Annotated in this window: 100 protein-coding genes and 1 tRNA gene (2 of these 101 only partly in view); 60 read left to right on the top strand and 41 right to left on the bottom strand. The window is 73.5% G+C overall.

The genetic code is table 11. The features are described from left to right. On the bottom strand, positions 1-871 hold the 5' portion of the coding sequence (locus ACIQKA_RS21330) for an HAD family hydrolase (protein ID WP_383157492.1). It extends 71 nt beyond the left edge of the window; only the first 871 of its 942 coding nucleotides appear in the window; it begins with the start codon at positions 869-871; its stop codon lies beyond the left edge, outside the window. Positions 872-1,053: 182 nt separating this feature from the next. On the opposite strand from ACIQKA_RS21330, the gene ACIQKA_RS21325 reads away from it, so the two are divergent. The 7 genes from ACIQKA_RS21325 (at position 1,054) to ACIQKA_RS21295 (ending at position 8,038) form a co-directional block, all read left to right on the top strand. Further along, positions 1,054-1,332, top strand: a complete 279-nt coding sequence (locus ACIQKA_RS21325; RefSeq protein WP_383157490.1) for a glutaredoxin family protein — start codon at positions 1,054-1,056, stop codon at positions 1,330-1,332. A gap of 272 nt (positions 1,333-1,604) precedes the next feature. After that, positions 1,605-2,402, top strand: a complete 798-nt coding sequence (locus tag ACIQKA_RS21320) for a redox-sensing transcriptional repressor Rex (protein WP_383157488.1) — start codon at positions 1,605-1,607, stop codon at positions 2,400-2,402. Then, positions 2,399-3,754 carry a glutamyl-tRNA reductase gene (locus tag ACIQKA_RS21315; protein ID WP_383157486.1) on the top strand — a complete coding sequence of 452 codons (1,356 nt, stop codon included), beginning with the start codon at positions 2,399-2,401 and terminating at the stop codon, positions 3,752-3,754. Before ACIQKA_RS21320 ends, ACIQKA_RS21315 begins: the two co-directional genes overlap by 4 nt. After that, the gene (gene hemC, locus ACIQKA_RS21310; RefSeq protein ID WP_383157483.1) at positions 3,751-4,737 is read left to right on the top strand and encodes a hydroxymethylbilane synthase; all 987 of its coding nucleotides are present in this window, start codon (positions 3,751-3,753) and stop codon (positions 4,735-4,737) included. Before ACIQKA_RS21315 ends, hemC begins: the two co-directional genes overlap by 4 nt. Continuing rightward, positions 4,734-6,404 (top strand): uroporphyrinogen-III synthase, encoded by a 1,671-nt coding sequence (locus ACIQKA_RS21305; protein WP_383157481.1) that lies wholly within the window; start codon positions 4,734-4,736, stop codon positions 6,402-6,404. Before hemC ends, ACIQKA_RS21305 begins: the two co-directional genes overlap by 4 nt. Positions 6,405-6,526: 122 nt before the next feature. Beyond that, positions 6,527-7,528: a porphobilinogen synthase gene (hemB, locus tag ACIQKA_RS21300; protein ID WP_402541955.1), complete on the top strand. Its 1,002-nt coding sequence runs from the start codon at positions 6,527-6,529 to the stop codon at positions 7,526-7,528. Positions 7,529-7,765: 237 nt separating this feature from the next. Further along, positions 7,766-8,038 carry a DUF1876 domain-containing protein gene (locus ACIQKA_RS21295; protein ID WP_383157477.1) on the top strand — a complete coding sequence of 91 codons (273 nt, stop codon included), beginning with the start codon at positions 7,766-7,768 and terminating at the stop codon, positions 8,036-8,038. Between the two features lie 72 nt (positions 8,039-8,110). On the opposite strand, the gene ACIQKA_RS21290 is transcribed toward ACIQKA_RS21295, so the two are convergent. Continuing rightward, positions 8,111-8,866 carry a DUF4232 domain-containing protein gene (locus ACIQKA_RS21290; protein WP_402541953.1) on the bottom strand — a complete coding sequence of 252 codons (756 nt, stop codon included), beginning with the start codon at positions 8,864-8,866 and terminating at the stop codon, positions 8,111-8,113. A gap of 236 nt (positions 8,867-9,102) precedes the next feature. Between ACIQKA_RS21290 and ACIQKA_RS21285 the strand changes: the two genes are divergently transcribed. Next, positions 9,103-10,593, top strand: coding sequence for a helix-turn-helix domain-containing protein (locus ACIQKA_RS21285; RefSeq protein WP_402541952.1), 1,491 nt, complete (start codon positions 9,103-9,105; stop codon positions 10,591-10,593). Positions 10,594-10,665: 72 nt separating this feature from the next. On the opposite strand, the gene argS is transcribed toward ACIQKA_RS21285, so the two are convergent. After that, positions 10,666-12,456: an arginine--tRNA ligase gene (gene argS, locus ACIQKA_RS21280; RefSeq protein ID WP_383157470.1), complete on the bottom strand. Its 1,791-nt coding sequence runs from the start codon at positions 12,454-12,456 to the stop codon at positions 10,666-10,668. Between the two features lie 251 nt (positions 12,457-12,707). On the opposite strand from argS, the gene lysS reads away from it, so the two are divergent. Beyond that, a complete protein-coding gene (gene lysS, locus ACIQKA_RS21275; RefSeq protein WP_383157467.1) occupies positions 12,708-14,432 on the top strand; it encodes a lysine--tRNA ligase in 1,725 nt (574 codons plus the stop codon). A gap of 135 nt (positions 14,433-14,567) precedes the next feature. On the opposite strand, the gene ACIQKA_RS21270 is transcribed toward lysS, so the two are convergent. From ACIQKA_RS21270 to ACIQKA_RS21260, 3 genes are all read right to left on the bottom strand, one after another. Next, the gene (locus ACIQKA_RS21270) at positions 14,568-15,806 is read right to left on the bottom strand and encodes a DUF2637 domain-containing protein (protein ID WP_383157465.1); all 1,239 of its coding nucleotides are present in this window, start codon (positions 15,804-15,806) and stop codon (positions 14,568-14,570) included. Positions 15,807-15,976: 170 nt separating this feature from the next. Beyond that, the gene (locus ACIQKA_RS21265) at positions 15,977-16,708 is read right to left on the bottom strand and encodes a DUF3558 domain-containing protein (RefSeq protein ID WP_383157463.1); all 732 of its coding nucleotides are present in this window, start codon (positions 16,706-16,708) and stop codon (positions 15,977-15,979) included. Positions 16,709-16,895: 187 nt separating this feature from the next. Continuing rightward, positions 16,896-17,831 (bottom strand): DUF3558 domain-containing protein, encoded by a 936-nt coding sequence (locus ACIQKA_RS21260; RefSeq protein WP_391097075.1) that lies wholly within the window; start codon positions 17,829-17,831, stop codon positions 16,896-16,898. 175 nt (positions 17,832-18,006) lie between these two features. On the opposite strand from ACIQKA_RS21260, the gene ACIQKA_RS21255 reads away from it, so the two are divergent. Next, positions 18,007-19,200, top strand: a complete 1,194-nt coding sequence (locus ACIQKA_RS21255; protein WP_383157459.1) for an RtcB family protein — start codon at positions 18,007-18,009, stop codon at positions 19,198-19,200. A 79-nt stretch (positions 19,201-19,279) separates the two neighbouring features. On the opposite strand, the gene ACIQKA_RS21250 is transcribed toward ACIQKA_RS21255, so the two are convergent. Next, complete coding sequence (locus ACIQKA_RS21250) at positions 19,280-20,044, bottom strand: SDR family NAD(P)-dependent oxidoreductase (RefSeq protein ID WP_383160560.1); 765 nt, start codon at positions 20,042-20,044, stop codon at positions 19,280-19,282. Between the two features lie 143 nt (positions 20,045-20,187). On the opposite strand from ACIQKA_RS21250, the gene ACIQKA_RS21245 reads away from it, so the two are divergent. Both ACIQKA_RS21245 and ACIQKA_RS21240 read left to right on the top strand, forming a co-directional pair. Continuing rightward, positions 20,188-20,670, top strand: a complete 483-nt coding sequence (locus ACIQKA_RS21245; RefSeq protein ID WP_383160563.1) for a hypothetical protein — start codon at positions 20,188-20,190, stop codon at positions 20,668-20,670. A 26-nt stretch (positions 20,671-20,696) separates the two neighbouring features. After that, the gene (locus ACIQKA_RS21240; RefSeq protein ID WP_383160565.1) at positions 20,697-21,197 is read left to right on the top strand and encodes a MarR family winged helix-turn-helix transcriptional regulator; all 501 of its coding nucleotides are present in this window, start codon (positions 20,697-20,699) and stop codon (positions 21,195-21,197) included. Here the strand turns inward: ACIQKA_RS21240 and ACIQKA_RS21235 are convergent. Together ACIQKA_RS21235 and ACIQKA_RS21230 are read right to left on the bottom strand one after the other, a co-directional pair. After that, a complete protein-coding gene (locus tag ACIQKA_RS21235) occupies positions 21,194-21,934 on the bottom strand; it encodes a Mut7-C RNAse domain-containing protein (RefSeq protein WP_383156647.1) in 741 nt (246 codons plus the stop codon). The genes ACIQKA_RS21240 and ACIQKA_RS21235 overlap by 4 nt on opposite strands. Before the next feature lie 148 nt (positions 21,935-22,082). Beyond that, positions 22,083-22,934 carry an NAD(P)H-binding protein gene (locus ACIQKA_RS21230; RefSeq protein WP_402541951.1) on the bottom strand — a complete coding sequence of 284 codons (852 nt, stop codon included), beginning with the start codon at positions 22,932-22,934 and terminating at the stop codon, positions 22,083-22,085. Positions 22,935-23,103: 169 nt separating this feature from the next. Between ACIQKA_RS21230 and ACIQKA_RS21225 the strand changes: the two genes are divergently transcribed. After that, positions 23,104-23,553 carry a GNAT family N-acetyltransferase gene (locus ACIQKA_RS21225; RefSeq protein ID WP_383156650.1) on the top strand — a complete coding sequence of 150 codons (450 nt, stop codon included), beginning with the start codon at positions 23,104-23,106 and terminating at the stop codon, positions 23,551-23,553. Here ACIQKA_RS21225 and ACIQKA_RS21220 read toward each other — a convergent pair. Further along, complete coding sequence (locus ACIQKA_RS21220) at positions 23,541-24,077, bottom strand: GNAT family N-acetyltransferase (RefSeq protein ID WP_383156652.1); 537 nt, start codon at positions 24,075-24,077, stop codon at positions 23,541-23,543. The two genes, ACIQKA_RS21225 and ACIQKA_RS21220, sit on opposite strands and share 13 nt — an antisense overlap. A 14-nt stretch (positions 24,078-24,091) precedes the next feature. After that, a complete protein-coding gene (locus ACIQKA_RS21215) occupies positions 24,092-24,952 on the bottom strand; it encodes a DUF6597 domain-containing transcriptional factor (protein ID WP_383156654.1) in 861 nt (286 codons plus the stop codon). 154 nt (positions 24,953-25,106) lie between these two features. Here ACIQKA_RS21215 and ACIQKA_RS21210 point away from each other — a divergent pair, with 154 nt between their 5' ends. Further along, positions 25,107-25,727 carry a TIGR03086 family metal-binding protein gene (locus ACIQKA_RS21210; RefSeq protein ID WP_383445101.1) on the top strand — a complete coding sequence of 207 codons (621 nt, stop codon included), beginning with the start codon at positions 25,107-25,109 and terminating at the stop codon, positions 25,725-25,727. Positions 25,728-25,784: 57 nt separating this feature from the next. On the opposite strand, the gene ACIQKA_RS21205 is transcribed toward ACIQKA_RS21210, so the two are convergent. Then, the gene (locus ACIQKA_RS21205) at positions 25,785-26,030 is read right to left on the bottom strand and encodes a hypothetical protein (protein ID WP_391095717.1); all 246 of its coding nucleotides are present in this window, start codon (positions 26,028-26,030) and stop codon (positions 25,785-25,787) included. A gap of 255 nt (positions 26,031-26,285) precedes the next feature. Between ACIQKA_RS21205 and ACIQKA_RS21200 the strand changes: the two genes are divergently transcribed. Continuing rightward, positions 26,286-27,392 (top strand): ABC transporter substrate-binding protein, encoded by a 1,107-nt coding sequence (locus ACIQKA_RS21200; RefSeq protein WP_402541950.1) that lies wholly within the window; start codon positions 26,286-26,288, stop codon positions 27,390-27,392. A 28-nt stretch (positions 27,393-27,420) separates the two neighbouring features. Here the strand turns inward: ACIQKA_RS21200 and ACIQKA_RS21195 are convergent, their stop codons facing one another. Further along, positions 27,421-27,837: a MerR family transcriptional regulator gene (locus ACIQKA_RS21195; RefSeq protein ID WP_383430859.1), complete on the bottom strand. Its 417-nt coding sequence runs from the start codon at positions 27,835-27,837 to the stop codon at positions 27,421-27,423. A gap of 289 nt (positions 27,838-28,126) precedes the next feature. Beyond that, the gene (locus ACIQKA_RS21190; RefSeq protein WP_383156663.1) at positions 28,127-28,735 is read right to left on the bottom strand and encodes a hypothetical protein; all 609 of its coding nucleotides are present in this window, start codon (positions 28,733-28,735) and stop codon (positions 28,127-28,129) included. A gap of 269 nt (positions 28,736-29,004) precedes the next feature. Between ACIQKA_RS21190 and hemL the strand changes: the two genes are divergently transcribed. The 8 genes from hemL (at position 29,005) to ACIQKA_RS21150 (ending at position 37,550) form a co-directional block, all read left to right on the top strand. After that, positions 29,005-30,312, top strand: coding sequence for a glutamate-1-semialdehyde 2,1-aminomutase (gene hemL, locus ACIQKA_RS21185; RefSeq protein WP_383156664.1), 1,308 nt, complete (start codon positions 29,005-29,007; stop codon positions 30,310-30,312). Between the two features lie 110 nt (positions 30,313-30,422). Continuing rightward, on the top strand, positions 30,423-31,070 hold the full coding sequence (locus ACIQKA_RS21180; protein ID WP_383156712.1) for a histidine phosphatase family protein: 648 nt from the start codon (positions 30,423-30,425) through the stop codon (positions 31,068-31,070). Between the two features lie 202 nt (positions 31,071-31,272). Continuing rightward, positions 31,273-32,556: a hypothetical protein gene (locus tag ACIQKA_RS21175; protein WP_383156666.1), complete on the top strand. Its 1,284-nt coding sequence runs from the start codon at positions 31,273-31,275 to the stop codon at positions 32,554-32,556. Between the two features lie 194 nt (positions 32,557-32,750). Further along, the gene (locus ACIQKA_RS21170; RefSeq protein ID WP_383156668.1) at positions 32,751-33,350 is read left to right on the top strand and encodes a TlpA family protein disulfide reductase; all 600 of its coding nucleotides are present in this window, start codon (positions 32,751-32,753) and stop codon (positions 33,348-33,350) included. A gap of 4 nt (positions 33,351-33,354) precedes the next feature. Further along, entirely contained in the window at positions 33,355-34,092 is a 738-nt protein-coding gene (locus ACIQKA_RS21165; protein ID WP_383156671.1) for a cytochrome c biogenesis CcdA family protein, read from the top strand. A gap of 6 nt (positions 34,093-34,098) precedes the next feature. Next, complete coding sequence (locus ACIQKA_RS21160; RefSeq protein WP_402541948.1) at positions 34,099-35,874, top strand: cytochrome c biogenesis protein ResB; 1,776 nt, start codon at positions 34,099-34,101, stop codon at positions 35,872-35,874. Next, positions 35,871-36,959, top strand: a complete 1,089-nt coding sequence (gene ccsB, locus ACIQKA_RS21155) for a c-type cytochrome biogenesis protein CcsB (RefSeq protein ID WP_383156675.1) — start codon at positions 35,871-35,873, stop codon at positions 36,957-36,959. Before ACIQKA_RS21160 ends, ccsB begins: the two co-directional genes overlap by 4 nt. Before the next feature lie 51 nt (positions 36,960-37,010). Further along, positions 37,011-37,550, top strand: a complete 540-nt coding sequence (locus tag ACIQKA_RS21150) for an SRPBCC domain-containing protein (RefSeq protein WP_383156677.1) — start codon at positions 37,011-37,013, stop codon at positions 37,548-37,550. 168 nt (positions 37,551-37,718) lie between these two features. On the opposite strand, the gene ACIQKA_RS21145 is transcribed toward ACIQKA_RS21150, so the two are convergent. From ACIQKA_RS21145 to ACIQKA_RS21135, 3 genes are all read right to left on the bottom strand, one after another. Continuing rightward, complete coding sequence (locus ACIQKA_RS21145) at positions 37,719-39,272, bottom strand: hypothetical protein (RefSeq protein ID WP_383430866.1); 1,554 nt, start codon at positions 39,270-39,272, stop codon at positions 37,719-37,721. A gap of 4 nt (positions 39,273-39,276) precedes the next feature. Continuing rightward, complete coding sequence (locus ACIQKA_RS21140; RefSeq protein WP_402541946.1) at positions 39,277-41,367, bottom strand: hypothetical protein; 2,091 nt, start codon at positions 41,365-41,367, stop codon at positions 39,277-39,279. A gap of 113 nt (positions 41,368-41,480) precedes the next feature. Continuing rightward, entirely contained in the window at positions 41,481-41,930 is a 450-nt protein-coding gene (locus ACIQKA_RS21135; protein WP_402541960.1) for a nucleoside deaminase, read from the bottom strand. A gap of 471 nt (positions 41,931-42,401) precedes the next feature. Between ACIQKA_RS21135 and ACIQKA_RS21130 the strand changes: the two genes are divergently transcribed. Next, a complete protein-coding gene (locus ACIQKA_RS21130; RefSeq protein WP_366377187.1) occupies positions 42,402-42,593 on the top strand; it encodes a hypothetical protein in 192 nt (63 codons plus the stop codon). A gap of 90 nt (positions 42,594-42,683) precedes the next feature. Here the strand turns inward: ACIQKA_RS21130 and ACIQKA_RS21125 are convergent, their stop codons facing one another. Then, positions 42,684-43,082, bottom strand: a complete 399-nt coding sequence (locus tag ACIQKA_RS21125; protein ID WP_383156683.1) for a PLD nuclease N-terminal domain-containing protein — start codon at positions 43,080-43,082, stop codon at positions 42,684-42,686. A gap of 90 nt (positions 43,083-43,172) precedes the next feature. On the opposite strand from ACIQKA_RS21125, the gene ACIQKA_RS21120 reads away from it, so the two are divergent. The 3 genes from ACIQKA_RS21120 (at position 43,173) to ACIQKA_RS21110 (ending at position 46,266) form a co-directional block, all read left to right on the top strand. Further along, positions 43,173-44,630, top strand: coding sequence for a menaquinone biosynthesis decarboxylase (locus ACIQKA_RS21120; protein WP_383156685.1), 1,458 nt, complete (start codon positions 43,173-43,175; stop codon positions 44,628-44,630). Then, a complete protein-coding gene (gene mqnP / locus ACIQKA_RS21115; protein WP_383156687.1) occupies positions 44,627-45,529 on the top strand; it encodes a menaquinone biosynthesis prenyltransferase MqnP in 903 nt (300 codons plus the stop codon). Before ACIQKA_RS21120 ends, mqnP begins: the two co-directional genes overlap by 4 nt. A 68-nt stretch (positions 45,530-45,597) precedes the next feature. Further along, positions 45,598-46,266 carry a UbiX family flavin prenyltransferase gene (locus ACIQKA_RS21110; RefSeq protein WP_383156689.1) on the top strand — a complete coding sequence of 223 codons (669 nt, stop codon included), beginning with the start codon at positions 45,598-45,600 and terminating at the stop codon, positions 46,264-46,266. On the opposite strand, the gene ACIQKA_RS21105 is transcribed toward ACIQKA_RS21110, so the two are convergent. Beyond that, positions 46,263-46,400, bottom strand: coding sequence for a hypothetical protein (locus tag ACIQKA_RS21105; RefSeq protein ID WP_159042984.1), 138 nt, complete (start codon positions 46,398-46,400; stop codon positions 46,263-46,265). The genes ACIQKA_RS21110 and ACIQKA_RS21105 overlap by 4 nt on opposite strands. Before the next feature lie 137 nt (positions 46,401-46,537). Here ACIQKA_RS21105 and ACIQKA_RS21100 point away from each other — a divergent pair, with 137 nt between their 5' ends. Both ACIQKA_RS21100 and mqnE read left to right on the top strand, forming a co-directional pair. After that, the gene (locus ACIQKA_RS21100; protein WP_125666109.1) at positions 46,538-46,993 is read left to right on the top strand and encodes an Lrp/AsnC family transcriptional regulator; all 456 of its coding nucleotides are present in this window, start codon (positions 46,538-46,540) and stop codon (positions 46,991-46,993) included. 63 nt (positions 46,994-47,056) lie between these two features. Then, positions 47,057-48,220, top strand: coding sequence for an aminofutalosine synthase MqnE (gene mqnE, locus ACIQKA_RS21095; protein WP_383156692.1), 1,164 nt, complete (start codon positions 47,057-47,059; stop codon positions 48,218-48,220). 46 nt (positions 48,221-48,266) lie between these two features. Here mqnE and ACIQKA_RS21090 read toward each other — a convergent pair whose 3' ends face one another. Together ACIQKA_RS21090 and ACIQKA_RS21085 are read right to left on the bottom strand one after the other, a co-directional pair. Beyond that, positions 48,267-49,133, bottom strand: coding sequence for a GyrI-like domain-containing protein (locus tag ACIQKA_RS21090; protein ID WP_383430871.1), 867 nt, complete (start codon positions 49,131-49,133; stop codon positions 48,267-48,269). A 118-nt stretch (positions 49,134-49,251) separates the two neighbouring features. Next, positions 49,252-49,785 (bottom strand): GNAT family N-acetyltransferase, encoded by a 534-nt coding sequence (locus ACIQKA_RS21085; protein WP_402541944.1) that lies wholly within the window; start codon positions 49,783-49,785, stop codon positions 49,252-49,254. 129 nt (positions 49,786-49,914) lie between these two features. Between ACIQKA_RS21085 and ACIQKA_RS21080 the strand changes: the two genes are divergently transcribed. The 4 genes from ACIQKA_RS21080 (at position 49,915) to ACIQKA_RS21065 (ending at position 54,738) form a co-directional block, all read left to right on the top strand. Continuing rightward, complete coding sequence (locus tag ACIQKA_RS21080) at positions 49,915-50,181, top strand: DUF4229 domain-containing protein (RefSeq protein WP_383156698.1); 267 nt, start codon at positions 49,915-49,917, stop codon at positions 50,179-50,181. A 383-nt stretch (positions 50,182-50,564) separates the two neighbouring features. Further along, complete coding sequence (locus ACIQKA_RS21075; RefSeq protein WP_383156700.1) at positions 50,565-51,908, top strand: dicarboxylate/amino acid:cation symporter; 1,344 nt, start codon at positions 50,565-50,567, stop codon at positions 51,906-51,908. Between the two features lie 109 nt (positions 51,909-52,017). After that, complete coding sequence (locus tag ACIQKA_RS21070) at positions 52,018-52,662, top strand: TetR/AcrR family transcriptional regulator (RefSeq protein WP_402541943.1); 645 nt, start codon at positions 52,018-52,020, stop codon at positions 52,660-52,662. A gap of 195 nt (positions 52,663-52,857) precedes the next feature. Then, complete coding sequence (locus ACIQKA_RS21065) at positions 52,858-54,738, top strand: AMP-dependent synthetase/ligase (protein ID WP_402541941.1); 1,881 nt, start codon at positions 52,858-52,860, stop codon at positions 54,736-54,738. 81 nt (positions 54,739-54,819) lie between these two features. On the opposite strand, the gene ACIQKA_RS21060 is transcribed toward ACIQKA_RS21065, so the two are convergent. Further along, on the bottom strand, positions 54,820-55,485 hold the full coding sequence (locus tag ACIQKA_RS21060; protein WP_383156708.1) for a pyridoxal 5'-phosphate synthase: 666 nt from the start codon (positions 55,483-55,485) through the stop codon (positions 54,820-54,822). Between the two features lie 200 nt (positions 55,486-55,685). Then, positions 55,686-56,333: a TetR family transcriptional regulator gene (locus ACIQKA_RS21055; RefSeq protein WP_125666131.1), complete on the bottom strand. Its 648-nt coding sequence runs from the start codon at positions 56,331-56,333 to the stop codon at positions 55,686-55,688. A 351-nt stretch (positions 56,334-56,684) separates the two neighbouring features. Between ACIQKA_RS21055 and ACIQKA_RS21050 the strand changes: the two genes are divergently transcribed. Together ACIQKA_RS21050 and ACIQKA_RS21045 are read left to right on the top strand one after the other, a co-directional pair. Continuing rightward, positions 56,685-57,521 (top strand): VOC family protein, encoded by an 837-nt coding sequence (locus tag ACIQKA_RS21050; protein ID WP_402541940.1) that lies wholly within the window; start codon positions 56,685-56,687, stop codon positions 57,519-57,521. A 158-nt stretch (positions 57,522-57,679) separates the two neighbouring features. Further along, on the top strand, positions 57,680-60,121 hold the full coding sequence (locus ACIQKA_RS21045; RefSeq protein WP_383155188.1) for a PQQ-binding-like beta-propeller repeat protein: 2,442 nt from the start codon (positions 57,680-57,682) through the stop codon (positions 60,119-60,121). Positions 60,122-60,134: 13 nt separating this feature from the next. On the opposite strand, the gene ACIQKA_RS21040 is transcribed toward ACIQKA_RS21045, so the two are convergent. The 3 genes from ACIQKA_RS21040 to ACIQKA_RS21030 form a co-directional block, all read right to left on the bottom strand. Beyond that, the gene (locus ACIQKA_RS21040) at positions 60,135-60,794 is read right to left on the bottom strand and encodes a hypothetical protein (RefSeq protein ID WP_402541939.1); all 660 of its coding nucleotides are present in this window, start codon (positions 60,792-60,794) and stop codon (positions 60,135-60,137) included. Positions 60,795-61,118: 324 nt separating this feature from the next. Further along, a complete protein-coding gene (locus ACIQKA_RS21035) occupies positions 61,119-61,337 on the bottom strand; it encodes a hypothetical protein (protein WP_366377169.1) in 219 nt (72 codons plus the stop codon). A 203-nt stretch (positions 61,338-61,540) separates the two neighbouring features. After that, the gene (locus tag ACIQKA_RS21030) at positions 61,541-64,696 is read right to left on the bottom strand and encodes an AfsR/SARP family transcriptional regulator (RefSeq protein WP_402541938.1); all 3,156 of its coding nucleotides are present in this window, start codon (positions 64,694-64,696) and stop codon (positions 61,541-61,543) included. 507 nt (positions 64,697-65,203) lie between these two features. Here ACIQKA_RS21030 and ACIQKA_RS21025 point away from each other — a divergent pair. Beyond that, a complete protein-coding gene (locus tag ACIQKA_RS21025) occupies positions 65,204-66,769 on the top strand; it encodes an APC family permease (RefSeq protein WP_383155180.1) in 1,566 nt (521 codons plus the stop codon). A gap of 213 nt (positions 66,770-66,982) precedes the next feature. Here ACIQKA_RS21025 and ACIQKA_RS21020 read toward each other — a convergent pair whose 3' ends face one another. Together ACIQKA_RS21020 and ACIQKA_RS21015 are read right to left on the bottom strand one after the other, a co-directional pair. Beyond that, positions 66,983-67,450, bottom strand: a complete 468-nt coding sequence (locus ACIQKA_RS21020; RefSeq protein ID WP_383155178.1) for a carboxymuconolactone decarboxylase family protein — start codon at positions 67,448-67,450, stop codon at positions 66,983-66,985. A gap of 231 nt (positions 67,451-67,681) precedes the next feature. Further along, positions 67,682-68,449: a GNAT family N-acetyltransferase gene (locus tag ACIQKA_RS21015; protein WP_402541937.1), complete on the bottom strand. Its 768-nt coding sequence runs from the start codon at positions 68,447-68,449 to the stop codon at positions 67,682-67,684. Between the two features lie 147 nt (positions 68,450-68,596). On the opposite strand from ACIQKA_RS21015, the gene ACIQKA_RS21010 reads away from it, so the two are divergent. The 5 genes from ACIQKA_RS21010 to ACIQKA_RS20990 all read left to right on the top strand — a co-directional run bounded on the left by ACIQKA_RS21010 (position 68,597) and on the right by ACIQKA_RS20990 (position 76,537). Beyond that, a complete protein-coding gene (locus ACIQKA_RS21010; protein WP_391095747.1) occupies positions 68,597-69,427 on the top strand; it encodes a TIGR03619 family F420-dependent LLM class oxidoreductase in 831 nt (276 codons plus the stop codon). A gap of 344 nt (positions 69,428-69,771) precedes the next feature. Beyond that, on the top strand, positions 69,772-72,357 hold the full coding sequence (locus ACIQKA_RS21005) for a bifunctional FO biosynthesis protein CofGH (protein ID WP_402541935.1): 2,586 nt from the start codon (positions 69,772-69,774) through the stop codon (positions 72,355-72,357). Positions 72,358-72,519: 162 nt separating this feature from the next. After that, on the top strand, positions 72,520-73,638 hold the full coding sequence (locus ACIQKA_RS21000; protein ID WP_402541933.1) for an ADP-ribosylglycohydrolase family protein: 1,119 nt from the start codon (positions 72,520-72,522) through the stop codon (positions 73,636-73,638). A 125-nt stretch (positions 73,639-73,763) separates the two neighbouring features. Beyond that, a complete protein-coding gene (locus tag ACIQKA_RS20995) occupies positions 73,764-74,180 on the top strand; it encodes a hypothetical protein (protein ID WP_383155164.1) in 417 nt (138 codons plus the stop codon). Beyond that, positions 74,177-76,537, top strand: a complete 2,361-nt coding sequence (locus tag ACIQKA_RS20990) for a tetratricopeptide repeat protein (protein WP_383445061.1) — start codon at positions 74,177-74,179, stop codon at positions 76,535-76,537. Before ACIQKA_RS20995 ends, ACIQKA_RS20990 begins: the two co-directional genes overlap by 4 nt. Positions 76,538-76,652: 115 nt before the next feature. Here ACIQKA_RS20990 and ACIQKA_RS20985 read toward each other — a convergent pair whose 3' ends face one another. The 3 genes from ACIQKA_RS20985 to ACIQKA_RS20975 form a co-directional block, all read right to left on the bottom strand. Next, on the bottom strand, positions 76,653-76,862 hold the full coding sequence (locus ACIQKA_RS20985; protein ID WP_383155159.1) for a DUF397 domain-containing protein: 210 nt from the start codon (positions 76,860-76,862) through the stop codon (positions 76,653-76,655). Between the two features lie 189 nt (positions 76,863-77,051). Then, a complete protein-coding gene (locus ACIQKA_RS20980) occupies positions 77,052-77,912 on the bottom strand; it encodes a helix-turn-helix domain-containing protein (protein WP_402541930.1) in 861 nt (286 codons plus the stop codon). Between the two features lie 221 nt (positions 77,913-78,133). Then, positions 78,134-78,832, bottom strand: coding sequence for a GPP34 family phosphoprotein (locus tag ACIQKA_RS20975; RefSeq protein ID WP_383155154.1), 699 nt, complete (start codon positions 78,830-78,832; stop codon positions 78,134-78,136). 162 nt (positions 78,833-78,994) lie between these two features. On the opposite strand from ACIQKA_RS20975, the gene ACIQKA_RS20970 reads away from it, so the two are divergent. The 6 genes from ACIQKA_RS20970 (at position 78,995) to ACIQKA_RS20945 (ending at position 87,129) form a co-directional block, all read left to right on the top strand. Further along, positions 78,995-81,553, top strand: a complete 2,559-nt coding sequence (locus ACIQKA_RS20970; protein WP_402541928.1) for a D-alanyl-D-alanine carboxypeptidase — start codon at positions 78,995-78,997, stop codon at positions 81,551-81,553. Between the two features lie 254 nt (positions 81,554-81,807). Continuing rightward, positions 81,808-83,823: an MFS transporter gene (locus ACIQKA_RS20965; protein ID WP_402541926.1), complete on the top strand. Its 2,016-nt coding sequence runs from the start codon at positions 81,808-81,810 to the stop codon at positions 83,821-83,823. Between the two features lie 288 nt (positions 83,824-84,111). After that, positions 84,112-84,651 carry a DUF1269 domain-containing protein gene (locus ACIQKA_RS20960; RefSeq protein WP_383155146.1) on the top strand — a complete coding sequence of 180 codons (540 nt, stop codon included), beginning with the start codon at positions 84,112-84,114 and terminating at the stop codon, positions 84,649-84,651. A gap of 180 nt (positions 84,652-84,831) precedes the next feature. Further along, a complete protein-coding gene (locus ACIQKA_RS20955; RefSeq protein ID WP_383430898.1) occupies positions 84,832-85,926 on the top strand; it encodes a chemotaxis protein in 1,095 nt (364 codons plus the stop codon). 14 nt (positions 85,927-85,940) lie between these two features. Further along, positions 85,941-86,591 carry a hypothetical protein gene (locus ACIQKA_RS20950; RefSeq protein WP_390110196.1) on the top strand — a complete coding sequence of 217 codons (651 nt, stop codon included), beginning with the start codon at positions 85,941-85,943 and terminating at the stop codon, positions 86,589-86,591. A gap of 34 nt (positions 86,592-86,625) precedes the next feature. After that, positions 86,626-87,129, top strand: coding sequence for a DUF1269 domain-containing protein (locus ACIQKA_RS20945; RefSeq protein ID WP_402541924.1), 504 nt, complete (start codon positions 86,626-86,628; stop codon positions 87,127-87,129). A gap of 228 nt (positions 87,130-87,357) precedes the next feature. On the opposite strand, the gene ACIQKA_RS20940 is transcribed toward ACIQKA_RS20945, so the two are convergent. Then, a tRNA-Arg gene (locus tag ACIQKA_RS20940) sits at positions 87,358-87,430 on the bottom strand. Positions 87,431-87,656: 226 nt separating this feature from the next. Between ACIQKA_RS20940 and ACIQKA_RS20935 the strand changes: the two genes are divergently transcribed. Together ACIQKA_RS20935 and ACIQKA_RS20930 are read left to right on the top strand one after the other, a co-directional pair. Further along, complete coding sequence (locus ACIQKA_RS20935; protein ID WP_402541922.1) at positions 87,657-89,918, top strand: hypothetical protein; 2,262 nt, start codon at positions 87,657-87,659, stop codon at positions 89,916-89,918. Between the two features lie 314 nt (positions 89,919-90,232). Beyond that, a complete protein-coding gene (locus ACIQKA_RS20930) occupies positions 90,233-91,867 on the top strand; it encodes a class I adenylate-forming enzyme family protein (protein ID WP_383155133.1) in 1,635 nt (544 codons plus the stop codon). On the opposite strand, the gene ACIQKA_RS20925 is transcribed toward ACIQKA_RS20930, so the two are convergent. Beyond that, entirely contained in the window at positions 91,854-93,125 is a 1,272-nt protein-coding gene (locus ACIQKA_RS20925; RefSeq protein WP_391095762.1) for a M6 family metalloprotease domain-containing protein, read from the bottom strand. The genes ACIQKA_RS20930 and ACIQKA_RS20925 overlap by 14 nt on opposite strands. A gap of 448 nt (positions 93,126-93,573) precedes the next feature. On the opposite strand from ACIQKA_RS20925, the gene ACIQKA_RS20920 reads away from it, so the two are divergent. Together ACIQKA_RS20920 and ACIQKA_RS20915 are read left to right on the top strand one after the other, a co-directional pair. Then, positions 93,574-94,239, top strand: coding sequence for a TetR/AcrR family transcriptional regulator (locus tag ACIQKA_RS20920; protein ID WP_402541920.1), 666 nt, complete (start codon positions 93,574-93,576; stop codon positions 94,237-94,239). Positions 94,240-94,338: 99 nt separating this feature from the next. Continuing rightward, a complete protein-coding gene (locus ACIQKA_RS20915; protein WP_383443307.1) occupies positions 94,339-95,877 on the top strand; it encodes an MFS transporter in 1,539 nt (512 codons plus the stop codon). A 46-nt stretch (positions 95,878-95,923) separates the two neighbouring features. On the opposite strand, the gene ACIQKA_RS20910 is transcribed toward ACIQKA_RS20915, so the two are convergent. Then, on the bottom strand, positions 95,924-96,430 hold the full coding sequence (locus tag ACIQKA_RS20910; RefSeq protein ID WP_402541917.1) for a MarR family winged helix-turn-helix transcriptional regulator: 507 nt from the start codon (positions 96,428-96,430) through the stop codon (positions 95,924-95,926). 138 nt (positions 96,431-96,568) lie between these two features. On the opposite strand from ACIQKA_RS20910, the gene ACIQKA_RS20905 reads away from it, so the two are divergent. Continuing rightward, positions 96,569-97,357, top strand: coding sequence for a dioxygenase (locus tag ACIQKA_RS20905; RefSeq protein WP_383155193.1), 789 nt, complete (start codon positions 96,569-96,571; stop codon positions 97,355-97,357). Positions 97,358-97,419: 62 nt separating this feature from the next. On the opposite strand, the gene ACIQKA_RS20900 is transcribed toward ACIQKA_RS20905, so the two are convergent. Continuing rightward, the gene (locus tag ACIQKA_RS20900; RefSeq protein WP_402541915.1) at positions 97,420-98,439 is read right to left on the bottom strand and encodes a questin oxidase family protein; all 1,020 of its coding nucleotides are present in this window, start codon (positions 98,437-98,439) and stop codon (positions 97,420-97,422) included. Positions 98,440-98,850: 411 nt separating this feature from the next. Here ACIQKA_RS20900 and ACIQKA_RS20895 point away from each other — a divergent pair, with 411 nt between their 5' ends. Further along, positions 98,851-99,852 (top strand): RNA polymerase sigma factor RpoD/SigA, encoded by a 1,002-nt coding sequence (locus tag ACIQKA_RS20895; RefSeq protein WP_383155118.1) that lies wholly within the window; start codon positions 98,851-98,853, stop codon positions 99,850-99,852. A gap of 73 nt (positions 99,853-99,925) precedes the next feature. Here the strand turns inward: ACIQKA_RS20895 and ACIQKA_RS20890 are convergent, their stop codons facing one another. After that, positions 99,926-100,891: a helix-turn-helix transcriptional regulator gene (locus ACIQKA_RS20890; RefSeq protein ID WP_383155116.1), complete on the bottom strand. Its 966-nt coding sequence runs from the start codon at positions 100,889-100,891 to the stop codon at positions 99,926-99,928. Positions 100,892-100,954: 63 nt separating this feature from the next. On the opposite strand from ACIQKA_RS20890, the gene ACIQKA_RS20885 reads away from it, so the two are divergent. Continuing rightward, positions 100,955-102,508, top strand: coding sequence for a DHA2 family efflux MFS transporter permease subunit (locus ACIQKA_RS20885; RefSeq protein ID WP_391095771.1), 1,554 nt, complete (start codon positions 100,955-100,957; stop codon positions 102,506-102,508). 84 nt (positions 102,509-102,592) lie between these two features. Here ACIQKA_RS20885 and ACIQKA_RS20880 read toward each other — a convergent pair whose 3' ends face one another. From ACIQKA_RS20880 to ACIQKA_RS20870, 3 genes are all read right to left on the bottom strand, one after another. Then, positions 102,593-103,357 carry a DUF6227 family protein gene (locus ACIQKA_RS20880; RefSeq protein WP_383436618.1) on the bottom strand — a complete coding sequence of 255 codons (765 nt, stop codon included), beginning with the start codon at positions 103,355-103,357 and terminating at the stop codon, positions 102,593-102,595. Positions 103,358-103,496: 139 nt separating this feature from the next. Further along, positions 103,497-104,597 carry a P1 family peptidase gene (locus tag ACIQKA_RS20875; RefSeq protein ID WP_383443318.1) on the bottom strand — a complete coding sequence of 367 codons (1,101 nt, stop codon included), beginning with the start codon at positions 104,595-104,597 and terminating at the stop codon, positions 103,497-103,499. Positions 104,598-104,630: 33 nt separating this feature from the next. After that, on the bottom strand, positions 104,631-105,806 hold the full coding sequence (locus tag ACIQKA_RS20870; RefSeq protein ID WP_383156222.1) for a low temperature requirement protein A: 1,176 nt from the start codon (positions 105,804-105,806) through the stop codon (positions 104,631-104,633). A gap of 446 nt (positions 105,807-106,252) precedes the next feature. On the opposite strand from ACIQKA_RS20870, the gene ACIQKA_RS20865 reads away from it, so the two are divergent. The 6 genes from ACIQKA_RS20865 (at position 106,253) to ACIQKA_RS20840 (ending at position 111,730) form a co-directional block, all read left to right on the top strand. After that, positions 106,253-107,395: an MFS transporter gene (locus ACIQKA_RS20865; RefSeq protein ID WP_383156220.1), complete on the top strand. Its 1,143-nt coding sequence runs from the start codon at positions 106,253-106,255 to the stop codon at positions 107,393-107,395. Next, positions 107,392-109,728 (top strand): molybdopterin oxidoreductase family protein, encoded by a 2,337-nt coding sequence (locus ACIQKA_RS20860; RefSeq protein WP_402541911.1) that lies wholly within the window; start codon positions 107,392-107,394, stop codon positions 109,726-109,728. The genes ACIQKA_RS20865 and ACIQKA_RS20860 overlap by 4 nt, the downstream gene beginning before the upstream one ends. A gap of 7 nt (positions 109,729-109,735) precedes the next feature. After that, on the top strand, positions 109,736-110,335 hold the full coding sequence (locus tag ACIQKA_RS20855) for a 4Fe-4S dicluster domain-containing protein (protein ID WP_121832765.1): 600 nt from the start codon (positions 109,736-109,738) through the stop codon (positions 110,333-110,335). After that, positions 110,332-111,042 (top strand): Rieske (2Fe-2S) protein, encoded by a 711-nt coding sequence (locus ACIQKA_RS20850; RefSeq protein WP_402541909.1) that lies wholly within the window; start codon positions 110,332-110,334, stop codon positions 111,040-111,042. Before ACIQKA_RS20855 ends, ACIQKA_RS20850 begins: the two co-directional genes overlap by 4 nt. Continuing rightward, positions 111,039-111,443, top strand: a complete 405-nt coding sequence (locus ACIQKA_RS20845; RefSeq protein WP_386374169.1) for a hypothetical protein — start codon at positions 111,039-111,041, stop codon at positions 111,441-111,443. The genes ACIQKA_RS20850 and ACIQKA_RS20845 overlap by 4 nt, the downstream gene beginning before the upstream one ends. Before the next feature lie 65 nt (positions 111,444-111,508). After that, positions 111,509-111,730: a hypothetical protein gene (locus ACIQKA_RS20840; protein WP_366377133.1), complete on the top strand. Its 222-nt coding sequence runs from the start codon at positions 111,509-111,511 to the stop codon at positions 111,728-111,730. 16 nt (positions 111,731-111,746) lie between these two features. On the opposite strand, the gene mscL is transcribed toward ACIQKA_RS20840, so the two are convergent. Together mscL and ACIQKA_RS20830 are read right to left on the bottom strand one after the other, a co-directional pair. Beyond that, the gene (gene mscL / locus ACIQKA_RS20835) at positions 111,747-112,319 is read right to left on the bottom strand and encodes a large conductance mechanosensitive channel protein MscL (protein ID WP_383156210.1); all 573 of its coding nucleotides are present in this window, start codon (positions 112,317-112,319) and stop codon (positions 111,747-111,749) included. Positions 112,320-112,391: 72 nt separating this feature from the next. Further along, on the bottom strand, positions 112,392-112,823 hold the 3' portion of the coding sequence (locus ACIQKA_RS20830; RefSeq protein ID WP_402541905.1) for a hypothetical protein. 105 nt of this gene lie beyond the right edge of the window; 432 of the gene's 537 nt are visible here — the last part of the coding sequence; its start codon lies beyond the right edge, outside the window — the gene reads right to left on this strand; the stop codon is at positions 112,392-112,394.

Raw genomic sequence — 112,823 nt, 5'->3', positions numbered from 1 at the left:
CGGGGATGCCGACCTTGGCGGCCTTGCGCCCGGTCCGGTAGTCGCGCAGCCGCCACTCCCGTTCCTTCGCGTGCCTCCGGAGCTTGGCGTCCGGGTTGATCGCGTACGGGTGCCCGACGAGCGAGAGCATCGGGATGTCGTTGTGCGAGTCGCTGTACGCGGCGCAGCGGCCCAGGTCCAGGCCCTCGGCGGCGGCGAGCGCCCGTACCGCCTCGGCCTTGGCCGGTCCGTGCAGGGGCTCGCCGACCAGCCGGCCGGTGTAGACGCCGCCGACGGACTCCGCGACCGTGCCGAGCGCGCCGGTCAGGCCGAGCCGGCGGGCGATGATCGTGGCCGTCTCGACCGGGGCGGCCGTGACGAGCCACACCTTCTGGCCCGCGTCCAGGTGCGCCTGGGCGAGGCCGCGGGTCCCGGGCCAGATGCGGTCGGCCATGTACTCGTCGTAGATCTCCTCGCCGATGCTCATCAGCTCGGAGACCCGGTGGCCCTTGACGATGGACAGGGCGCTCTCGCGGGCGTCCTGCATGTGCTCGGGGTCCTCGACGCCGGCGAGCCGGAACCAGGCCTGCTGCCAGGCGAAGCGGGCGAGTTCGTTGCGCCGGAAGAACTTCCGCTTGTACAGGCCGCGGCCGAAGTGGAAGATCGCGGCGCCCTGCATCACGGTGTTGTCGAGGTCGAAGAAGGCCGCCGCCCGCACGTCGCCGACGACCGGGAACTCGGGCTCCGCGGGCGGTTCGGCCGAGGCCTCCTCCCGCTCCCGTTCCAGCTGGAGCGAGGTCTTGCGCGCTGCCTCGGCAGCGGCCTCGCCTGCGAGGACGCTGCGCGCGGTGGCGGAGCGCCTACGAGGGGTGAGCCATCCCAGAGCGGCCATGCCGTGAGCATAGCCAGTCTGTTCGGTACTTCCCGACTTGTGACGATGCCGCGGAGTGAACAGTGCGGAACCCCCTTGTTAATCGGATCACGTCCGGACGGACCGGGAAGCGGCTCCGGCGGGCGGGGACGACGGCCGGAAGCGGCCCCGGCGGGCGGGCCCGGTCCCGGCGGCGGGACAGAATGGGCGCCATGTTCGGACGGAAGAAGAAGGCGGACGCCGGGGCGCGGACCGTGACCCTCGTCGGCAGGCCGGGATGTCATCTCTGCGACGACGCGCGGGCGGTGGTCGAGGCCGTGTGCGCGGAGACCGGGGCGTCCTGGGAGGAGAAGGACATCACCCGCGACGAGGAGCTGTACCGGGCGTACTGGGAGCAGATCCCCGTCGTCCTGGTCGACGGGGAGCAGCACACCTTCTGGCGGGTGGACGCCGACCGGCTCCGGCGCGAACTGGGTGCGTGACCGGAACCCGGTTACCATCATGGACGTTTTGTTGGGCTTCGGGGGCGGCGTCGTGAGGAGAGTGTGCGGTTTTGCCCCCTTCGGGTTCTCAACGCGCCGAGCTCCTCCGCGGTTCCGCGACGGCGGGAACCGGCCGCGTGACCCCGGTCACTTTGGCCGGACAAAACGGACACCATCTTTGTGCACGCGTTCACAAAGACATAGCCTGCATTCGACGGGGCGGTCTTGGGACATATGGCCGCCTGCAGCCCCGCTCATCCCGCAGGAGCACCGTGGCAACTGGCCGAACTCACCGACCGGCGACCCGTAGCCGAGGAATTCCCGAGGCCACCGTCGCCCGGCTTCCGCTGTATCTGCGCGCGCTGACCGCGCTCTCGGAGCGCTCCGTACCCACGGTCTCCTCCGAGGAGCTCGCGGCCGCGGCGGGCGTCAACTCCGCGAAGCTGCGCAAGGACTTCAGCTACCTCGGCTCCTACGGCACCCGCGGGGTCGGCTACGACGTCGAGTACCTCGTCTACCAGATCTCCCGCGAGCTCGGCCTCACCCAGGACTGGCCCGTCGTCATCGTCGGCATCGGCAACCTCGGCGCCGCCCTCGCCGGTTACGGCGGCTTCGCCTCCCGCGGCTTCCGCGTCGCCGCGCTGATCGACGCCGACCCCGCCATGACCGGCAGGCCCGTCGCCGGCATCCCCGTCCAGCACAGTGACGACCTCGAACGGATCATCGAGGAGGACGGCGTCTCCATCGGCGTCATCGCCACCCCCGCGGGCGTCGCCCAGCAGGTCTGCGACCGCCTCGTGGCCGCCGGCGTCACCTCCATCCTGAACTTCGCCCCGACCGTCCTCTCCGTGCCCGACGGCGTCGACGTGCGCAAGGTCGACCTCTCCATCGAGCTCCAGATCCTCGCCTTCCACGAGCAGCGCAAGGCCGGCGAGGAGGCCGGGGCCGACGGCGGCCCCGCCGCGGACGCCGACGCCGCGCCCGCCGCCGTACCGCCCGCCCCCCGCGGCGCCACGGGCGGCAGCCGCAAGGGACCCGACGGGGACGTCCCCGCCGTGATGCCGGCATGAGCCTCCTCGTCGTCGGACTCAGCCACCGCAGCGCCCCCGTCTCCATCCTGGAGCGGGCCGCCCTGCCGGCCGACACCCGCACCAAGCTCCTCCAGGACACCCTCGCCGCCGAACCGGCCACCGAGGGCACCGTCCTGGCCACCTGCAACCGCATCGAGCTCTACGCCGACGTCGACAAGTTCCACGCCGGCGTCGCCGAGCTGTCCACCCTCCTCGCCCAGCACAGCGGCGTCGGCCTGGACGAGCTCACCCCCTACCTCTACGTGCACTACGAGGACCGGGCCGTCCACCACCTCTTCTCGGTGGCCTGCGGCCTGGACTCCATGGTCGTCGGCGAGGGCCAGATCCTCGGCCAGATCAAGGACGCCCTCGCCCTCGGCCAGGAGCTGCACACCGCCGGACGCCTCCTCAACGACCTCTTCCAGCAGGCCCTGCGGGTCGGCAAGCGCGCCCACAGCGAGACCGGCATCGACCGCGCCGGACAGTCGCTCGTCACCTTCGGCCTGGAGCAGCTGGCCGACGGCACCGACGTCGAGACCTGGGCCAAGGGCAAGAAGGCCCTCGTCATCGGCGCCGGCTCGATGTCCTCGCTGGCCGCCGCCACCCTCGCCCGCTCCGGCGTCGCCGAGATCGTCGTCGCCAACCGCACCCTCGCCCGCGCCGAGCGCCTCGCCCGGATCCTGAGCGAGCCCGGCGGCACGGGAGCCGCCGCACGCGCGGCCGAGATGGTTGCCGTCGGCGACGAACTGCACCGCGCCGACGTCGTCGTCTCCTGCACCGGAGCCACCGGACTCGTCCTCACCGGCGACGACGTCGCCGACGCCGTGCGGGACCGCGAGGCACCCCTCGCCCTGCTCGACCTCGCCATGCCCCGCGACATCGACGCCGCCGCCCACCGCGTCCCCGGCGTCCGGCTCGTCGACATCGAATCGCTCGCCGAGGCCTCCGCCGACGCGCCCATGGCCGCCGACGTCGACCAGGTCCGGGCCATAGTCTCCGACGAGGTCGCCGCCTTCGGCGCCGCCCAGCGCGCCGCCCACATCACCCCCACCGTCGTCGCCCTGCGCGCCATGGCCGCCGACGTGGTCACCAGCGAGGTCGCGCGCCTCGAAGGCCGGCTCCCCGGCCTCGACGAGAAGCAGCGCGCCGAGATCACCCAGACCGTGCGCCGCGTGGTCGACAAGCTCCTGCACGCGCCGACCGTGCGGGTCAAGCAGCTCGCCAGCGAGCCCGGCGGCGCCGGGTACGCGGACGCGCTGCGGACACTCTTCGACCTCGACCCGGAGACGGTCGCCGCCGTCAGCCGGGCCGACCTGAATGACGCCGACGTCAAGAACCGAGGGCGAGTATGACCGAGAGGGCACTGAGGCTCGGGACCAGGCGCAGCAAGCTCGCCATGGCCCAGTCCGGGCACGTGGCCGACGCCGTACGGCAGCTGACCGGCCGGCCCGTCGAGCTCGTGGAGATCACGACGTACGGGGACACCTCCCGCGAGCACCTCGCGCAGATCGGCGGCACCGGCGTCTTCGTCGCCGCCCTGCGCGACGCGCTGCTCGCCGGCGAGGTGGACTTCGCCGTCCACTCGCTGAAGGACCTGCCGACCACCCCGCACCCCGACCTCGTCGTGGCCGCGATCCCCCGCCGCGAGGACCCCCGCGACGTGCTGATCGCCCCCGACGGCATCACGCTGGACCGGCTGCCCCGGGGTGCCCGGGTCGGCACCGGATCGCCGCGCCGCATGGCCCAGCTGCACGCCTACGCGCGCAGCCACGGCCTGGAGCTCACCTGCGTCCCGATCCGGGGCAACATCGACACCCGCGTCGGCTACGTCCGCAGCGGAGAACTCGACGCGGTGGTCCTCGCCGCGGCCGGACTCAACCGCATCGGCGGCACCGAGGAGCTCACCGGCTCCCTCACGGTCGACCGCCTCCCGGTCGACTCCGTGCTGCCCGCCCCCGGCCAGGGGGCCCTCGCCGTCGAGTGTCCGGCGTCCGACGCCGGACTCGTCGCCGCGCTCGCCGCTCTCGACGACCCGCACACGCGGGTCGCCGTGACCGCCGAGCGCTCCCTGCTCGCCGCCCTGGAGGCCGGCTGTTCCGCACCCGTGGGTGCGCTCGCCGACCTGCTGGCCGACGACCCCGGTCACGGGCAGGCTGTCACCGAAATGCGCCTGCGCGGCGTCGTCGGCACCACCGACGGCTCGACGCTGGTGCAGCTGTCCACCACCGGACCCGTACCCACCTCGCACGACGAGGCCATGGCGCTCGGACGCGTACTCGCGGACGAGATGCTCGCCAAGGGTGCGGCCGGTCTTATGGGGGAGCGAGCACTTTGAACCCCACCAGTCCGACCACCAGCCCCCTGTCCCCGGCCTTCGCGGGCCACGGACACGTCACGTTCCTCGGCGCGGGACCGGGCGACCCCGGACTCCTGACCCTCCGGGCCGTCGAGGCCCTCGCGGGGGCGGACGTCCTGATCGCCGAGCCCGAGGTCCTCGACGTCGTCCGCGGCCACGCGCGCGCGGGGGTGAGCACGCCGGAGCTGGCGGTCGTCGACGAGGCGTCAACAGCCGCCGGTGTCCCCGTGTTGAGGGATGCGGCCAATCTTGTCATGGAGGCCGCGAGGGGCGGCAGGCGGGTCGTCCGTGCGGTGACCGGCGACCCCGGCCTCGACGGCAACGCCGGCGCCGAGATGCTCGCCTGCGCCGCTGAGGGCATCCCCTTCGAGGTCGTCCCCGGCGTCGCCACCGCCGTCGGCGTCCCCGCCTACGCCGGCGTGCCGCTGCGCGACGCCCAGGGCACCGACGTGCGCTTCGTCGACGCCCGCACCGCCGACGAGCGGTGCTGGAGCGAGGTGGGCGCCTCCGACGGCACCGTCGTCGTCTCCACCACCCTCGACGCGATGGCCGCCGCCGCCGGCGAACTGGTCGCGGCCGGCCGCAAGCCGGACACCCCGCTCACCGTCACCGTCGCCGGCACCACCACCCGCCAGCGGACCTGGAACGCCACCCTCGGCACCATCGCCCAGGTCTTCAAGCAGGGCAAGGTCCTCCCCTCGCCCGAGGGCCACCGGCCGGTCATAGCCGTGGTCGGCGAGCGCAGCGCCCCGGCGCAGCGGGACCAGCTGTCGTGGTTCGAGTCCAAGCCGCTCTTCGGCTGGCGGGTCCTCGTGCCGCGCACCAAGGAGCAGGCCGCCTCGCTCTCCGACCAGCTGCGCTCGTACGGCGCCGTGCCGCACGAGGTCCCGACCATCGCCGTCGAGCCGCCGCGCACCCCTCAGCAGATGGAGCGCGCGGTCAAGGGCCTGGTCACCGGCCGCTACGAGTGGATCGCCTTCACCTCGGTCAACGCCGTCAAGGCCGTCCGCGAGAAGTTCGAGGAGTACGGGCTCGACGCCCGCGCCTTCGCCGGGATCAAGGTCGCCGCGGTGGGCGAGCAGACGGCCGCCGCGCTCGTCGACTTCGGCGTCAAGCCCGACCTGGTGCCCAGCGGCGAGCAGTCCGCCGCCGGACTCCTGGAGGACTGGCCGCCGTACGACCCGGTCTTCGACCCGATCGACCGCGTCTTCCTGCCGCGCGCCGACATCGCGACCGAGACCCTGGTCGCGGGCCTGATCGAGCTCGGGTGGGAGGTCGACGACGTCACCGCCTACCGGACCGTACGGGCCTCGCCGCCGCCGGCCGACACCCGCGAGGCGATCAAGGGCGGCGGCTTCGACGCGGTCCTCTTCACTTCGTCGTCGACCGTGCGAAACCTCGTCGGCATCGCCGGCAAGCCGCACAACGTCACGGTCATCGCCTGCATCGGCCCCGCCACCGCCAAGACGGCGGAGGAGCACGGCCTGCGGGTCGACGTCCTGTCGCCCGAGCCATCCGTCCACAAGCTGGCCGAGGCCCTCGCGGACTTCGGCACGCGCCGCCGCGAGTCCGCCCTGGAGGCGGGCGACCCGGTGACGCGGCCGAGCGAGCGCCGGCCGGGCGCGAGACGGCGCCGGACGACGTAGCGGTTCTCGTTCGCCGGGGTGCGGGTCCCTCACGGGGCCCGCACCCTTCGCGTTCCCGGGTGCTCCGCGCGGCAACACCCTGTCGGCAAGTGCACCGTCCGCGCGGGCGTAGCCTCGGGCGTATGAACTCGTACGGATCCTTTCCCGGGGCGCGGCCGCGGCGGCTGCGGACGACGCCCGCCATGCGGCGGATGGTGGCCGAGACGCGGCTGCATCCCGCCGACCTGATCCTGCCCGCGTTCGTGCGCGAGGGGATCACCGAGCCCGTGCCGATCGGGGCCATGCCCGGCGTCGTGCAGCACACGCGCGACACCCTGCGGAAGGCCGCCGTGGAGGCGCTGGAGGCCGGGGTCTCCGGGATCATGCTCTTCGGCGTGCCCGAGGACGCCAAGAAGGACGGCGCCGGCACCGCCGGCACCGACCCCGACGGGATCCTCCAGGTCGCGATCCGGGACGTGCGGTCCGAGGTCGGCGACGACCTCGTGATCATGTCCGACCTGTGCCTCGACGAGTTCACCGACCACGGCCACTGCGGCGTTCTGGACGCCGAGGGACGGGTCGACAACGACGCCACGCTGGAACGCTACGCCGAGATGGCCCAGGTCCAGGCCGACGCCGGCGTCCACGTCGTCGGCCCCTCCGGAATGATGGACGGCCAGGTCGGCGTGGTCCGCGACGCCCTCGACGCCATCGGCAGGGAGGACGTCGCGATCCTCGCGTACACCGCGAAGTACTCCTCCGCCTTCTACGGCCCCTTCCGCGAGGCCGTCGGCTCCTCCCTCAAGGGCGACCGCAAGACCTACCAGCAGGACCCGGCCAACCTCCGCGAGTCGATGCGCGAGCTCGCGCTCGACCTGGAGGAGGGCGCGGACATGGTCATGGTCAAGCCCGCCGGACCGTACCTCGACGTCCTCGCCAAGGTCGCCGCCACCGTGGACGTGCCCGTGGCCGCCTACCAGATCAGCGGCGAGTACGCGATGGTCGAGGCCGCCGCCGAGAAGGGCTGGATCGACCGCGACAAGGCGATCCTGGAGTCCCTCACCGGCATCCGCCGGGCCGGCGCGCAGATGATCCTGACGTACTGGGCCACCGAGGTCGCGCAGAAGCTGGGCCGCGGGGACTGAGGGCGGGGGACCGGGACCGGGAGCAGGGGCGTGCCGCTCCCGGGAGGCGGTGCCCCGGGGGCGGGTGCCGCGGGGCCGGTGCCGCCGGGGGCCGGTGTCGCCGGGGGACGGCCGTCCTCGTCCCTGGCTGGTGAGGGGACGACGGCCGTCCCCGTCCCTGGCTGGTGGGGGGACGCCGACCGGCGCACCCTGGAGGGGTGGCCGACAGGCATCCCTACCTCGCCGGAGGCGGTCCTCATGACGCACACCCTGGTCGGATGGCACGTGGAGATGGAGTTCCAGGAGGAGGGCGACCGGACCCGGGCCGCCGCCATGGTCCGGCTCGGCGACGGCACCGAGTTCCGGGCCCACGGCACCGCGAACCGGCACCCCTCCGACCCGGACCAACTGCGGGTCGGCGAGGAGATCGCCGGAGCGCGCGCCCTGATGGACCTCGCCTCGCAGCTCCTCCAGAAGGCCCACACGGAGATCGACGCGGTCTCCGGACGCACCTCGCACTCGATCCGGTGACCCACGGCGGTGCGCCGCGCCCCGGAGAACGGGACGCGGCGCACCGGAGACGGCGGGGAACGGGCGCCGGGGTCAGAAGCCCAGGGCGTCCTCCATCGAGCTCTGCCAGTACGTGACCCGGGTGGTGCTGTCCGTGTACGTGCCGGCCGGCAGCTTCAGGACCGCCGGGCCCCCGGCCGAACCGGTGTTGTCGCGCGGGGCGAACCACACGGTCAGCTTCTTCGACGTCCGGCCGTGCTGCCCGCTGCCGTCGGCCGCCGACAGGATCACGGCCGCGTACGCGCTCTCGCCCGGGAACAGCGTGACGACCGCCTGCGGCTTGCTCGCCTGCTCCACCGCGACCGCCGCCTGCCCGTCGTCGAGGCGCAGCACCGGGGCGTAGTAGGCGTTGCACGCCGTCCGGCCGGTGTTGGTGACGGTGAGCAGCGCGTGGTTGAGCGGGCGGCTCACCGGGCTGTAGACGACCCGCACGGCCGACGCGTCGCACGGCCGGTCGGCGGCGTCCTTCCCGCCGTCGCCCTCGCCCTTTCCGCCGTTCTTGCCGGGGGCGGGGGCGGGAGTGGCGCCGGGGGAGCCCTGCGGGGAGGTGCTCCTGTTGCCGGAGGAGTCCGTGCCCGTCGGCGCGTCCGGTGCGTCCGGCTCGGAAGCGGGCGCCGAGGTCGGGGCCTGCGTGGGCGTCGGCGCGGCGGCCGCCGGTGCGGTGGTGGTCGTGGACGAGGCCCGGCCCTCGTCCCTCGTTCCGTCCGCCGAGCCCTGGCAGGCGGTGAGGGAGAGGGCGGCGGCGGTGACGGCCGCCGCGGCGGCGACGCGGACGCGTTGTGTGCGCATGGTGGTGGAACCCCCGTGGTGTCGTTGCTTTTCGGTCGGTCTCCTGCTGCCGCACTGCCCGTTCGACCGGTGCCGTGCGGCGTGGTCCCAGATTGCGGGGCGGCGCATTCCGGCCGCAACGCCGGACGGGCCATGAGGGACGCCGGAACGCTCACGGGTACGGTGACCAGCGGGAACGGACCGTGCCTGGAACGCCGTTCCGGGACGCGAAGGCACCGAACACGGGGAGGGGCACGGTGGCGACCACACCGGAGGCCCAGGAGTTGGGCACGCTGCTGCGGCAGCTCAAGGAACGCTCGGGGCGCAGTTACGGGGTGCTCGCCGGACGGCTGCACGTCAGCACCTCGACCCTGCACCGCTACTGCAACGGCGACGCCGTACCGGCCGAGTTCGCGGTGGCCGAGCGGTTCGCCCGCCTCTGCGGGGCCGAACGCGAGGAACTGATCGAGCTGCACCGACGCTGGATCGTCGCGGACGACGCGCGGACGCGGAGCCGCTCGGCGGCCGCGGCGGTGAGGACGGTTGAGCCGGAGCCGGAGCCGGAGCCGGAGCCGGAGCGGGGGCGAGGGCGGGAGCCGGAGCCGGAGCGGCGGTCGGTGCCGGAGGCGGATCCGGCGCCGGGGTCCGTGATCGTTACGGACGCGAGTGCGGGGCCCGGGGCGGGAGACCTGTCGGGTGCACCCGGCGCACCCGGCACGTCTGACGCACCCGACGTGGCCGAAGTGCCCGGGCCCCCCGGCGTCCCCGGCCGGCCCGACGACCGGAGCGGCGGTGCGCGCCGCCGCCGCGTGCTCGTCGCGCTCGCCGCCGCCGTGGTCGTCGCGGTGGCCGTGCCGGTCGCCGTGTTCGCGTCCGGCGGCGACGGCGGGGGACGGCCGGAGCGGGCGGCGCCGGTGCCCGTCCCGTCCGGTCCGGCGACCGGCGGCGCCCTCCCCGTACGCCCCGGCCCCGCCTCGTCCTCGGCCGCGACTCCGACCCCGAACCCGACCGGCACTCCGACCGGTTCCCCGTCCGGGCCGTCCGACGGCAAGGGAGCCCCGTCCTCCCCGGCCCCTTCGCGGAACCCGTCGCCGACCGCCTCGCGGTCCGGCGCGCCCGCGACCGGCGTCCCGCTGCGCGTCGGCGTCAGCTCGTACAACTGGGAGCATCCCTGCGGCCAGTACTACCTGCTCGACCGCGACCCCGGCACCGTTCCCCCGCCGCCCCCGCCCCAGGACCACCGGGGCTGGGCGCGGTCGCTCGGCGCGGTGGACGGCGGCGGGATGCGCCTCGAACTCACCGCCACCGGCCGCACGGCCGACTCCGTGGTGATCAACAGGATCAACGTCCGGGTGGTGGGGCGCTCCGCCGCGCTGCCCTGGTCGGCGTTCTCGATGGGCGAGGGCTGCGGCAGCGGCGTCGTCCCGCAGACGTTCGCCGTGGACCTCGACCGCGCCCAGCCCGGCGTCCGCCCGGTCGCCGGCCGGAACGGCGACGTCGTCGTCCCCGCCAAGGACTTCCCCTACAAGGTCGCCTCCGACGACCCCCAGGTCCTCCGCTTCGACGTGACCACCACGGCGCACGACGTCAGCTGGTACCTGGAGGTCGAGTGGAGCAGCGGCGACCGCAGGGGCACGGTCCGGGTCGACGACGGCGGCCGTCCCTTCCGCACCAGCGCGACCGCCGGACGCCCCTCGTACATCTGGTGGGTCGACCCGGGCGAATGGCGCGCGGACGAAGGGGGCTGAACGCGGAACGGGCACCTCTCGCGGAGCGAGAAGTGCCCGTCGGGGCGCGGAGGGCCGGAGCCCCCCGGTGGATCAGAGCCGCTCGGGCGTCCGGATGCCCAGGAGCGCCATGCCCCGGTGGAGCGTGCGGGCCGTCAGGTCGCAGAGGAACAGCCGGTTCTCCGCGACCTCCCGCGCCGGCTCCGGCTTGATCACCGGGCACTGGTCGTAGAACGTCGTGTACAGCGAGGCGAGCTGGTACAGGTACGCGGTCAGCTTGTGCGGCGCGTACTCCGCGGCCGCCTCCGCCACCGTCTCCGCGAACCCGTCCAGGTGCAGGCCGAGCGCGCGCTCCGCCGGGGCGAGCTCCAGCTCCGGGTGGGCGACCGGGGTGCGGTCGCCCGCCTTGCCGAAGATCGACCTGACCCGCGCGTACGCGTACTGGAGGTACACCGACGTGTCGCCGTTCAGCGACACCATCTGGTCCAGGTCGAACTTGTAGTCCCGCGCGGCCGACGTCGACAGGTCGGCGTACTTCACCGCGCCGATGCCCACGTACTGCCCGTTCTCGACGATCTCCGCCTCGGTCAGGAGCGACTGCCCGGTCTTCTCCCGGTAGGCCTCCTCCTTCTCGCGGACGACCTCCGTCGCCCGGTCCACGGCCTCGTCGAGCAGGTCCACCAGCCGGACCGTCTCGCCCTCACGGGTCTTGAACGGCTTGCCGTCCTTGCCCAGGACCGTGCCGAAGGCCAGCTGGTGCGCCTTCACCTCGTCGTTCAGCCAGCCCGCCCGGCGGGCCGTCTCGAACACCATCTTGAAGTGCAGGGACTGCCGCGCGTCCACCACGTAGAGCAGGGACGTCGCCTTCAGGTTCCGCACCCGGTCCCGGATCGCCGACAGGTCCGTCGCCGCGTACCCGAAGCCGCCGTCCGACTTCTGCACGATCAGCGGCACCGGGTTGCCGTCCGGGCCCTTCACGTCGTCGAAGAACACGCACAGCGCGCCCTCGGAGCGGACCGCGACGCCCGACTCCTCCAGGATCCGGCAGGTCTCCACGAGCATGTCGTTGTAACCGGACTCGCCGACCACGTCGGTGTCCCGGATGTCCATGTCCAGCTTGTCGAAGACCGAGTAGAAGTAGATCTTCGACTCGTCCACGAACCGCTGCCAGAGCGCGAGCGTCTCCTCGTCACCGGCCTGGAGGTCCACCACGCGCGCGCGGGCCCGCGTCTTGAAGCCCTCGTCCGAGTCGAACAGGACGCGCGACGCCTTGTACAGCCTGTTCAGGTTGGACATCGCCTCCTCGCCCGACACCTCGGACTCCGAGGAGTGGTCCAGCTCGTGCGGGTGCTCGATCAGGTACTGGATGAGCATGCCGAACTGAGTGCCCCAGTCGCCGATGTGGTGGCGCCGGACCACCGTCTCGCCGGTGAACTCCAGGATCTCGACCATCGCCGCGCCGATCACCGCGGACCGCAGGTGGCCGACGTGCATCTCCTTCGCCACGTTCGGCTGCGCGTAGTCGATCACCGTCGTGCCCGCCGACTCGTTGAACGGCACGCCGAGCCGCGCGTCGGCGGCACGGGCCGCCAGGGTCTCCACGATCGCCGCGTCGGTGACCGTGATGTTCAGGAAGCCGGGGCCCGAGACCTCGACCTCCTTCAGGACGTCGTTCGCCGGAATCGCCTCGACGACCTGCGTCGCCAGCTCGCGCGGATTGCCCTTCAGCCGCTTGGCGAGGGCCAGGATGCCGTTCGCCTGGAAGTCGGCCCGGTCGCTACGTCGCAGCAGCGGGTCGGCGGACGCGGCCTCCGGCAGGGCAGCCGAGAGTCCGTCCGCGAGGCGCTGCTGCACGGTCGAAGCGAGGGAAGGGACCGAGGCCATGAGCTTCCGTTTCCGTCGAGAGGTGTCCGGTGGTCTATTTCGCTTGTCAAGTGTCCCACGGGAGAGCAACGTGTTTTCTCCGCCTGTGGACGAGCCGGACCCGCGGAGAACCCGGGCCGTGGACGACCCGCGCCTGTGGACGACCCGCACCTGTGGACAACCCCGGGGCCCGTCGTTCCGTCTGGGACAATGACAGACGTAGGGCCTGACGCAAGGCGCCGAGGAATTCCGGAAAGAAGGACGTACCGACCGTGGCTCAGAGCAGCACCGAGACCGACTGGGTCTCCCGTTTCGCGGACGAGGTCATCGCCGAGTCGGAGCGACGTGCGCCTGGCAAACCGGTCGTCGTCGCCTCCGGACTCTCCCCCTCCGGCCCGATCCACCTCGGCAACCTCCGCGAGGTCATGACCCCGCACCTGGTCGCCGACGAGATCCGCCGCCGCGGACACACCGTCCGCCACCTCGTCTCCTGGGACGACTACGACCGCTACCGCAAGGTCCCGAACGGCGTCGAGGGCGTCGACGAGACCTGGGCCGAGCACATCGGCAAGCCGCTGACCTCCGTCCCGGCCCCCGCCGGCTCGCCCCACGCCAACTGGGCCGAGCACTTCAAGGCCGCCATGGTCGAGTCCCTGGCCGAGCTCGGCGTCGAGTACGACCCGATCAGCCAGACCGAGCAGTACACCGCCGGCACCTACCGCGAGCAGATCCTGCACGCCATGAGGAACCGTGCCGCCATCGACGCCATCCTCGACCAGTACCGCACCAAGAAGACGCCCAAGAAGCAGTCCCAGAAGCCCCTCGACGAGGCCGAGCTCGAAGCCGAGGAGGGCTCCGGCGCGGCCGCGGAGGACGACGGCTCCGGCGGCGACGCCGGCTACTTCCCGTACAAGCCCTACTGCGGGCGCTGCGAGAAGGACCTCACCACCGTCACCTCCTACGACGACGACACCACCGAACTCGCCTACACCTGCACGGCCTGCGGCTTCGCCGAGACCGTCAAGCTCAGCGAGTTCAACCGCGGCAAGCTGGTCTGGAAGGTCGACTGGCCCATGCGCTGGGCCTACGAGGGCGTGATCTTCGAGCCCTCCGGCGTCGACCACTCCTCGCCCGGCTCCTCCTTCGTCGTCGGCGGCCAGATCGTCCGCGAGATCTTCGACGGCGTCCAGCCCATCGGCCCCATGTACGCCTTCGTCGGCATCAGCGGCATGGCCAAGATGTCCTCCTCCCGCGGCGGCGTCCCCACCCCCGCCGACGCCCTGAAGATCATGGAAGCGCCCCTGCTGCGCTGGCTCTACGCCCGCCGCCGGCCCAACCAGTCCTTCAAGATCGCCTTCGACCAGGAGATCCAGCGCCTCTACGACGAGTGGGACAAGCTGGAGGCCAAGGTCGCCGACGGCACCGTCCTGCCCGCCGACGCCGCCGCCCACTCCCGCGCCGCCCGCACCGCCGCCGGCGAACTCCCCCGCACCCCGCGCCCGCTCCCGTACCGGACCCTGGCCTCGGTCATGGACATCACCGCCGGACACGACGAGCAGACCCTGCGGATCCTCACCGAACTCGACCCCGAGAACCCCGTCGCCTCCCTCGACGAGGTCCGGCCCCGCCTCGACCGCGCCGAGAACTGGATCACCAACCAGGTCCCGGCCGACCAGCGCACCGTCGTCCGCGCCGAGCCCGACGCCGAACTCCTCGGCTCGCTCGACGACGAGGGCCGCGAGTCGCTCCGCCTCCTCCTGGACGGCCTCGACACCCACTGGTCGCTCGACGGGCTGACCACCCTCGTCTACGGCGTCCCGAAGGTCATGGCCGGACTCGACCCCGAGGCCAAGCCCACGCCCGAGCTCAAGCTCGCCCAGCGCGCCTTCTTCGCCCTGCTCTACAGGCTCCTCGTGAGCCGCGAGACCGGCCCCCGCCTCCCCACCCTCCTCCTCGCCGTCGGCGCGGACCGGGTGAGGAAGCTCCTCGGCGCCTGACGCACACCGAAAAGGGGCCGCCGCCCGGATGCTCTCCGGGCGGCGGCCCCTTTCACGTGCTCAGATGTTTCACGTGCTCACGTGCTCACGTGCTCACGTGCTCACGTGCTCACGTGCTCACGTGCCGCGTACGGGTCAGGGCGTGTGCCGCGCGACCATCGCCTGGCGGATCTCCTCCTGCACCCCGGGAACCAGCCGCTGGAGCAGCTCGGGGTCGTGGAACTGCTGGACGCCGTAGTACTCGGCCACCTGACGCGCCAGCTCCGCGTCCTCCGGGAAGCTCTCGTGCTCCACGGCGTACGCCCACGTGAGCTTGTGGACGACCTCGCGGAGCTGACCGACCTGCTGGTCCGCCTCCTCCACGTACTCCGGATACTCCACGAACCCCTCGGGACCCGGCGCCGGAATGTCCTCCGGCCCCTGCGGCACCGGCACCGGCGTCGGCTCCAGGCCCTCCACGATCTGGGGGTTGTACGTCCCCTCGTACGCCTCCGTGGACACCTTCTGCGTGTCGAACCACGGACTCTCGTGGTTCACGGGCACGATCGCGACGTCCCCCTGCGGCAGGCCCCCCGCCTGCTGCGGAAGCTGCTGCGGCACCGTCTGCGGCGCCACGGGCGGCTGGGACGACTGGGGCAACTGAGGCTGCTGGGACTGCTCGTACACCTGGCCCTGCTGCGCGGGCAGCACCGCCGGCTCGATCCCCGCCGCCGCCAGACCCGCCGCGGCCGTCTCCGCCAACGGCACCCCGTACCGCGCCAGGCGCAGCGGCATCAGCGCCTCCACCGGAGCCTTCCGCCGCCAGTTCCGCCCGAACCGGGCCTGCAACCGGGCCTGGTAGATCATCCGCTCCTGCTCCAGCTTGATGACCTGCTCGTACGAACGCAGCTCCCACAGCTTCATCCGACGCCACAGCCGGAAGGTCGGTATCGGCGACAGCAGCCACCGCGTCAGCCGCACCCCCTCCATGTGCTTGTCCGCCGTGATGTCCGCGATCCGGCCCACCGCGTGCCGCGCCGCCTCCACGGCCACCACGAACAGCACCGGGATCACCGCGTGCATGCCCACGCCCAGCGGGTCCGGCCAGGCCGCCGCGCCGTTGAACGCGATGGTCGCCGCCGTGAGCACCCACGCCGTCTGCCGCAGCAGCGGGAACGGGATCCGCAGCCACGTCAGCAGCAGGTCGAGCGCGAGCAGCACACAGATGCCCGCGTCGATGCCGATCGGGAAGAAGTACGAGAAGGTGCCGAAACCCTTGTGCACCGCGAGCTCGCGCACCGCGGCGTACGAACCCGCGAAACCGATCCCCGCGATGATCAGCGCGCCGGCGATGACGAGGCCGATGAGTACCCGGTGTGTGCGTGTCAGCTGCATCGCGGCCACCCGCGACCCCTCCCGTCGATCGACATCTCGCGCGCACAGAGTGGCACATGTGAACGAAGCCCGGCCCCCGGGGGAGGGACGGGCTCCCTACAGATGTGCCGTTCCGTGATGCTTTGTTCCCGCTTGTCGGCCGCCACTCGTCGGCCGCTGCTCGTCGGCCGTTACTTGTTGGCCGCCGCCACCGACGCCACGGCCTCCTTGGCCGCCGCGACCGCACCGTCCGTGATCGCCTTCTCCGTCGGCGTCGGCGCGCCCGAGTAACCGGCGCCGTTGTACGACAGCAGCACCAGGACGTTCCCCGTGCGCGCCACGATCGACGTGTACACGAAGTTCACGCCCGTCTTGGTCTCCTGGTACGTGACCGTCTTCGCCTCGTCGCCGATCCCCGTGGCCGCGGTCGTCCGGAGGTTCTTCGCCCCGGCCGTCCCCTCGACCTTCGCGACCTCCTTCGAGAGGTTCTGCTGCGCCCGCTCCTGCCCGCTGCCGAGCGAGGCGTCCGATTCGTACCGGTAGAAGGACACGTCCAGCCAGCGGTACTGCGAACCCTTCACGCCCTTGTCGTCCAGGCCGTTCCACGAGCAGCCGCCACGGCTCCCCAGGTCGCTGGAGACGCCCGGCGTGCCGTTCTTGGTCTTCGCCTTCGGCACCAGGGCCTCGGTCGTCTTCGCCGAGACCGACTGGCAGACCTGGGGCAGCTTCGCGAACTTCGCCGGCTCGACCGTCTTCGTCGTCTGCGCGGGCGAGGGCGTCGCGGACGCCGACGCGCCCGGCGTCTCCTTCGCCTTCGACTTCCCGGAGTCGCCGGAGTCGGAGGAGCAGCCGGCGACGACGAGCATCACCGGGACGGCTGCGCAGGCGAGTATGCGGGTGAGTCGCGGAGCTGATCGCTGCATGGTTCCTTCAGTCGCTTGTCGTACGGTCCGGCGGTCGTGCGGTACGGCTGTCGTGCGGGCCTGCTGTCGTGCGGGCGCTCGTTCCGTGGTCCTGCTCGCTCCGCGGTCCTGCTGTTCCGCGGTACGGCCGTGGGCCACGGCGACACGTTACGTGCTCGCCTCCCGCTCGCGGAGCGCCACCGACCGGCTACTCCTCCAGGCGGTCGGCCAGCAACCGGGCCAGCTTCAGGGCCCTTTCCTGCAGTTCCCGGGCGTCCGGCGCCCCGGCGGAACCGGTGGCCTCCTCCCGGTACGACACCGTCACGATCACGTTGGATGTGCGGAACACCACGCCGACGGACCGCTGGCGGCTGCTCGCGCCCGGCCCGCCGAGGACGTCGTCGAGGTACGCGACCTCACCGAGCCCCTCCAGGACGCGCGACTCGAGACCCGTGGTGGAGGGACCCCCGGACGGGGTCGGCCCCGAACCGGTCGGCCCGGTGGGCGTGGGGGCGCCGGGCGTGGGAGCGGTGGAGGCGGCGGCGTCCACCGGATCCGCGCCGCCGGTCGCCGACGGCTTGTGCGCCGGAGGGGCGGTCGGGCCGCCGGAGGTGCCGGTGGGCGTTCCGGTGGGCGTCCCGGCGGTCCCGGACGGCGTGACGGGCGGCAGCGGGATGTCCGCCGCGAGCTGCTTGCGGACGTACACCTCCTGCGCCCGGTCGTCGTCGCTGACCGAGGCGTCGTACGAGACCACCCGCTCGATGTCGAGCGAGAGCCGGTGCGAGGTCTCGGGGGCGTCGGCCCGCCACGAGCAGCCGACCCGCCGGTCGGTGTCGTACGTGACGGCGGCGGTGCCCCGGTACGCCTTGTCGCGCTCGGGGTCGGGCAGGGCGGCGGCGCCCGGGAGCATCTCCTTGAGGACGCCCTGAGGGACGGCGCCGCACGGCTCGAAGAGGGTGCGGTAGCGGCCGGGGGAGGCGGCGGGGGAGGCGACGCCGGCCTTGGCGTCGACGGTGACGTCGTCGGCGGGGGTGCCGGAGGAGCAGCCGGAGAGGCCCGCGCCCAGGCCCAGGCCGAGTGCGAGGACGAGGGCGGTGCGAGCCGTGGACCCGGTGCCGCCGGGGGCGTACCTCTTTCGCTGCACGGTCCCAGGCTCCCTTCACCCGTAAGACTTTCCCGAAAACTGTTTGCCGCGCGAACCCGGCCGATGGACACAATGTCTATCGCACACGCTGCCGTTGATGCCGGTCCCCTGTCACCTGTACGGGCTTTGGCTCCGGTTTTTGCGTTATCTGACGTTCCGGGGGAATCGAGGGAGTATGTCGTACGTAGAGGTGCCGGGGGCGAAGGTGCCGATCCGGATGTGGGCCGACCCCTCCACGGTGGAGGGCGGCGCCATGCAGCAGCTCCGGAACGTGGCGACGCTCCCCTGGATCAAGGGCCTGGCCGTGATGCCGGACGTGCACTACGGCAAGGGCGCGACGGTCGGCTCGGTGATCGCGATGCAGGGCGCGGTGTGCCCGGCGGCGGTCGGCGTGGACATCGGCTGCGGCATGTCGGCGGTCAAGACCTCCCTGACCGCCGACGACCTGCCGGGCGACCTCTCCCGCCTCCGTTCCGCGATCGAACAGGCCATCCCGGTCGGCCGCGGCCTCCACCGCGAGGCGGTGGACCCGAAGCGGCTGTACCAGTTCCCGACGGCCGGGTGGGAGGACTTCTGGTCGCGGTTCGACGGGATCGCGGACGCGGTGAAGTTCCGGCGGGAACGGGCGGGGCAGCAGATGGGGACGCTGGGCGGAGGGAATCATTTTGCGGAAGTTTGTATAGATACGCAGGGCTCGGTGTGGCTCATGCTGCACTCCGGATCCCGCAACATCGGTAAGGAGCTTGCCGAGTACCACATCGGTGAAGCGCAGAAGCTACCGCACAACCAGGGGCTCATAGACCGCGATCTCGCGGTGTTCGTCTCGGACACCCCGCAGATGGCCGCCTACCGGAACGACCTCTTCTGGGCGCAGGAGTATGCGAAGTACAACCGCGCGATCATGATGGCGCTCTTCCAGGAGGTCGTCCGCCGGCAGTTCCGCAAGGCCCGGGTGGCCTTCGAGCCGGTGATCTCCTGCCACCACAACTACGTGGCGGAGGAGCGGTACGAGGGCATGGACATGCTGGTCACGCGGAAGGGCGCGATCCGGGCCGGCTCCGGGGAGTTCGGGATCATCCCGGGCTCGATGGGCACCGGCTCCTACATCGTGAAGGGCCTCGGGAACGCGGCGTCCTTCAACTCGGCCTCGCACGGCGCGGGCCGGAAGATGAGCCGGAGCGCGGCGAAGCGGCGCTTCACGACGCGGGACCTGGAGGAGCAGACGCGGGGCGTGGAGTGCCGCAAGGACTCCGGCGTCGTGGACGAGATCCCGGGCGCGTACAAGCCGATCGAGAAGGTCATCGACCAGCAGCGGGACCTGGTGGAGGTCGTCGCGAAGCTGAAGCAGGTCGTCTGCGTGAAGGGCTGAGTCCCTCCTCCGGGGCCTCGCGGCTTCGGGAGGGTGCGGGAGGGGCCGGTGCGTACGCGCCGGCCCCTCCCGCGGTTCTCTACAGCTCCCGGTGGACCTTGGTGTTGGAGGCCTGGGCGCGGGGGCGGACGACGAGGAGGTCGACGTTGACGTGCGGGGGGCGGGTGCAGGCCCAGGTGATGGTTTCGGCGACGTCGTCGGCGGTGAGGGGGGCGGCCACGCCGGCGTAGACCTTGGCGGCCTTGTCGGTGTCGCCGTGGAAGCGGGTGGTGGCGAACTCGTCGGTCTTGACCATGCCGGGGGCGATCTCGATGACGCGGACGGGGGTGCCGACGATCTCCAGGCGGAGGGTTTCGGCGAGGACGCGGGCGCCGTTCTTGGCGGCGACGTAGCCCGCGCCGCCCTCGTAGGTGCCGTGTCCCGCGGTGGAGGAGAGGACGACGACCGTGCCGTCGCCGCTCGCGGTGAGGGCGGGGAGCAGGGCCTGGGTCATGTGGAGGGTGCCGAGGACGTTGACCTCGTACATGCGGCGCCAGTCGTCGGGGTCGCCGGTGGCGACGGGGTCGGCGCCGAGGGCGCCGCCCGCGTTGTTGACGAGGACGGCGAGGGTGCGGAAGGCGGTGGCGAACTCGTCGACGGCGGCGCGGTCGGTGACGTCGAGGGCGTAGGCGGTGGCCTGGTGGCCGGCGTCGTTGATCTCGTCGGCGAGGGCCTCGATGCGGTCCTTGCGGCGGGCGGTGAGGACCACGCGGTAGCCGGCGGCGGCCAGCTGCCTGGCCGTGGCGGCGCCGATTCCGCTGCTCGCGCCGGTGACGACGGCGATGGGGGTACCGGAGGCGGTCATGGCGGGCTCCTCGCGCAGGTGATCGAAGGTGGTCGTCCGGTCAGGATAGGTGGGGCCGGGGGAGGGGATCGGGGGCGGCCGGGTCGTGGACACGCGGGCCTGGGCTGCGCTGAGGCGTGCGGTTCCGTGGTTATTTTGTGTTTATGCGTGGATTGCGTCAGGGGGTGTTCGGGGCCGCTCTCGCGGTCGCCGCGGTGGTGGGTGCGGGGGCGGGTGCCGGCGCGGCGGGGCCCGTGGACGGCCCCGAGGCGGACCTCTCCCACCACGGTCACGTCGCGCTCTGGGACGGGCGGCTCGGCGTCCGGCTGGTCAGCGAGAACCACGGGCCCGCCGCTCTCTCCCGGGCGACGGTCCGGCTCGCCTTCTCGGTGCCGATGGCGGGCGGGCACGAGCTGCCGTCGGCCTGTCTGTGGAGCAGCGACCGGGTGGTGTCCTGCCGGACGGGGGAGCTTCCGGCGGGCGGCGGGGGCCGGGCGCTGGCGCTCGACCTGCGGACGGCGGGGCTTCCGCAGGAGCTGACGGTGGAGGTCGCCACGGCCTGGCGGGACGGGTCGGTCGACCGGAACCCGGCGAACGACCGGCATCACGTCCTGGTGCTCGCCACCGGCGACCCGTACGTCTTCTGAGCGAGCGGCGTCCGTACGCTCTCCGCATGACGCAGAAGAGTTCCGCCCGGCGCGAGGCGCTGATGACCGAGCTGTACGGGGAGGCCCGCCGCTACATGGCCGCCTACGCCCTGTTCAACCAGGCCGTCGCGGACCATCTGGGGCTCCATCCGACCGACGTGCAGTGCCTGAACCTGCTCAGTCTGGAGGGCGGGCCGGTGACCACCGGGCGGGTCGCCGAGCTGACCGGGCTCACCACCGGCTCGGCGACCCGGCTCGTCGACCGTCTCGAACGGGCCGGGTACGTGACGCGGGCGCGCGACACCGAGGACCGGCGCCGGGTCCTGGTCTCGCTCGTCCCCGAGCGGACGGCGGAGCTCGGCGCCCTGTGGCGGAGGCTGAACGGCACCTGGGGCACGATGTTCGACGTCTACACCGACGCCGAGGTCGCCCTGCTCATCGCCCACATGCGGCGCACCGTCGAGGTGAGCGCCCGGCAGGTCGAGCGGCTGCGCGACGGCGACCTCGACCGGCCGGACACCCCCTAGGGGGTCGTCGTCGCCCCGCCGAATTCCCGTACCGCGTCGGAGACGATCTCCTCCAGGCGCGCGTGGTGGGCGCCTCGCCAGTAGACCCGGTCGCACTCCACGCACTGGGCGAACACGTCGTACGTCTTCTCGGTGCCCTGCTCCAGCCGCTCGCGCACCGCGTCCTTGTCGGCCTCGCTCAGCGCGCCGTTGCAGGCCGTGCAGCGGGTCCAGGGCGCGAGCGGCGGCGCGAACCGTTCGAGGACGTCGCGGAGTTGCTCGTCCGGACGGTCGCTGTAGACGTAGGCGCCCGCCCACAGTTCGCGGCGGCGCAGCAGGCCGCGGTCCCGGGAGAGCATGACGCGGCGCTCCCGCGCGGAGAGCGCGGCCAGGGCGGGGTCGCCGATGTCCTCGCTCTCGTAGGCGGCGTCCACGCCGAGCAGGCGCAGGCGCCGGGCCAGGGTGCCGAGGTGGACGTCGAGCAGGAACCGGAGGGGTGCGCCGGGGACCGGTTGCGGGCGGCCGACCTCCTCGACCTCGACCGTCTCGCCCGTGCTCGGGACGTGCGAGGCCTCGACGGGCCGTCCGTCGACCAGGAGCCGTCCCGCCTCGGTGAGGGGCACGCCCAGTGACTCCACGACGTGGCCGAGCGAGGAGGCGCCGTCGGTGGTCACCGGGGTGGGGCCGGTGCGCCGCTCCGACGGGACGAAGAGCCGCAGGCCGGGGGCGAAACTGATCTGGATCTCCGGTCCGTTCACGGGGACAGGATGTCACCGGGGGCGGACGGGCTGCCAGGGAATTCGGCCCGGAGCGGCCCGGAGCGGTCCGGTCGGTCCGGGCGGCCGGGCGGTTCTGTGGTCCGGGACGGTCCTGGGCGGGGAGCGCGGCGGGGCGCGGGCCGGTCGGTCAGGGGCGGAAGGCCTCCGCGTGGTCCGCGGCCCAGGTGGCGAAGGTGCGGGGCGGGTGGCCGGTCAGTGTCTCCACGGTGTCGGTCAGGGGCGCGGGCCGGCCGTCGTGGGCGGCCCAGTGGGCGAGGAGGCCGTCCGCGAGCGGCTCCGGCATGAAGGCGGCGACCGACCTCTTCCACTCCTCGGGGGTGACGGCGGTGTGCGGTGCGGGGCGTCCGGTCGCCTCGGCGAGGATCGCGAGCTGTTCGGTGAAGTCCAGGGACGCGGGGCCCGTCAGCCAGTGGGAGGAGCCGCGCAGTCCGGGCTCGGTGAGGACCGCGAGGGCGGCCTCGGCGAGGTCGCGCTCGTGGATCGGGTCGCTGTGCGCGTGCGGGTGGGGCAGGTCCGGGCCGCGCCCCGCCTTGAGCGGCCGCGCCCAGGCGAGGGCGTTGGTGGCGAAGGCGCCGGGCTGGAGGTGGGTGGCCTCGAAGGCGCCGGACGCGGCGGCGGCCGCCAGGGCGCGTTCGGCCGCCAGGTGGCGGGCGGCGACGGCGTTCTCCCCGGCGCCGGGGGCGAGGACGGCGCTGGAGGAGAGCAGGACGACGTGCTCGACGCCGGCGGCGCGGGCCCGTTCGGCGAAGGTGTCGGCGTGGGCGGCCTCGGCGTAGAGGAAGACGGAGTCGACGCCCTTCAGGGCGGTGTCGAAGGTGGCCGGGTCGGTGAGGTCGCAGTGCACGGTGCCGGTTCCGGCGGGTGGGGAGAGGTCGGCGGGGTTCCTGGATCCGGCCCTGGCCTCGATGCCGGCGGCGACGAGGAGTTCGAGCAGGGTGGAGGCGACGCGGCCGCGGGCGCCGGTGACGAGAACGGTCATGGGACGTCCTTCCGGGACGGCGGTCGACGGGTGGTCGGCGGAGGGTGGCGGGAGGTCCGGCCGGTCCGGCCCCTTCGACTGCGCTACGAATAATCTGCGTGACGCAGATAAATATCCGGGACGGCGCCTCGGCGGTCAACCCCGAAAAATCCTGGGGTACCGTCCCGGCATGAAGATCACCGATCTCGCACCGGGCGACCCCCGCCTGGAGAGCGACCTCCTCCCGGTCCTCTCCGAACTCCGCCCCCACCTCACCCCGGAGCTCTTCCGCGAGGTGTACGGGGCCGGGCACGCCCAGGGGCTGCGGTTCAGCGCCGCCTACGCGGACGACGGGCGCTGCGTCGGCGCGGCCGGGTGGCGGATCGTCGTCAACACCAGCTCCCTGCGCAAGCTGTACGTCGACGACTTGGTGACGGCGGCGGCCGAGCGCTCCACCGGGGTCGGGCACGCCCTCGTCGCCCACCTGGAGGGCCGGGCCCGCGAGGCCGGCTGCCACGAGCTGAACCTGGACTCCGGCACCCACCGCACCGGAGCCCACCGCTTCTACCTGCGGGAGCGCTTCGACATCGTGGCGTTCCACTTCACCCGGCCGCTCACCGCGCCCGGTCAGGACTCCTGAGCCGGGACCCCCAGGTCGAGCCGCCAGTCGGTGCAGCGCATCGGGCGGCCCGGCGGATACTCGAAGTCCCGTTCGCCGCGCGGCTCGAAGCCGGCCTTGCGGCACACCGCGTTCGAGGCGGCGTTGTCCGAGGACGGGAAGGCGTGCAGATGCCGGCGCAGGCCCGCCGCCCCGGCCTCCGCGGCCACCGCCCGCGCGGCGGCCGTCGCCACGCCCCGGCCCTGGAAGCCCGGCAGCACGGCCCATCCGGTCTCGTACACCGGCTCGTCGTCCCAGGTCCGCGCCCAGAAGCCGATGCTGCCCGCCACGGTCTCCCCGGGGAGCAGCACGATCCGGAACATCCTGCCCGCGCCCGGGTCCGCGGCGCCCATGTCCACGTACCGCCGGTGGCGCCGTACGAGCTGTTCCTCGGTCTCCGGGCCGCCGAGGTGGGCGGTCAGCTCCGGTGCGTTCAGGGCGCGCAGCAGTCCGGCGTCCTCCTCGGACCAGGGTTCCAGGCGTACGCGCGAGGTGTCGTCGTCCATCCCCGCACCGTAGGTCACGGCACTGACGGTCCACGGGCGTACGCCGCCGGCGGCACTCCGATCGTCGCCGTGAAGTCCCGTACGAGGTGGGCCTGGTCGCTGTAGCCCAGTTCGGCGGCGAGGGCGGCCCAGTCCGGGGCGCCCGCCGCCTCGGCGCGTTCCAGGGCCTCGTGGATCCGGTAGCGCAGGATCACCCATTTCGGGCCGACCCCGACGTGGCTCGCGAAGAGGCGCTGGAGGGAGCGGGCCGACAGGCCGGACGCGGCGGCGAGTCGGGACGTCCCGCGGACCGTGCGGTCCGAACGGACCAGTTCCACCAGCTCCACGGCGTGGTCGGCGGCCGGGTCGGGGACCGGTCCGCGGGCCAGGAGGAAGGCGTCGAGCGCCGCCACGCGCGCGTGGTCCCCGTCGGGGGTGAGGACGGCGGCCGTGGCGGCCCCGGCGCCGGGCGAGTCCGGGACGTCGGGGAAGGCGTCGGTCAGGGGGACGCGGCGGCCCGTCCACGCCGACACCGGCCACGCGGGCGCGAAGGGCCGGAAACCGCCGGGGCGGAACTGGATCCCGCAGACCCGGCCCGCCTCCGCCAGCTTGTGGGTGAACAGGCCGAGCCCGACCCCCGAGACCTCGGCCGACGCGTGCGCTCCGGCCGCCGGGGCGCCCAGGGGGCCGTGCCGCCGGAAGACGACGTTCACCGACGGGTGCGGGACGACGTGGCTCGCGTACGGCTCCGGGAGCTCCCAGTCGATCAGCCAGTAGTGCTCCAGGTAGGGCCGCAGCTCCGGCGCCGGGAGGTGACGGCGGAAGCGGACGCGGGAGAGCAGTCCGGCGGGGTCGACGATGCCCCGGGTGTCCCGGCGGGGCGCGGAGTCCGGCATGCCCCGCATGCTAGGGGGTGTCCCGTCGATCGGGGTCGGACGGGACGCGGCGCACCCGGCCGTGATCCGCCGGACACGCCCCGGGCGCCTCTCGTCCGCCGGCTGTCGTGTTTCTTCAAGACCGGGCCGGGCGTGCTTCCGTAGCGTCGGGATCATGACGAACGAGGCCCAGCTCTCCATCGGTGACCTGCTCCGGACCGCCGCCGACGACGCCGTTCCCGTGGTCGGCGGCATCGCCGACGCGTCGCTGGGCGCGCCCACGCCCTGCGCCGAGTACGACGTGCGGGCCCTGATCGACCACCTCTTCTCCGTCGTCGTGAACTTCCAGGTCCTCGCCGCCAAGGGGACGCCCGACTTCTCCGGGACCCCGGACCCGGTCGCCGATCCCGGCTGGCGCGAGCTGTTCGCGGCGGAGACCGGGAAACTGGTCGAGGCGTGGTCGGCACCCGGTGCCGAGGAGGGCACGACCGGGGCGATGGGGCTGCCCGCGCGGACGGTCGGCTGCATGGTGCTGCTCGACCTGACCGTGCACGCCTGGGACCTGGCCCGTGCCACCGGCCGGGCCTTCGAGCCGGACCCGTCCGTGGTGGCGGGCCTCGCCGGGGAGGTGGAGGGGATGGCTCCGACGGCCCGGCGGATGGGCGTCTTCGGGGACGCCGTCGAGCTGCCCGGGGACGCCACCGCCTTCGAGCGGCTGCTCGCCACGACGGGCCGCGACCCGCGCGCCCGCTGGACCGCGCCCGGCGGACCCTCCCCGGTGGACCCCACCCCATAGACCGCGCCCGGCGGCCCCTCCCGGATGGACCCCACCCCGTAGGCCGCGCCCGGCGGATCAGCGCGGGCGGTGCACCGGGCCGGGGGAGAGGCGGTGGGCGACCTGGCCGAAGGCGTGCTCCTCGGCGGGCGTCAGCGGGACGGACTCCTGCGGGTGCCAGACGCGCTCCAGCGGGACGCCCGCCCGGTCGCGGCGGGCGGCCCGGACGCGCAGGCCCAGGGTCAGGCCCGCCGCCGTCGTGGCGGCGAGCAGGCCGAAGAACGTGATCGTACGGGGGTCGGAGAACCGGCCGGGCAAGGGCATGGCGCACTCCAGGGCGTGGGGCCGCCCGTGCGCGTGCGCCCCGGCAGGCGGCGCGCCCGCACGACGGCGGGGCGATTCCTACGGCTTCCTCTGCTTCCTTCCGACGTGTTCAGTCAACACCTCCCCGGGGCCTTTCGGCAGGGGGAGCCGGGCCCCGCCCGGGCCGGCGCGGGGGCGCACGCCCTCTTGTGCCGATCGGACAACCGTTCCAAGGTGGCGGAACAGGGAGATTCCGGCCGGGGAGGGAGCAGCCGCATGTCCGGGACAGAGGCGTGGGGATTCACGGACGACAGGGGCGAGCGGCTGGGGGCGGCCCGCGTGCCGAGGCGGGTGGTCGCGTACGTGCGGGCCGGAGCCGCCCTGTACGACCTGGGGGTGATACCGGTCGCGGTGTACGGCTCCGCCCACGACGGCGACGCGTACGACCCGGCGAAGGCGGGCGTCCTGGAGGCGGTCGGGGTGCCGTACCTCGGGCCGGGCCGGGCCCTGGGGGAGGCGGTGCTGCGGGAGCTGCGGCCGGACGTCGTCGTCGACGTGACGTACGACGGGAAGAGCCCGTACGCGCTGGACAAGGCGCTCGTCGAGCGGCTCGGGGTGCCGCTGGTGGCCCTCTCCGTCGGCAGCGAGCTCGACCTGCCGGCCATCCTCGACCGGTTCGCGGCGCTGGCCGCCGGGCTGAGGGTCGGCGGCCCGGAAGCCGGGGCGCCACCGGCCACGGGCCCGGAGGCCGGGGCCCCCGGGACGGCGGTCCCCGGGACCGGGACCTCTGCCGCCGGGGCCTTCGAGACCGGCGGCCCGGTGGCCGGAGTCGCCGGGGTCGGAGACCCGGAGGCCGGCGCCCCCGTGACCGGCGCCCCGGCGTTCGGCGTCCCCGTGGCCGGCGCTCCCGTGATCGTCGGTTCGGACGCCGTCGGGCCCGAGATCGTGACGCCGGTGACCGTGAGTCCGGCCGTCGGGCCCGGTCAGGGGGCCGCCCTGGCGGAGTTCGAGGCCGCCCGGGCGGCGCTCCGGGAGGCGGCGGCGCGGAGCGGGCTCGGGGTGCTCGCGCTCTCCGGGGCCGGGCCCGAGCAGGTGCACCTGGCGCGTCCGCACGCCTGGCCCGAGCTTGCGTGGCTCGCCGAACTCGGCGTCCGGCTGCTCGACCCGGGCCCCGGGCCCGGCGCCAACTGGCTCACCTCCGGCTGGGAACGGGTCGCCGAACTCCGCCCCGACCTGGTCCTCTTCGACAGCCGGGAGCACGCCACGCCCCCGTACGCGCTCCCGGGCGGGGTGCGGCTCGCGCCCTGGAACCCGGAGACCCCGCCCAGCCCCGCCGCGTACGCCCGCTTCCTCCGCGATCTCGCGGAGGCGCTGGCCCCCTGAGGCGGGTCCCCGAGGCGGGTCCTTCGGCTCAGGCCGGGGACGCCGCCAGGCGGGAGCCGAGGGACCGGGCGAACTCCTCCGCGCGGGCGAGCTGCGCCCGCAGGTCGGCGACGCGCTCGGCGGCGGCCTGCTCGTAGCGGCGGACGCGGGACACGAGCGCGGCCCGCTCGTCCGGGTCGAGCTCCGTGTCCGTGCCGGGTCGGTCGGCGGCCAGCCGGTCCACGGCGGTGAGGAGTTCGCGGGTCTCGTCCAGGGTGAAGCCGAGCGGCTTCATCCGGCGGACCACCATGAGCCGGGAGACGTCCTCGTCCGTGTAGAGGGGGAAGCCGCCGGGGGAGGCCGCCGAGGGGACGACCAGGCCGCTGTCCTCGTACTGCCGGATGGTGCGCAGGGACAGTTCGGTCCGTGCGGCGACCTCGCCGATCTGCATGGGTTCGCCGGCCATTCGTACTCCGCTCACGCGTCAGGTCCCTCCTCGTACAGGCACTTCCCCGGTACAGGCGCTTCCCCGGGGCGCGGGGCACTCCCACAGAGCGCGGCTTCCGCGCATTCCATACCATTCGTCCTAATTTCAGCACTTATGGAAGCCGGAAGTGCGGCGAAACGCCTGCCCGTGGGCCGTCCGCCACACAGACGGGGGCGGCGAGAAGGGGACGGCGAGAAGAGGGGACGGCGCGCGTGAGCCGGGGCCCGGCCGAAGGCCCCGTACGGGTCACCGGTGGGTCAGCGCGTCCTCACGGCCACACCAGGCAGTACGGCTGGTGGCCGGCCTCGTGGAGGCGCACCGAGAAGTCCTGCCACTCGTGGAGCAGCTGGTAGACGTCGAAGGCGTCGCGCGGGCCGCCGCGGTCCGGGACCGTGGACCAGATGAAGGCGGCGGCGCCGACCGACTCCTCGCCGATCGCGCGCAGCGGGTCGACGACGGTCATCGGCAGCTTCACCACCGCGTAGTCGGGGTGCAGGACCACCAGCTCCAGCGGGGGCACCTTGTGCAGGGGCATGCCCTGGATGCCGGTGAGCACCATGGCCGCTATGGTCTCCGGCTTGATCTTGGTGAACATGCCGCCCATGCCGAGCTCGTCGCCGCCGAGCTCCTCGGGACGCATCGAGATCGGCACGCGGGCCGCCGTGGCGCCGTCGGGCGCGCCGAAGTACTTGTACGTCACCCCCAACCGGCCCCTCCCGCCACCGGCGGCCGGTTCGTCCCGGGCGTCCGGCGGACCCTGCTTTCCCGGTGCGTCCGGGATCGGGTCCTCGGTCCGCCGGCGCCGGTGCCTTCCCCGCCGGGCAGACTCCGGACCCAGGTCGTCCGTCCCCTCGCCCGGTCCGCCACCGCGATGCATATCTCCACCCGACTGCTTTTTCTCGGCAACACGACCCCGCCGCGCGACCCGATCATCGTGACAGTGACCTCCCCCGCGCTCGTACGGCGAAACACCCGTCCGCGAGAACGCCGTGGCCTCTGACACCATGGATTCCGTGAGCCATCCCTATGACGCCCCAGTTTCGCAGACGCGGAGGCCGTACGCCCCGGCGTAATGCACAGGATGTCCACGCCGTCCCTCCGTTCCCGATGTCGTGCCCTAAGTCGTTCTCGCAGGTCAGGATCACAGTGCCGTATTCATACGAAGCCCCAGTCTCACAGACGCTTTTCGACCGCGCTTCCCTCGTGACGCCCGGCGGCGTGAACTCACCGGTGCGCGCCTTCCGGGCCGTGGGCGGAACGCCCCGGTTCATGGTGTCCGGTTCCGGTCCGTACCTCACCGACGCGGACGGACGGGAGTACGTCGACCTGGTCTGCTCGTGGGGACCGATGATTCTCGGCCACGCGCACCCGGAGGTCACCGCCGCCGTGCAGGCCGCGGTGGCCCGCGGCACCTCGTTCGGCACCCCCGGCGAGGGCGAGGTGGCGCTCGCCGAGGAGATCGTCGCGCGCGTGGAGCCGGTCGAGCAGGTGCGCCTGGTCTCCTCGGGCACCGAGGCGACGATGTCCGCGATCCGGCTGGCCCGCGGGTTCACCGGACGTGCGAAGGTCGTCAAGTTCGCGGGCTGCTACCACGGCCACGTGGACGCGCTGCTCGCCGCGGCCGGCTCCGGCCTCGCCACCTTCGCGCTGCCGGACACGCCCGGGGTGACCGGCGCGCAGGCCGGCGACACGATCGTGCTGCCGTACAACGACCTGGAGGCGGTGCGGACCGCGTTCGCCGCGAACCCGGGCGAGATCGCCTGCGTCATCACCGAGGCCTCGCCGGGCAACATGGGCGTCGTCCCGCCGGCCGAGGGCTTCAACCAGGGCCTGGCGGACCTGTGCCGGGAGAACGGCGCGCTGTACGTCTCCGACGAGGTGATGACCGGTTTCCGCACCTCGAAGGCCGGCTGGTACGGCGTCGACGGCGTGAAGCCCGACCTGCTGACCTTCGGCAAGGTCATGGGCGGCGGCTTCCCGGCCGCCGCGTTCGGCGGACGGGCCGACGTCATGGGCCACCTGGCCCCGGCGGGCCCGGTCTACCAGGCGGGCACGCTCTCCGGGAACCCGGTCGCGACCGCCGCCGGACTCGCGCAGCTGCGGCTGCTCGACGACGCCGCGTACGCGAAGGTGGACGCGGTCTCGGCGGAGATCCGCGGCCTGGTCGCGGACGCCCTGACCAAGGAGGGCGTGGCGCACCGGCTCCAGACCGCCTCCAACATGTTCTCGGTGTTCTTCACCTCCGACGAGGTGCGCGACTACGACGACGCGAAGAAGCAGGACGCCTTCCGCTTCAACGCCTTCTTCCACTCGATGCTGGCCGACGGGGTGTACCTGCCGCCGTCCGCGTTCGAGTCCTGGTTCGTGTCGACCGCCCACGACGAGCGGGCCGTCGAGCGGATCGCCGCCGCCCTGCCGGCCGCCGCGCGCGCCGCCGCGGAGGCGACGGCATGAGCGACGTGAGCAGCGCGGGGGACGTGAACGCCGTGGAGGACACGGGCACCGTGGACGACGTGAACGCCGAGCGGCCCGTGGGCGACGACGACATCACCGTCGTCCACCTGATGCGCCACGGCGAGGTGCACAACCCCGACGGCGTCCTCTACGGGCGTCGCGCCGGCTACCACCTCTCCGACCTGGGGCGGCAGATGGCGGACCGGGTCGCGGAGCACCTGGCCGGCCGGGACGTCACGCACGTCGTGGCCTCCCCGCTGGAGCGGGCGCAGGAGACGGCGACGCCGATCGCCAAGGCGCACGGCCTGGACCTGGCGAGTGACCCGCGCCTCATCGAGGCGGCGAACGTCTTCGAGGGCAAGACCTTCGGCGTCGGCGACGGGGCACTGCGCAAGCCGGCGAACTGGAAGCACCTGACCAACCCGTTCCAGCCGTCCTGGGGCGAGCCGTACGTCGAGCAGGTCGTCCGGATGATGGGCGCGCTCGACGCGGCGAAGGACGCGGCCCGGGGCCACGAGGCGGTCTGCGTCAGCCACCAGCTCCCGATCTGGATCGTCCGCAGCTTCGTGGAGAAGCGGCGGCTGTGGCACGACCCGCGGCGGCGGCAGTGCACGCTGGCGTCGCTGACCTCGTTCACGTACCGGGGCGACACGATCGTCTCGGTGGGGTACAGCGAGCCGGCCCGGGACCTGGTCCCGGCGCACCTCCTCGCGGGCGCGAAGCCGGTCAAGGGGAAGTCGAAGGCCTTCGGGGCGTAGGCCCTCCGGGAGACCGGGCCCGGTCTCCCGGGCGGGGTCGGCTTGACGGATCGCAGTGCAGGGCGTTCGGATGATGTTCATGTCATCCGAACGCCCTTAAATTTTTGTGCTATTTAACGGGAACCCCCGTGTTCCTCCCCGCATCTCACTGTTTGTCGGTTTGGATGACATTCAGTTCATACGTAGCGCGAATGGGGACGACATGCGCGAGATCAGCGGGATCACACGAAGGGGGCTCCTCGGGGCGGGTGTTGGGGCCGCCGCGGCGATGGGCCTCGCCGCCTGTAGCACCTCGAACCAGGGCAATTCGGGCCGTCCCGGGCCCGAGAAGCCCGGCGACGCCACGGGCGACCGGGGCACCCCCGCCCCGAGCAAGGACCCGGTCCGGCTCATCGGCGACGGCTCCACCGCCGACACCGGCGAGCAGCCCCACCAGCCCGACGCGCCCGTCCCGCTCGAACCCGGCCAGACCCCGCCGCAGTTCGTCGTCTTCTCCTGGGACGGCGCCGGCGAGGTCGGCAACGGGCTCTTCCCCCGCTTCCTCGAACTGGCCAAGAACCACGACGCGGCGATGACCTTCTTCCTCTCCGGGATCTACCTCCTGCCCGAGGCGAAGAAGAACCTCTACCGCCCGCCGAACAACCGCGTCGGCGCCTCCGACATCGGCTACCTCAGCGACGACCACGTCAAGGACACCCTGAAGTACGTCCGGCAGGCCTGGCTCGACGGCCACGAGATCGGCACCCACTTCAACGGGCACTTCTGCGGCGGCTCCGGCTCCGTCGGCCACTGGACCCCGGCCCAGTGGCAGAGCGAGATCGACCAGGCCGTGAAGTTCGTCACCGAGTGGAAGACCAACAGCGGCTGGACCGAGATCGACCCGCTCCCCTTCGACTACTCCAAGGAGCTCGTCGGCGGCCGCACCCCCTGCCTCCTCGGCCAGGACAACCTGCTGCCCACCGCCAAGCGGCTCGGCTGGCGCTACGACGCCAGCTCGCCCGGCGGCCGTCAGACCTGGCCCGACAAGCGCCTGGGGATCTGGGACCTCCCGCTCCAGGCCGTGCCCTTCCCCGGGCACTCCTTCGAGGTCCTCTCCATGGACTACAACATGCTCGCCAACCAGTCGAAGAACAGCACGAAGGGCATGCCCTCGCGGTACCCGGGCTGGCGCAAGCAGGCCACCGAGGCGTATCTCTCCGGCTTCACGCGCGCGTACGAGACGAATCGCGCGCCTTTCTTCGTCGGCAACCACTTCGAGCAGTGGAACGGCGGGATCTACATGGACGCCGTCGAGGAGGCGCTCAAGGGAATGGCCGGAAAGAAGGACGTCCGGCTCGTCTCCTTCAAGCAGTTCGTGGACTGGCTCGACGTCCAGGACCCGAAGATTCTCGCGAAGCTGCGCGGTCTGGGAGTCGGACAGAAGCCCGCCGGTGGTTGGAACGCATTTCTCGGGGCCGTTTCCCCGACCGGTTCCCCGACCGCCTGACCGACCTGCCCGGCAGAAACGATCGACCACCTCGACCGATCACCTCGACCGAGCATCCCGATTGATCGCCGCGATTGATCGTCCTGACGGACCCTTCTGTTCCGGCATGCCGTTTAAGCGGCCTTGACAAGGTGCTTTACGGGCACGTAGGGGGGTGCCCAAGATCCCCCAAACGCCCATGCGAAACTTTTCACATGAGCCTTAGCCGTGCCCCTCGACGCACCCTGTTCGCCGTCGGAGTGCTGACCGCCGCCCTCGTGCTCTCGGCCTGCGGCGGCGACGGCGGCACGACCGGTGGCGGCGGCACCAACTTCGTGACCAACAAGGGCGGCATCTCCACCGCCCCCAAGGGCCAGCGCGCGGCCCCGGGCAAGCTCGCCGGCGAGACCGTCGACGGCAAGCCGCTCGACGTCGCCGACCTCAAGGGCAAGGTCGTCGTCCTCAACGCCTGGGGCTCCTGGTGCGGCCCCTGCCGCGCCGAGGCCCCCCACTTCGCGAAGGTCGCCGCCGACCTCAAGGGCAAGGGGGTCGAGTTCGTCGGCCTCAACACCCGCGACTTCAACAAGCAGCAGGCGCTCACCTTCGAAGAGGACTACGAGGTCCCCTACCCGAGCCTCTACGACCCCGACGGCAAGCTGATCCTCTTCGGCTTCCCCAAGGGCACCCTCAGCCTCCAGGGCATCCCCTCCACCGTCGTCCTCGACAAGGAGGGCAGGATCGCCGCCCGCGCGCTCCTGGCCCTCGACGAGAAGAAGCTCCGCTCGATGATCGACCCGCTCCTCCAGGAGAAGTGAGCCGGTGAACGAGACGGTCACCAGCGGAGCCCTGCTGCTCGCCCTGCCCATCGCGGTCCTCGGCGGCCTGGTCTCCTTCTTCTCGCCGTGCGTCCTCCCGCTCGTCCCCGGCTACCTCAGCTACGTGACCGGCGTCACCGGCACCGACCTCGCCGAGAAGCGCCGCGGCCGGATGACCGCCGGCGCCGTCCTCTTCGTCCTCGGCTTCACCGCCGTGTTCGTCTCCGGCGGCGCCCTCTTCGGCTACTTCGGCGAGAACCTCCAGATGTACCGGGGGACGCTCGGCAAGGTCCTGGGCGTGCTCATGATCCTCATGGGCGCGTTCTTCCTCGGACTGATGCCCTGGCTCACCCAGCGCGAGTTCCGCTTCCACCGGAAGCCCGTCGCGGGCCTGGTCGGCGCCCCGCTGCTCGGCGCGCTCTTCGGCATCGGCTGGACCCCGTGCATCGGTCCGACCCTCGCCTCCGTCAACGCGCTCGCCCTGGAACAGGCCAGCGCCGGGCGCGGCGCCCTGCTCGCCTTCGCGTACTGCCTGGGTCTCGGCGTACCGTTCGTGCTCGCCGCCATCGCCTTCCGCAAGGCGCTGGGCGCGTTCGACTGGGTCAAGCGGCACTACGTCTGGGTCATGCGGATCGGCGGCGGAATGATGATCGTCACCGGCGTCCTGCTCCTCACGGGAGCGTGGGACAGCATGGTCGCCACGATGCAGGGCTGGTCCAACGGTTTCACGGTGGGGATCTGAGGAGCGATGAGCAAGACCTACGCGACGGGTAACACCCCGGCCCCGGACGAGACGGACGAGACGAGCGAGACGGACGGCACGGGCGGCACGGCCGGGACGGACAAGGCGGACGAGACCGCCGGCGCGGCCGGGGCCCGGCTCTCGACCGCCCCCGCGGAGGACCGCGAGGAGACCTCCACCGGCGGTCCCGGCATCGGGTTCACCGGCTGGCTCCGCTGGTTCTGGCGGCAGCTCACCTCCATGCGGATCGCGCTGCTCCTGCTGCTGCTGCTCTCCCTCGGCGCCGTCCCCGGCTCCCTCGTCCCGCAGACCAGCGCGGACGAGATGAAGGTGCAGGACTTCAAGGCCGCGCACCCCACCCTCACGCCGATCTACGAGAAGCTCCAGTTCTTCGACGTCTACGGCTCGGTGTGGTTCTCCGCGATCTACCTCCTGCTGTTCGTCTCCCTCATCGGCTGCATCGTCCCGCGCACCTGGCAGTTCGTCGGCCAGCTCCGGGGCCGTCCGCCGGGCGCCCCGCGCCGCCTCGACCGGCTCCCCGCGTACGCCACCTGGCGCACCGGCGCCGGCCCCGAGGAGGCCCGGGAGGCCGCGCTCGCCCTCCTCGGGAAGCGCCGCTTCCGCGTCCACCGGGTCGGCGACGCGGTCGCCGCCGAGAAGGGCTACCTGCGCGAGGCCGGGAACCTGGCCTTCCACGTCGCCCTGATCGTGATGCTCGTCGCCTTCGGCTGGGGCGTCCTCTTCAAGTCCGAGGGCGGCAAGCTGATCATCGAGGGCGACGGCTTCTCCAACACGCTGACCCAGTACGACGACTTCAAGTCCGGCTCCTGGTTCGGGACCGACGAGCTGGTGCCGTTCAGCTTCAAGCTGGACTCCTTCACCGGCACGTACGAGGAGGGCGGCCCGCAGCGCGGCACCCCGCGGACCTTCGAGGCGGCCGTCACCTACTCCGAGGGCGGCGCGGACAGGAAGCGGATCATCCGGGTCAACGAGCCGCTGAAGGTGGGCGACTCCAAGGTCTACCTGATCGCCCACGGCTACGCGCCCGTCGTCACCGTCAAGGACGGACGCGGCAGGACCGTCTTCCACGGCGCCGTGCCGCTGCTCCCGATCGACAACAACATCACGTCGACCGGCGCGATCAAGGTCATGGACGGCTACCGCGACAAGAACGGCAAGAAGCAGCAGCTCGGCTTCCAGGCCTTCTTCGTGCCGACCTTCGCGGGCGCGGGCCAGGGCACGATGTTCTCGCAGTTCCCGGCGCTCGACTTCCCCGTCATGGCGCTCACCGGCTACCACGGCGACCTGCGCGTGGACTCCGGGCTCCCGCAGAACGTGTACCAGCTCGACAAGTCCAAGATGACCCAGTTCACGGACGCGTCCGGCAACAAGCTCGCCCAGCGCCTGCTGCCCGGCGAGACCATGACGCTCCCCGACGGCGCCGGCTCGATCACCTTCGAGAAGGACATCAAGGAGTGGGCGAGCTTCCAGATCTCGCAGCAGTCCGGCAACGGCCTCGCCCTCGCGGGAGCCCTCGCCGCCATCGTGGGCCTGACCGGCTCGCTCTTCATCCAGCGGCGCCGGGTCTGGGTCCGGGCCGTACGGGGCGAGGACGGGGTGACCGTCGTCGAGATGGCCGGCCTCGGCCGCAGCGAGTCCGCGAAGCTCCCCGAGGAGCTGGCCGACCTGGCGGTCGCGCTCACGGACCAGGCCCCGCCCACCACGGAACCAGCGGACGCACCCGCGGAAGACCCCGCCCCTTCTGGAGAGGCTGACAAGTGATCCTCGCCGCCACGACCGACGAGAGCCTGGCGCGGATGAGCGACCTGCTCATCTACTCCTCGATGGCCGTCTACACCCTGGCCTTCTTCGCCCACATCGCCGAGTGGGTCCTCGGCAGCCGCAGCAAGGTCGGCCGCACCGCCGCCGCCCTCACCCGGCCGGCCGGTGCCGCCGCCACCGCCGCCGCCGTGACCGTCCAGGTCAAGCAGGCCGGCTCCACCGCCGTGCTCGACCGGCCGAAGGTCGTCACCCGGAGCGCGGCCGGCACCCGCGACGTGCCGGACGGCCCCGGCGCGGCCGGCGGCACGGCCAAGGGCGACCTGTACGGACGGATCGCCGTCTCGCTCACCGTCCTGGCCTTCCTGGTCGAGGCGTCGGGCGTGGTCACCCGGGCGCTCTCCGTGCAGCGGGCCCCCTGGGGCAACATGTACGAGTTCTCCACCACCTTCTCCACGGTGGCGGTCGGCGCGTACCTCGGCTTCCTCCTCGCCAAGAAGAACGTGCGCTGGATCGGCCTGCCGCTCGTCACCACGGTCCTGCTGGACCTGGGCCTGGCCACCACCTGGCTGAAGACCCCCAGCGACCAGCTGGTGCCCGCGCTCGACTCGTACTGGCTGTGGATCCACGTCTCCACCGCGATCTTCTGCGGCGCGGTCTTCTACCTCGGCGCGGTCGCCACCCTGCTGTACCTCTTCCGCGACTCGTACGAGAACAAGCTCGCGACCGGCGGGAACCCCGGCGCCTTCGCCCGCTCGGTCCTGGAGCGGCTGCCCGCCGCGGCCTCGCTCGACAAGTTCTCCTACCGGGTGAACGCGGCGGTCTTCCCGCTGTGGACCTTCACGATCATCGCGGGCGCGATCTGGGCCGGCGACGCGTGGGGCCGCTACTGGGGCTGGGACGCCAAGGAGGTCTGGTCCTTCATCACGTGGGTCGGTTACGCCGCGTACCTGCACGCGCGCGCGACGGCCGGCTGGAAGGGCCGGAAGGCGGCGTACATCGCGCTCATCGCCTTCGCCTGTTTCCTCTTCAACTACTACGGCGTCAACATCTTCGTGACCAGCAAGCACTCCTACGCCGGAGTCTGAGCCCCGGCCTCCGGGCTGGCACCGGGCCCGCCCCGGGGTGACGCTGGAACCATGAGCGAGATACCCCGGGGCAGGAGCGAGACCCACGACGGCGACACGCACGTGCTGCGCTTCACCGTCGAGCTGCCGCACCCGCCGTCCGAGGTCTGGACGGCCGTCACCACCCCCGAGGGCCTGGCGCGCTGGCTGTGCGCGGCGGACCCGCTGGAGCCCCGGCTCGGCGGCCGGGTCGTCCTCCACCGGCTGACCAGCGGCGACACCGAGGACCCGGGGCGGGTGACCGCCTGGGACCCCGGGAGCGTGGCCGAGTACACGGTCGATCCGACGCACGGCCGGATCCGGTTCCACCTGGAGCCGGGCCCGGGGCCCGGCGGCGACGGATCGACCGTGCTGCGTTTCACCAACGAGCTGCGCGGCCCGCCGGAGCACCGCCTCGACCGGCTCGCCGCCTGGCACGACCACTTCGAGTGGCTCGCCCGCGCCCTGGACGGCCGTCCCGCCGACTGGCGGGAGCGGACCTCGGAGCGCTGGCTGCACCTGCGGGAGCTGTACGAGCGGGACGCGGCGCGCTGGCCGAAGTGGGAGCCGTAGGGGGTGTCTGGCCGATCATGCCGGGCTCGCGGTGTCCGGCACCGCACCTCGCCGCGTTGTCGTCACTCGCCGACGCTCCGCGTCGACTCCCTCCTCCGCCTTGCGACGCACGGCACCGGACACCGCTCCCCGATCCGGCCTGATCGACAAGACACCCCCTGGGGGGTGTCACCCCCGCTTCGGCGGCAGGCACGGCGACTCCGGCGGGCGCCCCTCCGGCCAGGCGATCTGCACGAAGCGCTGCGAGCCGTTCGGGGCCAGCTCCACGATCGGCACGGCCTTGTTGTACGGGTTGCCGTAGTTGTCCAGGCAGATCCAGCCGCTCGCCCCCTCCACCCGCAGCGAGCCCTTCACCTGCGGCCACTGGGCGGCCACGTCCGCCGCCGCCGGGTGGCGGGCCCCCTGCGGGGTGGCCTGGCGGATCGCGTGGACGGCCGTCGCCATCGCGTCGTACGCGACGATCGCCTGCCCGTCCGTGAGCGGCGGCGGCGCCTTCGCCCCGCGGGTGACGTCGCCCAGGAAGGTCTCGTACGCCCGGGTGGAGCCGCCCGTGGCCGGGACCCTCCGCCCCTCCGCCGGCAGCCAGGCGTCCGGGTGGGCGAGCGCCGCGTACCGCACGGTCAGCCTCGACCTCAGCGCCTTCCGGTCGAGCTTCGCGTCCGCGCCCAGGTACGAGCCCTCGTCCCCGGTCAGGACGGTGAAGGCCCGTTCGGTGCAGCCGCGCGACCCGAGGGCGTTGATGAACTGGCGCAGCTGGGTGTGGCGGCCCGCGAAGAAGACGGTCTCGGCGCGGCTGTCGCAGATCAGATGGGTGATCTGGCGGAAGGTGTTGGCGGTGGTGCCCTCCTCGTTGGGGTCGGCGGGCGAGGTGAACAGCTCGGGGGCGTGCGGGCTGTTCTTGAGGGTGGCGGCGAAGGCGGCCTTCAGGGTGTCCGTGTAGTGGTCGCCGCCGCGGGTGTCCTGGACGAGGAGCGCCTTGGCGGAGTCCACGCGCCCGAAGTGGGCGAGCGCCTTCGCCTCGTCGCCGTTGGTGGGCGAGACGCGGGCGAGGCCGGGATAGCGCTCGTTGCCGGGCGCGTTGGCGATGTCGTCGGCGGTGATGGTGGTGCCGACGACGGCGATCCCGGCCCCGGTGAGGGCGGTCACCGCCTCCCGGACCTCGGTGGAGGAGGTGGCGACGCCGGAGACGGCCCGGAGCCGGTCGGCGGAGTCCTTCATGGCGATCAGCCGGTCGACGGTGGGACGCCAGTGGGCGTTGCCCTTGCCGGTGTTGGCGAGGACGAGCCGGATCTTGGGCAGCTCGTCGTTGGACTCGTGGTTGGCGCGGTACTGGTGGGCGTGGGCGCCCCGCAGCTCGTTCAGCACCTTGATCCGCATGCCGGCGTCGGTGGAGGTCAGCGGCAGCAGGAGGGCGACGGTGACGTGGTCGTCGGGCTTGAGCGTGGCGTTCTCGGCGCCGATGGCGCCGGCGATCCCGCCCAGTTCGCCGATGCCGAAGTCGTGGCCGTCGCCGTTGACGCCGACGCACTCCTCGCTGCCGGCGGGCCGCTCGACGCCCGGCGCGCAGGAACGGTCCTCCGGGGTGGTGAGGCGGACGACGCCGTAGCCGCCGAGGCCGAGGACGACGGCGGCGGTGACGAGGGAGGCGACGAGCTTCTGGCGGGGGGTGCGGACGCGGCGGCGGAGCCGGTCGAAGGGGCGGGCGGTCGCGCGGTCGGGCATGGCGTCAGACTCCGTCCTCGCGGCCCGGCGGCAGCGAGGGCTCCCGCCGGGCGCGGATGTCGCGCGGCCAGTGGGTGGCCGCGTCCCAGAGCGAACCGCTGCCCGACAGATGGCGGCCGGAGAGCCGGCGCAGCTCGTACGAGAGCCGGTCGGCGACCTCGTCGTCGGGCAGTGCGAGCGGATCGGTGAGCAGCCATACGGCGTGCAGCAGGCGCCGCAGGGCGAGGTGCAGCTCGACGGCGTCGGCACCGAGCCCGGCGGGGGGCCCGGCGGCCGGATCGGGGCCTCCCGTCGGAGCCCGGCCGAGCGCGACGGCCCGGCGCGGGTCGGGCCCGGTGGCGTCGCGCTCGCGCGGGTACGGGGCGGAGGCGACGAACCGCAGCCGCCCGAGCCAGCCGAGGACGTCCGGCTCGGGGAAGGTGGCCCGCAGATGGGTGACGGCGTCCTCGGTGCGGCCGAGCGCGAGGTCGTGGTGGAGCCGGTACGGGCCGGGCTCGGGCCCGTAGTGCCGGCGCAGGGTCTCGTGGACGGCGTGCCAGGCGGCGTAGCGCGGGTGGTCGCCGTCCTCGAAGCGCAGCCGGTGCAGGAGCAGGGCGCGCAGCAGCGGGTCGCCGACGAAGTGCCGGGAGCCGGGCGCGGACGCGGCCCAGTCCTCGGCGCGCAGCCGGTCGCGGACGCGCAGCGCCACGTCCCCGTCGCGGGACTCGGAGGGGAGCCGGGCGTGGGCCAGGACCCGGGCGGACTCCTCGTCGTGGGCGGCGGCGAGCACGGCGTACGGGCCGAGCCGGGGCACCGGCAACAGCTCGGCGAGCAGGGCGGGGGCGACGGGCACCGGCGGGGAGTCCTCGCGCAGCTCCACCGTCAGGTCGAGCAGCCGGCCCGGGGTGAGATCGGGCTTCAGGTGGGCGGGGGCCTCCCCGGCGGCCCGGCCCAGGAGCACCACGCCCAGGGGGCGGCCGCCGGTCAGCCGGTGGACGGCGCGGGAGAGTTCGGCGGGGGTGCGGCCCGCCGGGTCGTGGCGGTCGAAGGCGCCGCGGGTCTGGGCGGGGGAGAGCGGGGTCAGCTCGACGACGAGGATGCCGGAGCCGACGCTCGCCCCGCGCGGGCAGGGCGCCCGGTGCGCGGTCTCGGGGAGCCGGAGCCGGGTGGCCTGGCGCAGCGCCTCGTGGTCACGGATCCGGGAGGCGGCCAGGACGACGAGCCGGTCGCGGCGCCCCTCGGCGGAGCGGGCGCGCAGGATCGGTTCGACGAGCTGCCGGCCGAGCGGTTCGTGGGCGTCGTCGAGGAGGAGCAGGGGCCGGCCGACGCGGCTGCCGCGCCGGAAGCCGGTGTAGGCGTGGAGCAGGTCCTCGGTGAGGGCTCCGACGAGGAAGGCCTCGGCCTCGCCGCGGCGCCGGCCGCCCTGCTCGAAGTCGTTGGCGAGCTGCTGGAGCCCCGCCTTCCCCCGCCCCCCGGCGTTCCGGTATCCGCCGTACCACCCCTCGGCGGACCGCTGGAGCCGTCCGAAGACCTCCTCGATGACGGTCTCCACGGTCGCCTCGGCGAGCACCCCGGCGAGCGGGGCGGCGGTCTCCGCGAAGGTGGCGGCGAGCTTGGCGAGGACCTTGCCGACCCAGTGGGCGGCGGCGCCGCGGGTCGGGTCGACGGTCGCGAGGAGCGGCCCGAGCCGCTGGAGGTCGCGCCGGGCCCGCTCGTCGTCCTCCCGGGACCAGCCGATCGCGGCGACGGCCACGAGCCCGAGCGAGAGCCGGGGGAACCGCACGGGCGAGGCCCCGGGAACCTTGGGCGAGAACTGCACGGCCAGCTCGGACAGCGCGCCGGTGAGCGGGGTCCAGCCGGGCCCGTGGTCGGCGGGCGGCTCGACGCGGGCGCAGTCGAGCAGCGCGAGCGGGGTGTACCCCCGGTACCGGTTCCGGACCTCCTTGAGCAGCGCGGTCTTGCCGGTCCCGCGCCCGCCGGTGAAGACGGTGACCGGCGGATCGTCCCCGTGCTCGTACGCCACCCGCGCGTCCCCGTGCCGGGTGAGCCCGCAGAGCCGCGCGACAAGCCCGCCGTCGTCCAGGACCGCCTCGCGGCCGTACAGCTCCCTGTCCAAGCCCCGCCACCCCCGTAACAGTCAACTCAAGGATATCGACGGTGTGTTGGGAAAGCGGTCGACTTTTCGACTCTGTTGTGAGGGCGTTGCGGGTCTGTGGCGGAAGCGGAGGTTCACGGGCCGGGCCCCCACTCCTGCCCGATGTCCTCGTTCCACAGCTCGGGGCGCGCGGCGACGAACTCCCGCACGAGCGCCACGCACGCGGGATCGTCGAGCACGAGGACCCCGACGCCGTGCCCGCCGCGGAAGGTCTCGGCCTCGCCGGCGACCACCCGCGAGATCCCGAACCGCCGGACGGGGCCGGAGCGGTACCAGCGGGGCGAGAGGGTGGTGACCGTGATCGTCCCCCGGTACGAGCGCTGCCGCCCGGCGTCCCGGAACGCGGCGGTCTCCGCGTGCGCGGACGGGTCCCCGTCCTGCACCCGCCGGTTGTGCCCGCGCCCGAGGAGACGGCCGTCGGCCCCGTAGAGGACGGCCCCGATCGGAACCCCGCCCTCCCGGAGCCCGGCGCGGGCCTCGTCGAGGGCGGTGGCCAGCCAGGAGCGGGCCCGGTCCTCGTCCATGGGGTCCGTGCGGTCCATGCGGTCCACAGCGGGTCCATGGGGGACTCGTTCCCGGCGGGGTGGGGGGATCACGCGTCGGACGGTGCTCAGGGCGGCGTCCCGCCGTCCGGAGCCGCCCACCGCGCGCGGGCCGCCTCCCGTGCCTCCGGTGGTTCCATCGGGTCGTCGCGCAGGGCCGCGATCCGTTCCGGGGCCTCCGGGGCGGCGGGAGCCGAGGCGATGCGCAGGAGCCGGGTGTTCTCCTCGCGGTCCGGGAGGGGCTCGGCGCACAGGTGCTCCGGGCCGTCCCCGCCGATGGCCTTCGGACAGGCGGCGCGCTCGTGCGAGTGCGGGGTCCCCGTCCCTGCCGCCGATCGGCTGAGGACCGCGCCCCCACCGGCCCGGCGCCCCGGTCGCGGAGGGTGACGGCCCTAGCGTGCGCAGTGCCCGCCCTTCCGCGGCGCGCCGCGCCGTCCTACCGAGAGGTCTTCCATGCGTTCCCTGCTGACCGCCTTCGCCGTCGGAGCCATCGTCCTCGGCACCGCCGGTGCCGCCAGCGCCGACGTCTACGTCGACTACGAGCCGGAGCCCTCGTACACGATCGTCTTCGGCGACTGGCTCCAGTTCGCGGGCGGCGACGTCTTCAACGCCGGCCACGACAACACCGTCGGCTCCGACGACTGAGACGCCGGACGGGGGCCCGCCGGGGTCCGTGCCGGACGCCGCCGGTCGGGCGGAACCCGCCGGCACGCGCCCCGGAGGCCCCCGGGCCCGTCAGCCCTCGCTCTCCTCGCCCCGCTCGCGCCGCTTCAGCTCCTCCTCGCGGCGCCGCAGGTCCTCCTCCCAGTCCTTCAGGAGGGCGTCGTCGTCGGCCTTCGCGCCGGATCCGTCGTCCTTGAGGGACTTCAGGAACTCCGGGTTGTCGTCGGGCGCCACCCAGCCGCCCGCGCCCCGGCCGCCCCGTCCGCCGCCCGCCCCGGTCCGTCCCTTCGGCCCGCGCTCCTTGCCCGCGACGATCCAGCCGATCGCGCCGACGATGGAGAACAGCAGGATCACGATGGCCCACACCGGCTTGGGAAGGTGCTTGACCTCTTCCTCCGGAGTGTTCAGGCAATCGATGAAGGCGTAGATCATCAGCGCCAGCGGCAGGATGAACAGCAGCGCCCTGAGCATGTGGGACAGCCCCCTGGAAGCGGTGGCGGGGGCGCGCTTGGGCGGCCCCGGTGACAGGTCCAGGGTAGCCGGTGACCGATACTTGCCCGTATGGCTTACGACGATCTCCGCTCGCTGCTCAGGGCCCTCGAGCGCGAAGGCGACCTCAAGCGCATCAAGGCCGAAGTCGACCCGTACCTGGAGGTCGGGGAGATCGTCGACCGCGTGAACAAGGCGGGAGGGCCCGCGCTCCTCTTCGAGAACGTCAAGGGCTCCTCGATGCCGCTGGCGATGAACGTCTTCGGGACGGACCGCCGGCTGCTCAAGGCCCTCGGCCTGAAGTCGTACGGCGAGATCAGCGAGAAGATCGGCGGGCTCCTCAAGCCGGAGCTGCCGCAGGGCTTCGTCGGGGTCCGCGAGGCCTTCGGCAAGCTCGGCTCGATGGTCCACGTGCCGCCGAAGAAGGTGAAGTCCGGCGACGCCCCCGTGCAGGAGGTCGTCCTCACCGGTGACGACGTCGACCTGGAGAAGCTGCCCGCGCTCTTCACCTGGCCGAAGGACGGCGGCTCCTTCTTCAACCTGGGGCTCACCCACACCAAGCACCCCGAGACCGGCGTCCGGAACCTCGGCCTCTACCGGCTCCAGCGGCACGACAAGCGCACCATCGGCATGCACTGGCAGATCCACAAGGACAGCCGGAACCACTACGCGGTGGCGGCCGAGCGCGGCGAGCGGCTGCCGGTCGCGATCGCCTTCGGCTGTCCGCCGGCCGTGACGTACGCCTCGACGGCCCCGCTGCCGGGCGACATCGACGAGTACCTGTTCGCCGGCTTCGTGCAGGGCAAGCGGATCGAGATGGTCGACTGCAAGACCGTGCCGCTCCAGGTCCCGGCGCAGGCCGAGGTCGTGATCGAGGGCTGGCTGGAGCCGGGCGAGACGCTCCCGGAGGGCCCCTTCGGCGACCACACCGGCTTCTACACCCCGCAGGAGCCGTTCCCCGCCCTGAAGATCGACTGCGTGACGATGCGGAAGCGCCCGCTGCTCCAGTCGATCGTGGTCGGCAGGCCGCCGACCGAGGACGGACCGCTGGGCCGGGCCACGGAGCGCTTCTTCCTGCCCCTGCTCAAGATCATCGTGCCGGACATCGTGGACTACCACCTGCCGGAGTCCGGCGGCTTCCACAACTGCGCGATCGTCTCGATCGACAAGAAGTACCCGAAGCACGCGCAGAAGGTCATGCACGCCGTCTGGGGCGCGCACATGATGTCGCTGACCAAGCTGATCGTCGTGGTCGACAAGGACTGCGACGTCCACGACCTGCACGAGGTCGCCTGGCGGGCCCTCGGGAACACCGACTACGCCCGTGACCTCACCGTGGTGGAGGGCCCGGTCGACCACCTTGACCACGCCTCCTACCAGCAGTTCTGGGGCGGCAAGGCGGGCATCGACGCCACGAGGAAGCTGCCCGAGGAGGGCTACACCCGGGACGGCGGCTGGCCGGACATGGTGGAGTCGGACCCGGCGACGGCGGCCCTGGTCGACCGGCGGTGGAAGGAGTACGGGCTGTGACCACCGCCGCCGTGCCGGGCGCCCAGCCCGGACGCACCAAGGCCTTCCTGCGGCTCGTGATGATCGAGCACTCGGTCTTCGCGCTGCCCTTCGCCTACATCGCCTCGCTCACCGCGATGTTCCGGACGGACCAGCGGATCCACTGGTGGACGCTGCTGCTCGTCACCGTCTGCATGGTGGGCCTGCGGACCTTCGCCATGGCCTGCAACCGGATCATCGACCGCGAGATCGACGCGCGCAATCCGCGCACGGCCGGCCGGGAGCTGGTGACCGGCGCGGTGTCCGTGCGCTCGGCGTGGACCGGGGCCGGGATCGCCGTCGTGGTGTTCCTGGGGGCCGCCGCCCTGCTCAACCCGCTCTGCCTGGCGCTCGCGCCGCTCGCCGTCGTGCCGATGGTGGTCTACCCGTACGGGAAGAGGTTCACGAACTTCCCGCACGCGATCCTGGGGCTGGCCCAGGCGATCGGGCCCGTCGGGGCCTGGCTGGCGGTGACCGGGGAGTGGTCCTGGGACGCGGTGATCCTGGGGCTCGCGGTGGGCGTGTGGATCGGCGGCTTCGACCTGATCTTCGCCTGCCAGGACGTGCGGGCGGACCGGGCGCACGGCGTCAGGTCGGTCCCGGCCCGCTTCGGGATCCCGGCCGCCCTGTGGGGCGCGCGGGGCTCGGCGGTCGTGACGACCGGACTGCTCGTCTGGTACGCGCTGGCCACCGGCGCCGGGGCCTTCTTCTGGGTCGGCCTGGCGGTCGTCGTGGTGGCGTTCTGCTACGAGCACACGATCGTGAAGCCGCACGACCTGTCCCGGCTGAACCGCGCGTTCTTCACGACGAACGGCTTCATCGGGATCAGCCTGTTCGTCTGCGCGCTCCTCGACCTGCTGGTCCGCGGGCTCACCCCGTAGCCCGGCGCCCGGACCCGTCCCGCACCGCCCCGGATCGTCCCGGAACCCTCACGGATAGGCTCGACGGCATGAACGACGGCAAGCGCACCCCCTGGATCGTGGGGGTTTCCGGGGCGTCGGGCACGCCGTACGCCGCCGCCGTCCTGAGGGGGCTGCTCGCCGCCGGGGAGAGCGTCGACCTGATCGTGTCGCGGGCCTCGCGGCTCACGCTGCTCGACGAGACCGGGATCTCCTTCCGGGACGCGCACTGGCGCGAGGACCTGGCGGCCTGGCTGGCGCGCGGCGCCGACGGGAAGCCCGACACGTTCGGGGCGGACCTGGCGGATGTGCGCTACTGGCCGGCCGGGGACCTGGGCGCGGGCCCGTCCTCGGGGTCGTACCCGGCGAAGGGGATGCTGGTGGTGCCGGCCTCGACCGCCGCGGTGGCGGGAGTGGCGCTGGGGCTCTCGAAGGACCTGCTGCAACGGGTCGCGAGCGTGACGCTGAAGGAGCGGCGGCCGCTGGTGGTCGCCGTGCGGGAGACCCCGCTCAACGGGCAGACGCTCCGGCACATGGTGGCGCTGGACGAGGCGGGCGCCGTGGTGCTGCCCGCCTCTCCGGCGTTCTACGCGGGGGCGACGCACATCCAGGATCTGGTGGACTTCGTCGCCGGGCGGGTACTGGACGCGGCGAAGGTGCCGCACCGGTTGTACCGCCGCTGGGAAGGAGAGCTGGGTGCGGCTCTCCGGTCCGATTAGCGCTTCTTCGCGCGCTCCCGGGGAGCGCGCTTCGAGGCGGGGACGGGCTGGTGGGCACGCGAGCGGTTGGCCAGGTCCTGCAGCTCGCGCATGCGGGCGTAGGCCATCTCGATCGTGTACACGGTGAACACCACTCCTGAAGGTTCCGAACCCGAAGGTTCTTAAAGATCGACTCTGATCTGTTGAAAGATTCACAGGATGTCGTCCCTGTGTACCTTAGATTCTATACCTAAACTCGCGGTATCGCTGGACAATGGAAGGCCTCATACCTATGGACGCCGTGGACAGGCAGCTCATCCAGGCCCTGCGCGAGAACGGGCGTGCCTCATACGCCGAACTCGGCCGGCTCGTCGGGCTCTCCGGCCCCTCCGTCACCGACCGCATCAACCGCCTCGAGGCGGCCGGGGTCATCACCGGCTACCGCGCCACCGTCGACGCCGCCTCGCTCGGCCTCGGCGTCACCGCCCTCATCGGCATCTCCCTCTCCGACGCAGCCGACCACGAGGACGTGGCCCGCCGGCTCAAGGACCTGGCCGAGATCGAGGACTGCTGGTTCATCGCCGGCGACGACTCCTTCATGCTCAAGGTGCGCGCGAACGACGTCGACGGCCTGGAGAAGACGATCCGCCGCCTCAGCGGCACCCGGGGCGTCTCCCGCACCCGCACCACGATCGTGCTCTCCACCAAGTGGGAGAACCGCGTCGGGGAGCTGCCCGAGGAGGGCTGACGGCGGGCCTGAGAGTACGGTGAACGGCGAAGCACGGATATCGGAGAAGAGGGAGGCGGCCGCATGGACGCGGGGCTCAAGCGTGAGCTGGAGCAGAAGGTCCGGGACGGTGAGCGGCTGAGCCGTGAGGACGGCATCGCCCTGTACGAGTCCGACGACCTCGCCTGGCTCGGCGGTCTGGCCCACGAGGTCAGGACCCGCAAGAACGGCGACGTGGTCCACTTCAATGTCAACCGGCATCTGAACATGACCAACGTCTGCACCGCCTCCTGCGCCTACTGCTCCTTCCAGCGCAAGCCGGGCGAGAAGGACGCGTACACCATGCGCATCGAGGAGGCCGTGCGCCTCGCGAAGGCGATGGAGAACGAGAACCTCACCGAGCTCCACATCGTCAACGGGCTGCACCCCAACCTGCCCTGGCGCTACTACCCGCGCTCGCTCTCCGAGCTGAAGAAGGCCCTCCCGAACGTCTCCCTCAAGGCGTTCACGGCCACCGAGATCCACCACTTCGAGACGATCTCCGGGCTCTCCGCCTCCGACATCCTCGACGAGCTGATCGAGGCCGGCCTGGAGTCGCTGACCGGCGGCGGCGCCGAGATCTTCGACTGGGAGGTCCGGCAGCACATCGTGGACCACCGCACCCACTGGGAGGACTGGTCCCGGATCCACCGGCTCGCCCACGAGAAGGGGCTCAAGACCCCGGCGACCATGCTGTACGGGCACATCGAGGAGCCCCGGCACCGCGTCGACCACGTGCTGCGGCTGCGCGAGCTCCAGGACGAGACGAACGGCTTCCAGGTCTTCATCCCGCTGCGCTACCAGCACGACTTCGTGGACATGAAGGACGGCAAGGTCCGCAACAGGCTCCAGGCGCGCACCACGATGGCGACCGGCGCCGAGGCCCTGAAGACCTTCGCGGTCTCCCGGCTGCTCTTCGACAACGTGCCGCACGTCAAGGTCTTCTGGGTCATGCACGGCGTCCAGACCGCGCAGCTCGCGCTCCAGCACGGCGCCGACGACATGGACGGCTCGGTCGTCGAGTACAAGATCACGCACGACGCCGACAACTACGGCACGCCGAACAAGCTGGGCCGCGAGGACCTGCTCGAACTGATCCGGGACGCCGGCTTCCGGCCGGTCGAGCGGAACACGCGGTACGAGATCATCCGCGAGTACCCGGGCCCGGACGCGGAGCGACGCGAGTCGCCGCAGCCGATGCGGGTCTGATCCCCGGGGCGAAAGGGCCGGCGAGGGGTTCCTCGCCGGCCCTTTCTCACGCCTCCGTGCGCTCCACCGGGATCCACAGCTCCGCCCGCGCCGTCGTCCAGTCCGCCGAGGGGCGTACGGAGAGCAGCTCGGGGCCCGGCCGGCTCGCGTACGGGTTGGACGGGAACCACTGGGTGAAGACGTCCCGCCACAGGTACTGGAGGGCCTTCGGGTACGGGCCCTCGTTCTCGAAGACGGCCCAGGTCCCGGCGGCCACGTCGAGCGCGTCGAACTCCTCCGGGACGCCGGCGCCGCTCACCGCCCCGTGCCAGTAGTCCAGCTCGGCGCCCTCCTCGCGGCTGTCCGAGAGGTGGGTGACCGCCGACAGGACGCCCCCGGGCTCCCCGTCCGAGAGGCGGGCGAGCCGGGCCAGGCCCTCCTGGCCGATGGACCTGATGTGGGCGGCGATCGCCGGGTTCTCGCCCTCGTGGACCAGGGGGACCCGGGCCCCGCGCCCGACGATCCGGAAGGCGTCCTTCTCCACGATCCTGTACCGCATGCTGCTGTTCCCTTCGACGACGAGGCGGAAGGACATGCGCGGCTGGGAGCGCAGCGCGGCCCCGGTGCGGCGGGCCTCGCCGGGGCCGACGCCGTGCACCGCGCGGAACGCGCGGGCGAACGCCTCCCCGGAGCCGTAGCCGTAGCGCACCGCGACCTCCAGGAGCGTCCGCTCGCCGGCGAGCACCTCGGCGCCCGCGACGGTGAGCCGCCTGCGCCGCACGTACTCCGACAGCGGCATCCCCGCGAGCGCCGAGAACAGGCGCCGGAAGTGGTACTCCGAGGTCGTCGCGATCCGGGCCAGCTCGCCCGGGTCGAGGTCGTCGCGCAGGTGCTCCTCGATGTGGTCGAGGGCCCGGTTCAACCGCTCCAGCACGTGGTCCGTCCTTCCTTTTCCGTGTCCCCACCGTAGGAAGGGGCCGGGGGGCCGGACCCGACATCCCGTGCCCGGTCCGGTCGGGTCGGCCGATCGGTTCGTCGGCCGGCCGGGCGGGTCAGGTGAGCGGCAGCAGCATGATGATGTCGTCCCGGTCGTCGCCGGGGGCGACCCGGATCGCGCCGGGGACGCGGCCGACCTCCTTGTAGCCGCACTTGGCGTAGAAGCCGTCGACGCCGGTGCCGCCCCGGCAGGTGAGCCGGATGGCCTCGATCGCCTCGAAGCCCTCGGCGGTGCGGGCGGTGCGCTCGACCGCGGCCATGAGGTCGCGGCCGTATCCCCTGCCCTGGTGCCGGGGGTGGACCATCACGGTGTAGAGCCACACCCAGTGGGTCATCAGGGGGTGGGTGTTGAAGGTGAAGAAGGCGGTGGCGGCGACCTCGCCGTCCTCGTCGCGGCCGACCAGCAGACGGGTGTCGCCGCGGGCCATGTCGACGAGGTGCCGGAGCAGGGCGGGGCGGATCTCGTCGGGGGTGACGGGCGGGACGAAGCCGACGGCGCCGCCCGCGTCGGAGACGTCGGCCCAGAGGGCGAGGACGCCGTCGCGCAGGGCCGTGTCGACCGCCGGGTCCACCTCGAACGTAAGGGTCATTAGTGGAGATTATCCATTACTCGCCGGGCGCTCAAGGGGGTTGGTGCCGGGGAGGGTGCGGCCCCGTGCTTCACTGGGGAGGACGTTCGTCCCGTAGGGGATCTTTTCGGAACGGAAGAGTGGACTGACATGCTCCGTTACACGGTGCTGCGGCTCGGCATCTTCGCCGGGTCCTTCCTCGCCCTGTGGGGGCTCGTCTACGTCGGCGTGCTGCCGCGCGGCCTCGGCGACTCCAACCTGCTCTGGGTCCTCGTCCTCTCCGTCGTCGTCTCCGCCCCGCTCAGCTTCGTCCTCCTGCGCGGACAGCGCGACGACATGAGCGCCGAGATCGTGGAGAAGGTCGACCGCGCGAAGGGCCGCCTCGCCGAGAACCGGTCCCGCGAGGACGCGTCGTAGGGCCTCGCCCTCCGGCCGTGGAGACCGGGTAAGGATTCCGTAAGTTTCATCACACATCTACCCCCGGGCAGGAGCTTCCAAGGCTCCGGCCTGGGGGTTTCTGCGTTTCGGAGGCGGAGGGGTGCCTCCTTACCCCAAAGAAGAGCTTTGAGGTTCTCAAAGTTCAAGTGTTAACGTGTTCGACATGAAGACCGCAGCGCGCACCTCCGACGCCATGAGCCCTCCGCTCGTGGCGCGCCTGCACGTCGACCTGTGCCGCTGTATGTCCGCGGTCTGTTGCCGCGAGCTCTGACCTTCCCGGCATTCATGCGGCGGCCCGCGCCCGAGCGCGTTTTCGTGGCCGCACCCCCGTCCCCGTATTCCCCCGATACGCCCTGTGGAGTGTGTCTGTGTCCGCGTCCGTCTCCGAGGCCCCCGAGGCCAAGCCCTCGTCCCGGATACCCAAGGTCCCCTTCTGGGCCCAGATCATCGTCGGTCTGGTCCTCGGCGCCCTGCTCGGCTGGATCGCCCGCAGCCAGGACGTCTCCTGGCTGAAGGAGACCCTCGGCCAGGTCGGCGACATCTTCGTCCAGCTCCTCAAGCTGGCCGTCGCCCCGCTCGTCTTCTTCGCCATCCTGGTCTCGATCACCAACCTGCGGAAGGTGAACAACGCCGCCCGGCTGGCCTCCCGCACCCTGCTCTGGTTCATGATCACCTCCCTGATCGCGGTCGCCATCGGCCTCGCGATCGGCCTGATCACCAACCCGGGCTCCGGCACCGGCCTGACCCCGCAGGACGGCAAGCTGCCGAAGCGCGAGGGCTCCTGGATCGACTTCCTCACCGGCATCGTCCCGACGGACGTCATCACGCCCTTCACCGAGCTGAACGTCCTCCAGATCGTCTTCATGGCCGCCGTCGCCGGCATCGCCGCCCTGAAGCTCGGCGACCGCGCCAAGCCGATCCTCGCCCTCTCCGAGTCGGTCCTCGAACTGCTCCAGAAGGCCCTGTGGTGGGTCATCCGCCTCGCCCCGATCGGCACCGTCGGCCTCATCGGCTTCGCCATCGCGGACTACGGCTGGGACCTGATCGGCAAGTACGCCACCTTCACCGCCGACGTCTACGTCGGCTGCGCGATCGTCCTCTTCGGCGTCTACCCGCTGCTGCTCGCCACGGTCGCCAAGGTCAGCCCGGTCCAGTTCTTCAAGGGCGCCTGGCCGGCCATCCAGCTGGCCTTCGTCTCCCGCTCCTCGGTCGGCACCATGCCGCTCACCCAGAAGGTCACCGAGCGCCTCGGCGTCCCGAAGGAGTACGCCTCCTTCGCCGTCCCGTTCGGCGCCACCACCAAGATGGACGGCTGCGCCGCGATCTACCCGGCGCTCGCCGCGATCTTCATCGCGCAGATCTTCGACGTGCAGCTCGGCATCCAGGACTACCTCCTGATCGCCTTCGTCTCGGTGGTCGGCTCGGCGGCCACGGCCGGCCTGACCGGCGCGACCGTCATGCTGACCCTGACCCTCTCCACCCTGGGCCTGCCCCTGGAGGGCGTCGGTCTGCTCATGGCGATCGACCCGATCATCGACATGATGCGCACCGCCACGAACGTCGCGGGCCAGGCGCTGGTCCCGGTGATCGTCGCCGCCCGCGAGAAGATCCTCGACCACACCGCGTACGAGAACGCCTCGTCGTCCCCGATCGACGACCCGACCGAGACGCGGACCGAGGACGAGAAGGTCCTGGTCGCGGCCTGACCGACACGTGACGGCTCCCGGTGCCCCCGCCCCCCGATGGGCGGGGGCACTAGGCTGCTCGGGGGCAGTCGGACGATCTTGTGGGCAGCGGGAAGCAGGGGTGGGCACCATGGCCGACGGTGCGAAGGCGCGGCGGCTGCCGCGCGCCGTGCGGGAGCGGCAGATGCTCGACGCGGCCGTGCGGAGCTTCGCGCGGCACGGCTACCAGACCGCCTCCATGGACGAGATCGCCGAGCTCGCGGGGGTCTCCAAGCCGCTGGTGTACCTGTACCTGAACTCCAAGGAGGAGCTCTTCACCGCCTGCATCCGGCGGGAGGCCGGGGCGCTGCTCGCCGCCGTGGCCGCCGGGGTCGAGGACCGGGAGCTGCCGCCCGACGAGCGGCTGTGGGCGGGACTGCTCGCCTTCTTCACGTACGCCGCCGAGCACCCCGACTCCTGGGTGGTGCTGAGCCGGCAGGCCCGGACGCAGGGGGAGCCGTTCGCGACCGAGGCGTCCCGGATGCGGGAGGAGGTCGCGGTCTACGTGGCGGGGCTCATCGGCGAGGCGGCGCGCGAGGCGCACGGGCCCGCCACCATCACGGAACGGGACGTGACCGCCCTCGCGCAGGCCCTGGTCGGCTCGGCCGAGTCCCTGGCGACCTGGGCGAACGAGACGCCGGAGGTGACGGCGAAGGAGGCGGCGGCGACGCTGATGAACTTCGCCTGGGCGGGACTCGGGAACCTCATGAAAAGCGAGCGCTGGTCTCCCCGTTGAGCCCTACCGCACAGTAAGGTTACCGACTGGTTAAGTCGGTGCGGGCTCCAACGCGCCGGTGCGCCAACCCGGTTCGGCCCCGCACGTGGCCGTACGCCCCGCACATCCCGCACGCCCCCGCACACGCACTGCACATCCGCACGCCCCGCACGTCCCCGCACGTCTCAGTTCGTCGCGAAGACCGAGGAGCCGCACGTGTCCGTCGCCACCGCCGCAGCCGGGACCGAGCCGGTCGAACCGCACAAGTTCCTGGTCGACGGGCGGGTGCGGGAGGTGTCCGTCCCCGCCCTCGTCCCCCGGATCGCCCGCGGCTCCCTCGCCGACCTGCCGTACGACAACGCCCGCCTGGACCCCGGCGCCCCCCTCTTCTCCCGCAAGGGACCGCGGGGCGAGTGGTACGACGTCCCGGCCTCCGCCTTCGCCGCCGAGGTGCACGCCGTCGCCAAGGGCCTGATCGCCCACGGCCTGCGACCGGGCGACCGGCTCGCCCTCATGGCCCGCACCACCTACGAGTGGACCCTGATCGACTTCGCCGCCTGGGCCGCCGGACTCGTCACCGTCCCCGTCTACCCCACCTCCTCGGCCTTCCAGACCCGCTGGATCCTCCAGGACTCCGGCGCCACCGCCTGCGTCGTCGAGGACCGCGACCAGGCCCGGATCGTCTCCGCCGAACGGCGCCGGCTCCCCGGCCTGGCCCACCTCTGGACGCTCGACACCGGCGCCGTCGAACTGCTCCGCCGGGCGGGGGAGCGGATCTCCGACGAGGCCGTCACCGCCCGCCGGGGACTGCTCACCCCCGAGACCCTGGCCACCCTCGTCTACACCTCCGGCACCACCGGCCGCCCCAAGGGCTGCGCCCTCACCCACGCCAACTTCTTCGCCGAGGTCGACAACGCCGTCCGGCTGCTCCACCCCGTCTTCGTCTCGGAGACGAAGGAGCCCGCCGCCACCCTGCTCTTCCTGCCGCTCTCCCACGTCTTCGGACGCATGGTCTCCGTCGGCTGCGTGCGCGCCCGGGTGCGGGTCGGGCACGCGCCCTCCGTCGAGGGCGACGGACTCCTCGCCGACCTGGCCGCCTTCCGGCCCACCTTCCTCCTCGCCATCCCGTACGTCCTGGAGAAGGTCTTCCACACCGCCCGCGCCACCGCCGAACGCGGCGGCAGGGCGGCCTCCTTCGACCGGGCCGCCCGGGTCGCCCGCCGCTACGGCCAGGAGGCCTCGCCCTCGCTGCCGCTGCGCGCCGCCCGCGCGCTCTACGACCCGCTGGTCTACCGGCGGATACGGAACGCGCTCGGCGGACGCGTGAAGTACGTGATCTGCGGCGGCTCCCCGCTCGGCGCCCGGCTCGCGGAGTTCTTCGCGGGCGCGGGGGTCGAGGTCTTCGAGGGGTACGGCCTGACGGAGACCACGGCCGCCTCCACGGTCACCCCGCCCCGCCGGCCGCGCACCGGGACCGTCGGCTGGCCGCTGCCGGGCACCGCCGTCCGGATCGCCGACGACGGCGAGGTGTGGCTCAAGGGCGGCCACGTCTTCGCCGGGTACTGGGACGCGCAGCGCGGGACGGCCGTGCCGTACACCGACGAGGGCTGGTTCCCCACCGGCGACCTCGGCTCGCTCGACGAGGACGGCTACCTGCGGATCACCGGCCGCAAGAAGGACATCATCGTCACCTCGGCCGGCAAGAACGTGGCGCCCGCCCCGCTGGAGGACTGGCTGCGCGCCCACCCGCTCGTCGCCCAGTGCATGGTGCTCGGCGACGACCGCCCGTACGTCACCGCCCTGATCACCCTGGACCACGAGGGCCTGTCGCACTGGCGGCGGATGCGGGGCAAGGACCACCTGGCGCTCTGGGAGCTGACCCGCGACGAGGAGCTGCTCGCCGCCCTCCAGCGGGGCGTGGACGACGCCAACCGGCTCGTCTCCCGCGCCGAGTCGATCCGCGCCTTCCGCGTCCTGAACACCGACTTCTCGGAGACCTCGGGCCACCTCACCCCGTCCCTGAAGCTCCGGCGGGGCGCGGTGCTGCGGGACTTCTCCCGGGAGGTCGAGGAGATGTATCCGGCGGGCAGCGAGTAGGGGCCGGTGAACGCCCCCTAGGGCGTGTGTCGAAAGTCCCGCCTGCCCTTCGGGCAGACGGCGCTACTTCCGACACACGCCCTAGGGCCAGAGGAGTTCGCGGGTCCAGCCGTCGGGCGACGACGGGTCGCGGCGGTAGCGGAGGCGGACGTGGCGGCGCCGCTCGTCGCCCTGGAAGAACTCGACCTCGGCCGGTTCGACCGCGTACGGGGTCCAGGTGGGGGCCGGGGCGTCCGGCTCCGCCTCCGCCCGGCGCCAGGCCGCCGCGCTCGCCCCGGCGAGGGTCTCCGGGGAGTCCAGGACCTCGCTCTGCCGGCCGACCAGGGCCGCCGCGAGGGCGCCGGTGGTGCGGGCGCGCAGGTCCGCGTGCGCCTCCTCGGGGGTGCCGGTGACGACGTGGCCCCTGACCCGGACCTGGCGGCCCTGGACCGGCCAGTAGAAGTTGAGCGCGGCCTCCGGGCGGGCGGCGAGCTGGCGGCCCTTGGCGCTGGTGGAGTGCGTGGCGAAGTGCCAGCCGCGCGCGTCGGCGCCGTGCAGCATCACCACCCGCACGTCGGGGCGGCCGTCCTCGTCCACGGTGGCCAGGCAGGGGGTGTGCGGCTCGCTCTGGCCGGCCGCGACGGCCGCGGTGAACCAGTCGTGGAAGAGGGCGAGCGGCCCGGGCGGGGCGTCCGCCGGGTCGAAGGCGGGCAGCGCGGTGTCCCAGACCCGCAGGGAGCGCAGGGCGCGGTCGAAGTCGGTCGTCATGGGGTCACGGTAGTCACGGGGTCACGGTAGTCATGGGGTCACGGTAGTCACGGGGGCGCGGGGGCACAGGGCCGCGGTGGCGGTCCCTCCTCGCGTCCGTTCCGTCGTGCGGCCCGGAAGACGGCGACGCCGGCGGCGGTCCGCGGGTGCGGTCCGCCGCCGGCGTCGGCGACAGGACGGGGGGAAGGAGGGGGGCGGGGCTATCTGGTCGGCTTCTTGCCGGTGATGCCGAGGTGCACCAACAGGGCCAGGTTCGGCTTCAGTTCGGCCTGCTTCACGCCCCAGGTCTGGAAGCCCTTCTGGTGCCCCGCGACCGCGGCCAGCATCGTCACCAGGGAGCCGGCCATCGCGGCGGGGCTGACGTCCTTGTCGACCTTGCCCTTGGCCTGGAGCTCCTTCACCGCGTCCGTCAGGGAGTTGGTGACCGAGTTCAGGATCTTCATGCGGATCTTGTAGAACCGCTTGTCGCCCTCGGCGGCGCCGAGGTCCACGACCCGGAGGATCGCGTCGTGCTTCCGCCAGAAGTCCAGGAAGCCCTCGACGAGTTCCTCGGAGGACTGCCAGCCGGCCTTGCCGACCCAGGAGCGGCCGGAGGCGAGGTCGGCCAACCCGGCGCCCTCCTTCGCCATTTCCTCCGCGATCTCCAGAACCGCTCCCTCGACGTCCGGGAAGTACTGATAGAACGTCGCGGGTGAAGTACCCGCCTTCCGGGCCACGTCGATGACCTTGACGTCCCGGTAGGGCGAGGAGCTGAGCATCTCACCGAGGCAGTCGAGCAGCTTCTGCCGCGTCGCCTGGCCGCGTCGACCGGCCACGCGGCCGTCGACGGTGCGTACTTGTCCTGTCATGCCGTCAGCTTACCGACGAGGCCTCAGGGCGCGATTCGGCCGACTGCAAATGGGGTGCACCCTCGCGCGTGCGCGTTCTGCGAGGTGGACGCGGGTGTGCGGCGGAAGGGGGAGAGAGGGGAAAGGTCGGTATTGAGACAAAGTGAGGGGCGGCGGCGATGCCCGCGCAGGCGCCGGGGGCGCCCGGGACGGGGCCGATCGGGGGACCCCGCACCCGAATAGAGTTATGAACAGTCTGTGGACAACTTCGGTGGACAACCCGGGCGCCGCAAGGGTCGCACCCCGTCGAATCGTCCCTTTGTTCGCATCCCGGGCCGCGCGCGGCCCCCGGCGCCGTCCTAGCGTGGAGCCATGGCCGTACGTACTGAGGGCACCCCCTGCTGGGTGGACGCGCAGCTCCCCGACCTGGAGGCGGGCAAGCGCTTCTACGGCGAGCTCTTCGGCTGGACCTTCGACCCCGACCGCGACGAGGCCCTGCTGCGCGGGCGCCGGGTCGCCGGGCTCGTCCCCAAGCGGGACGGCCGCATGCCCACCACCTGGACCGTCTACCTCGCCACCGAGAACGCCGGCACCCTCGCCGCCCGGATCCGGGCCGCCGGCGGCCGGATGGTCATGGACCCGTACCCCGTCGGCCCCTTCGGCGTCCTGGCGCTCGCCGCCGACCCCGGCGGCGCCGTCTTCGGCCTCCGCCAGGCGGGCGACGACGACGGCTTCGCGGCGGTGAACGAACCGGGCGCCTTCCGCTGGATGGAGGTGTACACGCGCCGACCGGACGCCGTCGACACCTTCTACGCCACCGTCTTCGGCTACCTCGGCCGCCGGGCCGAACCCGAGGAGGAGGGCGCGGGTCCCGGCCCCGACCACCGCGTCTGGTCGCCCCCCGGCTCCCGGCCCGGCGACGACAGCGCCTTCGGCGGCCGGGCCGTCATCACCGACGACTTCCCCGCCGAGATGCCCGGCCACGTCCTCGTCCACTTCGCCGTGGACGACTGCGACGCGGCCTGCGACACCACCGTCCGGCTCGGCGGCCGGATCGTCACCCCGGCCCGCGCCACCCCGCACGGCCGCGTCGCCGTCCTCCGCGACAACCAGGGCGCCCTCTTCGCGGTCCTCGCCGAACCGGGGGGCGGGCCCGGGGCCGGCCCCGGACCGAGCCCCGCACCGCAATCGGCCGGTACGGGCGGATAGGCCCGCAACCGTCCCGCCCGGCACACCCCGCACCCGCCCGTCCCCCGCAGCGGGCGACACCCCGATCCGCCCCCGGGTTCGCCACCGGGCCGCCGGACAGGAAGAATCAGGGCCACGGGGCCGTACCCTCATGGCCCGTACGGGGAGGTGGCAGGCAAGTGGAGCAGCTGACGCAGCACGACCCGAGACGCATCGGGCCCTTCGAGGTGCTGGGCCGGCTCGGCGCGGGCGGAATGGGCCTGGTCTATCTCGCGCGCTCGGCCTCGGGCCGGCGCGTGGCGATCAAGACCGTGCGCACGGAGCTCGCGGAGGACCAGCTGTTCCGGGTCCGCTTCACCCGGGAGGTGGAGGCCGCACGGGCCGTCTCGGGCTTCTACACGGCCGCCGTCGTCGACGCCGACCCGCGCGCCGCCGTGCCCTGGCTGGCCACCGCCTACGTGCCGGCGCCCTCCCTCGAAGAAATAGTGAACGAGTGCGGGCCGCTCCCGGCCCAGGCCGTGCGCTGGCTGGCGGCCGGCGTCGCCGAGGCCCTCCAGTCCATCCACGGGGCGGGCCTGGTCCACCGCGACCTCAAGCCCTCCAACGTCCTCGTCGTGGAGGACGGCCCCCGGGTGATCGACTTCGGCATCGCGTCCGGCGTCTCCAACACGCGCCTGACCATGACCAACGTCGCCGTCGGCACCCCCGCCTACATGTCGCCCGAGCAGGCCCGCGACTCGCGCAGCGTCACCGGCGCCAGCGACATCTTCTCGCTGGGCTCGATGCTGGTCTTCGCCGCCACCGGCCACGCGCCCTACCACGGCGCCAACCCGGTCGAGACCGTCTTCATGCTGCTCCGCGAGGGCCCGGACCTGGAGGGCCTGCCCGACGAGCTGCGGCCCCTCATCGACTCCTGCATGCAGATGGACGTCACCCGGCGGCCCAGCCCGGCCGACCTCCAGGCGCAGCTCGCCCCGCACCTCTTCGGCCCCGGCAGCGACGACAGCGGCACGGCCTCGGCCTGGCTGCCGCTGAGCGCCACCGCCATGATCGAGCGCCGGCGCGGCGGCAACCGGCCGGTGGCCGCGCCGCCCGTCCCGCCCGTGCCCCCGCCCCCGCCGCCGTCGGACCCGCCGGGCCCGTTCCCCGACCCGTACGGTCCGGAGCGCGGCCCCCGGGGCGGCGGCGGGGCCGAGCCCGCCCCCGTCGGCGGCCGGCACGCGGGCCCCGCCGAGAGCGCGGGCGGCCCCGTGCGCCTCGCCGGCGGGACCGTGCCCATCGGCCCCGGCCCCCGGGTCGCCGACACCCGGGCGGCGCTCGCCGTCGGCCGGGGCGCCGACGCGGGCCCCGCGACCGGCTGGATCCGGCCGCCCGGCGGCGGCCCGCACGGCGCCGAGCCCGGCCCGCCGCCCGGCTCCCGCCCGCTGAACGTGCCCGCGCAGGGCGGCACGGGACCGAACCCGCCCCCGCCGGACCCCGGCCACTGGCGGCCCTGGCGCTTCCGCATGTCCAACGACGTCTGGGGCACCCCGGTCGTCGAGGGCGACCTGCTGTACGTCACCTCCTTCGAGGTGCACGCCCTGGACACCGGCAGCGGCCGGCGCCAGTTCAAGACCCGGGACGTGGCCTGGTCCATGGCCGTCGCCGGGGGCCGCATCCACGCCTCCGACGGGCCCACCCTGTACGCCCTCGACGCCGGCGACGGCGGCGAGCGCTGGCGGCTGCACACCGACGCCTGGGTGTACTCGCTCAAGGTCGACCGGGGCACGGTCGTCACCGGCACGCGCGGCGGCGGGGTCCAGGGCCGGGAGGCCTCCAACGGCGCCAAGCTGTGGGAGGTCACCGGCGCGCAGACCGACTTCGAGACCCCGGAGGCGGGGCCCGCCGTGCACGGCGACACCGTGTACGTGTGGCGGGACGCCCGGCTCCAGGCCCTCGACGCGCGGACCGGGACGGAGCGCTGGTCGTACCCGATCGGGGACGCCGCGTCCTGCGGGGGAGTACCCGTACGGGTGGCCCCGGCCGAGGACGGCCACGTGTACGTGTCGGCCGGGACCCGGGTCCTGTCGATCGACGTCGCGGCCGGGCACGTCCGCTGGCACTTCGAGGCGCCCGCCGTCTTCCTCTCCCCGCCGGCCTTCGCGCCGGGCCCGGCGGTCACCGGCGGCGGGGTGTACCTCGCCGACCACCTCGGCACGGTGTACGCGCTCGACGCCACCACCGGCCAGGACCGCTGGCGGATCGCGACCGAGCAGCGCCAGTCCACCGAGCCGGTGCTCGTCGCGGACGGCAACGTGCACGTCGGCAGCGGCAGCGCGCTCTACACGCTCGACGCGGTCACCGGCACGCCCCGGTGGCGGTTCGCGGCCGGCGGCGAGCTGGTCGGCTCCCCGGTGGTCGCGGACGGCCGGATCCACTTCGGCTCGGCCGACCACGTCCTCTACACCCTGGACGCGACCGGCGGGCAGCTGCGCTGGAAGCTCGCGACCGGCGGCGAGATCACCGGCTCGCCGGTGGCGAAGGGCGGGGTCGTGTACGCGTGCAGCAAGGACCGCTGCGTGTACGCGCTCGACGCGGTGAAGGGCACGGCGACGGGCCGGGGCTCGGCGGCGGCCCGCTGACGGACCCGGCGCCTCAGCGGGGCCCGGGGCCGTCCCGGTCCGGGTCCCGCCCCGGCTCCTCCTCCCGGCCGGGCACGTCGAAGGTCCGGGTCGGCTCGGACCCGTAGGGGTCGTACGCGTCGTACGGGCCGCGGGAGGAGGCCTCCCGGGGATCGCCCGCGGGCGCCCCGTAGGGATCGGACATCGGCGTCGCTCCGGGACCGGGCCCGGACGGGGGCGGGTACGCCCTCGGCTCCTCCGGCTCCCTCCGGTCCCTCCTCCGCTTCCGCCCCGACATCACGAGCGCGCCGAGCAGCAGCAGGACCCCGCCGCCGAGGGCGTTCGCGACCCCGTCGCCGAGGCCCGTCCCGGCCCCGTCCACCGTGAGGGCGCCCTCGTACTGCCCGACGCGCACCATCCAGAAGACGGTGAAGCCGAGGACGACGAGCCCGGCGAGGACGACCAGGAGACGGGAGCGCAGCACCAGGCCGACGAGGGTGACGAGGGCGGCGAAGGCGAAGGGCAGCAGGAGCGACCACCAGAGGTCGGCCTTCGCGCCGGTGATGCCGATGAACAGCTCGTCGATCGCGTAGTCGCGTCCGTGACGGCCGTCGTACCAGGCACGGAAGGGGCTCAGAACGGCGGCCGTCGCTCCGGCGAGAGCCAGGACGGCGCCGGCGACGTTGCGGATCATCGAAGCGGCCTCCTGAGTGGTCCGGCTCCCGCTCCCGACGCTACGCCGGGACGCGGGGGCCCGCCACGCGGCGCGGGGGCGGCGCGGGACGCCGGACGGTTCGACGCGCGCCGGTGGCCGGGAACGCCGGAGGGGCCGGGCAGCTGCCCGGCCCCTCCCTGTGCGGTGGTCCGACCGCGTCGCGCACGGGCCCCGCCCGGACGGATCCCCCCGGTTCCGCCGGACGCCCCCCGGGCCCGTGCGCCTCCCCCGTCGACCGGACCTCCCGGGCCCCGGCGGCTCCCCCGAAGTCGCCGCCGCGGCCCTCTCCCCGTCGGGAGTGGACTACTTGGCCGGCTCCGACGTGGCGTGCATGTTGCCGTTCGTGGTCGCGCCGGCGGTGCCGTCGATCGGCTCCGTGGTGGCGTGCATGTTGCCGTTGATGCCGATCTTGGCGGCCACCGAGTCGGCGAGCGGAGCGTCGGTCGCGTGCATGTTCTTGCTGACGATCTCTTCACCGGCGGCGTTCGGCGCGGTGGGGTCCAGGTCGGCCATGCTGATCATCTCCCGTTGTTACTTCGGATGGGGCGGGAGGGACCGTCCGGCAGTTCCCCCGTGGACTGCTGGACGGTCCCACCCGGAGCCGTTCACCCTAGTGCGACGGTGTGACGGCCTTACCGGTGACCCGCCTGCCCCCCGACGCGACGGATCGTGGGAGGAACATTGCCGCACCCTCATAAACGAACGATGAACGGGCAGTTCAGCGGCTACGCGGCGGCGGTCTCCAGCAGCAGGGCCCGCACGTCCGACTCCTCCGGCGACCCGAGTTCCACGAAGATGTCCAGCGCCTCCTGCCAGCAGACCCGCGCCCGGCCGTGCTGCCCTATCCCGGACAGGGCGCGGCCGAGGACGACGAGCACCTGCCCGCGGCGCCATTCGCCGCCGACCCCGCGGAGGACGACCAGCGCGAGCTCGGAGCGGGAGGCGGCCTGGGCGTACCGGCGGGCCGCGATGTCCACCTCGGCGATCCGGAAGAGCGACATGCCCTCCCAGAGGCGCTGCCGGCTGTCCCGGAAGACGTCGAGCGCCTCGGTGAGCCGGGCGGCCGCCTCGTCGAGCCGGCCGCTCGCGGTCAGCGCGAGCCCCAGCGCGTAGCGGCCGTTGGCGCCCTTGAGGGCGTGCCCCATCGTGTCGTACATGCCGGTGCCCCGCCGGGCGAGTTCGACCGCGACGTCCGTCTGCCCCATGGCCAGGTGGATGCGGGAGAGGTTGCACAGGGCGCTGGCCTCGCCGGCCTCGTCGTCGCAGGCGCGGAACGACGTGGTGGCCCGGGTCAGGAACCGCTCCCCGTCCTCGGTGCGGCCCTGGTAGAGCGCCATGATCCCGAGGGCGTTCGCGGCCCAGCACAGCGGGAGGGCGTCCCCGGTCGAGGAGGCCAGCTCCATCGCCTCGCGGGCCTCGCCGTCCGCCTCGTCGAACCGGCCGGTCACGTGCTGGACGTACGCCAGGGTCAGCGCGGCGCGGCCCTTCGCCCGGACGTCCCCCGACCGTCCCGCCGCCTCCCGCAGCACCGTCGCCACCGCCTCGTACTCCCGGGAGTTCGCGCCCGACTCCGCGAGGTCGAGGGAGGCCCACAGCAGGTCCACGCCCCGCCGCAGCGTCCCTGGCGAGGCGGCGGACTGGCGGACCGTCGCCAGCAGGCAGTTGGCCTCCGCGTAGAGCCAGTCCTGGGCCTCGTGGCGGTCGGTGAAGGCCAGGCCGTCGTACCCGGTGGGCTCCAGGTGGTCGACGAGCCGGTCGCCGGGGCGTTCGATGGCGTACACGCGGGCGGCGGTCGACAGGTAGAAGTCGAGGAGGCGGGAGAGCGCCGCCTCCCGTTCCGACGGGGGCTGCTCGTCCCGCTCCGCGCACGCACGCGCGTAGAGCCGGACCAGGTCGTGGTACCGGTAGCGGCCCGGGGCCGCCGATTCGAGCAGGGACGTGTCGACCAGGGCTTCCAGGAGGTCCTCGGTGTCCCAGAGGGGCAGGTCGAGGACGGCAGCCGCCGCCGCGAGCGAGATGTCCGGGCCGTCGGCCAGGCCGAGCAGGCGGAAGGCGCGGGCCTGGGCCGGCTCCAGCTGTCCGTAGCCCAGCTCGAAGGTCGCCTTGACCGCCAGGTCGCCCGCCTGGAGCTCGTCCAGCCGCCGCCGCTCGTCCGCCAGCTTGGCCGCCAGGACGGAGACCGTCCAGGTGCGGCGGGCCGCCAGCCGGGACGCGGCGATGCGGATGGCCAGGGGCAGGAAGCCGCAGGCCGCGACGACGTCGAGCGCGGCCTCCCGCTCGGCCCGGACCCGCTCCTCGCCGACGATCCGGGTGAAGAGCTGGAGCGCCTCCTCCGGGGACATCACGTCCAGGTCGACCAGGTGCGCCCCCGCCAGGTCGACCATCCGGATCCGGCTGGTGACCAGGGCCGCGCAGCCCGCCGTGCCGGGCAGCAGCGGGCGGATCTGGGCGGCGTCGCGGGCGTTGTCCAGGAGGACCAGGACCCGGCGCCCGTCCAGCGTCGAGCGGTAGAGCGCGGCCCGCTCGTCCAGGGAGTCGGGGACGGCCGAGTCCGGGGTGCCGAGCGCGCGCAGGAAGGAGCCGAGGACGGTCTCGGGCGCGGCGGCCCGGGAGCCCGCGCCCTGGAGGTCGACGTACAGCTGCCCGTCCGGGAAGTGCGGTCGCGCCTCGTGCGCCACGTGCACGGCGAGCGTCGTCTTGCCGACGCCGCCGATGCCCGCGAGCGCCGAGACCGCCATGACGTGCCCCTCGGCGGTGGCGAGCCGGGCGCCCAGCTCCCGTACGAAGGAGGCGCGGCCCGTGAAGTCCGGCACGGTCGCCGGGAGCTGGGCCGGGCGCGCGACGGGCGCGGCGGCCGGGGCGGGCTCCTCGACGGGCCGGGCGAGCTCGGCGTCGGCCCGGAGGATGCGCTGCTGGAGCCGGGAGAGCTCGGGGTTCGGGTCGACGCCCAGCTCGTCGGCGAGGAGGCGGCGCGTGTCGGCGTACACGGCGAGCGCCTCGGCCTGCCGTCCGCCGCGGTAGAGCGCCAGCATGAGCAGTTCGCGCAGCCGCTCGCGCAGCGGGTGCGCGGCGGTGAGCGCGGTCAGCTCGGAGACGGCCTCGGCGTGCGCGCCGACCTCCAGGTCGATGTCGAGCCGGGTCTCCAGGAGGGTGAGCCGCCACTCCTCCAGGCGGGTGCGCTGGGCCTCGGCGTACGGGCCGGGCACGGAGGCCAGGACCTCGCCGTCCCACAGGTCGAGGGCCCCGGCGAGCCGCGCCCGGGCGGCCGCGCGGTCGCCGCCCGCCCGCAGCTTCTCGGCCTCGGCGGCCAGCTCCTGCGCGCCGGTGAGGTCGAGCGCGGCGGCTGAGGCGCGCAGGGCGTAGCCGCCGGACTCGCTGACCAGGACCTCGGGTCCGAGGGCCTTGCGGAGCCGGGAGGCGTAGGTGCGGACGGCGGCGAGGGCCTGGGAGGGCGGTTCCTCGCCCCAGAGGGCGTCGATCAGCTCGGCGGCGGTGGCGGTGCGGCCGCCGCGCAGGAGGAGGGCGGCGAGGAGGGCGCGCTGCTGCGGCGATCCGGTGGGCACGGGCTCGTCGCCCCGCCAGGCCCGCACGGGCCCGAGCACCCCGAAGCGCAGCGCACCCGCGCCCGCTCCGGCGTCCGTCCTGGCCGCGCCCGCTCCGGTACCGGTGTCCGTCCTGGCCGCGCCCGCTCCGGTGTCCGTCCTGGTCGCGCCCGCCGGAGCCGCCGAGGTGTCCGGAGCCACCGGCTCCACCGGAGCCTCCGGGCCCGCCGAAGTCACCGAAACCGCCGAAGTCGCCGGGGCGTCCGGGGCCGCCGGGGCGTTCCCGCCCGTTTCCGCAGCCCGCTGCGCCGGGACTCGCGGCCCGTCCTCACGGTCCATAGCTCCCCCTGCCGTACCGCTGGTTTGGCCCAGGACAGTCTGCCTTGTCCGGAGGGAGTCCGTCAGCATCGGGTCGGCCGGAGCGGAGCCGTTGCCGGACCGTTGCACGGGGCGCCCCCACGGGGTGCCGGGTGGTGTTCCGCCGGGTTCCCGCGGGGCCGCCGGGGCCCGTCGGAGGGCCGACGTGCTCCGGATCCCGTTCCGCACCCTGCTCCACGGCTCGGCGTCCGGCCCCGTAGCGCCCCGTTCCCGCCCGCCGAAGCCCCCGGTGACCGTTCGAAAAATTCCTCGGGAAAATTCTGAAACGGACATTCCGGGCTCGGCTGCGGTTCCCGCATATCGGACGCCGCTCGACGGACCTACCGGTTGGTCGGGTGGTCCGGTTGGTCGATCTTTCAATCATTGGCGAGTGTCCGCCTCGACCCCCGCAATGCAAGGCGGCGATCGATCACCCGCACGGATTCCGAACCTCCGGATGTGGAAACCGCAGCATTTAACGTCCTGTTCATGACTCAGGTGGAAGCGCGGCCGCTGGCCGGAGACACGGTAAGGGGCGTCGACGCCCCGGGCGACACCCACGGCGTGCGCACCAAAGGGCTCGGCGGGAACTCCGTCGGCCTCCTCGGCAGCGCCGTCATCGGCGTCTCCACCGTCGCCCCCGTCTACTGTCTGACCTCCACGCTCGGCTCCACCGCCGGCGAGGTCGGGCTCCAGATGCCCGCCGTCTTCCTCGCGGGCTTCCTCCCGATGCTCCTCGTCGCCTTCGCGTACCGGGAGCTCAACAAGGCCATGCCGGACTGCGGCACCTCCTTCACCTGGACCGTGAAGGCCTTCGGGCCCAAGATCGGCTGGATGTGCGGCTGGGGCCTCGTCATCGCGACGATCATCGTGCTCTCCAACCTGGCCGGCGTCGCGACCTCCTACTTCTGGCTCCTCGCGGGCGAGATCACCGGCAGCGGTTCCGTCGCCGCCCTGGACGGCAACAAGGCCGTCCACATCGTCACCTGCCTCGCGCTCATCGCCGCCGCCACCGCGATCAGCTACCGCGGCATGACCGCCACCAAGGGCGTCCAGTACACCCTGGTCGGCCTCCAGCTCGTCGTCCTCGCCGTCTTCGTCGGCATGGCCCTGAGCAAGGCCGGCTCCTTCGAGACCTCGGTCGACTTCTCCTGGTCCTGGATGAACCCCTTCGCGGTGCAGTCCTTCGCCGCCTTCACGGCCGGACTCTCGCTCTCGATCTTCATGTACTGGGGCTGGGACGCCTGCATGGCGACCAACGAGGAGACCACCGGCAGCGAGAAGACCCCCGGCCGCGCCGCCCTCATCGCGATGGTCGTCCTGGTCGGCTCCTACCTGGCCACCGGCATCGCCGCCCAGATGACCGTCGGCTCCGGCGACCAGGGCCTCGGCCTCGCCAACCCGGAGACCTCCGACAACGTCTTCGCCGCCCTCGCCGGCCCCGTCATGGGCCCCGTCCTCGGCGTCCTGCTCTTCGTCGCGGTCCTGGCCTCCGCCGCCGCGAGCCTCCAGACCACCTTCATCCCGGTCGCCCGCACGGTCCTCGCGATGGCCACCTACGAGGCGCTGCCGAAGTCCTTCACCGAGGTCCACCCGGTCTTCAAGACCCCCGGCCGGGCCACGGTCGTCGCGGGCGTCGCCACCGGTGCCTTCTACACGGTGATGACCCTGGTCAGCGAGCACGTCCTGGTCGACACCATCTACGCCCTCGGCCTGATGATCTGCTTCTACTACGCGCTCACGGCCTTCGCCTGCGTGCGCTACTTCCGCAAGGAGCTGTTCCGCTCCTTCCGCGACTTCGCCTTCAAGGGCCTGATGCCGCTGCTCGGCGGCCTCATGCTCACCGCCGTCTTCGGCAAGACCCTGTACGACATGTGGGACCCGGCGTACGGCTCCGGCTCCGCCGTCCTCGGCATGGGCTCGGTCTTCGTGATCGGCGTCGGCCTGCTGCTCCTCGGCGTGGTGATCATGCTGGTGATGCGGCGCCGCAGCCCCGCCTTCTTCCGCGGCGAGGTCCTGACCAAGGAGACCCCGTCCCTGGTGGTGGCCGACTGAGCGGGGACTCCCGAGTCGCGGAGACGCGAAGGCGGCGGGCCCGTGGGGGGTCCCGCCGCCTTCGTCCGTTCCGTACCGCTCAACCGCTCAACCGCTCAATCGCTCGGCGGCCGCCCGGCACCGAGGGGGCCAGGTCCTGTCACGACCTCCCGTCACCGAGGGGGCCGGGTCCGGCTACGGCCTGCCCCGCCCTGGTGCGCGGGGCCCGTACGGTCAGACCGCCACGCCGGCCGGCTGCCGGACGGTGACGTTGAGCCGGTTGAAGAGGTTCGTCAGGCCGATCATCATCACGATCGAGGCGAGCTGCTTCTCGTCGAAGTGGTCGGCCGCCGCGTCCCAGACCGGGTCCGGCACGGCGTCCGTGCTGTCGGCGATGCGGGTCGCGTGCTCGGCGAGCGCGAGGGCCGCCCGCTCCTCGTCGGAGAAGTGCGGGCTCTCGCGCCACGCGGAGACCGCGAACAGCTTCTCGTCGCTCACGCCCGCCTTCCGGGCGTTCTTCACGCCGTAGTCCACGCAGAAGCCGCAGCCGTTGATCTGGCTGGCCCGCAGGTGCACGAGCTCCAGGATCTCCTCGGCGACCCCGCCCTGGCGGGTGGCCTTCACGAGGCCCTGGATCGCGGGGCCGGCGTCGGGCAGGACGTAGGCGGGGTTGGTCATGCGGGCCTCGGGGGTGTGCGCCATGGTGATCGCTCCTCGGCGTCTCGTTCGGCGTGTGCTCTCACCGCAACGACGGAACGGGGGCCGGGGATGTGACACGGCGGGGGGACTTTCCCCGAAAGTTCTCCCCGATCCCCGAAACGGCTCCGCCCCCGCACCCCTATGCCTCCGCCCCCGCACCCCTATGCCTCCGCCCCCGTACTCCTTGCCTATGCCTATGCCTATGCCTATGCCTATGCCTATGCCTCCGTACCCCTATGCCTCCGCCTCCGCGATGAGCGCCGTCGCCACCGTGCGGAAGCCGAGCCGGCCGTAGAGCCGGGCCACGTCCGCGTCCGAGGCCGACAGGAACACCAGCTCCGCGCCCCGGGCCCGGGCGTCCGCGACCAGGGCGGCCGTGACCGCGAGGCCGAGCCCGCGGCGCCGGGCCGCCGGGACCGTGCCGACGCCGACGACCTCGGAGACGTCCCCCACCGGCTGGTGCTGCCCGGCGGAGAGGGCGACGGCCCCCGCCGCACCGCCGTCCGCACCGTCGTCGAAGGCCGCCGCGAGCCGGGTCAGGCCGGCCGCGATCCGGTCGGCGGTCCGCCCGGCGGTCCCGGGCTCGGGCGGGAAGCCGAAGGCGGCGTACGGGGCGGCGACGGCGCTCTCCAGACCGGGGTCGTCCGCGTCCAGCACCCGTACGGTGACGCCCCCGGGCTCCGGTACGGCGAGGGGACCGCCCTCCAGGACCATCAGCGGGTGCTCGCGCACGGTGAGCCCGCTCGCCTCCACGGCCGCCCGCAGCCCCGGCGCCGTCTCCGCGACCCACTCGAAGGCCTCGGGCACCCCCAGCTCCCGCTGCCGGGCCCGCACCCGCTCCACGGCCGCGACCGGCACCTCCCCCTCGTGCCCGAGCGCGGGCCGCGCGTAGAAGGGCCAGCCCTCCCCCTCCCGTACGAAGAGGGTCAGCGGGCCGAACTCCTCGGCGCGGGCGGAGGACCGGGGGACGGCGTCGTAGTACGCCTCGATTCGCTTCAGCACCGGGCCACGGTAGGGGCGGGGGCGGGAGGGGCGCAGTCGTGTTTTCGGACGGCTCCCGGGCGGGGCCCCGCGGGAAGGGCCCCACGCGAGGGGCGCGGGGCCGTCCGGGGTCTCGGAAAACCCCGCCCCACCCCCTACCGTGCCGGTATGCGGATCTCGACCACGATCTTCCTGACCGACGAGACCATCACCCCGGTGCGCCTGGCGCGCGAGCTGGAGGAGCGCGGGTTCGCCGGGCTCTACCTGCCCGAGCACACCCACATCCCCGTCGAGCGGACCACGCCCTACCCGGCCGGCGGCGAGCTGCCCCGGGAGTACGGCAGGACCCTGGACCCCTTCGTCGCCCTCGGACAGGCCGCCGCCGTCACCGAACGCCTCGGGCTCGGCACCGGCATCACCCTGATCGCCCAGCACGACCCCATCTCGCTCGCCAAGCAGATCGCCACCCTCGACCACCTCTCCGGCGGCCGCTTCACCCTCGGCGTCGGCTTCGGCTGGAACCGGGAGGAGGCCGCCGACCACGGCGTCGACTGGGCGTCCCGGCGGAGGCTCGGCCGCGACCGGATCGACCTGATGAAGGCCCTGTGGTCCTCCGAACCCACCGCGTACGCCGGTGGGTCGGGGGAGTCCGTGCGCGCCTCCGAGGCCTGGCCCAAGCCGGCCGGCGGCGCGCCCCGGATCCTCCTCGGCGGGGCGGCGGGCCCGAGGCTCTTCGCGCAGATCGCCGCGCAGGCCGACGGCTGGCTGCCGATCGGCGGCCGGGGCCTCGCGGACGCCCTCCCGGTCCTGCGGACGGCGTGGGAGGAGGCGGGCCGCGACCCGAAGGCCCTCCGGGTCGTCCCGTACGCGGTCCTGCCGAACCCGGACAAGCTCGCGTACTACGCGGACCTCGGCTGCGAGGAGGTCGTCCTCCAGCTCCCGCCGGGGGAGGAGGGCGAGGTGCTGGGGGTGCTCGACGGGTACGCGCGGTACCTGTGAGCGCCTGAGCGGCCGAGAAGGCGGCACGACGGGTACGGGGGCGGGCTCGGGGCGCACCGGCGCGGAGAGGCGGGCGCGGAGTGCCGGACACCGGGAACCGGCCACGGCGGGCCGGGCGCGGGCACCCGAGTACGGAGAACCGGCCACGGTGAACCCGACGCGGGCACCCGGGTACGGAGAACCGGCCACGGCGGCCGGGTGTGAGGACCCGGGTACGGAGAACCGGCCACGGTGAACCCGACGCGGGAACCCGAGTACCGGGAACCGGCCACGGCGACCGGGTACGGGGAGCCGGGCGCGGGGACCCGAACCCGGCTCCCCGTACCCGCTCGTATGCTCGGTCCATGACCGATCACCAGGCAGCACGCCCCACCGAGAACGCCATGCGACGGGCCCTCAGGCGGGCCAGGGACGGAGTCGCGCTCGACGTCTCCGAGGCCGCCGTGCTGCTGCGGGCGCGCGGGGACGACCTGGCGGACCTGGTGGCGTCCGCCGGACGCGTGCGGGACGCCGGTCTGGAGGCGGCCGGGCGGCCGGGCGTCATCACGTACTCCAAGAGCGTGTTCGTCCCGCTCACCCGGCTGTGCCGCGACAAGTGCCACTACTGCACCTTCGTCACCGTCCCCGGCAAGCTGCGCCGGGCCGGGCACGGGATGTTCATGTCGCCCGACGAGGTCCTCGACGTCGCCCGGCGCGGCGCCGAACTCGGCTGCAAGGAAGCCCTGATCACGCTCGGGGACAAGCCCGAGGTCCGCTGGCCGGAGGCGCGCGAGTGGCTCGACGCGCACGGCTACGACGACACGATCGCGTACGTCCGGGCCATGGCGATCCGGATCCTGGAGGAGACAGGGCTGCTCCCGCACCTCAACCCCGGGGTGCTGTCCTGGACCGACTTCCAGCGCCTCAAGCCCGTCGCGCCCTCCATGGGGATGATGCTGGAGACGACCGCGACCCGGCTCTGGTCCGAACCCGGCGGCCCCCACTACGGGTCCCCCGACAAGGAACCGGCCGTGCGGCTCAGGGTCCTGGAGGACGCCGGCCGCTCCTCCGTGCCCTTCACCTCGGGGCTGCTCCTCGGCATCGGGGAGACCCTGGAGGAGCGGGCCGAGTCGCTGTTCGCGCTGCGCCGCGTCGCCCGCGCGTACCACTCGGTCCAGGAGCTGATCATCCAGAACTTCCGCGCCAAGCCGGACACGGCGATGCGCGGGACGCCGGACGCCGAGCTCGACGACCTGGTCGCCACCGTCGCCGTCGCCCGCCTGATCATGGGCCCCTCCGCCTGCCTCCAGGCCCCGCCGAACCTGGTCGACTCCGCGTACGAGCGGCTCATCGCGGCCGGCATCGACGACTGGGGCGGGGTCTCGCCGCTCACCATCGACCACGTCAACCCCGAGCGGCCCTGGCCGAGGATCGAGGAGCTGGCCGAGCGGTCCGCCGCCGCCGGCTTCGAGCTGCGCGAACGCCTCTGCGTCTACCCCGAGTTCGTCACCCGGGGAGAACCCTGGCTCGACCCCCGGCTCCTCCCGCACGTCCGCGCCCTCGCCGACCCCGAGACCGGGCTCGCGAACCCCGACGCGCCCGTGCGCGGCCTGCCCTGGCAGGAGCCCGACGAGGCCTTCGCCGCCACCGGCCGCACCGATCTGCACCGCACCATCGACACCGAGGGGCGCACGGGCGACCGGCGCGACGACTTCGACGAGGTGTACGGGGACTGGGAGGCGCTGCGCGAGGCCGCCGTCCCCGGGATGGTGCCGCAGCGCATCGACACCGACGTGCGGGAGGCGCTGGCCGTCGCCGCCGACGACCCGACGCGGCTCACCGACCCGCAGGCCCTGGCCCTCCTGCACGCGGACGGCCCCGCCCTGGACGCCCTGACCCGGATCGCCGACGACCTGCGTCGTGACGTGTCCGGCGACGACGTCACGTACGTCGTCACCCGGAACATCAACTTCACCAACGTCTGCTACACCGGTTGCCGCTTCTGCGCCTTCGCCCAGCGCCGCACCGACGCCGACGCGTACACCCTCTCCCTCGACCAGGTCGCCGACCGCGCCGAACAGGCCTGGCAGGTCGGCGCGGTGGAGGTCTGCATGCAGGGCGGCATCCACCCCGACCTGCCCGGCACCGCCTACTTCGACATCGCGCGCGCGGTGAAGGAGCGCGTGCCCGGCATGCACGTGCACGCCTTCTCCCCGATGGAGGTCGTCAACGGCGCCTCCCGCACCGGCCTCTCGATCCGCGAGTGGCTGACGGCCGCGAAGGAGGCCGGGCTCGACTCGATCCCCGGCACGGCCGCCGAGATCCTCGACGACGAGGTCCGCTGGATCCTCACCAAGGGCAAGCTGCCCGCCGCCACCTGGATCGAGGTGATCACCACCGCCCACGAGCTGGGTCTGCGCTCCTCCTCCACGATGATGTACGGGCACGTGGACCAGCCCCGGCACTGGCTCGGCCACTTCCGGACCCTGGCCCGCATCCAGCAGGAGACCGGCGGCTTCACGGAGTTCGTGACGCTCCCCTTCATCCACACCAACGCGCCCGTCTACCTCGCCGGCATCGCCCGCCCCGGCCCGACCGTCCGCGACAACCGCGCGGTCACCGCCATGGCCCGGCTCCTCCTCCACCCGCACATCCCCAACATCCAGACGAGCTGGGTGAAGCTGGGCGCGGAGGGCGCCGCCGAGATGCTCCGCTCGGGCGCCAACGACCTGGGCGGCACCCTGATGGAGGAGACCATCTCCCGGATGGCCGGGTCGAGCTACGGCTCGTACCGCTCGATCGGGGACCTGGAGGCCATCGCGGAGGCGGCGGGCCGCCCGGCCAGGCCCCGCACGACCCTCTACGGGGAGGTCCCGGAGGAGCGGCGGCGCACGGCCGAGGCCTCCGACGGGCACCTGCCGGAACTCCTCCCGGTGCTCCCGGCGGAGTGAGGCCACCACCGGACCGGGACCGGAGCCGGACCGAGTGTGGTCAAAACAGGCCCGAAGGACGTCGGAACACATAACGTTCCGGTCCCCCGGTGGTGCGTATCCGGTCCATTACAGTGCGGCGAGGGAACCGACAGCGAACCGCCGACCGGGGGAGGGCACGTCGTGGCCACGACAGCCGCAGCCGTGTGGGGCCGTGCCGAGCAGCAGGACTTCCGGGCGCGGGTGCGGGGCTGTCTGCTCGGCGGGGCGCTCGGCGACGCGCTGGGGGCGGGCGCCGGCGGGTCCTCCCTCGCGGAGCTGCGCGAGGCCCACGGACCTGACGGACTCACCGACCCCGTCCCCGCGTTCGGCCGCCGGGGCGCCGTCACCGCCGCGACCCAGATGACCCTGTTCACCGTCGACGGCCTGATCCGCGCCCAGGTGCGCCGCGACACCGGCGCCTGGCACCCGCCCACCGACGTCCACCGGGCCCATCTGCGCTGGGCCGCCACCCAGCGCGACTGGGGCCCCGACGAGCGCCGCAAGGACAACGGCTGGCTCGCCCGCGAGGAGTGGCTCTACGCCCGCCGCGACCCGGCCCGCGCCTGCCTCACCGGCCTCGGCGACGAGCACCTCGGCACCCTCGACAAGCCCAAGAACCCGGAGGCCGGCGACTCCGGCGCCCTCGTCCGCTCGGCCCCCTTCGGACTGCTCGTCGGCTGGGAGCCGCAGCTCGTCTGCCAGCTCGCCGTCGAGTGCGCGGCCCAGACGCACGGCGCCCCGGCCGCCCTCCTCGCGGCGGGCGCCTTCGCGGTCACCGTCCACGGCCTGGCCCGCGGCGGCTCCGTGGAGACGGCGGTGGCCGGGGCCCTGGAGCAGCTCGCGGTGCGCCCCGGCCACGAGCCGGTCACCGAGGCCCTCGACCGCGCCCTCGGAGCCGTACGGGAAGGCGCCCCGGACGCGGAGCGGGTGGCCGCCCTCGGGGCGGAGGAGGACCGGGCCGAGGGGCAGTTGGCGGCGGCCGTCTACTGCGCCCTGGTCGGCGAGGACGTACGGCACGGCCTGCGCCTCGCCGTGAACCACGACGGCCCCTCCCCGGCGACCGGCGCGCTCACCGGCGCCCTGCTCGGCGCCCTGCACGGCGAAACGGCCCTCCCCCCGGCCTGGCTGGCCGACCTGGAGGGCCGGGGCACGCTCCTGGAACTGGCGGACGACTTCTCGATGGAGATGACCCAGGGCACCGCCCTGCACACTCCGGCGGAGTCCGCGCCGGGGTGGCTGGCGCGGTATCCGAGGGGGTGAGGGGCCTTCCGGCCGGGGGCGGGGCGGCGGTCAGGGGTTCACCTGACAGCGCTCGGTGACGCACCTATGGTGGATGTCCGGTCGAAGCGACCGGGGCCCCACGGGGCCGGGCAGGGGGGACGTCGATGGAAGCACAGCTGGTGGAACTCGCGCGGGCCGCGGGCGCCGCGGTGGTCACGGTCATGGCCACGGACGCCTGGGAGCGGACGCGTGACGGAGTCGTGGCGCTGTGGCGCCGGGCCAGCCCGTCGCGGGCCGACGGCGTGGAGGGGGAGCTCGAGGCGACCAGGGACGATCTTCTGGTGGCCAGGGAGAGCGGGGACGACCTGACGGAACAGGAACTGCGCGAGGAGTGGGCGGGCCGGCTCCGGCGCCTCCTGCGGGAACAGCCCGAGGTCGCCGTGGACCTGCGCCGGATCCTCGACGAGCTGGAGCCCGAGGACCGGGCCGTCCCCGCCGGGACGGTGCGGATGCGGGCCGAGGCGTCCGGCCACGGCCGCGTCTACCAGGCCGGCCGGGACCAGCACATCACCGAGCGGTGAACGGGTTCGAGCGGAGTGCCGAGCCGGGCGTGCTGGGCAGGGCGTCCGGCCACGGCCGCGTCTACCAGGCGCGGGGCGACCAGCACGTCACGGAGCACCACCACCACTACCCCTCGGCCGAGGCCGCGTCCCTCTTCGGCCCGTCCTCGGGGCACACCGTCGTCCGGGCGTCCGGAAGCGCCTTCGGACCGGCGGCGCCCGTACCGGATTCGGTGCGCACCCCGCTCGTGGGGCGGGCCCCGGTGGTCCTGAGGGACCGCCGGGAGCTGATGCGGAGCCTCTTGACGGCGGCCGGGGAGGAGACCGGGGGCGTACACGTCGTCCACGGGCTCGGAGGCTGCGGCAAGACGTCGTTGGCCCAGGCCGTCTTCAACGAGGTGACGCGCGGGGGCCGCCGCATAGGCCTGTGGGTCAACGCCACCGAGCGCTCCACCCTCCGGGCGAGCATGCTCGCCGTCGCCGCGGACCGCGGAGCGGAGGACGGCGAGCTGGCCTCGGCCTACAAGGGGCAGCGTGCTTCGGCCGACCTCGCCTGGCACTACCTCGACTCCTCCGCGGAACCGTGGCTCCTCGTGCTCGACAACGCGGATGACCCGGCGGTGCTCGGGGAAGGCGGTTGGCTGCGGCAGAGTCCGCGGGGCACGGTCATCGTCACCACACGGCAGGCCGCCGCCCGGGTCTGGCAGGGGGCGCGTCTCCACCCCCTGGGGGTGCTGCCGGTCGAGGACGCCGCGCTGGTGCTGCGCGACCTCGCTCCCGAAGCCGGTTCGGTGGAGGACGCGGAGACGGTGGCGCGCAGACTCGACTGCCTCCCCCTCGCCCTCACGCTGGCCGGATCCTTCCTTTCCCGACAACTCCTGGAGAGCTGGTCCATGAGCGACTACCGACGCCACCTGGACGACAACCCGACCGAGTTGATCGACCAGGGGGCCAGTCCGGGCGACTCCGAGCGGAACGCCCGGCAGCTGGTCGGCCGGACGTGGGAGATATCGCTGACCGCCCTCGCGAACGACGGGGCACCCGAATGCCTTTCCCTCCTGAGGCTGTTGTCGTGCTGGAGCGCCGACCCGGTGCCCCTGTCCCTGATCCGTCCCGCCGCCGTGGACGCCGCGGGGCTCGACGCCCTCGACCCGCCGCTGACCGGGGCGCGCGTCGAGACCGCCCTCCGGGGCCTGCTGGACCACTCGCTCGTCTCGCTGGTGAGCCTCGACATCGGCGGTACGCCGGTCCGGTGCGTCAAGACGCACGGCGTGGTCCTGGACAGCGTCGCCGCCGCCGTGCCCGAGGAGCAGCGGGCGCCGATCGTCACGGCTGCCGCCGAGCTCCTGGGGCACGCCGTCCCGGAGAGCGGCGACCGGGGCCGGGACGTGCCGCCCGTGGGCCACCTGGTGTCCCACGCGACGCACCTGCTCGGACGGCTGAACGACGCCGGCAGCGCTTCCCGCGCGGTGGAACTCGGTACGTGCCTCGCCACGTGTCTCTTCGTCGGCGGCGACTTCCCGGCAGCCCTGTCCCTGGCGCGGACCACCGCGGAGGCGGCCGGGCGGTGGCTGGGGCCCGACGACCCCGCGACGCTCCGGGCGGAGCACCGCGCGGCCCTGTCGCTCTTCCGGCTGGGCCGCTTCGAGGAGTCGGAGGCGCTGCACCGCCGGGTGCTCGACGCCCGGACACGGGTGCTCGGGCGGGAGCACGCGGAGACCCTGGAGAGCCTGCAGGACATCCACGAGCCGCTCTGCCAGTTGCAGCGGGTCGACGGGAGCCTGGCCACCCTGCGCGAGACGATCGAGATCCGCTCGCGCGTCGTCGGCGAGCACCACCGGGACACGCTCCACACGCGGGCGCTCCTCATCGAGTACCTCGCGACCGCCGGGGAGGTCGAGGAGTTCGACCGGGTGGGCCCGGAGGTCGTCGCCGCCTGTGAGGAGCACCTCGGCCCCGACTCCCTCAGCACCGTGACCGCCCGCCACAACTACGCGTACGGCCTTCGTGTCTTCGGCCGGCCGGACCGGGCGGAAGCAGAGGCGCGGAGCGCCCTCCGGGGCCGCGAACTCGTGCACGGGCCCGAGCACGCGCTCACGCTCTCCGCGACCGTGCTGCTGAGCTGGATCCTCGGTGACCTCGGCCGGATCGAGGAGTCCATCGCGCTCGGCCGCCGGGTCGTCGAGGGCCAGGAGCGGGCGCTCGGCCGGGAGCACCCGTACCTCCTCACGAACCGCACCGGTCTGGCCGAGTCCCTCGCGGCGGCGGGCGAGACGGCCGAGGCCGATGCCCTGGCGCGGCTGAACCTTCCCCTGTGCGAGCGGGTCCTGGGCCCGGACGACCCGGTGACGGTCAGGACGCGGGGCCTCCTCGTGTAGGGGCCCCGGACGGCAACCAGCCCCCTCGGCCAGGACGGCGATCCGGTCGAGAGGGCTTTGCCGTGGGTGCGGGGGGTGTGACGCGTGCGTCCGACAGAGGGCGACCGCCCGGATGTCAGACGCCGGGGCGGTCGCGCTCGGTGACGTCGAGGACGAACTCCGTCCAAGCCCCGCTGGAGAAGCCGAGGTTCGTACGGGCGACGTCCTTCGAGTCCCGGACGCGGACCAGGAGGTGCTCCTGCACCTTGACCTCTACGCAGTCGCCATTGACGGCCGAGTACGAGGACTTGGTCCATTCCGCCAGCGCGTCGTGCCGAAACAGCATCGTGACTCCGATGGTTGTGCCAGTGGGGTGAGTGATCTGCGCTCCAGCCGCTGTGGCAGCGGCTCAGCGCCGACGCTACGCCGCAACATCAGGAGCGACGGGACGCGTTCACTCATTCGGGTGGCATATTCCATTGAGGTCTTTTGCGTGGGGGTGGGGTGATGTACCTTGCCCGCTCTTCGGTCTGGGCTACTTCGCCTGCAGTTCCCCGGCCACGCGCAGAATGAACTCCCGCGACTGCTCGGCACTCAGCGCCTTCGCCCTGAGGTGCTCGTACATCACCGCGTAGCTCTGGACGTCGATCGCCTTCTCCAGGTAGAGGTCGCTGGTGACGCCCTCCAGATAGACGACGCTGGCGTCCATGGCCTCCTGGAACTCCAGGATGGCGAACTTCCCGTACATCCCGGGGTGGGCACCGACGTCGTACGGCAGCACCTGGATCGTCACGTGCGGCTTCTCGCTCAGCTCGGAGAGGAGCCGCAGCTGATCGGCCATGATCTTCGCGTCGCCGACGACGCGGCGCAGCAGGGCCTCGTCGATGACGGCCCAGAACCGCAGCGGGTTGACCGGATCGGAGAGGCGGTCCTGCCGCTTCAGCCGGATCTGGATGCGCTTGTCGATCTCGCTGGGCGTGGCCTCCGGCCACATGCCCTCGATCACCGCCTGCGCGTACTCCTGCGTCTGCAGCAGACCGGGAACGATGAGCGACTCGTAGACGCGCAGCGACGCCGCGTCCGTCTCCAGGCCGATGTAGACGCTGTACGGGATGTCGCCGAAGGCGTGCCACCAGCCCTGCTGGCGCGAGTCCTTGGCCATCTGCATGAGGGATTCGACCATGCGCTCGTCCTCGACCTCGTACACGCCGCACAGGTCGCGGACGTCACGCTGGCTGATGGAGCGACGGCCGTTCTCCAGCCGGCTGATCTTGGACTGGGAGACGAGGAGGCGCTCGGCGACCTGCTCGGCCGTCATGTTCTTCGCCTCCCGGAGCTTGCGCAGCTCCTGGCCCAATCGGCGTCGCCTGACGGTGGGGTTGACGTTGGACGCCACGGAAACTGCACCTCCGGCTGTCTGCTGCGTAGCTGTGAGTGTCTAACGCTTGGCAGACTGCCACCAAAGACGCGGTGTGCGCTGGGAAATGACAACAACGTGTGCGCCCGTGAACATCACGACCGGACCCGATTCGACACGCGCGCGTGCGGGGCGGCCGTCCTGACCGCCCCGCACGCCTGTGCGGCTCCCGGGATGGTTCGTTTGCCCGGTGGGTGTGCTCAGTGCGCCGCCGCGCGGGCCATTCCGCCGCGTGGCTGTGCCGGGACGCCCTGGGCGCTTCGGCGCGGTTGCGCCCCCGCGCCGTTCTGGACGTCCATCACGGCGTGCGCCACGAGTCCGCCCATCGGGTCGTGCCGGATCAGGTCGCGCAGCCGGGACCGCGACGACCGTCCTTCGTTGCCGGGGTAGAGGTGCTTCCCGAGACCGACCGCATGGGCCAGCGCGGCAAGCGCCGCGGTCCGCGGGTCCGGCGGTACGCCGGTGCGGATCGCACTGTCCAGCCGGGCACGGATCTCCCGACTGATCGCCGTCTCCGTCGCCTGGTAGCGAGTCGTCGGCAACACCCCGCACATCTGGCCCTCCACGGCATGCACCATGCCGCATCGCTCCAGATGCGAGAGATACGTCTGACGGAGCCCCAGTCGGGGCCCGCCTATCCAGTGGACGGCCCGTACCGGGCTGCCGCGCCTGCGCAGCAGTTCCAGTGCGGAGTCCAGTGTCGGATCTCCGGTCGGCCGTGGCATCACCACGGCGATACGATCCCCGTCAGGGGCTATCCGGCCTGCCAGTGCCAGCTCCACTAGCTGTGCTCCGGCCAGGCCGAGGTCGAGCGACTGCGGCTGCGCTGTGGTACCCGTGGTCGGGTCCAGAGCGAGCAGCAGAAGCTCCTCCGGAATGGTTCTGCGGCTCCTGCCCATCCATGCCTCCCCGCGTGGATGAATGACAGGGTGACCCCTCTCACATTCATCTGTCGAGAGCACCCGGGTGGTTCATCCGGGAACCGGTAGGTATGTCGTTCTCGTCTAGCACGGGGGCCAAGGGGTTCACACAGGACACTGGTACACGGTTCGGACGTACGCATGACGCATGGAGGAGGCACGGTGGCGGGCGAGTCCCCCGACAAGGCGGAGCAGCAGGGGTCGTCGGATACGGCGGCGGCTCCGGGCGGCGGCGGCCGGGATCCGCGGCTTTCCGTGCTCCGGGAGTCAGAGCCCTCGCCCGCTTCGACCCCGACCCCGGCCCCGGCCCCGTCGGAGCCTTCGGACGCGCCGGCGCGGGTCGACCAACCGACCGCCGTCTTCAAGAACCTCGTCCCGCGTACGTCGGGGGAGGACGACCCGAAGGGCCACGGCGAGCCGGAGGGCGACGGCGAGCCGAAGGGGGCCGCCGAGTCGGAGCCGGACGCGAAGCCGGCGTCCGAGCCGGAGCCGGAGAGCGAGCGCCTCAAGGCGGCCGTGGCGGCGTGGGTCGCCACGGAGGCGGAGGAGCCCGGGAAGGCCGCGGAGGAGCCTGCCGAGGCCGAGGAGGCCCCGGAGGCCGCCACGACGGCCGGAGCCGCGGACGAGCCCGAGGCGGACGGCGAGCCCGTGGGCGGTGTCGCGGACGCGGACGAGTCCGACGGGGCGGGCGAGGAGGCCGCCGAGCCTGCCGAGCCCGTGAAGGCCGACGCGTCCGTCGAGGACGACGAGGCCGTCGAGGACGCCGCCGCGAAGGCCCCCGAGGCCGTCGAGGAGTCCGAGGAGTCCTCGGAGTCCGAGGGCAAGGCGACCGTCGACTCCTGGTTCGCCGCCCGGAAGCCGTCCGCCGGTGCGAAGCCCGAGCCGGAGGAGGCCCCGGAGCCCGCCGAGGACGCGAAGGGCCCGAAGGAGCCCACGGGCTCCAAGGCCCCCTCGGCCGCCGAAGGCACCGAGGCCACCGCCGCCGTCGAGGCCGTCGAGGCCGTCGAAGGCGCCAAGGGCACCGAAGACGCCAAGAGCGCCGAGGGCACCGAAGACGCCAAGAGCGCCAAGAGCGCCGAGGACGCCGAGGACGCCGAGGGCACCGACGTCGACGACCCCTCCGAGGACCAGAAGCCCGTCGACCAGCCGACGGCCATGTTCAAGATGATCCGGCCGCCGGTGGACCAGCCGACGACCGCCCTGAAGCTTCCGGCCGGTCCGGCGGGCGCGGGTGCCCGCGTGGATCCGGACAGCGAGCGCACCAGCACCTTCCTGCCGCTGCGGCCCGACATCCCGGCCGAGCGGAAGGCGCCCGAGGCCGAGACCGCCGGGACCACCGGACCCGCCGAAGCCGCCGGGACCGCCGCCCCCGCGCTCGCCGAGCCGGAGCGGACCCGGCAGCAGCCGCTGCCGCCGCTCCCCCCGCTCGACCTGCTCGCCGAGCTGACCAACACCCCGCCCCCGCCGCCGAGCCCGCTGCGGACGACCCTGCGCCGGGTCCGGATCTGGACCCCGCTGGTCCTGCTCCTCCTGATCGTCTTCGCGATCGCGCAGATGGTCCGCCCGCTGCCCGCGCCCGCCCTGAAGCTCTCCGCCGCGCCCACCTTCGTCTTCGAGGGCGGCGCGCTGAAGATGCCGTGGCCCGGCGAGGGGCAGGGCGCCGTCGAGGTCGAGGGCGTCGGCTCCATGGGCACGTACGGGCCGCAGAAGCCGGCCCCGATCGCCTCCGTCACCAAGACGATGACGGCGTACGTGATCCTCCGCGACCACCCGCTCAAGGGGAAGCAGACCGGTCCCGAGATCAAGATCGACAAGAAGGCCGCCGACCAGGGCAAGGCGGAGCACGAGTCGACCGCGGCGGTCGAGGAGGGCCAGACCTACTCGCAGAAGGAGCTGCTCCAGCTCCTGATGATCCCCTCCGCCAACAACGTGGCCCGGCTGCTCGCCCGCTGGGACGCCGGTTCCGAGGCCGCGTTCGTCGAGAAGATGAACGCCGCCGCCAAGGACCTGGGCATGGACGGGTCCACGTACACGGACCCGTCCGGCCTGCTCGACAGCACGGTCTCGACCCCGCAGGACCAGCTCAAGCTGGCGAAGGCGGTCATGCAGTACGACGTGTTCCGCGAGATCGTGAACATGCCGAACGTGACCGTCGAGGGCATCCCCGGGCGGATCGAGAACAACAACAACATCCTGCTGAAGCCGGGTGTGGGCGGCATCAAGACCGGTTCCTCCACCCCGGCCGGCGGCAACCTGCTCTGGTCGGCGAACACCGTCGTCGACGGCCAGAACCGCCGGATCCTCGGCATCGTGATGGGGGCCAAGAACGCCAAGTACCTGGGCGACAAGCTCCAGCTCTCCATCGACTACAGCTACGAGCTGATCAAGCGGGCGCAGAAGGACGTGACCTCGGCCCCCGTGGTCCGCAGGGGCCAGGTCCTCGGCTACGTCGACGACGGTCTCGGCGGCAGGACGCCGGTCGTCGCCACCAAGGAGCTCAAGGCGGTCGGCTGGCCGGGCCTGGAGGTGAGGCTGGAGCTCACCGACGGCGGCAAGGCCCTCCCGCACAGCGGCAAGGCGGGCGACGTCGTCGGCCAGGTGTCGATCGGCACGGGCACGGGCAAGGTCAGCTCCCCGGTGGCCCTCCAGGACGACCTGGCGGAGCCGGGCTTCGACAAGAAGCTGACCCGCGTGGGCTGACCGCCCGCAGCGACCGGCCGCAGCGACCTCCCGCAGTGACCGCCGGGCACGGCGGCGCGGAGCGACCGCGCGCACGGCGGCGCGGGAACGGCGGCGCGGAACGATCGTGCGGAACGACGGCGGGTGGCCGGGAAGCACCGCACGGCCGGACGCCCCGGTTCTCCGGGGCGTCCTGCTGTTAGCGTTTCCGGGGGACGAGAAGCGCGCGTGGACCCCCGCGCGGAGCGAGACGGGACGTACGGGAAAGGGCCGCAGTGACCACCGCCGAGCCGACACGCGCCGACCGCGCGGACTCCTCCCCGCCCGATCCGCTCTCCGATCCGCTCCCCACTCCCTCCGGTTCCGCCGTCGCCTCCGAGTCGCCCTCCGGGCCCCCCACGGGCTCGTCCCCGGCGGCCTCGACGGGCGCGGAGCCCGGCACCGCCGGCCCCCGCACCGGCCCCGGCCCGGCCGGTGACGCCCTCCTCGGAGCCGCCGCCGGACCCGCCACCCCTTCGCTCTCGCGAATACCGCTTCCGGCGCAGCGACCCGCCCCGGAGGCGATCGTTCCGGCCCGGCGGCGGCAGAAGCGCCGTCACACCGTCCTGGTGGCCACCGGGCTCGCCGCCCTCACCCACATCCTCTGGTTCTTCCTCTTCGCGAACAGCGGCGGGGACCTGGCCGCGCAGGACGCGTGGGCCGAGTTCGTCGGACGGCACCCGGACTCCGCGTACAACCTCGCCTGGTACGGCGGGATGCACCCGGTCTCGTACAGCGTCGTCTCGCCGTACCTGATGTCGCTGCTCGGCGTCCGCACCACGATGATGATCGCCGGGACCCTGTCGGCCGCGCTGACCGCGCTGATCCTGGTGCGGGTGCGGGCGGTCCGCAATCCGATGGCCTGCGCGGTCGCGGGCGTCTTCGCCTTCCTCTGCAACGCCCTGTCGGGCCGGGTGACCTTCGGCCTCGGCATGATGTTCGCGCTCGGCGCGGTCGCCGCCGTCTTCTGCTGGCCGCACCGCTGGCGCCGCAAGCGCTGGGCCAAGGCGGTGGTCGCCGCCCCGCTCGCCGGGCTCGCGACCGCGTGCAGCCCGGTCGCCGGGCTCTTCCTCGGGGTGGCGGCGGCGGCGCTCTTCCTCAACAAGCGGCGCCCCGGCGCGTACGCCCTCGGCCTCGCCCCGGTGGCCGTGGTCGCCCTCTCCTCCTGGCTCTTCCCCTTCTCGGGCACGCAGCCGATGGCCTTCGGCTCGGCCGCGCTGCCGATGATCTTCGGGATCCTGATCCTCCTCCTGGTGCCGAAGGACTGGCGGACGGTCCGCACCGCCGCCGCCGTGTACACGGTGGGCACCTTCCTGACCTGGGCGATCGATTCCCAGATCGGCTCGAACATCTCGCGGCTCCCGATGCTCTTCGCCGGGGTCGCGCTGCTCGCCGCCCTGCCGTACACCGCGCCGCGCTCGCGCCGCTGGTACGCGCTGCTGCTCGCCTTCGCGGGGCTGAACTTCTGGATCGGCTTCAAGGGCGTCGACGACGTCATCCGCACCGCCCCGGACGCCTCCTGGGCGCGCGAGCTGGCGCCGCTGGTCAACCAGCTCCAGGTGCGGGGCGCGGGCAAGGCGCGCGTCGAGGTCGTGCCGGCCTCCAGCCACCGCGAGTCCTCCGCGCTCAGCCCGTACATCAACCTGGCGCGGGGCTGGAACCGGCAGGCCGACATGGAGCGCAACCCGCTCTTCTACGACGACACCCTCAACGCCGTGAACTACCAGGACTGGCTCGACCGCTGGGCCGTCCACTTCGTGGTCCTGCCGACCGGCGCCCCCGATTCCGGCGCCGAGCGGGAGGCGGAGCTGGTCGACGAGGGCCTGCCGTACCTGGAGCAGGTCTGGTCGGACGAGAACTGGCGCCTGTACGAGGTCGCGGACCCGACCCCGCTGGCGGAGCCGCCCGCCCGGGTCGAGAGCGTGGCGGCCAACGAGGTCGTGATCCGGGTCGGCAGCCCCGGCCGGGTCCTCATCCGCGTGCCGTACTCGCCGTGGCTCGCCCTCATGGACGAGAACGGCGGCAAGATCGCGCCGCCGCAGGAGACCGAGGAGTCGAAGGCGGCCCGAGAGGAGTCGGAGACCGAGCTCCCCAAGGTCTTCGCCAACGAGGAGGGCTGCCTCTTCCGGACGGAGGCGGACGCGCAGGGCGACGAGTGGACCGAGCTGGTCGCGCCGAAGGCGGGCGTCTACCGCCTGGGCTCCCCGTACAACTTCTCCCGGGGCACGGCCTGTCCGGAGGAGCTGCGCTGAGCCGCGCGTAGGGGGCGTCTCGCCGATCACGCCGGGCTCGCGGTGTCCGGTGTCCGGTGCCCGGTGTCCGGTGCCCGGTGCCTGATCCGGCCCGATCCGGCCCGAGCGACAAGACGTCCCCAGGTCTCCTTTCGGCCACCTCCACAGGTGCCTCTCCAGGCACCTCCGCCGGCACCTCCACAAGACCCCCGACCGCCTCCACCGAGTCGCGGAAACGGACATCCCGGACAAGGATGTCGGTGCGTGGACCGTGGCTCCCCGCACGGTGCCTTCTGGAGGTGGACAGGGATGTCCGAGCTCATCGTCATCGGCTACGACGGCCCCGCCGAGGCCGAGCGGGCCCTCGGCACGGTGCAGGACCTGCAACGGGACCACGTCGTGCGCCTGAACGGGCTCGCGACGGTCTCGGTCGACGCCGAGGGCCGCACCCACGTCGACACCTCCAGCCGCGTCGTCGCCTCCACCGCCGCCACGGGCGCCCTGTGGGGAGCGATCTTCGGAATCCTGTTCCTGCTGCCCGGCGTCGGCCTCGTGACGGGCGCGGCCCTGGGCGGCCTGGTCGGCAGGCTCGCCAAGTCGGGCGTCGACGACCGCTTCCGCGAGCAGGTCGGCGATCTGCTGAAGCCGGGCTCGGCGGCGGTCGTGATCATGGCCTCGAAGATCACGGACGACAAGTTCACGGTGGCGATGCGGCCGCACGGCGGCACGCTCCTGAAGACCTCGCTCAGCGACGAGGACGAGCGGGACCTGTCCGAACAGCTCACGGGCCGGCTCACGGACCCGCCGGACGGCCCGGGTCCCGTCCACGCCCCCACGGCGGCTCCGTAGGCCTCATGACCCCGTCGCCACCGCCGACCCCATGACCCCGTAGCCCCCCACAGACCCCTCGGGCAGACCCCTTGGACCCGCGAGGCCCGGCCCGCCCCCGCCGCGGCGGACACGGGCCCGAGGCCCGTCCCGTACGCGCGCCGGTCCCCGCCTCCCCACCCCCACCCGAAAGGCCCTCCCATGCACCCCGCGCTCAGCGCCGACGCGCTCGCCAAGCTGCGCCGGCCCCGCCCGTACCCCGCCGTGTCGCTCGTGATGCCGACGCACCGCCGCGAACCGGACAGCTCCCAGGACCCCGTACGGCTGCGCAACCTCCTCGCGCGGGCCGAGAAGGCCCTGGAGGAGGACCCGGCCGTGACGCGGGAGCGGCGCGCGGACGTCCTCGACCAGCTGGAGCGGGCCGCCGCCGAGATCGACCTCGTGCACGCGGAGGACGGCCTGGTGGTCTTCGTGGCGCCCGGCGAGCACCAGGTGTGGACGGTGGCCCGGGAGGTGCCGGAGCGGGTGGTCCTCGCGGACACCTTCCTCACCCGCAACCTCGTCGCCGCGCAGGCCGCCGAACGCCCGTACTGGGCGCTGACCGTGGCCGCCGACCGGGTCTCGCTGTGGAGCGGCGGGCCGGAGCGGACCGTCGAGCACACGGGGGACGGCTTCCCGTTCGCGCGGAGCCTGGAGCCCCAGGACGTGGAGCGCGAGGAGCGCGTCGGGGACGTGCCGAGCACCTTCCAGGACGAGGACACGCGCGCCTTCTTCCGCGACGCGCACCAGGCGCTGCGGGCCGTCCTCGCCTCCGAGCCGCGTCCGCTGTACGTGGTCGGCGAGGCGCCCGCCGTCTCCCTCCTGGAGGAGACCGGGGCCCTGCCGCAGGGCACGACCCCGGTCCGGCAGGGCGGCCTGGGACACGGGCCCGCGGAGGCCGTCCGGAAGGCGGTGGAGCCGATGATCGCCGCCCACGAGGCGGCCCTGACGACCACCGTCCTGGCCGAACTGGACGCGGCCCGGGGCCGGCGGGAGTACGCCGGCGGCCTCGACGAGGTGTGGCGGGCGGCGAAGGAGGGCCGGATCCACCTGCTCGCCGTCGAGGAGCACTACCGGACGGTCGTGCGCGAGCACGGCGACCACCTGGAACCGGCGGAGGCCTCCGACCTCGACGCCCGCGACGACATCGTGGACGAGATCGTCGAACAGGCCCTGGAGACCGGGGCGGAGGTGCGGTTCGTGCGGGACGACTCCCTGGCCGACGCCGCCCGCGTCGCCGCCGTACTGCGCTACTGACCCCCGGAGGCCTCATGAACACCACACCACCGTCCCGCACCGCCGCCGGAAGGCGGCTCCGCAACCGGGCGGCGGGCGCCGCCGTCGCCGTCGTCGTCACCGCGCTCGGCGCGGCCGGCCTCGTCTCCTGCGACTCGGGCGGCGACGAGGGGGGCGCCCCGGCGTTCAGCGACGCCCCCACGGCCCCCGACACGGCCTCGTTCTCCGGCGGCGCCCCCTCCGCCCTCGCCTCGGCGGCGGAGTCGGCGGCCTCCGCCGCGCGCGAGTCGGCCTCGTCCGCGGCGGCCTCGGCGTCCGCGCGGGAGTCCGAACGGGCGTCGTCGGTCGGCGCCGAGACGGAACGCTCCCGCAAGCAGGCGGAGAACGCGCTCAAGGGCGTGCAGGGCCGGGGGAACGCCCTGAACGAGGTCTCGATGACGGGCAAGCCGAGGGCCGACACGAACAACCTGCTCACCGTGGTCGTCACCATCACCAACAAGACGGACGGGGAGGCGTCCTACGCGGCCCAGGTCGACTTCCTCGACCCGTCGGGGAAGGTGGTCGAGACGCAGTTCGTCGGCGCCGAGGACCTCGCGCCGGGCGAGCGGGAACAGCCCCTGGTCATCAGCAGGCAGCCGGCCGAACCGGTGCTGACGCCGAGGCTCACCAAGGCCCAGAGGTACTGAGCCGCCACCGCCCCCCCGTACGGAGGAGACCCGCATGTCCGAGCTCATCGTCATCGGCTACGACGACCACGCCGTGGCCCGCAAGGCCTTCAAGGCGGTCCAGCAGCTCCGCGACGACCACGTCGTCGAACTGAAGGGCCTGGCCGTCGTCCGGGTCGACCAGGACGGCGAGACCCACGTGGACACCCCGGCGAAGACCGAGGAGATCGCCCTCTCGGCCACGGCCGGGGCGCTCTGGGGCCTGGTCTTCGGCATGATTGTCCTGACCCCCGGCATCGGGGTGGTGGGCGCGGCCCTCGGCGGCCTGATCGGCAAGCTGAACCAGATGGGCGTCGACCGCAGCTTCCGCCAGAAGGTCAGCGACCTCCTCGCCCCCGGTTCGGCCGCCGTCGTGATCATGGCCTCCAAGATCACGGAGGACCGCTTCGCCGCCGCGATGGAGCCCTTCGGCGGCACCGTCCTGAAGACCTCCCTCTCGGAGGAGAGCGAACGGGAGCTCTCGGAGCAACTGACGGGGGAGGGGCCGGAGACGGCCTGAGGCGCCGGCGCCCGGGCCGGTCGCGCGGAGGCGATGCCGTCCGGGCCGGTCACGCGGAAGACCGGGCGGGCTGCCGTTCCCGGGCCGACGAGGACTTGACGGCCGTCGCACCACACCGCGCCCCCGGCCACCGGGCCTCGGCACCGGCCTCGGAGATCACCGCGGAGACCGCGGACATCGGAAGGGGCCCACCTCCGGAAATCCGGAGGTGGGCCCCTTCTGAACCGGTGCCCCCGGCAGGATTCGAACCTGCGACACCCGCTTTAGGAGAGCGGTGCTCTATCCCCTGAGCTACGAAGGCGGGGATCCGTCGTGCCTCCCGGGCTTGGCCCGGAGGTCGACCGACCGCTGACAGCGTAGCGGATGGGGGTCGTGGAGGTCGCCCCCGTTCGTGCGGGCGCGGGGAGGAAGGGGTGTCACCTGGGGTTTCCGGTGGGGGTGGGCTGCCGGGGGCGTGCAGGTTCGGGTGGGTGATCCTGCCGGGGGCCGCCCTGTTCGCGTCCTCTCCGTCGGTCGAGAGTGTCCTCGTGAACTTCCTTCTCGTGCTGGTGTGCGGCCTCCTCGCCGGAGGGTTGCCGGTTCTCCGGGCGGCGGTGCGGACCCGGGCCCTTCGGCGGGCCGTTCTCGGCGGGCGGGCCGTCGGAGTTCCGGCCGAGGTGTCCTGGCGGTCGGACGGCGACGCCCCGGCCGTGCGGGGGGACCTCTGGCTGCCCGGCGGGGCCGGTCTCCCGGCCCACTTCGTCTCCGAGGACCTCGCCGTCCTCGCGGTCCCCCGGGGCGGGCGCGTCAAGGACGTCGTGCCGCTCGGGACGGGCGGGCTCCGGCGGCGGTCGTTCGCGCGCCGCGGCGCCGTGGTGTACGAGGTCCCGGGCACCGGGGACGCCCTCACGATCACCGTCGACCGGCCGGCCGTCGAGGTCGTCACCGAGGCCCTGGCCGGCCGGGACGGCACCGGGAGGGGCGACGGGCTCCGGGTGGCTCGGTGGCATCGCGTCCGCGTGCCCTCCCTCGCCGCCCTCCTGCTCGGCGGCGCGTTCGTCCTGGGGGTCGTCTGCGTCCACACCTTCGGCCTGGGGCGCGAGGTCACCGCCGAGGTGACCGGCGCGCGGGACGGCATGTGCCGGGTGGTCTGGCAGGACCCCTGGGACCCGTCCCTCACCCGCCACGCGCGCGTGGACTGCTACGAGGGGGAGAAGGCCGGGGACCCGCTGCGGATCAGCGCCCGGCCCTGGCCGGCGCGCGGCGACGCGGCCGACCTGGACGCCCTCCACCTGACGGCCTTCGGCGCCGCCGCCCTCGGCCTCGCCGGGGCGGCGGGCGTCCTCGCCGCGTCCTGGACCGGCGCGCGCCGGCTGCGGTTGCTCCGGAAGCACCTGCGGCGCGGCGGCGGGTCCGCACCGGGCCGTCCGGCGCGCCGGACGGTGGTGCCCTGGTGGAGCTGGGCCGCCGGAGCGCTCGGCCTGGCCGGCCTGGGCCTGCTGGCGCTGGCGCACGTGTTCGGGCAGCCGGTGCGCGCCGAGGTCACCGCCGTCACCGACTACGGCTGCGCGGTCGCCTGGGCCGATCCGTGGGACGGGAGCCGGCACACCGCCGAGGTCGACTGCGCCGGGGCGTCCCGCGGGGACGCCCTGGAGATCAGCGCCCTGCCGTGGCCCCTGCGCGGCGAGGCGTTCGACCGGGACTTCACCCCGGTCGCCCTCGGGATCCTCACCGCCGTCGTCCTCGGCGCCGCCCTCCTGGGGGCCGTCCTGCGCTCCCGCCGGGCGCGCCGGTCCCGGCCCCTCGCCCCCACGACCGTTCCCCCGGGCCGGGACGAAGGCGGAGCCGCGGTCGTGGGCGCGGCCGGCACCGGCGACGTGCTCGACCGGCCCCGGCTCGCCGCCGTGGCCCGGCTGCTCCACGAGAGGGAGGCCCTCGGATGCGGCGGCAGGGAGCTCCGCCCCGAGCCCGACCCCGCCACCGGACCCTGGTGGCGTTCGCCCGTGCTGCGCCGCATCGTCCTCGCGTCGGGCGTCTCCTGGGGCTCCCTGGTCGCCCTCGCCGTCGTCGCGCTGTGGTCGGGATGGTGGTGGGGGACGGCCTACCAGCAGGCCACGGGCCGCACGGAGCGGGCGACCGCCACGGTCCAGTACCTCCACGAGGAGTTCCCGCTGGAGCCCTGGCTGCTGCCCGGCGCGGTGGAGGTCCGCTTCGACGCGCCGGACGGCCGCCGGGTCGTGACGGACGTCGAGTACGGGGGCTCCGCCCCGGCCGAGGGGGAGACCGTCGAGGTCGAGTACGCCGTCGACAGGCCGTCCGCCGCCCGGATCGCGGGCGACCCCGGTCTCGGCCGCGGCCTGTGGGCGAGCGGCGCGGTCGTGGTCGTGGCGCTCGTCCGCCTGGTGTGGTGCGCGGTCTCCACCGGGCGGGTCCTGCGCCGGCTGCTGCGCGCGGCACGGCACGGGCGGGGGCGGGACTTCGACTACCTCCTCCTCCCGCCGTCCGGCGAGGAGCCCGAGGACACGACGTTCCTCCTGGTCCTCTTCGACCCGGGGGCGGAGCGGCCGGTGGCGGTCATGGACACGGTGCCGGCGGCGGCCTCCCTGCCCCCGGAAGGGACCCTGGAGATGCGGAGCCTCCCGGAGGAACCCGCCTTCGCCGTCGCCTGGACCGGAGGGCGGCCGGTCTGGCCGGGCGGCCCGTTGGTCCTCCTGGCGGAGGACGGGGACGAGGAGGAGTTCCTCCGGCGGTACGTGACCGACCTCGTCCCGCCCGGTGTCGTGCTGGACGTCCCGTCCGCCCGCGCGTGACCCGCGGAAGACGGGACGCCGAGGAGAGGCCACCGCCGACGGAAGGGGAGGCGCACCACGGACGCCATCGCACTCGCGGCCGTGGAGTTCACGGCCGAAGAGCCACCGGTCGCCGCGAAGCTCCCCGTGCTGCCCTGCGGCGTCTGGTTCCCGGGACGGGCCCCGACCTCCCGGACGGGCCCCGTCCCGGCGGCCGAGTCCCGGCCGTCGCCCCCGGTTGACCTCCCGAACCGCCGCCGCCTAGCGTCTGACCTCCCGGGCCGGGGCCGTCCGGCGCCGGCGGTCCGGTCGAGCGAGTGCGTGGAGGTGGCCCGGTGGCCGGTGGGGTCGGGAGGCTGACGGCCGGTGGGGCGCCCTTCGCCGTCGAGGACGGGGCGTACGCGCACGGGCCGCGGACCCTGCGGGAGTTCGTGGAGGCGACCTGGGGCTACGGGGACCGGGTGTTCCTCGTGCACGAGGGCGCCCGGACGACCTACCGGGAGTTCTTCGACGAGGCCTGCGGGCTCGCCCGGCGGCTCCTCGGGGAGTACGGGCTCGTGCCCGGCGACCGGGTCGTCGTCGCCATGCGGAACCTGCCCGAGTGGCAGGTCGCCTTCTGGGCCGCCCAGCTCGCCGGGCTCGTCGCCGTACCGCTCAACGCCTGGTGGACCGAGGGCGAGTTCGCGTACGCGCTCGACGACTGCGCGCCCCGCGCGCTGCTCGTCGACGGGGAGCGGGCCGGGCGTGTGCGCGGGTGGGCCGTGCGCAACCGCGTGCCCGGGATCGTCTTCCGGGGGGAGGGCGGGGAGGGGTTCGACGCGTACGTGCCCGACCGCGACCCGCACCTCGGGCCGCCGCCCGTCGACGTGCTGCCCGAGCACGACGCGACCGTCGTCTACACCTCCGGCACCACCGGCCGCCCCAAGGGGGCCGTCGCCACCCACCTCGCGCAGGCCGGGGCCGCCATGAACCCCCGGTACTTCGCCGCCGCCGCGGCCCTCGCGCGCGGGGACGTCCCCGGGACCGGCCCGGCGCCCGTGTCGCTGACCACGTTCCCCTTCTTCCACGTCGCCGCCTTCACCTCCTTCTACGGCGTGATCGCGGCCGGCGGGACCCTCGTGACCCTGCGGAGGTGGGACGCGGGGGAGGCCCTCCGGCTGATCCGGGAGCACCGCGTCACCCACTACGCCGGGGTGCCCACCACCGCGCTCCAGCTCCTCGAACGCGCCCGGAGCGACGGCGACCCGCTGGAGAGCCTCACCCTGCTCAGCACGGGGGGCGCCCCCGCCCCGCCCGGGATCGTCGCCGGGCTCACCGAGGCGTACGGGGAGCGCGTCGAGCCCCGCAACGGCTACGGGCTCACCGAGACCTGCGGCGGGGTCCTGGCGAACTTCGGCGCCGAGTACCGCGCCCACCCCGGCAGCGCCGGCCGGCCCTCGCCCGTCACCGAGGTGCGGATCGACCGGCCCGACGCGGAGGGCGTGGGGGAGCTGTGGCTGCGCGGGCAGTCCCTGGTCCGGGGGTACTGGGGCGACGAGGAGGCCACCCGCGCCGCCTTCACCGCCGACGGCTGGTTCCGGACCGGCGACCTCGCCCGGGTCGACGCGGACGGGCGGGTCTCGATCGTCGACCGGCTCACCGACATGGTGGTCCGGGGCGGCGAGAACGTGTACTGCGTCGAGGTCGAGGCCGCCCTGCACGCGCACCCGGACGTCCTCGACGCCGCCGTCCTCGGCGTCCCCCATCCGCTCCTCGGCGAGGAGGTCGTGGCGGTCGTGCGGCGGCGCCCCGGGGCCGCGCCGGACGCGGAGGCGCTCCGGGCGCACGTCGGCGGGCGTCTCGCCGCCTTCAAGGTGCCAGCCCGCGTCCTCGTGCGGGAGGAGGAGCTGCCCCGGAATCCGGGCGGGAAGGTCCTCAAGCGGGAGCTGAGGGGGTTGTTCGGAAGCGGGGAGGCGTTCAGTCGCGGGTGACGCGGACCCGGTAGACGCCGTCCCGGTCCTCGTCCAGGACCGTGATCCGGATGCCGTTCGCGCGGTCCGTGAAGCTCTCGCCCGGACCGTACGGCGCGTCCGACAGCTCCGCGTGGACGTTGGCGCGGCGCGTGCAGCCGCCGCTCGCCCGCTCGCTGTCGGCGACGGTCACCGGGCCGTGGCCGGTGTCGACGTCGGACTCGACCCGGTAGACGAGGACGCCCCGCTCGCACACGGCCTCGTCGTTGCCGCCCTGGTCGCGGACCTCGATCGCGTACCCGGAGGTGCCGGAGAGCGGGACGAAGGCGAGCTTGGGGCCGCCGGGCTCCGCGAGCGGGGTGAGGTCGTACTCGGTGGTGCCGGTGCCCGAGGCGCAGCCGACCTGCTCGTTGTCGAGCCAGCCCAGCTTCCACTTGTGCCAGCCGAGCAGGTCGTTGTTGGCCCCCCAGTCCTCGGACATGATGTCCCAGTGCCCGACGGAGCCGCCGCCGTCGGCGGTGTAGAGGTCGGGCAGGCCGAAGACGTGCCCGTTCTCGTGCGGCAGGACCCGGTAGCCGGTCTCCGCGAAGCTGCCGGAGCCGTCGTCCTGGCGGCTGTAGACGAAGGACGTGTTGGCGAGCGGCACGCCGTCGGCGTACGGGGCGTCGTCGTTGCCGGAGAAGGTCACGGACAGGACGGTGTCGAGGGCCGAGGGGCCGGCGTTCGGCGTCACCAGGACGTTGACCAGGTCGTACGCGCTGAAGTCCACGCGCTGGTCGGCCGCCTTCACGATGTCCTCGACGAGGGAGCGGTAGCCCGGCTCGTACGGGGAGCCGCGCTCGATCCCGTACGCGGAGAACGCCCGGGGCATCCGCAGCCAGTCGGGGATCGGGGCCTCGGCGCGGTAGTGCAGCCGGCCGTACGAGCTGACGCGGAACCAGTCGGCGGTCTGCGGGAAGAACTCGCGGAAGCGGCCCATCGCCGTGCCGTCGCCGACGGCGTCCGGGAAGTCGACCATCAGGTTGAGGGCCCTGACGAGGCCCGTGGAGCGCACGTACCCGGGGGCCGTGGGCAGTCCCTCCGACATCTGCACGCCCATCGTCGTGGCGATGCGGCACGGCGCCAGCTGGGCGTTGTTCGGCGCGGCGGCGACGGGGCCGGCCGAGGCCGGAACGGGCCGGGGGAGCGTGGCGCTCGCGGAGGCGAGCAGGGTGAGGGAGAGCGTCGTGGTCGCCGCCAGGGCGACGGGTCTGCATATCCGTCGGCGGGGGTGCTGCATACGTCGCCTCTCCGGTGGGGGCAGGTCGGCGGGCGGGTCCCTTTCCGCGTGCGGGTGGGATCCGCGCTGTGCGATCAGCCTGTGGCGGGCGGTCCGGGCGCGCGCGCCGGGTGGCCCGATCGTGGGTATTCCGTGAAACGAGGATTGTGTGACCGGGGTCACAGGAGTGGCCGGAAATAACCGGGGAGGCCGTCCCCGTTTACGCCTGTGTCGAGAGAAGTGGGGAGCCTTTCCCCGGATGCGGATCCCTTCGGATGCGGATCCCCGGCTCGGACCGGATCCCCGGCTCGGACCGGATCCCCGGACCGGACCGGACCCCGGGTACGGACCCCTCCGGGGTGCGGACCCCGGACACGGCCCTCCGTGGACGTGCTCGACCCGTCGGAGCGGCTGCGACCCGGCGGCCCGGCGGCCCACGACGACGACCGTGATTCCGAGGAGGACCGACGTGACCGGCAACGCCGACACCGCCGCGCCCGCCCGCCGCGCACCCCGGCCGCGGGCCGACGCCCTGCGCAACCGCGAGCGGATCGTGACGGCGGCCCGCGAGATGTTCGTCGAGTTCGGCTCCCAGGTGCCGTACGACGAGATCGCGCGCCGGGCCGGCGTCGGGAACGCGACGCTCTACCGGAACTTCCCCGAGCGCGCCGACCTCGTCCGCGAGGTCGTCCTCTCCCTCATGGCCCGCGTCACCGAGCTCGCCGAACGGGCCGCCGAGGAGGAGGACGACACCTTCGAGGCCCTGCGGCGCTTCACCCTCGGCGCCGCCGACGAACGCGTCGGCGCACTCTGCCCGATGCTCGACGGCGCCTTCGACCAGGACCACCCCGACCTGGTGGCCGAGCGCGACCGCCTCGAAGAGGTCGTCCAGAGGATCGTCGACCGGGCGCAGCGGGCCGGGCGGCTCCGCGCCGACGTCGGCGTCGGCGACCTGATGGTGGCGGTCTCCCAGCTCACCCGTCCGCTGCCGGGCACCGCCTGCGCCGCCTTCGCCCCGTTCGTACGCCGCCATCTGCAGCTGTTCCTCGACGGCCTGGAGGCGCCCGCGCGCTCCGAGCTGCCCGGGACGGCCGCCACCCTGGAGGACCTGAGACGCGACTCCTGCCCGTCGTGACCCTTCCGTAGGCCCATCGGCAAGGCGCCCTCCCCGCGAGCGCCCACCCCTTCCTCACGTCCCTTTTTCACCAGTACGCACCAAGAGGTGGCCCCACCCATGTCCAAAATCGCCGGCAACCCCGTGAGCGCCGCGCTCGCGCCCGACCCCGGGCGCTGGAAGGCACTCGTCTTCATCGCCCTCGCCCAGCTGATGGTCGTCCTCGACGCGACGATCGTGAACATCGCGCTGCCCTCCGCCCAGCAGGACCTGGGGATCACGGACGGCAACCGGCAGTGGGTCATCACCGCCTACGCCCTCGCCTTCGGCGGACTGCTCCTCTTCGGCGGCCGGATCGCCGACCTGTGGGGCCGCAAGCGCACCTTCATCGTCGGCCTGGCCGGCTTCGCCGCCGCCTCCGCCCTCGGCGGGGCCGCGACCGGCGAGGCCACGATGCTCGGCGCCCGCGCGCTCCAGGGCGCCTTCGGCGCGCTGCTCGCGCCCGCCGCGCTCTCACTGCTCGCCGTGACCTTCACCGACGCCAGGGAGCGCGCCAAGGCCTTCGGCATCTACGGCGCGATCGCGGGCGGCGGCGGCGCCGTGGGCCTGATCCTCGGCGGCTTCCTCACCGAGTACCTGAACTGGCGCTGGACCTTCTTCGTCAACATCCCGTTCGCCGTGGTCGCCGCCGCCGGCGCGTACCTCGTCGTCCGCGAGCCGGCGGGCGGCCGCAACCGCTCCCCGCTCGACGTCCCCGGCGTCATCCTGTCCACCCTGGGCCTGGTCGCCCTCGTGTACGGCTTCACCCGCGCCGAGTCCGAGGGCTGGGGCGACGCCGGCACCGTCGGCCTCTTCGTCGGCTCCGCCGTGCTGCTCCTGGCCTTCGTGCTCACCGAGGCGCGCGTGAAGTCCCCGCTGCTCCCGCTGCGCGTCCTGACCGACCGCAACCGCGGCGGCGTCTACCTGTCGCTCGGCCTCGCCGTCATCGCGATGTTCGGCCTGTTCCTCTTCCTGACGTACTACCTCCAGATCGTGAAGGGGTACTCGCCGGTCAGGACGGGCTTCGCGTTCCTGCCGATGATCGCGGGCATGATCGTGGGCTCGACCCAGATCGGCACCCGCCTGATGACCCGCGTCCCGCCGCGCCTGCTGATGGCCCCGGGCTTCCTGACCGCCGCCGTCGGCATGCTGCTCCTCACCCAGCTGGAGATCGGCACCTCGTACGCCGGTCTGATCCTGCCCGCGCAGCTGCTGCTCGGCCTGGGCATGGGCACGGCGTTCATGCCGGCGATGTCGCTCGCGACGCTCGGCGTGGACCCGCGGGACGCCGGCGTGGCCTCCGCGATGGTCAACACCTCGCAGCAGGTCGGCGGCGCCATCGGCACCGCCCTGCTGAACACGATCGCCGCCTCGGCCACCACCGCCTACCTGGCCGACCGCGCGGCCGGCGCCACCACCCCGGCCGCCCAGAAGCTGCTCCAGCTCCAGGGCATGGTCGAGGGGTACGCGGCGGCCATCTGGTGGGCGGTCGGCATCCTGGCCGTCTCGGCCGCGATCGCCTTCGCGCTCATCACCACCGGCAGGCCGGGGAGCGGCGTGGTCGCCGGGTCCGGCGCGGACGCGGACGACGAGGTGAGGATCCCGGTCGTCGCGCACTGACCGCCGGAACCCGCCGCCCCTGCCCCGGCCCCGCGTACGCGTGTACTCAGCGGAGCCAGGGCAGGTCCGCGTCCGGGTCCGCCGGTTCGAGGCCCTCCGCCATCAGCCGCATGATCTCGCCGAGCTGCTTCACCTGGTCCGCCGAGAGCCGGTCGAACAGGGCCTGGCGCACGGCGGCCACGTGGCCGGGCGCGTTCTTCCGCAGGACCTCCATGCCCTCGTCCGTGAGCCGGGCGAACTGGCCGCGCTTGTCGGAGGGGCAGTTCTCGCGCCGCACCCAGCCGTTCTTCTCCAGCCGGGCCACGGCGTGGGAGAGCCGGGAGCGGGTGATCTTGGCGTCCTTGGCCAGTTCGGTCATCCGCATGCGGCGGCGGGGTGCCTGGGAGAGCTGGACGAGCAGGCCGTAGTAGATGTGCGGCATCCCGGCGTCGCGCTGCAACTGGCGGTCGAGGTGGTCCTCCAGGAGCGTGGTGGCGTGGAGGTAGGCGCGCCAGACGTGGTGCTCCTCGTCGGTGAGCCAGCGGGGTTCGGTCATGTCTCCCATGGGTCCCATCGTACGACTCATTCTTGAATGTTGAACTAAATCGGGCTAGGGTGCGGAACGAGAAGCTTGAAGTTTCAAGAAGGACGGAAGGTCGAGGTGGACGCCATGCAGGTCACGCCGGAACGCGCGCACGCCGCGTCGGAACGGATGCCCGCCGGACCGGAGCGGATGCCCGCCCTCTACCTGTCCCACGGCGCCCCGCCGCTCGCCGACGACCCCGTCTGGCCCGGCGAACTGGCCGCCTGGTCCGCCGGGCTGCCGCGCCCGAAGGCGATCCTGGTGGTCTCCGCGCACTGGGAGGAGGCCCCGCTCGCGCTCGGCGCCACCGAGACCGTTCCCCTCGTGTACGACTTCTGGGGCTTCCCCGAGCACTACTACCGGGTCGCGTACGCGGCGCCCGGCGCGCCCGCGCTCGCCGAGAGCGTCCGCAAGCTGCTCCGCGCGCCCGGCACGCCCGTGCAGGACGTCCCCGACCGGGGACTCGACCACGGCGCGTACGTGCCGCTCGTCGAGATGTTCCCGGAGGCCGACGTCCCCGTGCTCCAGATCTCCCTGCCCACCCTCGACCCGCGCCGGCTCATGGACGTCGGACGCCGGCTCGCCCCGCTGCGCGACGAGGGCGTCCTGATCGTGGGCAGCGGCTTCTTCACCCACAACCTGGCCGCGCTCCGGCACCCCGGGGGCGGGGTGCCCGGCTGGTCCGCCGAGTTCGACGCCTGGGGCCACGAGGCCCTCGCCGCGCGGGACGTCGACGCGCTCCTCGACTTCGAGCACACGTCGCCCGCCGGACGCCTCGCCCACCCCCGCACCGAGCACTTCGCCCCCCTCTTCGTCACCCTGGGCGCGGCGGACGCGGCCGGGGACCTCGACACGGAGCGGTCGGTGATCGACGGCTTCTGGATGGGCCTCGCCAAGCGGTCGGTGCAGTTCGGATAGGGGCTCGGACGGGACCGCCGGTTCCGGCGCCCCGTGCCGTCCGGGCGAACGCTCGGGCGGCCTCACCGGAAGACGGGCGCGTTCAGCTCGACCGAGCGGACGGCGGCGGCGAGCGCGAGCGGACCGCCCACGTCGAGCGCCGTGTCCGTGAACTTGATCGTGTGGTCGTCGCCGTGCGCCGCCGCCCGCTCGAAGACCTCCTCCGGGGTCGTCCCCGGCGCCTTCGCGTACGGGGCGGGCTCCGCCGGGGCGTACGCGGCGGTCACCGCGGCCGACGCCGCCCAGGCCGACGACAGGCTCGGCGCCCACAGCTCGCGGGGGAGCGCGGGCAGGGCGCGCAGGACCGCGTTCGGCGCGGTCGCCGCGTGCACCAGCATGGTCGGCTCGCCGTGCCCGTGGGTCGCGTACCGGTGCGTCGCCGCCGCCACCAGCTCCGCCAGCCGCGCCCTCGCCGCCTCCGGGTCCGGCGCCGCCCCCCACACGGGGAGGGCCGTGAGCTGCGCCAGCCGGTGCCGGATCCCGCCGCCCCGCTCCGGAACCAGGGGCACGGCGTCCAGCGCGGCCGCCGCCGTCGGCGCGGCGGCCAGCGGGGCGAGCGGCGGGAGCGGCTGGTGGCGGGCCGCCCAGTAGCCGAGGGCGTGCGCCAGCTCGGCCAGCCGCGGGTCCGTCGCGCCCCCGGGGGACGCGAGCAGGGTCCGTACGGCGTGGCCCGTGCGGATCACCGGGTGCGTCGCCCCGGCGGCGATCCCCGGGAGCAGCCGGGGCCACCACGCGGCGAGGACCGCCCGCCAGGGGCGCTCCGCCAGCTCCCGGGCGAAGAAGCGGGTCCAGTCCGTGATCCGGGCCGGGTCGCCGAGCGCCCCGCGCCAGCCGTCCGCCGTGACGGGGGCGCACGCGGGCGGCAGTTCCTCCAGCTTGTCCGCGTAGTGGTCCAGCCAGCGGTGCACGGTGGCGGCCTGCCCGTGGCGGACCAGCGCCTCGACGGCCATCGGGGCGTGGTTGCTCAGCCAGCCCCCGCGCTCGGGTCCGCTGGCGTGGAGCCGTGCGAGGGCCTCGTCCAGGACGCCGGTGGTGTCGGTCATGGGCCGACGGTAGGCCGGGGGAGGAGCGCGCCGGAACGGGCCGGGGACCTAGGACGGGGGGTCGCCGGGACCTAGGTCCCCCCGCTCTCCCGCTCCCCGCCCCGCCCCCGCGCAGGCAACCGCTCCTCCCCGTCCCGCGTCTGAAGGGACGGTGCCGCTGTGATCGCGGTCTCACCGACCGTGTGGTCGAGGGCTCCCGCGAGGGGCGCCGCACCACCCTCCGTGCCCGGTCTGACCTGCGCCTCCGTGGGTATCGGCGGCATGCCCGCAGGGGCGGAGGCCGCGCAGGATACTGCATGATCGCGAGAATCCATGTGCCGGGTGGGAATTCTGTCCTGATTCCAGTCGTTGTTTCCGTCGGATGCAGGGCACCCGAAAGGGTGTCGTGACCTACTCAGCAAGGGAGCACGCATGGCAACCCGTGCCGTCGCCCGCCGTCAGACCTCCGCCCGGAGCGGGGCCGGCCGGGCAAGCAGCGTTCGCGCCGTGGGCGGGGAGATCGCCGACCGCGACCTGGTCGGCATGTACCTCGACGAGATCGCGCGCACGCCCCTGCTCGACGCCGCCAAGGAGGTCGAGCTCTCCCAGACCATCGAGGCCGGGGTGTACGCCCGGCAGATCCTCGACGAAGAGGTGGACAGCGAGGCGGGCGGCGCGTCCCGCGAGGAGCTCGAGGCGCTGGTCGCCGAGGGCGAGCGTGCCAAGGACCTCTTCATCAAGTCCAACCTGCGGCTCGTGGTGGCCGTCGCCCGGCGCTATCCGCGCAGCGGGCTCCCCCTGCTCGACCTGATCCAGGAGGGGAACGCGGGCCTGGTGCGCGCGGTCGAGAAGTTCGACTACGCGAAGGGCTTCAAGTTCTCCACGTACGCCACGTGGTGGATCCGGCAGGCCATCACCCGCTCCATCGCCGACCAGTCCCGCACCATCCGGCTCCCCGTCCACCTGGTGGAGGAGCTCGGCCGGATCCGGCGCGTGCAGCGCGAGTTCAACCGGGAGCACGGGCGCGAGCCCGAGCCCGCGGAGATCGCCGCCGAGCTCGGCTCGACGCCGGAGCGGATCGTCGACGTCATGGACTGGGCGCGGGACCCCGTCTCGCTGAACATGTCGGTGGACGACGAGGGCGAGACCCAGTTCGGCGACCTCCTCGAAGACACCTCGGCGGTCTCGCCGGAGCAGTCGGTGCTCACGCTGCTGCGCAGCGAGGAGCTGGACGACCTCATCGACAAGCTGGACCACCGGACGGCCTCGATCATCCGCATGCGGTACGGCATCGAGGACGGGCGCGAGCGGACGCTGACCGAGGTCGGCAAGGAGCACGGCCTCACCCGCGAGCGGATCCGCCAGATCGAGAAGCACGCGCTCCTGGAGCTGAAGAAGATGGCCCGCGACACGGGCTTCGACGCGGTGGCCTAGGACCTGTCCGGCGGCCCGCCGCACCCGCCCGGGGCCCGGGGACGGTCACCGTCCCCGGGCCCCGGCCGCGTTCCTACCCCCGCGCCGGGACCGACGCCGTCAGACGGCCCGCCAGGTTCTCGACGTACGCCCGCAGCGGCTCCGGGCCGTGGATCGTGAAGGGGGCGTCGACCAGGGCCAGGCGGAGCGCCAGCCACTCGACCGAGTCGGCGGCGCGGGCGCGCAGCCGGCAGGCGGCCGGGCCCGTCGCGGCGGGGACCAGATGGGACGGGAGGCGGGCCGTCACGAAGTCGGCCGGGGCCTCGAAGGAGACGTCCAGGTCCAGCTCCGGCTGCGACCGGGCCATCGAGCGGTTGAGCATCTGCGCCGCGTCGCCCGCCGGCAGCTCGCGCGGGGTGAAGCGGGCCCCGGTGGCCAGCGGGTCGCTCACCCGGTCGACCCGGAAGGTGCGCCAGTCCTCGCGCCCCAGGTCGTACGCGACGAGGTACCAGCGGTACCCGGTGGAGACCAGCCGGTAGGGCTCGACCAGGCGTTTCGTCTCGGCGCCGTCGCCCGCCCGGTAGCCGAAGCGCAGCTTCTCCCGGCCGGTGACCGTGCCCGCGAGCGCGGTCAGGGTGGCGGGCGCGACCGTGGCGCCGTCGCCCCTGGTCAGCGGGATCGTCGCGTTCTGGAGGGTGGAGACCCGGTGCCGGAGCCGGGCGGGCAGCACCTGCTCCAGCTTGGCCAGGGCCCGTACGGAGGCCTCCTCGACGCCCTCGATGGCGTGCCCGGCCCCGGCGCGCAGGCCGACGGCGATGGCGACGGCCTCCTCGTCGTCGAGGAGCAGCGGCGGCATGGCCGTGCCGGCGACGAGGCGGTAGCCGCCCACCGCGCCCAGGGTCGCCTCGACCGGATAGCCGAGGTCGCGGAGCCGGTCCACGTCCCGGCGGATGGTGCGCGGAGAGACCGAGAGGCGTTCGGCGAGCTCGCTTCCGGGCCACTCGCGCGGGGTCTGGAGGAGCGAGAGCAGATGCAGGAGTCGTGCCGGAGTGTCCGTCATGCCGTCCAGGATGCGGCCGATCTAGGACACGACCTGACCTATATGACTCCTATCTTTCTTCGTATGAGTTCACACGACGCCGTCACGGACGCGGCGAACCCGGCCGGGCCCGGCACCGACTCCGGCGACAAGCGGCGCTGGATCGCCCTCGCCATCGTCATGACCGCCGCCTTCATGGACCTGGTCGACGCCACGATCGTCAACATCGCGATCCCCAGCATCGAGCGGGACCTCGGCGCCACCATCGGGGCCATCCAGTGGATCACCGCCGGGTACGCGCTCGCGTTCGCCGCCGGTCTGATCACCGGCGGGCGCCTCGGCGACATCTACGGCCGCAAGCGGCTCTTCCTCCTCGGCACCGCCGGCTTCACGCTCGCCTCGGCGCTCTGCGGTTTCGCGGCCAACCAGGAGATGCTGATCGCCTCCCGCCTCCTCCAGGGCGTGGCGGCCGCGATGATGGTGCCGCAGGTCCTGTCGATCGTCCACGCCACCTTCCCGGCGCACGAGCGCGGCAAGGTCTTCGGCCTGTTCGGCGCGATCGTCGGCCTGGGCGCGGTCTCCGGGCCGCTGCTCGGCGCGCTGCTCACCCAGTGGAACATCGCGGGCCTGGAGTGGCGTCCGATCTTCCTCATCAACCTGCCGGTCGGCATCGCGGGCCTGATCCTGGGCCGGAGGTTCATCACCGAGTCCAAGGCGCCGAAGGCGCTCCGCCTCGACCTGGTCGGCGTGCTCCTGGTGACGACCGCGCTGCTCATGCTGATCTACCCGCTGACGCGCGGGCGCGAGCTGGACTGGCCGCTGTGGGGCCACCTGATGATGGCCGGCAGCCTGCCCGTCTTCGGCGTCCTCGTCGCGTACGAGAGGTACAAGGCCCGCAAGGACGGTTCGCCGCTCGTCGAGCTGTCGCTGTTCAGGGTGAAGAGCTTCGCGGCCGGCATCGCGGTCCAGCTCACCTTCGGCGTCGTGATGGGCATCTTCTTCCTGGTCTGGACGCTCTACATGCAGATCGGGCTCGGCTGGACCCCGCTGCGCGCGGGCCTCACCGGGGTGCCGTTCTCGATCGCGGTCTCGGTGGCCGCCGGCCTCTCGGTGCAGAAGCTGGTGCCGCGCTTCGGCCGCAAGGTGCTCCAGGCGGGCGCCCTGACGATGACGGCGGGCGTCCTGCTCTACCTCTTCGAGGCGGGCCGGTACGGGACGGGGATCGCGTCCTGGCAGATGATCCCGCCGCTGGTCGTCATGGGCCTCGGCATGGGCCTGATCGTGGCCCCGCTGACGGACGCGGTCCTCTCCGAGGTGCCGCGCGAGCACGCCGGTTCGGCCTCGGGCCTCATCAACACGACCACGCAGATGGGCAACGCGCTCGGCCTCGGCCTGGTGTCGGTCGTCTTCTTCGGCATGATCGACGACGAGCGCCTCAGGAAGGCCCCGGCGGAGACGGGCGCGGCGTTCACGGACGCCTTCCAGAACTCCCTGGGCTGGGTCGCGGGCGTGCTCGCCGTGATCTTCCTGGTGATGTTCGCGCTGCCCGCGAAGCCGAAGCAGCACCTGGAGGGCGGCGGCGACGCCGAGACCGCCCCGGAGGCCGGGGTCGGCAAGGAGCCGGCGCTCACCCACTGAGCGCGGCCCCGCCGGAGGGCCCTCGCCCCGGGACGGTCTCCCGGGGCGAGGGCCCTCCGGCGTGCGCGGGGTGCGGACGGGGGCTCAGCGCACCCGGGCGCGGGACTCCATCGCCCTGCGGGCCGTGTCCTCGTCCTCGTACACCTCGCACATGTGGCGCCCGTCGGGGGTCGCCGTGTGCTCGACCTCCCAGAGGCTGACCTCGCTGCCGTCGAGCAGCAGGAACTGGTGCTCGTAGAGGGTGAATCCGGCGTCCCGGCCGCCCTCCACGGGGCACCGGCGTCCGAAGGCCTGCGTGATGTGGTGCGCGAAGGCCGACCGCAGGCGGCGGGCCGTCGCCTCGCCCGGCCGGTCCGCGTTCTCCGCGCGGCGCAGGACGCGGCGCGCGTGGTCGGCGGAGTTGTCCGGCACGTACGTCCGGGGCTGGGCGGGTATCGGGCGGGCGAACAGGGCGCTCAGCAGCTCGAAGTCGTCGTCCTCGTCGAGGACGCGCTCGGCGGACCGGTGCGTCGGCGGCCCGGAGGGCAGGCGGGAGGCGGCGAGCCGGGCCTCCGCCTCCTCCGCGTACAGCTCGTGCTGCTCGGCGCCGTCCCGGCCGGCGTTGTGCACCAGCTCCCACAGGCTGAGGACGCCGCCGTCGGCGAGCAGATAGGCGTGGCGGTGGGTCGTGCGGTGCAGCGACGCGCTGTGGTGCGAGGAGTGCAGCGCGCTGGAGTGGGCGAGCGCCGTGGAGAGGCGCTCGACGGTCGAGTCGGGCAGGTCGAAGGAGTTGAGCGCCCGACCGAGGAGCCGCTCGACGTGCGCCTCGGTCGTCTCGTACGGATCGGGGTGATCCTGCGGATCGTTCAAGGGGATCTCCAGGCCGTCGCCGCATGTCACTTGATGCTTGCTTAACGTAGTCCCTGGGTCTGACATCGTGTCCGGTGTTCCGGCAAAACGAAGGGCGCGCGGGGGAAGTTCCCGCCGCCCTCCCCCAACTCCCCTTCCATTACCGGGAGTACGCCTCCGCCTGCGGCCCGTACAGCTCACGGTACGAGGGGAAGTCCCCGCCCGGGCCGCGCAGGCCGCCGGGGGCCGCGAGCAGCGCGCGGACGATCGCCCGGGTCACCAGGTCCGCGCCCGCCGCCAGGATCTCGTTCAGGGCGAGCGGCCCCGGCTCCTCCGGCAGCTCCACGGCGCCGGTGGCGAGGGCGAAGACCGTGTCCCCGTCGTTCATCAGGTGCACCGGCCGCACGGCGCGCGCGATGCCGTCGTGCGCCGTGCCCGCCACCTTGCGCGCCTGCGCGCGGGTCAGCGCCGCGTCCGTCGCGACCACGGCGAGCGTGGTGTTCAGCGGGGGCGGGGCGGCCGCCGCCCGCGCCCGCGCGAGCCGCCGCAGCGCCGCCCCGTGCACCTCCGGGTCGGGGAAGGCGGTCCGGCCGTCCTCGAAGCAGGCGCCGTACGGGACGCCCGTCGTCGGGTCCACGGCCGAGCCCACCGCGTTCACCACCACCAGCGCCCCGACCGTGATCCCCGACTCCAGGACCGCGCTCGCCGTCCCGACGCCGCCCCGCAGGCCGCCGACCACGGCCCCGGTGCCCGCACCGACCGCGCCCGTCGCCACGCGCGCGCGGTCACCGCTCGCGTGGGCCGCCCCGGCCGCCGCCCGGCCCGTCGCCGCGTCCGGCCGGGCGCCGAAGTCACCGCCCCGGCCCAGGTCGAAGACGCACGCGGCGGGCACCACCGGCACCACGTGGGACGGGTCGGGGCCGACCCGGACGCCCCGGTGCCGCTCCGCCAGCCAGGCCATGACGCCGGAGGCGGAGTCGAGGCCGTACGCGCTGCCGCCGGTCAGGACGACCGCGTCGATCCGCCGCACCACGTTCCTCGGGTCCAGGGCGTCCGTCTCCCGCGTGCCCGGGCCCCCGCCCCGCACGTCCACGGCGGCCGTCACGCCGCCCTCCGGCGCGAGCACCACCGTCGTGCCGCTCAGCGCCCCGGGCCCCGCCACGCGCGCGTGCCCCACGCGCAGCCCGCTCACATCGGTGATCCCGTCCCGTGCGCCGGTGATCCCGTCCTGGCCGTCCGTCGTCTTTCCGGGCTCCGTCATGCCTCCTGACTACCACGGGCCCCCGCCCGGTGTTCATGCCCCGGCGCCCCGCGTCACCGGGTTCCGGGCGCTCAGGGTCACCCCGGTCGCGACGGCCGCCGCCGCGACGAGACCGGCCGCGAGGACGGCCCAGCGGCCCGCGAAGGAGCACATCAGGATCGCGAGCGCCGCGACCGGCAGGACGAGCTGCTGGGCGGTGCCGACCTTGAAGTAGCGGGCGTGCAGCAGCCACACCAGGAGCAGGAAGAGGGCCGAGGGGATCGTCACGGCGGCCGAGGCGGAGAGGGTGGAGACGTGCGCCTCGCCCACGGCCTGCTCGACGGCGATCTCCAGGCCCGCCCCGATGGCGGCGGCCGACATGAGGATCACGTAGTGCCCGTACCCCCACAGGAAGGCCTGGCGGCTGGAGGTCAGCCGGTCGTGGGCGGGCACCACGAAGTAGATCCACCAGGCGGCGAAGACGAGCAGCAGGCCGCCGGCGGCGATCGGCAGCAGCTCGTCCAGGGCGTCGTTCTCGACGACGCCGGACTTCACGGCGACGGTCGCGGCGGCGACGGTCTCGCCCAGCACGATGATGGTGAACAGGCCGTACCGCTCGGCGATGTGGTGCGCGTGCCAGGCGCTGGGGGCGTCCCGCTCCGCGTACAGGGGCACCGACAGTTCGGCCAGCGCCATGACGAGGAAGACCCACGCGCGCGCCGGCTCGGGCGCGAGGAGCAGTCCGAGCCAGCCGACCTGGCAGAGCAGCACCCCGCCCGCGTACCGGTGGCACATCGTCCGCTCGGCCGGGTCGGTCGCGTGGTGCGCGGCGCGCGTCCACTGGAAGGCGAGGGCGAGCCGCATCACGAGGTAGCCGAGGTAGACGACGAGGAAGTCGTGCTCCTCGAAGGCCCGCGAGACGCCGGCGGCGAGGATCAGGACGCCGGCGATCTGCACGAGGGTGACGACCCGGTAGAGGACGTCGTCGTTGTCGTACGCGGAGGCGAACCAGGAGAAGTTCATCCAGGCCCACCAGATCGCGAAGAAGACCATCGCGTAGTTCGCGATGCCCGAGCCCGCGTGTCCCCCGGCGACCGCGTGCACGAGCTCGGCACCGGCCTGGGCGACGGCGACGACGAAGCACAGGTCGAAGAAGAGCTCCAGGGGCGTGGCGGCCCGGTGGGCCTCCTCGCGCGAGCGGGCCGTGAGGGGGAGGAGAGGTCTGGTCATCCGCCCAGCACACCAGGGACCGGCCCTTTCCGGCCGGATGCCACGCGCGTCACCGCCCGGGGCGGCGGGTGGGCGCCGTGCCGTCCGCCCCGCACGACGCGCCGCCGTCCCCGACCCCCGGTCGGGCCGCCCCGGCCTCCCGCTCGGGCCCGGCCTTCCGCTCGGGCCCGGCCTTCCGCTCGGGCCCGGCCTCCCGCTCGGGCCTGGCCTCCCGCTCGGGCCCGGCTTTCCGCTCGGGCCGCCCGCCCCCGCTCGGGCCGCCCGCCCCCGCTCGGGCCCGCCCCCCCGCTCAAGCCCCCCGCCCAGGCCGTTCCCGACCCCCGGTCAGATCGCCGGAGGGCGCGCCGTCTTCCGGTCCCGCGGCCTGAACGCCGTCCGAGCGACGTCCGCACCACGCCGCCCCCATAAAAGGCGCGAAACGTACCATTCGGCCTTACCGTGGCCGCGTGACCGAGCCACCGCAGACCGCCGAGCCGACCCCTCCGCCGGGCAGGCCCGCCCCCGCGTCCGGCGCCACCGACCCGGCCGCGGCCGACCCGCCGCCGCAGAGCCCCGGCGCCGTGCGCCGCCGCGCCTCCCTGGTCGGCGCGGCCGTCTCCGCCCTGCTGGTCGTCGCGATCGTCCTCGGCAGCCGCCTGCTCCGCGACTTCGACTCGGCCCTCCTGCCCTACGCCGTCGCCACCGTCTTCCTCGCCTTCGGCATCGCCTACCGCTACACCGTCTGGATCTCCGCCCCCGGCGCCCGCCGCCTCTTCCGCAAGGGCTGGGGCTCCTTCTTCTCCGTCGCGAACTTCCGCAGCGCCCCCACCGCCCTGCCCAAGATGATCGCCACCTACCTCGGCTTCCAGAAGTTCCTCGGCGCCCGCTCCCACGCCCGCTGGGCCGCCCACCAGCTCATCTTCTGGGGCTGCCTGCTCGCCGCCGCGATCACCTTCCCGCTCACCTGGGGCTGGTTCACCTTCACCTCCTCCACCGGCTCGGGCCCCGGCTACGAGATGCGGATCTGGGGCTTCAAGATCCTCGGATTCGACTCGCTCGGGATCCTCGGCTGGCTCATGTTCCACGGCCTCGACATCGCCGCCGTCCTCGTCATCCCCGGCGCCGCCTACTTCCTCTGGCGCCGCATGAAGGACCGGGGCGCCATCACCGGCCAGCGCTTCGCCTACGACCTGGTGCCCCTGCTCGCCCTGATCGTCATCTCCGTGACCGGGCTGCTGCTGACCTTCTCGTCGATCTTCCTGCACGGCGGCGGCTACGAGTTCCTCGCCGTCCTCCACATGGTGTCCGTGGTCTTCACCCTGATCTACATCCCCTTCGGGAAGTTCTTCCACATCGTGCAGCGGCCCGCCGCCGTCGGGATGCAGCTCTTCAAGTACACCTCCCGCCGCAAGGACGAGGAGGGCGGCGAGGTCTTCGCCTGCCGCCGCTGCGGACAGCCCATCGACACCGCGCCGTACGTGGAGAACCTCCGGGGCACCATGCGCGACCTCGACCTCGGCTTCGAGGAGTGGGCCGAGTACTGCCCCCGCTGCAAGCGCGTCCTGCGCGGCACCGCCTACCTCGACCACGTGAAGAAGGGCTTCAAGTGAGCGCCACCGACCCCGCGGCCGTCCCCGGGACCGTCCCCGGGCGGCCGCTGTCGCTCGACCCCTCCCTCGCCCCGCCCGGCTCCCGCAACTTCCGCGACGCCGGAGGCATCCCCGCCGACCGCTGGCACGCCGACCAGAACGCGGAGACCCTCGTCCCCACCCACTGCTGCTTCTGCGGCGTCCAGTGCGGCATGTACCTGCGGGTCGACCACCACGGCAAGGTCTTCGGCGTCGAGCCGCGCAACCACGACATCAACCGGATGCGGCTCTGCCCCAAGGGCATCAACGCCTACCAGCAGGTCAACCACCCCGACCGGCTCACCGCCCCGCTCATGCGCGACAACCGCGACCAGGAGTTCCGCGAGGTCAGTTGGGAGGAGGCCCTCGACCGCACCGTCGCCGAGGTCCGCCGCATCCAGGCCGAGTACGGCAACGACGCCTTCGGCCTCCTCGGCGGCGCCAGCCTCTTCTCCGAGAAGACCTACCTCGTCGGCAAGTTCGCCCGGGTCGCCCTCAAGACCAAGCACGTCGACTACAACGGGCGCCTCTGCATGGTCTCCGCCGCCGGGGCCAACAAGCTCGCCTTCGGCATCGACCGCGCCGGCAACCCCTTCTCCGACATCCTCCTCACCGACTGCCTCCTCATCGCCGGTTCCAACGTCGGCGAGTGCTTCCCCGTCATGACCCAGTACGTGTGGGGGGCCCGCGACCGGGGCGCCACCCTCATCGTGATCGACCCCCGCGAGACCGCGATCGCCCGCACCGCCGACGTCCACGTCGCCCTCAAGCCCGGCACCGACTCCGCCTTCTTCAACGCCGTCCTGAACGTCGTCGTCGCCGAGGGCCTCACCGACGAGGCCTACCTCGCCGCCCACACCACCGGCTGGGACGAGGTCAGGCGGACCGTCGCCGAGTACCCGCCGTCCCGCGCCGCGCGGATCTGCGGCGTCCCCGAGGAGCAGATCGTCCGGGTGGCGCGCATGTTCGCCGGCGCCGACCGGGCCATGGCCTGGCACGCCCGGGGCATCGAGCACCACTCCCAGGGCGTCGAGAACTGCCTCGCCGTCGTCAACCTCTGCGTCGCCACCGGCAACATCGGAAGGCCCGGCGCCGGCTACGGCACCATCACCGGCCAGGGCAACGGCCAGGGCGGCCGCGAACACGGCCAGAAGTCCGACCTCCTGCCCGGCGGCCGTTCCATCACCAATCCCGAGCACCGCCGCCAGATCTGCGAGATCTGGGGCATCGACGAGACCGAACTCCCGCCCGCCGGAACCTCCATGATGGAGATGGTCTGGCAGATGCAGCGCGAGGAGATCCGCGGCCTCATCGGCATCTGCAACAACCCCTTCGTCTCCCTCCCGAACTACGCCACCGTCAAGGACGGCTACGACGCCCTCCAGTTCCACGCCCAGTTCGACTTCTTCCTCTCCGAGACCGCCGCCAACGCCCACGTCGTCTTCCCCGTCACCGTCTGGGCCGAGGACGAGGGCGTCATGGCCAACGCCGAGGCCCGCGTCGTCAAGCACAACAAGGCCCAGGAACCCCCCGCCGGCGTCCGCACCGACACCTGGGTCATGTGCGAACTGGCCCGTCGCCTCGGCGCCGGCGACAAGTTCGCCTTCCCCGACTCCCGCTCCGTCTTCGAGGAGCTCCGCGTCGCCTCCGCCGGAACCGTGAACGACTACTACGGCATCACCTACGAGCGCCTGGAGGAGACCGGCGGCATCGCCTGGCCCTGTCCCACCACCGACCACCCCGGCACCCCCCGCCTCTTCGAGGACGGGCGCTCCTACCACCCCGACGGGAAGATCCACCTCCAGACCGTCGAGTGGCACCCGCCCATGGACCCGTACAGCGAGGAGTTCCCCCTCTCGCTCACCACCGGCCGCACCGTCGCCCACTTCCTCTCCGGCAACCAGACCCGCCGCCTCGCGGGCCTCGTCGAGCAGACCCCCCGGCCCTGGGTCGAGGTCCACCCCTCCCACGGCTTCCGCAACGGCGACCCCGTCCGCGTCGTCACCCGCCGGGGCAGCGAGGTCTTCCCCGCCCTCGTCACCGACGCCATCCGCCCCGACACCGTCTTCGTGCCCTACCACTGGCCCGTCCCCACCGCGGCCAACGCCCTCACCATCGACGCCCTCGACCCGCGCTCCAAGATCCCCGAGTACAAGGTGTGCGCCGCCCGCGTCGAGGCCGCCGAACGCATCGACGAGGTCCCCGCCCCGCCCACGCCCCCGGGACAGCCGGCCTATCCGGAGGCCCAGGTCTCCCGCACCGACCCGCTGCCCCCCACCTCCCCCCAGGGCCGCGGCACCGCCGAGAGGAGCTGACCCGCACATGATGGGCCGCACGATCTTCATCGACCCCGGCCGCTGCATCGGCTGCCAGGCCTGCGTCTCCGCCTGCCGCGAATGCGACTCCCACCGCGGCAAGTCGATGATCCACCTCGACTACCCCGACGAGGGCCACTCCGTCGCCTCCCTCCCCACCGTCTGCATGCACTGCGAGGACCCCGTCGCCCCCTGCGCCGAGGTCTGCCCCGCCGACGCGATCCTCGTCACCCCCGACGGCGTCGTGCAGCAGGCCGACACCACCCGCTGCATCGGCTGCGCCAACTGCGTCAACGCCTGCCCCTTCGGCGTCCCCAAGATCGACCTCCAGGCCAAGCTCCAGATGAAGTGCAACCTCTGCTACGACCGCACCGCCTACGGCCTCGCCCCCATGTGCGCCACCGTCTGCCCCACCGGCGCCCTCTTCTACGGCACCGTCGAGGAGCTGCGGGCCGAGCGCCCCGGCGTCCAGGTCGCCGACTCCTTCACCTTCGGCACCACCACCGTCTCCACCGGGGTCGCGATGGTCGTCCCCGCCGACAAGGTCCAGTGGCCGGTGCCCGGCGGACTGCCCGTCGTGGAGATCAACGGGAAGGACGTCCGTTGAGCGTCACCGACCCCCAGCCACCCGCACCGGACCCCCGCACCGACGCCGCCCAGGACGCGCTCCACGACCGGATCGCCGCCGACTCCCTCACCACCCGCCGCGACTACCTGCGGATCGTCGCCACCGTCTCCGGCGGCCTCGCCGTCGGCGGCGTCGGCGTCGCCTCCGGCATCCTGCACCGGCACGGCGACGGCGACGGCGCCCCCGAACCGAAGCGGATCGCCGACCGGATCCTGCCCGGCGACTCCCTCGCCTTCCGCTACCCCGGCGACGACGACCGCGCGGTCGCGGTCCGCCTGGAGGACGGCACCCTCGCCGGCTACTCCGCCGTCTGCACCCACCTCGCCTGCGCCGTCCTCTGGCGCAAGGACCGGGGGAGCGAGGGCGAGCTGTACTGCCCCTGCCACGAGGGCGTCTTCGACGCGCGCACGGGAGCGGTCACCGCGGGACCGCCGCCCCGGGGCCTCCCGAAAGTGCTCCTCGTGGAGGAGACCGACGGCAGCGTCTGGGCGGTCGGCACCGCCCGCTCCGGCGAGAGCGCCCGCGAGGGCCTCTGCCGCGAACTCGGTCCGGACCGCCCGGACCTCGCCACCCGCCTGGGCTGCCCGGGAGCCTCCGCCGACGGCGCGGATACGAGTACGGGCACGGGAACAGGCGCCGGTACGGGTACGGGCGCACGGGTGCCGGAGAGGAGCGAGCGGACATGAGCGAGAGCGCCTTCCCGCGCGATCCGGAGGCCCCGGACCCGGCGGAGCCGCCCCGGCCCCCCGCGTACACCCCGGGCAGCGTCCAGCCGCGGCTGAACCGGCCCCTGCACGAGCGCTACCCGCAGATCCGGCCCACCAGCGGCTACGGCGATCCCCGGATCCGGCACACCGGGCCGGGGCCGGGGGCCGGCGCGGAGCAGGAGCCCGAGCGCTCCTCGAAGCTGACCGCCCGCCTCGCCCTGGCGCTCTCGGTCGTCGTCGGCCAGCTCTGGGGCCTGACGATCGTGGTGGACGAGTGGATGTCGGGCGACACCGGCACCGCCTGGTGGGGCGCGGGCTTCCTCGTCCTGTCGTTCCTCGTGGTGCTCGGCCTCTGGCTGCTCGACCCGAAGGACCGCTGACCCCGGGCGGAGGGGGCCCGTGGACCGGAGAGGCGCGGAAGGGGCCACGGGCGTACGCTGAAAGGATGAGCACCGCCCCCGCCCACGGCCCGCGAGACACGGAGCGACCCGGCACGCCCGCCCGCCCCGAGGGCGGGCCCAGGCCGGCCATCGTCTTCGACGATCCGCTGGACCGCCAGTCCGCGGACGACACGGACCGCGGGTGGGGCGAGCGGCCTCCTTCCGGCGGCGACAGCGCCGCCGACCTCGCGCGCTTCCTCGACGAGAAGCCGCCGCACCACCTCTGAACCCGGCGTACGCCGGTCAGGAGGTGGGGTGTGTTCCGGTGCCACCGCCGGAGCCCGGCCCGGAACCGGGAGCCGAACCCGTCCCCGTCCCCGCCGAGGGACCGCGCTGGGCGACCAGGTGGTCGCGGATCTCCTTGAGCACCTCCAGCTCGCTGACCTCCATCGTCTCCTGGACGCCCTCCTTCGCCTTGTCGTGCGCGGCGCGCTTCGCGAGGATCTTCGCCATCGGCAGGACCATCAGGAAGTAGACGACGGCCGCGGTGATCAGGAAGCTCAGCACCGCGCTGAGGACCAGGCCCCACTGGAGCTGGATGCCCTGCATCTCGCCGTCGACCACCTGGCAGGGGTCCTTGATGCAGGACGAGTAGCTCTCCAGGTCCTTCGTGCCGAAGGCGCCCACGACCGGGTTGATGATGCCCTTGACCACCGAGTTCACGATGTTCGTGAACGCGGCGCCGATGACGACCGCCACCGCCAGGTCGATCACATTGCCGCGCATCAGGAAGGCCTTGAAGCCTCCCAGCACGGTTTCCTTCTTCGCCACCGAGGTGCCTTTCGTCTCCGTCACTCGTGCTGCGTGCCGTGCCATTACGCCGTGTTCGGAGCGAGGGCGTCCAATCCGTACACACGGGACGGTTACTCGACAGTGTGTGCGTGCGAATCAGCACACCGTCACCGCCAGCCGGGACGTGACACCGGCACCCGCCAGCGCCGCGGCCGTCGACCGGGGCACGGAGAGCACGACGAGCGCCCCCGCGTCCGGGCCGTCCCCGCCGTCCGCCCGCGGGATCCCGGTGACCCGGGCGCCCGCCGCGACCACCCGGGCCCCGCCGCCCTCCCCGCCCGGCGGCGCGTGGGGCGCGGCGATCACGTCGACCCGGTCCCCGGGCCGCAGCAGCCGTACGGTCGCGGCGTCGGCGATCCGCACCGCGGCGGACACCAGGGGGGCGGCCGGCGCGGGGCGCGCGGGGGAGGCGGCCACGGCCCTCGCACCCCCGGGAGCGGACCCGCCGCCGGAGGCCGAACCCACCACGGCCAGCGCCGCCGCCATCAGGGCCAGGAGCGCCACCGGCACCCGCCGCCCCCGGCGCGG

Origin of the sequence: Streptomyces sp. NPDC092045 (assembly GCF_044756005.1) — a bacterium.
GTDB lineage: Bacteria > Actinomycetota > Actinomycetes > Streptomycetales > Streptomycetaceae > Streptomyces.
The sequence above is the reverse complement of the archived record's forward strand: the minus strand, read 5'-3'. Positions and strand labels throughout refer to the sequence as shown.

Bases quoted from the DNA above. Each gene is read 5' to 3' on its own strand.
- ACIQKA_RS21120 (WP_383156685.1), top strand. From the start codon at position 43,173: ATGGCTTACGACGATCTCCGCTCGCTGCTCAGGGCCCTCGAGCGCGAA.
- ACIQKA_RS20960 (WP_383155146.1), top strand. From the start codon at position 84,112: ATGTCCGAGCTCATCGTCATCGGCTACGACGGCCCCGCCGAGGCCGAG.
- ACIQKA_RS20875 (WP_383443318.1), bottom strand. From the start codon at position 104,597: ATGACGGAGCCCGGAAAGACGACGGACGGCCAGGACGGGATCACCGGC.
- ACIQKA_RS21110 (WP_383156689.1), top strand. From the start codon at position 45,598: ATGAACGACGGCAAGCGCACCCCCTGGATCGTGGGGGTTTCCGGGGCG.
- ACIQKA_RS21180 (WP_383156712.1), top strand. From the start codon at position 30,423: ATGCGCCACGGCGAGGTGCACAACCCCGACGGCGTCCTCTACGGGCGT.
- ACIQKA_RS21270 (WP_383157465.1), bottom strand. From the start codon at position 15,806: ATGCAGCTGACACGCACACACCGGGTACTCATCGGCCTCGTCATCGCC.
- ACIQKA_RS21240 (WP_383160565.1), top strand. From the start codon at position 20,697: ATGACGCAGAAGAGTTCCGCCCGGCGCGAGGCGCTGATGACCGAGCTG.
- ACIQKA_RS20975 (WP_383155154.1), bottom strand. From the start codon at position 78,832: ATGGGCAGGAGCCGCAGAACCATTCCGGAGGAGCTTCTGCTGCTCGCT.
- ACIQKA_RS21175 (WP_383156666.1), top strand. From the start codon at position 31,273: ATGCGCGAGATCAGCGGGATCACACGAAGGGGGCTCCTCGGGGCGGGT.
- ACIQKA_RS21150 (WP_383156677.1), top strand. From the start codon at position 37,011: ATGAGCGAGATACCCCGGGGCAGGAGCGAGACCCACGACGGCGACACG.
- argS (WP_383157470.1), bottom strand. From the start codon at position 12,456: ATGGCCTCGGTCCCTTCCCTCGCTTCGACCGTGCAGCAGCGCCTCGCG.
- ACIQKA_RS21130 (WP_366377187.1), top strand. From the start codon at position 42,402: ATGCGTTCCCTGCTGACCGCCTTCGCCGTCGGAGCCATCGTCCTCGGC.
- ACIQKA_RS20885 (WP_391095771.1), top strand. From the start codon at position 100,955: ATGAGTTCACACGACGCCGTCACGGACGCGGCGAACCCGGCCGGGCCC.
- ACIQKA_RS21050 (WP_402541940.1), top strand. From the start codon at position 56,685: ATGGCCGTACGTACTGAGGGCACCCCCTGCTGGGTGGACGCGCAGCTC.
- mqnE (WP_383156692.1), top strand. From the start codon at position 47,057: ATGGACGCGGGGCTCAAGCGTGAGCTGGAGCAGAAGGTCCGGGACGGT.
- ACIQKA_RS20995 (WP_383155164.1), top strand. From the start codon at position 73,764: ATGGAAGCACAGCTGGTGGAACTCGCGCGGGCCGCGGGCGCCGCGGTG.
- ACIQKA_RS20955 (WP_383430898.1), top strand. From the start codon at position 84,832: ATGCACCCCGCGCTCAGCGCCGACGCGCTCGCCAAGCTGCGCCGGCCC.
- ACIQKA_RS21025 (WP_383155180.1), top strand. From the start codon at position 65,204: ATGACTCAGGTGGAAGCGCGGCCGCTGGCCGGAGACACGGTAAGGGGC.
- ACIQKA_RS20840 (WP_366377133.1), top strand. From the start codon at position 111,509: ATGAGCACCGCCCCCGCCCACGGCCCGCGAGACACGGAGCGACCCGGC.
- hemB (WP_402541955.1), top strand. From the start codon at position 6,527: ATGAACTCGTACGGATCCTTTCCCGGGGCGCGGCCGCGGCGGCTGCGG.
- ACIQKA_RS20925 (WP_391095762.1), bottom strand. From the start codon at position 93,125: ATGCAGCACCCCCGCCGACGGATATGCAGACCCGTCGCCCTGGCGGCG.
- hemC (WP_383157483.1), top strand. From the start codon at position 3,751: ATGACCGAGAGGGCACTGAGGCTCGGGACCAGGCGCAGCAAGCTCGCC.
- ACIQKA_RS21035 (WP_366377169.1), bottom strand. From the start codon at position 61,337: ATGATCAGCATGGCCGACCTGGACCCCACCGCGCCGAACGCCGCCGGT.
- ACIQKA_RS21170 (WP_383156668.1), top strand. From the start codon at position 32,751: ATGAGCCTTAGCCGTGCCCCTCGACGCACCCTGTTCGCCGTCGGAGTG.
- ACIQKA_RS21125 (WP_383156683.1), bottom strand. From the start codon at position 43,082: ATGCTCAGGGCGCTGCTGTTCATCCTGCCGCTGGCGCTGATGATCTAC.
- ACIQKA_RS21135 (WP_402541960.1), bottom strand. From the start codon at position 41,930: ATGGACGAGGACCGGGCCCGCTCCTGGCTGGCCACCGCCCTCGACGAG.
- ACIQKA_RS21250 (WP_383160560.1), bottom strand. From the start codon at position 20,044: ATGACCGCCTCCGGTACCCCCATCGCCGTCGTCACCGGCGCGAGCAGC.
- mscL (WP_383156210.1), bottom strand. From the start codon at position 112,319: ATGGCACGGCACGCAGCACGAGTGACGGAGACGAAAGGCACCTCGGTG.
- ACIQKA_RS20945 (WP_402541924.1), top strand. From the start codon at position 86,626: ATGTCCGAGCTCATCGTCATCGGCTACGACGACCACGCCGTGGCCCGC.
- ACIQKA_RS21030 (WP_402541938.1), bottom strand. From the start codon at position 64,696: ATGGACCGTGAGGACGGGCCGCGAGTCCCGGCGCAGCGGGCTGCGGAA.
- ACIQKA_RS21295 (WP_383157477.1), top strand. From the start codon at position 7,766: ATGACGCACACCCTGGTCGGATGGCACGTGGAGATGGAGTTCCAGGAG.
- ACIQKA_RS21055 (WP_125666131.1), bottom strand. From the start codon at position 56,333: ATGACAGGACAAGTACGCACCGTCGACGGCCGCGTGGCCGGTCGACGC.
- ACIQKA_RS21215 (WP_383156654.1), bottom strand. From the start codon at position 24,952: ATGCCGGACTCCGCGCCCCGCCGGGACACCCGGGGCATCGTCGACCCC.
- ACIQKA_RS20900 (WP_402541915.1), bottom strand. From the start codon at position 98,439: ATGACCGACACCACCGGCGTCCTGGACGAGGCCCTCGCACGGCTCCAC.
- ACIQKA_RS20910 (WP_402541917.1), bottom strand. From the start codon at position 96,430: ATGGGACCCATGGGAGACATGACCGAACCCCGCTGGCTCACCGACGAG.
- ACIQKA_RS20870 (WP_383156222.1), bottom strand. From the start codon at position 105,806: ATGACCAGACCTCTCCTCCCCCTCACGGCCCGCTCGCGCGAGGAGGCC.
- ACIQKA_RS21325 (WP_383157490.1), top strand. From the start codon at position 1,054: ATGGGCGCCATGTTCGGACGGAAGAAGAAGGCGGACGCCGGGGCGCGG.
- ACIQKA_RS21020 (WP_383155178.1), bottom strand. From the start codon at position 67,450: ATGGCGCACACCCCCGAGGCCCGCATGACCAACCCCGCCTACGTCCTG.
- ACIQKA_RS21205 (WP_391095717.1), bottom strand. From the start codon at position 26,030: ATGCCCTTGCCCGGCCGGTTCTCCGACCCCCGTACGATCACGTTCTTC.
- ACIQKA_RS20950 (WP_390110196.1), top strand. From the start codon at position 85,941: ATGAACACCACACCACCGTCCCGCACCGCCGCCGGAAGGCGGCTCCGC.
- ACIQKA_RS21265 (WP_383157463.1), bottom strand. From the start codon at position 16,708: ATGCAGCGATCAGCTCCGCGACTCACCCGCATACTCGCCTGCGCAGCC.
- ACIQKA_RS21060 (WP_383156708.1), bottom strand. From the start codon at position 55,485: ATGACGACCGACTTCGACCGCGCCCTGCGCTCCCTGCGGGTCTGGGAC.
- ACIQKA_RS21005 (WP_402541935.1), top strand. From the start codon at position 69,772: ATGACCGATCACCAGGCAGCACGCCCCACCGAGAACGCCATGCGACGG.
- ACIQKA_RS21145 (WP_383430866.1), bottom strand. From the start codon at position 39,272: ATGCCCGACCGCGCGACCGCCCGCCCCTTCGACCGGCTCCGCCGCCGC.
- ACIQKA_RS21255 (WP_383157459.1), top strand. From the start codon at position 18,007: ATGTCGTACGTAGAGGTGCCGGGGGCGAAGGTGCCGATCCGGATGTGG.
- ACIQKA_RS20890 (WP_383155116.1), bottom strand. From the start codon at position 100,891: ATGACGGACACTCCGGCACGACTCCTGCATCTGCTCTCGCTCCTCCAG.
- ACIQKA_RS20855 (WP_121832765.1), top strand. From the start codon at position 109,736: ATGATGGGCCGCACGATCTTCATCGACCCCGGCCGCTGCATCGGCTGC.
- ACIQKA_RS21195 (WP_383430859.1), bottom strand. From the start codon at position 27,837: ATGGCCGGCGAACCCATGCAGATCGGCGAGGTCGCCGCACGGACCGAA.
- ACIQKA_RS21100 (WP_125666109.1), top strand. From the start codon at position 46,538: ATGGACGCCGTGGACAGGCAGCTCATCCAGGCCCTGCGCGAGAACGGG.
- ACIQKA_RS21160 (WP_402541948.1), top strand. From the start codon at position 34,099: ATGAGCAAGACCTACGCGACGGGTAACACCCCGGCCCCGGACGAGACG.
- ACIQKA_RS21230 (WP_402541951.1), bottom strand. From the start codon at position 22,934: ATGACCGTTCTCGTCACCGGCGCCCGCGGCCGCGTCGCCTCCACCCTG.
- ACIQKA_RS20845 (WP_386374169.1), top strand. From the start codon at position 111,039: ATGAGCGAGAGCGCCTTCCCGCGCGATCCGGAGGCCCCGGACCCGGCG.
- ACIQKA_RS21085 (WP_402541944.1), bottom strand. From the start codon at position 49,785: ATGACCCTTACGTTCGAGGTGGACCCGGCGGTCGACACGGCCCTGCGC.
- ACIQKA_RS21080 (WP_383156698.1), top strand. From the start codon at position 49,915: ATGCTCCGTTACACGGTGCTGCGGCTCGGCATCTTCGCCGGGTCCTTC.
- ACIQKA_RS20895 (WP_383155118.1), top strand. From the start codon at position 98,851: ATGGCAACCCGTGCCGTCGCCCGCCGTCAGACCTCCGCCCGGAGCGGG.
- ACIQKA_RS20915 (WP_383443307.1), top strand. From the start codon at position 94,339: ATGTCCAAAATCGCCGGCAACCCCGTGAGCGCCGCGCTCGCGCCCGAC.
- ACIQKA_RS21220 (WP_383156652.1), bottom strand. From the start codon at position 24,077: ATGGACGACGACACCTCGCGCGTACGCCTGGAACCCTGGTCCGAGGAG.
- ACIQKA_RS21200 (WP_402541950.1), top strand. From the start codon at position 26,286: ATGTCCGGGACAGAGGCGTGGGGATTCACGGACGACAGGGGCGAGCGG.
- ACIQKA_RS21315 (WP_383157486.1), top strand. From the start codon at position 2,399: ATGAGCCTCCTCGTCGTCGGACTCAGCCACCGCAGCGCCCCCGTCTCC.
- ACIQKA_RS20970 (WP_402541928.1), top strand. From the start codon at position 78,995: ATGACGCATGGAGGAGGCACGGTGGCGGGCGAGTCCCCCGACAAGGCG.
- ACIQKA_RS21210 (WP_383445101.1), top strand. From the start codon at position 25,107: ATGACGAACGAGGCCCAGCTCTCCATCGGTGACCTGCTCCGGACCGCC.
- ACIQKA_RS21290 (WP_402541953.1), bottom strand. From the start codon at position 8,866: ATGCGCACACAACGCGTCCGCGTCGCCGCCGCGGCGGCCGTCACCGCC.
- ACIQKA_RS20985 (WP_383155159.1), bottom strand. From the start codon at position 76,862: ATGCTGTTTCGGCACGACGCGCTGGCGGAATGGACCAAGTCCTCGTAC.
- ACIQKA_RS21190 (WP_383156663.1), bottom strand. From the start codon at position 28,735: ATGCATCGCGGTGGCGGACCGGGCGAGGGGACGGACGACCTGGGTCCG.
- ACIQKA_RS20905 (WP_383155193.1), top strand. From the start codon at position 96,569: ATGCCCGCCGGACCGGAGCGGATGCCCGCCCTCTACCTGTCCCACGGC.
- ACIQKA_RS21010 (WP_391095747.1), top strand. From the start codon at position 68,597: ATGCGGATCTCGACCACGATCTTCCTGACCGACGAGACCATCACCCCG.
- ACIQKA_RS21245 (WP_383160563.1), top strand. From the start codon at position 20,188: ATGCGTGGATTGCGTCAGGGGGTGTTCGGGGCCGCTCTCGCGGTCGCC.
- ACIQKA_RS21225 (WP_383156650.1), top strand. From the start codon at position 23,104: ATGAAGATCACCGATCTCGCACCGGGCGACCCCCGCCTGGAGAGCGAC.
- ACIQKA_RS21040 (WP_402541939.1), bottom strand. From the start codon at position 60,794: ATGATCCGCAACGTCGCCGGCGCCGTCCTGGCTCTCGCCGGAGCGACG.
- ACIQKA_RS21070 (WP_402541943.1), top strand. From the start codon at position 52,018: ATGGCCGACGGTGCGAAGGCGCGGCGGCTGCCGCGCGCCGTGCGGGAG.